Origin of the sequence: Ancylobacter tetraedralis, from assembly GCF_014195655.1 — a bacterium.
GTDB lineage: Bacteria > Pseudomonadota > Alphaproteobacteria > Rhizobiales > Xanthobacteraceae > Ancylobacter > Ancylobacter tetraedralis.
The window spans coordinates 1-104,113 of record NZ_JACICD010000013.1 but is presented as its reverse complement, the minus strand read 5'-3'; the positions used below and the strand labels follow the sequence as shown (position 1 = coordinate 104,113).

The window sequence follows — 104,113 nt, the reverse complement described above, 5'->3', positions numbered from 1 at the left end:
GTCGCTGCCAGGCCTGCAAAGCACAGCTCGCTTCTTCACAAACCAACAAATCCCCGCTGTGGTTACCCCACGGCGGGGTTTTTGTGCGTCAAAATGCGCCCGCGTGCGAAAGGCAGCGTGCCGGCGAGCCAGCGAAACGCCATGCCGTCAGCGGCAGAGATCCGGTTTCTGCCGGCCCCATGAGCGATATCGTGGTGTGCCGACACTCCCTTCATCCATGATCGCAACTGCGTTGGGAGATCGCATACAATCAAAGATATCAGTTCGACGCGACGCCGTGAGCGAAGGTTGTGTTCGGCCGGCAGGCTCCGAATTCGGAGTCGCGAGGCGACGCGACGCGCCGGGAGATCCCAATCGACGCGGCGTGATATGGATGCCGGATGGGACGAGCCGGTGCGCTAAAATGGGTTTCTTATAGAGAAAATTATATTCCCAAAGATTGACGAGCCGACCGCCAAGGCCTAGAAACAAGGCAACCACTCCTCGCTATGGAGGCCCCACGAAAATGTGCGGCATTGTCGGCCTGTTTCTCAAGGATCCGAAGCTGGAGCCCGAACTCGGGGCCATGCTGGCGGAGATGCTCGATATCATGTGCGATCGCGGGCCGGATTCCGCAGGCTTCGCCGTCTATAGTGCCGGCGCGCCCGGCTTCGTGAAGCTCACCCTGCGCGGCCCCGCCGGAACGGATTTCACCGCACTCGGCGCGGCCATCGCTCACCCCATCCTCCCGCGAGACACCCACGCGGTGCTCAGCGTGCCGGTGGCGGAAGAGGCGACGGTGCGCGCCGCACTCGGCCGGCTTGCCCCCGAAATTCGCGTGGTCGGTGCGGGGCAGCGCATGGAACTGTACAAGGAAGTCGGCCTGCCGGCGGATGTCGCCAGACGCTTCAAGCTGGAGACGATGGCCGGCACGCACGCGATCGGCCACACCCGCATGGCGACCGAGAGCGCGGTGACGACGGAGGGTGCGCATCCTTTCTCGACCGGAACGGACCAGTGCCTGGTGCACAATGGCTCGCTGTCGAACCATGCCGGCGTGCGCCGCCGCCTGGCGCGGGAGGGCTTTCGCGTCGACACTGAAAATGACAGCGAGGTCGCGGCCGCCTATCTCAGCTACCGCATGCGCGGGGGCGACACGCTGGGCGAGGCGCTGACCCATTCGCTCGACGATCTCGACGGTTTCTATACATTCGTCGTCGGAACCGAGAGCGGCTTCGGCGTGCTGCGCGATCCCATCGCGTGCAAGCCGGCCGTGATGGCCGAGACGGATGGCTACGTAGCCTTCGGCTCGGAATATCGCGCTCTTGCGGGCTTGCCAGGCATCGCCACGGCCAAGCTTTGGGAACCAGAGCCGGCTAAGGTCTATTTCTGGGATCGTGCAGCATGAACCTCGTCCTTTCCCGCGTGCCGCCCGATGCGGCCACCCATGTCGATCTCGCCACCTCTTCCCTGCGTGAGCTCAACTCCGCGCTGCACAAGCTCGCCCCCGACACCCATGAGACCCTGTGGAAAGTGGCCAACCCGGCCGGCCGCCATGCCATCGCGGCTGGTCTTGACGCGCCGGTCACGGTCGAGATCGACGGGCCGGTCGGCTATTATTGCGGTGGCATGAACAAGCAGGCGCATATCATCGTCAACGGCAATGCCGGCGTCGGCGTCGGCGAGAACATGATGAGCGGGCTCATCCATGTGAAGGGCGATGCCAGCCAGTCGGTCGGCGCCACCGGCAATGGCGGGCTGCTGATCGTCGATGGCAATGCCTCGGCACGCTGCGGTATTTCGATGAAGGGCATCGACATCGTGGTGAAGGGCTCGATCGGCCATATGAGCGCCTTCATGGCGCAGGCCGGCACGCTCACGGTGCTCGGCGATGCCGGCGAGGCGCTCGGCGACAGCCTCTACGAGGCGCGCCTGTTCGTGCGCGGGTCGGTTGCCAGCCTCGGGGCGGACTGCGTCGAGAAGGAGATGCGCGAGGAGCACCGCGCGCTTCTGGCGGCCAAGTTGGAGGCCGCCGGCATCCTCGGCGAGGTCGATATCGGTGAGTTCCGCCGCTACGGCTCGGCCCGCACGCTCTATCATTTCCACGTCGACAACGTGTCGAGTTACTGAGGGTACGGCGATGAACGACCATAGCCATACGCCGCGCACCAAGCCGCGTTACTCCGCGACCTTCGACGAATACACATTGTCGGAAATCCGTCGCGCCGCCGCGACCGGCATCTACGACATCCGCGGCGCCGGGGCCAAGCGCAAGGTTCCTCATTTCGACGACCTTCTGTTCCTCGGCGCCTCCATGTCGCGCTATCCGCTGGAAGGTTATCGCGAGCGCTGCGGCACGGATATCCTTCTCGGCACGCGCTTCGCGAAGAAGCCGATCGCGCTGAAGATTCCGGTCACCATCGCCGGCATGAGCTTCGGCTCGCTCTCGGCCAATGCCAAGGAAGCGCTCGGGCGCGGCGCCTCGGCCATGGGCACGTCGACGACGACGGGCGATGGCGGCATGACCAATGAGGAGCGCGGCCACTCCTCGATGCTGGTCTACCAGTATCTGCCCTCGCGCTACGGCATGAACCCGGACGACCTCAAGCGGGCCGACGCGATCGAGATCGTGATCGGGCAGGGTGCCAAGCCGGGCGGCGGGGGAATGCTGCTCGGCCAGAAGATCACCGAGCGGGTCGCCTCGATGCGCACGCTCCCCGTCGGCATCGACCAGCGCTCGGCCTGCCGCCATCCCGACTGGACCGGCCCGGACGACCTCGAGATCAAGATCGAGGAACTGCGCGAGATCACGGATTGGGAGAAGCCGATCTATGTGAAGGTCGGCGCCGCGCGGCCCTATTATGATACGGCGCTGGCTGTGAAGTCGGGCGCCGACGTGGTCGTGGTCGACGGCATGCAGGGTGGCACGGCGGCGACGCAGGAAATTTTCATCGAGCATGTCGGCATCCCCACCCTCGCCGCGGTGCGCCAGGCGGTGAAGGCGCTGCAGGATCTCGGCATGCATCGCAAGGTGCAACTCATCGTCTCCGGCGGCATCCGCAACGGGGCGGATGTGGCCAAGGCGCTGGCGCTCGGCGCCGATGCGGTGGCCATCGGCACCGCGGCGCTTGTCGCGCTGGGCGACAACGATCCGCACTACCAGGCCGAGTACGAGGCGCTCGGCACCAGCGCCGGCGCCTATGATGACTGGCACGAGGGGCGCGATCCCGCCGGCATTACCACGCAGGATCCGGCGCTGATGGCGCGGCTCGATCCGGTCGCCGCCGGCCGGCGCCTCGCCAATTATCTCGCGGTACTGACGCTGGAGGCGCAGACCATCGCGCGTGCGTGCGGCAAGAGCCACGTGCACAATCTCGAACCGGAGGATCTGGTGGCGCTCACCATCGAGGCGGCGGCCATGGCCAATGTCCCGCTCGCCGGGACCAGCTGGATCCCGGGCAGCAACGGCAATTTCTGATTGCTGCTGAAAAACCCCGCGCTTCGGTGCGGGGTTTGCACGTTCAAGCCCTTATATCTTCGCCGCAACGAGCCCCCAAAGGGGCCGGGGAACAGCACGGAACCGGAATGCACCATGGCAAATGACCTTGCCCATGCCGCCAAAGAGCTCGGCATCAAGTATTTCCTCATCTCCTATGTCGACCTGTTCGGCGGCCTGAGGGCAAAGCTGGCGCCGGCGGCCGCCATTGGCTCCATGCAGCGGGCCGGCGCGGGCTTCGCGGGCTTTGCCACCTGGCTGGACATGTCCCCGGCCGATGCGGACCTGTTCGCGGTTCCCGATCCGGAAAGCCTGGTCCAGCTGCCGTGGAAGCCGGAAGTCGGCTGGCTCGCGTCCGATCTCGTGATGAATGACGAACTGGTGGCGCAGGCCCCGCGCAACGTGCTGAAGAGCACGATGCTGGGTGCCGAATCCATCGGCTACCAGATGAAGACCGGTGTCGAGTGCGAGTTCTTTCTCACCAATGCCGACGGCACCAGGATTTCCGACACCGCCGATAACGCCACCAAGCCCTGCTACGACCAGTCCGCCCTGATGCGTCGCTATGACGTCATCAAGGAGATCTGCGATTGCATGCTCACGCTCGGCTGGGGTCCCTACCAGAACGACCATGAGGACGCGAATGGCCAGTTCGAGATGAACTGGAACTTCGACGATGCGCTGGTGACCGCCGATCGCCACGTCTTTTTCAAGTACATGGCGCGGGCGATCGCCGAGAAGCACGGCCTGCGCGCCACCTTCATGCCAAAGCCCTTCATCGACCTCACGGGCTCGGGCTGCCACATGCACACCTCGCTGTGGAGCGAGGAGGGCGCCAACCTGTTCGAGGATGAGGACGGCGAGCTTGGCGTTTCCGACCTCTGCTACAATTTCATCGGCGGCCTCATCCACTCGGCCGACGCCTTGTGTGCCTTCACCAACCCGACGGTGAACTCCTACAAGCGCATCAACGCGCCGCGCACGGTCTCGGGCGCCACCTGGGCGCCGAATACCGTCACCTATACCGGCAATAACCGCACCCACATGATCCGCATCCCCGATGCGGGCCGGCTCGAACTGCGCCTGCCCGACGGCGCGGCCAATCCTTATCTCGCGCCCGCCGCCGTGCTGGCCGCGGGCCTCGACGGCATCCAGAACCAGCGCGAACCGGGCAAGCGCCTCGACATCAACATGTACACGGACGGGCACAAGGTGCGCGGCGCCAAGAAGCTGCCGCTCAACCTGCTCGACGCGCTGCGGGCGCTGGAGAAGTCCACCGTGCTGCGCAACTCGCTCGGCGCGCCGGTCGTCGATGGCTTCCTCAAGCTGAAGCACGAGGAGTGGAACGCCTATGCGCGCCACCTCACCCAGTGGGAGCGCGATAACACGCTCGATATCTGAGCGTCTGGGCACCGATCATCATCCGGCTGAAGAACGGGCGGGCCCTCAGGGCTCGCCCGTTTTCGCGTCTGCGGCTCAGCTCCTGGGTACCAGTGCGGCGAGCAGCGAATCCTTCAGCGCGCCGCGCGAGAAGTGACGACGCGCATAGTCGATGCCGGCCTGCGAGGCCCGCATCCACGCGTCATCCGCCGCGATCAGGTCAACGATGCTGGCGGCGATGTCGCGCGGATCCTCATGGATCGCGGCGATCCGCTCAAGCCCGTCAATGCCTTCCGCCCCCATCGGCGTCGTCACCAGCGGCAGGCCCATGGCCATGGCCTCGATCACCTTGCTCTTGACGCCGCCACCGAAGCGAAGCGGCACCACCGCGACGCGGGCCTGCCGGTAATAGGCCTGCAGCCGCTCGTCGCTGACCCAGCCCGAAACCTCGGTGTGATCGTCCGCGAGGGCGCGCACGGCCGGCGTCGGGTTGGAGCCTACCAGGGCGAGGCGAGCATCGGGCAGACGCTCATGCACCAGCGGCATCACCTCGCTCACCAGGAACTCGGCCGCATCGACATTGGGCGCGTGGGCGAAACCCGCCACGAACAGGATGAGCTGGCCCGGCGCGGGTGCCGCCCGCTCCTCGAAATGATCGTAGCAGAACGGGATCACGGCCTTGGCCAGCGTTCCCGGTGCGCCGGCCTGGACCAGATCGGCCTCGACCTGCGAGGGGTAGAACACCACGTCGAATTGCCGCCACAGCCGACGTTCCAGCCGCTCGATTTCCTGCGCCTCGGTCATCAGCCGTGCGTCGCCCAGCACATCGGCCTGCCGCTTCATGCGCAGAAAATGCAGGTCGTGGCCATAATAGCTGAGCCGCGCCGAGGTGAGCGTGATCAGCGGCATCAGCACCTCGCGCGCCACGGTCGGCCGACTGACGAGGACATGGTCGACAAAGGCACCGTTCGTCCGCATCCAGTTCTCGAAATTGCCGGGCCAGCGGGCATCCAGCACCTCAATGCCGAGGTCCTGCAGCGGCGGCGTGTAGGTTGCGGAATAGAGCCGGTTTTCCGGCCAGAACTTGACGACCCAGTCCGCCTCGCGCAGCGCGACGAGGAAGCTCATCATCGTGCGCGATCCGGCGTCGCGGTCGGGCTCGGGCACGTAATGGTCGACTACCAGGATCACCGGGCGGTGCCGGGCGCGGTCCCGCGCTCGGGCGAATTCGGCGGGCGTGGCGCAATGCTCGCGCTCCAGCACCTCTTTCCACCGGTTCTTCAGCCTTTCGGTGTTGGTGACCTGATAGGCCTTGAGGCCCGAGTTCACGTCCGTGCCGTGCGAGATGCCCTCGAAATGGATGACCACCGAGCGCGGCTCGTAGACGACCTTGAGGCCGCGCTGGCGAATGCGGAAGGCGAGGTCGGAATCCTCGCAATAGGCCGGGGCAAAGGCCGGGTCGAACCCGCCCAGATCGGCAAAAAGCGCGGCGGCCACCATGATCGAGGCGCCGGATATGTAGTCGACCTCGCGCCGGTAATCATATTCCGGCCGGTCGGGATCGCCGTTGCGGCCGACATTCCACCCCGAGCCGTCGCTCCAGATAATGCCGCCGGCCTCCTGCAGGCGGCCCGTGGGGTAGACCAGCTTGGAGCCGGTCATGCCGATGCCGGGGTCGGCGCGCAGCGGGTCGACCAGCGCGTCGACCGCGCCGGGCATCACTTCGGTATCATTGTTGAGAAACAGCAGAAACTCGCCGCGGCTGGCCTTGGCGGCGGCATTGCAGGTGAGCAGGAAGCCCTTGTTGACCTCGTTGCGGATGACCCGGACGCCCTCGATGCCGCGATGCAGCCGCTCGACCTCCGGCCCGGGAAAGGCATCGTCCATGACGATCACCTCGAAGGGCAGGCGCGGCGGATTGACCGCCAGCGAGGCGAGGCAGCGCATGGTGTAGTCGACCTGGCCATAGGTCGGTACGATGATGCTCACCACGGGCTGCTCGGATGTCGGCACCCGCACCTGGGTTTCCGCGCCGATGGCCGCCAGCGCGTTCTTCTGCTGGATGACACGACGCGGCGTATTGGGCGTCTCCACCCCCGGCCCCAGCGCGGTGGGCCGGGCGACGCGAGGGTCGCGCTTGTCGGCGGAGCGGCGGAATCGTGCCTTGGTGCGCTTGGAGAAGGGAGACGCCAGCCGGGCCGCCAGCCGCAGCATCTTCACGTGAAGGTACCGGCGCAGCGATATCGTCACCTTGGGTTGAGCGGGTCGGGTGGGGGCCCGGAGACCCGCGGCAGCGGAGAGAGGGGCGGCAGTGCCGCCTTCCGGGTTCGTGCCGCGCGCCGCCGGCAGGGCGCTGCTGCGGGCGGCAAACCAGTCGCGGCGGAAGGGTGCCGGCTTCTGCTCGGCGATGCACAGACGCAGTCGCTCGGCTGATTCGGGCGAGAGGAGGCTGCCCTCGAACAGCAGCCGAAAGTGCAACACGGCGCGCTCGATCGCGCTTTTGAGCGGGCGCAGCGGGCGTGAATAGGCGCGGCGCAACTCCTCCGCCAGCCGGTCTCCGGCCGTGGAGACCACCGCCAGACGCTGTTCCGCCCGGCGACGGCTGGTTTCGCTGTCCACCACCTTGCGGCGCAACCTCTCGATGAGCAGGTGCGAGGCCGCCAGATCCGTCGCCGCGCTGCGCGTCTGCTGCTCGGCGGTCAGGCGAGCGGTTTCCAGTGTCAGGCCCAGTGCAACCGCCTCGGTGCGCAGCCGTTCGCTCTCATGGAGGGACGAATCGGGCGCCGGCCCCGGTGCAGCGGCCGCCAGCGCGGGGCGGATATGCGTGTCATAGACGGCACGGCCTTCGGGGATGGTACGGCGTGGCGGGGCGTCGATGCCGATCCGGTCGGCGAATTCCCGCCACCCGGCGGCCGTTTCCGGCCTGCCGTCGTCCCAGAAGGCGAATGGAATGCGACAGGCCGCCGCCAGCATCGCCACCGGCAGCGATGCGGTGAGGACGAAGTCCGCCGTGGCCAGCGCCGCAATGGCCTCGGCCGCCCCGCGCGCGGAGGCGAGGTCCGGCCGCAGCACGACCGCCGCGCCGGCGAGGGCGCGCAGTTCATCGTCGCCGCGCGCGTCGTCACGTGCCGGCACGCAGAGCGCGCTTGCGTCCGTCGCAGCGGGCCACGGACGCCGCGCAAGCGGCCGGAACAGCACGGCGAGCAGTTCAAGCGACACGAGGTCGGCAAGGTCCGGCCGGGCGTCGCGGATCTGCCCGGACGTAATCGGCTCACGATGCGGCGGGTCGCCGTTCGTCGTCAATGTGCTCGTCTCCCCCGGTCGCGGCCTCGTGCCTTCCAGCACCTGGCCGCTCCTCTGACTGTGCTACATGAGAGCGTTGATCGCCGCCTGGATGCAACGTGCTCAGAGAATATTAGATACCGTCGACCCGCCATTCGTCAGCGAGACGGGTATCACGTTCCCGTCGCCGAACCGGTCGGAGAACAGGGGGCGCAGATTGGGGTCCACCAGGAACAGCACGAACCCGCCCCCGCCGGCGCCCAGGAGCTTGCCGCCCCAGGCGCCAAGCTCCTTGCCCTGCACATAGAGATCGTCGATTGCCGAATTTGACACCGAGGAGCCCAGCTGGCGCTTCAGCTTCCAGCCATGGTCGAGCAGCTCGGCGAAGCGCACGACCGTGTTGAGGTCGTCGCCCTGCGCTTCCAGCAGGCTCGCGCCGACCCGCGTCATGTCGTACATCTCGCGCAGATAGCCCTCGTTGGCGCCGGATTTGGTGCGCTGCTCCTGGTTCTGCAACACCGCCGAGGCACTGCGCTGCCCACCGGTATAGACCAGCAGCAGCGAGGAATTGAGCAGGGTGAGGCGGCTCGTGGTCAGCCGCAGCGGCTCGATCGAGAACGAATCGCCGGTGAACTCGTAGCGCGCCAGCCCGCCGAAGGCGGCATGGATCTGGTCCTGCACGCCCACATTTTCCTGCAGGATGTCCTGCTCCATGTGGATGGCCTGCCGCGCCAGCTCGTAGCGCGTCAGCTCGATGCCGCGCATGCGGTTGATGAGGTTGATGAAGCCCACCGTGAAGGCGGAGGAACTGCCGAGCCCCGTACTTCCGGGCAGATCGGACATGGTGGCGATGTTGAGCGGCGCCGACCAGCCATAGAGCTTCAGCGCTTCACGCACTACCGGGTGCTGGATGTCCTCGATCCGCCGCACGCTTTCCGTGGTGCGGTAGGTGACGCGGAACGCCTGTTCGGCGACGGCGGACAGCGGCAGCGCCTGGATATAGACGTATTTGTCGATGGTGCCGCCCAGCACCGCGCCCGGGTTGGAGCGGAAATGGGAGGGGTAGTCCGTCCCCCCGCCCAGGAAGCTCGCCCGCAACGGGGTCTTGCTGATCCACATGTGATGCCTCGACGTTCCGGTCTAAGTCTTCGCAAGATAAGTTGTTGGTCAGATAAGGTCGTGGTCAGATCGACGTCTTGAGCAGGTCCAGCAGCGAGCCGCCGCGGTAGCGAATGGCACGGAGGCCGGCGGCATCGGCGGCCGCCATGTCGGTATCGCTGTCGCCGATCAGCACGCTGCGCGCGCGCTCCACCGGCCAGGCGGCCAGCAGGTCGTTGATCATGCCGGGCCCGGGCTTGCGCCGGTCGCAATCCCGCCGATAAGCATCGACCGTGCCATCCACATGATGCGGGCACCATTCGATAGCGTCGATATGGCCGCCGATCGCGCCGAGCTGCTCCTGCATCGCCGCATGGAAGGACGCGATCGCCGCCTCGTCATAGAGGCCGCGCGCCACGCCCGCCTGGTTGGTGACGACGAAGACGTAATAGCCCGCGGCATTGGCATGCGCGATCGCCTCGCGCGCGTCGGGCATCCAGTCAAGATCCTCGACCCGGTGAGTATAGCCGGCATCGCGGTTCAGCGTGCCGTCGCGGTCGAGGAACAGGGCTGGCCGCATGCGCACGCGCGGCAGTTCCGTCTGCACGCGGGCGAAGGTCTCGGGCACGCCGATATCGATGAAATAGCTGCCCTCCGGCGCCGTCACCGCTGCCACACGCCGCTGCGCCACGAGAAGCGGCAGCGCGTCGGTCTCCAGCGAGCAGGCCACGCCTTCCGGGACGAGGTCGACGATGTCGCGGGTGAGAAGGTAGACGCCGGCATTGATCAGCCCAGCCGTGCCGGCGCGCGCCGCGTTCTTCTCCAGGAAGGCTACCACGCGGTTGCCCTCCAGCGTCACGCTGCCGAAGCGGGCGACATCGGGCACCACTTGCAGCAGCATCTGCGCCGCGAGTGTGGGGTCGTCGGCCCGGGCCGTACGCCAGGCACGGGCGAAGCCGGTGAGGTCGGCGTCGATCCAGGAATCGCCGTTGAGCAACAGGAATTCCGGTTCCAGCCGGTCGGCGGCGAAGCGCAGCGCGCCGCCCGTGCCGAGCGGGGCGGGCTCCACCACCACCTCGATGGAGGCGCCATAAAGCGTGCGGCCGTGATAGGCGGCGACGATCTGCTCGCCGAACCGCCCGGCCAGCAACACGATGCGCGTGATGCCGTAGCGCGCCGTCTGCTGGATGAGGTGGTCGAGGAACGGGCGCCCCGCCACCGGCAGCATCGGCTTCGGGGTCGCGGCGGTGAGCTCGCCGAGCCGGGTGCCCAGCCCGCCGCAGAGGATCAGCGCTTGGGAGAGCAAAGGGCCGACTCGACCAGCGCGCAGATCAGGTGCCCGAGGGTGATATGGGCTTCCTGGATGTGGTTCGTCTGCTTGTGCGGCACCGCGAGGAGCACATCCGACAGCGCGGCCATCGCGCCGCCGCCTTCGCCGGTGAGGCCCATGGTGACAATGCCCATCTCCCGCGCCGCCTCGAAGGCGCGCACGACATTGGCGCTGTTGCCGCTGGTGGACATGCCGACCAGAACGTCCCCCGCGCGGCCGATGCCGCGCAGCTGCCGGGAGAACACGTTCTCAAAGCCGTAATCATTGCCGATGGCGGTGAGCGCCGAGGTGTCCACGGTGAGCGACAGGGCCGCCATCGGATCGCGGTCGAACAGGAAGCGGCCCATCAACTCGGCCGCCAGATGCTGCGCGTCCGCCGCCGATCCGCCATTGCCGCAGAAGATCACCTTGCCGCCGTTGCGCAGCGCCGTCATCCAGGCCTCGGCGGCGGCTTCGATCCCGCCGCTGAGCGGCGCGAGACGCCGGATGACCTGCTCGGTCTCGGCCAGATAGGCAGCGATGACCGCCGTCTTGTCGGTGGAAACCGTCAGCATTCTTTCCCCACGTTCCGGATCCGTACCGGGATTCGCACGCGATCCTTCCGCCTGACCGCGCCTCCTTGACATAGCCGGTTCGCAGGTTTCACGCCAGCGCTCTGTTGGAATGATTAGAGCCTCTCCGATGACCGCCGAAGATCGATATTCAAGTAAATACTTATGTAGTTATCAAATAATAGTCTCAATTTCGTCTGAAGTATCGATATTTCTCTCGAACAATATTGAATTTTGTATAGGAACGTAAGGAGTGAATATTAACGATAATACTTTTGTATACATCGTAATTATGACCAATAATCACGGAATCATCCATATCTTTCGCGCAGAATCGGCTCGCAGGATTCGCTTTATGCCGGGCTCGGGTCGCGCATGCGAGGGACGGGATGTCGCCGGGTGGCATCGAATCGTCGCCACGCCGGCGCGCGGAGAAGCGCCATAGCGGGATGGCGTTTCACCACTCCCCTTGCCTTCTGCGCAGGCGCAGAGAGAGTCAGCGCGCGGCCGATTGCTTCTGGTGCCGTTTGACCAGCCTCTCACGCTTCAGCCGTGAGAGGCGCTGGATCCAGAAGATGCCGTCGAGCTGGTCGATCTCGTGCTGATGGCACACGGCGAGCAGGCCGTCGGCCTCCTCCTCCTGAACCTGACCATCGAGGTCCTGATAGCGCACCCGCACGCGGGCCGGGCGCTCCACCTCCTCGGTGTGGCCGGGCATGGAGACGCTGCCCTCCGCATGGCGCGCCGTCTCCACCGAATGCCAGAGGATGGCCGGGTTGGCATAGAAGCGCACGCTCGTGCCCGGCAGTTCGAGCGCGACCAGGCGCAGCGGCACGCCGATATGCGGGGCGGTGATGCCGATGCCGGGCGCCGCCCGCATCGTGTCGACGAGGTCGTCGGCGAGGTGCCGAAGCTCGGCGTCGAAATGGGTCACCGGCGCGGCGACCTGTCGGAGGCGGGGATCGGGAAAGAGGACGAGAGGGCGAGCGGCCATGCCCCCTGTCTAACCCGCTTGCGCCGCCGCGGGGAGGGGGGCGCAGCCGGCCCCCTTCACGACGTCGTCTCAGGCGGTGGCGGCGAGGGACGCCCGCTTCTGCCCCACGGCACGCCCGGCCGCCGGCGGGGCGGGCAGGCGGGCATGGGCCTCGGCGAGCGGGGCCAGCCGGGCGAGCACCTCGGCCGGGGCGGGCGTGGCGCGTCCCGCCTGCGTGTCGACATGCAGCAGCATGTGCTCGGCGGTGGCGATCTCGCGGCCCTCCGGCCCGGCAAAGAGGCGGTGGAACAGGTGCAGCCGCTTGTCGTCGCTGGCGAGAATCTGGCAGGTCGCCCGTAGCGTCTCGCCGAGCTTGGCCTCGTCGAGGTGCCGCAGGTGGGTTTCCACGGTGTAGTAGCTGTGGCCGGCCTCGACATAGGCGAGGTCGACGCCGATCCGGCGCAGCAGCGCATCCGTGGTATCGCCGAACACCTGGAGATAGCGGTGCTCGGTCATGTGACCATTATAGTCGATCCAGGCGGGGGATACCCGCGTCTCGACCAGCGCCAGCGGTGCGCTCGCGTCCGGCGCGTCCGGCGCCCGGCGATCTCCGGCGGCCGACCATAGCCGTCGCTCGAAATCGGCCAGCAGCTTGCCCGCGCCCCAGCCCTCGCCCTCGCGGCTGGCCTTGAGCGCCTGCACGATGCCGACCAGGTTCTCGTCGCGGATCCGCTCCAGCTCGCGGATGGACAGGCCGTCCGCCTGCGCATCCGACTGCGCGCCGATCTTCTCCACCAGCGCGTCGTCGAGGTCGACCACGTCGGTGAGCTTGCTCCAGGGCCATGCGAGGCACGGGCCGAACTGCGCGAGGAAATGGCGCATGCCGGCCTCGCCGCCGGCGATGCGGTAGGTCTGGAACAGGCCCATTTGCGCCCAGCGCAGGCCGAAGGAATAGCGGATCACGTCGTCCAGCGTCTCGACGTCGCAGATGTCGTCCTTGATCAGCCACAGCGCCTCGCGCCACAGCGCCTCCAGCAGCCTGTCGCCGACGAAGGCCTCGATCTCGCGGGCGATGACCACGCCCTTCATGCCGATGGCTTCCAGCACCGCCTTCGCTTGCGCGATTGTGCCGGGCGCGGTCTCGGTGCCGCCGACGATCTCGACGAGGGGCAGCAGGTAAACCGGGTTGTAGGGATGGGCGACGAACAGCCGTTCGGGATGCGCCAGCCCTTCCTGCAGGTCGGACGGCTTGAGGCCTGATGTCGAGGAGCCGATGAGCGCTTCCGGCGGCGCGGCGGCGTCGATCTGCGCCAACACGCGGCGTTTGAGGTCCAGACGCTCGGGCACGCTCTCCTGCACCCATTGCGCCTGCGCCACCGCTTCCGCCACGGTGGCGCAGAAGCTCAGTCGCCCGCGCGGGGGCAGTGGCGCGCCGGTGAGCAGGCCATAGGCGCGCTCGGCATTGGCCAGCACCTCGGCGACGATCCGCTCGGCCTCCGGGTGAGGATCGAACACCTTCACATCGATGCCGGCGAGCACGAAGCGGGCGATCCACCCGCCGCCGATGACGCCGCCGCCGATGCAGGCGACGCGAGAGAGGGGGGCGAGAGAGGAGGGGGAGCAAGGGGGAGGTGTCGTCATGTCCATGTCTCTCACGAGGTCCTGTCTCTCAGCGCTTCACGAGTTTGAGCTTCGCGCGCACGTCCGCCGGACCGAGGATGCGCGCGCCCATGTTGGTGACGACGCTGGCCGCCTTCTCCACCAGCTGCGCGTTGGTGGCGAGCTGGCCCTTGCCGGCATAGAGGTTGTCTTCCAGCCCGACGCGGACATTGCCGCCCGCCAGCACGGCGGCGGCGGGGTAGGCCATGGCGTTGCGGCCGATGGAGAAGGCCGAGAAGGTCCAGCTCTCGGGGACATTGTTGACCATCGCCATGTAGGTGTTGAGGTCGTCCGGCGCGCCCCAGGGAATGCCCATGCAGAGCTGGATCAGCACCGGGTCCTCGATCAGGCCTTCCTCGGCCAGCTGCTTGGCGAACCAGAGATGGCCGGTGTCGAAGGCCTCGATCTCGGGCCGCACGCCCAGCGCCGTCATCTGCCGCGCCATCTCGCGCAGCATGGCGGGCGTGTTGGTCATGACATAGTCGCCGAGGCTGAAATTCATGGTGCCGCAATCGAGCGTGCAGATCTCCGGCAGGCACTGCGCGACATGGGCGACGCGCTCGCTCGCCCCCGCCATGTCGGTGGCCGCCGCGTTGAGCGGGAAGGGACTCTCGACCCCGCCGAATACCAGGTCGCCACCCATGCCGGCGGTGAGGTTGAGCACCACGTCGACCTCCGAATCGCGGATGCGGTCGGTCACCTCGCGGTAGAGATCGACCCGGCGCGAGGCCGCGCCGGTTTCCGGATCGCGCACATGGCAATGCACGATGGCGGCACCGGCTCGGGCCGCATCGATGGCGCTTTCCGCGATCTGTTGCGGTGTCACCGGCACATGCGGCGACTTCGCCACCGTATCCCCGGCGCCGGTGACGGCACAGGTGATGAAGACCTCGCGATTCATCGAAAGCGGCATCGAAACCTCCACGCTTGCCGAGCCGGAGCTTGACGGCAAAGCGCCGATGTGACGCAACTTGATCCGCAGAGCATTTTTCCTTTTGCGAAACCGCCGTCGCGATCGTGTTTCCATGATCTTCGCCCATTCCAACGAGCCGCTCGACGTCACGCTGCTGCTCTTCTCCGGGCTGTCGCTGCTCTCGCTGGCGGCGACGCTGGACCCGATGCGCGGGGCGAACCGCGTGCTCGGCCGGCCCGCCTATCGCTGGCGGCTGACCTCGATCGACGGGGCGATGCCGGTGGCGAGCTGCGGGCTGCCGATTCCGGTGGACGGCGCGTTCGACCCTGCCGTGCGCCAGGACGCGCTGGTGCTGGTGGCGGCGTTCGATGTCTCGACCCATGCGTCGGCGCCGGTGCTCAAGGCGATCCGCATGGGGGCCAAGCGCTCGGCCATTGTCGGCGGCATCGAATCGGGATCGTGGCTGCTCGGCTATGCCGGCCTGCTCGACGGGCGCCGCGCCACCACGCATTGGGAGGATCTGGAGGATTTCGCCGCCCGCTTTCCCCATGCCGACGTGCAGCCGGATCGCTGGGTGGTGGACGAGCCGGTCTTCACCACCGGCGGGGCGACGCCGGCGCTCGACTGCATGCTGGCGCTGATCCGCGCGCGGCAGGGCTATTCGGCGGCGCTCGATGTGGCGAGCCTGTACATCTATGAGGAGGTGCGCACCGGCTCGGACGTGCAGCCCATCGTCTCGCTGGGGCGCATCCGCCAGCACGAGCCGCGCGTGGCCGAGGCGATCCGCATCATGGAGACGCATATCGACCAGCCGCTGACCATCGCGGCCGTTGCCCGGCGGGTGGGCGTGTCGACGCGCAGCCTGGAATCGCTGTTCCTGCGCACGGTGGACGTCGCGCCGGGCGCCTATTACGTCACGCTGCGGCTCAACGCGGCGCGGCGGCTGGTGCTGGACACCAACCTGCCAATCGCCGACATCGCCGAGCGCACCGGCTTTTCCGCCATCGCCTCGCTGTCGCGCGCGTTTCGCCGCCAGTTCGGCCAGCCGCCCTCGGCCGCACGAAGGGCCCGGCTGTGACGAACCGGGCCCTTCGGTTTTGTCGATCCGGCTGTCGGCTCAGAGGCCGAGCCCGCTCTTGACCGCAGCCGTGCCGGGCTTGCCGTCCAGCGTGGTGACGCCGGCGAGCCAGCGCTCCACCGCCGCCGGGTTGGCCTTGAGCCAGGTGCGCACGGCGACATCCGCGGTCTGGCCCTTGTCGAGTATGTCGCTCATCAGCTGGTCTTCCATCGCCACGTCGAAGACGAGGTTGGTCAGCAGCTTGCCGACATTCGGGCAGTCCTTCACATAGCCCGGCCGGGACAGCGTCACCACGGTGGCGCCGCCGTCATGGGGGCCGAACACGTCATTGCCGTCGGCGAGGTAGGTGATCGGCATGTTGACGTTCATCGGATGCGGCCGCCAGCCGAAGAACACCACCGGCTCCTTCTGGCGGATCTTCTGCGTGACCTGGGCGAGCATGCCCTGCTCGCTGGATTCGACGAGGTCGAAGCCCTTCAGGCCGAACGTGTTGTCCGCGATCATCCTGGTGATGGTGTTGTTGGCGCCGCTGCCCGCCTCGATGCCGTAGATCTTTCCGCCCAGCTTGTCCTTGAACGTGGCGATGTCGGCATAGGTCTTGAGCCCCGCGTCGTAGGCGGCCTTGGAGGTGGCGAAGCCGATGCGGGCGCCTTCGAGATTGGTGGCGACGATGTCGATCTTGCCGGCCTTGACCAGCGGCACCTGCGTCGGCTCCTGCAGCGGCATCCAGTTGCCGAGGAACACGTCGCGGTCGCCGTTCTCCAGCGCCTTGAAGGTGATGGCGACCGAGAGCACCGAGACTTCCGGCTTGTAGCCGAGCCCGTCCAGCAACTGCCGGGCGATCTCCGTGGTGGCGGTGATGTCGGTCCAGCCGACATCGGAAAAGCGCGGCTTGGCGCAGGTCGCCGGATCGGCGGCGAAGGCCGAAGACGACAGGAGCGTCGCGGATAAGGCAGCACAGGCCACGAAAAGGCGTGAAATCATTGCTGTTCCCTCGTGTTGGCGATCATGCCGTTGACACCGGCACCGCAAGGAAAAGCCTACCCCCCGCATCGTCAGCTGATTGACTGCATTCGAAGTCCACATGACCGAATGCGCAGCCAAGCCTCGCCGGGCCGCGCATTCGGTGCACGCCTGCTTCAGGCGCGCGCCGCCGCCGGCGCGTGAGCCTCGTCGAGGCCGAACGCGGCGGCGATCAGCTCGCGCGTATAGGCGGCGGCCGGGGCGCGGAACACCTCGTCGGTGGGTCCCGCCTCCACCAGCTGCCCCGCGCGCATCACCATGATCCAGTCCGACAGCGCGCGCACCACCGAGAGGTCGTGGCTGATGAAGAGATAGGACAGGCGGTGCGCGCCCTGCAGCCGCCGCAGCAGGTCGACGATGTCCTTCTGCACCGAGCGGTCGAGTGCCGAGGTCGGCTCGTCCAGCACCAGCACGCGGGGCTTCAGAATCACCGCGCGGGCGATGGCGATGCGCTGGCGCTGTCCGCCGGAGAATTCGTGCGGGTAGCGGTTGCGCAACGCCGGGTCGAGGCTGACATCCTCCAGCGCTTCCACGGCGCGCCGCTCGCGCGCCCGCCGGTCGAGCTCGGGCGCATGCACGCGCAGACCCTCGGTGATGATCTCGCCCACGGTCATGCGCGGGGAGAGCGAGCCGAACGGGTCCTGGAACACGATCTGCACCTGCCGCCGCAGCGCCCGCAGCGATTGCGCGTCGATCGCGTTCACCGGCTCGCCGAACAGGCGGATGTCACCCTGCGCCTCGATCAGCCGGATCAGCGCCCGCCCCAGCGTCGACTTGCCCGAGCCGGATTCGCCGACAATGCCGATGGTCTGGCCCTCGCGCAGCGTGACGCTGACATTGTTCACGGCATGGATGACCAGCGGCGGGCCGGCAAACAGGCCGCCGCCGATCCTGAACGTGACGTTGAGGCGCTGCGCTTCCAGCACGATCGGCGCGTCGGGCGGCGGGGGCGCCTTGGTGCCGGTCGGCTCGGCGGCGAGCAGCATGCGCGTGTACTCGGCCCTCGGCGCGGTGAGCACCTCGCTCGCCGGGCCTTCCTCCACCACGAGGCCGTGGCGCATTACCGCCACCCGATCGGCGAAGTGCCGGGCGAGGCCGAGATCGTGGGTGATGAAGACGATGCCCATGCCGAAGCGCCGCTGCAGCGTGCGCAAGAGATCGATGATCTGCGCCTGCACCGTCACGTCGAGCGCGGTGGTCGGCTCGTCGGCGATCAGCACGTCCGGCTCGGCGGCGAGCGCCATGGCGATCATCACGCGCTGGCGCTGGCCGCCGGAAAGCTCGTGCGGATAGGCATCGAGCCGGCGGGCGGGATCGGGAATGCCGACCAGGGTCAGCAATTCCACCGCGCGCTGGCGCGCCGCCCGCCCGCTCAGCCGCAGATGCCGGGTCAGCGGCTCGGCGATCTGGTTGCCGATGGTGTAAAGCGGGTCGAGCGAGGTCATCGGCTCCTGGAAGATCATGCCGATCTTCGCGCCGCGCACCTCGTTCAGCGCGGCTGCCTTCAGCCCGAGAATCTCCCGGCCGCGATAGCGCACGCTCCCCGTGGCGCGGCCGTTCTTGGCCAGAAGACCCATGGCGGCCATCATGGTCTGGCTCTTGCCGGAGCCGCTCTCGCCGACCACGGCGAGCGTCTCGCCGGCATGCAGCGCGAGATGGATGCCGCGCACCGCCAGGACCGCGCCATCCGGCGTGTCGAAGCCGACATTGAGGTCGCTGACCTCGAAAAGCGGCGTACTGTCGGGAGGCGAGCGGTCGGAAGATGAGCGGCTGGGGGACAGGGTCGCTTCCATCTCAGCGGTCCTTCGGGTCGAGCGCATCGCGCAGGCCATCGCCGAGGAAGTTCAGCGCGAACAGCGTCGATGTCAGGAAGAGCGAGGGGAAGATCAGCAGCCAGTTGGCCGAGGGGATGTTCTTGGAGCCCTGCGCGATCAGCACGCCCCAGCTGGTGAGCGGCTCCTGCACGCCGAGGCCGAGATAGGAGAGGAAACTCTCCAGAAGGATCACCTGCGGCACCAGCAGCGTCATGTAGACCGCGACCGGTCCGAGCGTGTTGGGCACCACATGCCGCCACAATATGCCGGCGGGCGAGACGCCCATCGCCATCGCCGCCTGCACATATTCCTGCCGGCGGATGGAGAGCGCCTGCCCGCGCACGATGCGGGCCATGTCCAGCCATTGCACCGCCCCCACCGCGATGAACATCAGCACGAAGTTCCGGCCAAAGAACACCACCAGCATGATGACGAGGAAGATGAAGGGTAGCGAATAGAGGATGTCGACGAAGCGCATCATCACATCGTCCACCCGCCCGCCGAGGAAACCGGAGGCCGCCCCATAGGTGACGCCGATCAGTACCGCGGTGAGCCCGGCGAGCAGGCCGATGGCGAGCGAGACGCGCCCGGCGATCAGCGTGCGGGTGAGCAGGTCGCGCCCGGTATTGTCGGTGCCGAACAGGAAATAGTGCCGGGCGACGGCGGCGCTCAGGGTCATGGAGAGCCCGTCCGGCGCTGTCGCCTCGATGCGCGGGTCGAGGAAGCTCGGCGAGCGCTCGAAATAGCGCAGCACGCGCGGATCGACGGGGCGCGCCGACCGCACGGTGACGCTGACGCGCTCGTCCTGTTCATGCCACTCCACGAGATCGACCCGCATGCGCTTCACCACATCCTCCAGCGCGCCGGCGATCTGGTCTTGCTTGGGGTAGGGGGTGAGGCTGGGCGGCACGCGCACATAATCGGTGTAGATGGTCGTGTAGTCGTGGCCGGTGACCAGCGGGCCGATGAGGCAGGCCAGCGTCATCACCACGAGATAGACGGCGCTGACCACGGCGGCGCGGTTGGCGGTGAGCCGGCGCCACGCATCGCTCCACAGCGAGCGCCCCTTGGCGACCGGCGGCGGCGCGGCGGGGCTGAGCGACGGCCGGGGGGCGTCGCCGGCGGCAGGAACGGTGATGTCACTCATAGCGCACCCGCGGATCGACCAGCGCATAGGCGAGGTCGACGAGAAGGTTGAAGACGATGACGAAGACCGCGATCACCACCACCGTGCCCATCACCAGCGTGTAGTCGCGGTTGAGCGCGGCATCGACGAAGTAGCGGCCGACGCCGGGAATGGCGAACACCGTTTCCACCACGACCGAGCCGGTCAGCAGCGCCGCGGCGGCAGGGCCGGCATAGGAGATGATCGGCAGCACCGCCCCGCGCAGCGCGTGCTTCACCACCACCGAGAAGCTGGTGAGGCCGAGCGCGCGCGCGGTGCGGATATGGTTGGCGCGGAGCGCCTCGATCATCGCCCCGCGCATGAGGCGGGCGACGATGGCGATCTGCGGTAGCGCCAGCGTCAGCACCGGGCCGATCTTGTTGACCAGCGCGCCCCCGCCCCAGCCGGCCACCGGCACCCAGGCGAGCGTCAGCGCGAATACCAGCTGGTAGAGCGGGGCGATGACGAAGGTCGGAATGGTCGAGCCGGCGGTGGCGAGCGCCACCACGCCATAATCGACCCCGCGATTCTGCCGCAGCGCGGCGAGGATGCCGAGGATCGAGCCGATGATCAGTGCCAGCAGAAGCGCGGAAGCGCCGAGCTGCATCGACACCGGCAGCCCGACCCGGAACAGGTCGGCCACGGTGAAGTCCGGCAAATTGTAGCTGGGGCCGAAATTGCCGTGCAGCAGGTCGGCGAGATAGTTGAGATATTGCCGCCAGAGCGGCGCGTCGAGCTGGTAGACCCGCTCGAGATTGGCCTTCACCTCGGCGCTTAGCCCGCGTTCCTGGCTGAACGGCCCGCCCGGGGCGACGCGCAGCAGGAAGAAGGAGAGGGTGACGATCAGGAACAGCGTCGGGATGGCGGTCAAGAGCCGCCGCAGGACGTAGCGTGCCACGGGGGTCGTCCTCGTGCTGGCAGGCGCGGCCGGCGGCGCGGGATGGACGGGTCCCGGCCGCCGGCTTTGCCGCGGAGAGCGGTCAGGCGGTCACTTCGACAGTGATCACTTCGAGATGAAGCGCGAGGGGTGAACGTCCATGACGTTCGCCTGCCAGCCCTTGAGCTTGGGCGACACGATGTCGTGGTAGCTGTAATAGAGCAGCGGCAGGTTGCCGAGCTGGTCGATCAGTTCCTTCTCGGCCTCGGCCAGCTTCTTCATGCGCGCGGCCGGATCGCCGCCGGCGGCTGCGGCCTCGTCCATCAGCTTATCGAAGGCGAGGTCGTTGAAGCTGGAATAGTTGTTGCCGCTTGCCTTGCGCGAGATGCCGAGGAAGGATTCCGGGTCCTTGTAGTCGGCGATCCAGCCGGCGCGGGCGAAGTCGAAGTCGCCCTTCTGCTCCAGATGGCCGTAATGGGTCTTGGTATCGGTGTTGACCAGCGTCACCTCGATGCCGAAGGGCTTGAGCTGCTCCTGGATGGCCACGGCGGTATTCTTGTGGTTTTCCGAGGTATTGTAGCGGATTTCCAGCTTCAGCGGCTTGTTCGGGCCGTAGCCGAGTTCGTCGAGGATCTTCTTCGCCTCGTCCTCGCGGTCGATCTGCGAGGTCTTGGCATAGTCGGCCTCGGCGGGGGTGTAGCCGTCAATGCCCGGGGGCACCATGGAATAGGCCGGCAGCATCGAGTTCTGCCACACCTTCTCGGCGAGGAAGTCGCGGTCGATCAGCAGCGAGACGGCGCGGCGCAGCTTCGGGTTGGTCCATGGCGCCTTGTCCGTCTTGATGGCGTAGTAATAGGTGCCGAGATACGGGCCGATCTTCACCTGGTCGCCGAACTTCTTCTTCAGGTCGGCCAGCTGCTCGGTCGGCAGGTCGTCATTGGAATCCAGTTCCCCGGCCTCATAGCGCTTGATGGCGGTGGAGCGATCCTCGGTGGGGATGTAGTTCACCGCATCGAGCTTCACGCTCGCCGCGTCATGAAACTTGGGGTTCTTCGACAGCTTGATGTGGTCGTTCGGCACGAACTCGGACAGCGTGAAGGCGCCGTTGGAGACGAGGTTGCCGGGCTTGATCCACTCGGCGCCGAACTTCTCGATCGAGGCCTTGCTGACCGGGTAGGTCGCCTGGTGGGTCAGCACCTCGAGAAAATAGGGCGTCGGCGATTTCAGCGTGATCTCGAGCGTCTTCGGGTCCACCGCACGCACGCCGAGCGTCTCCGGCTTGGCCTTGCCGGTGTTCACTTCCTCGCCGTTCTTGATGACGTAGAGCATGGAGGCATATTCGGCGCCGGTGGCCGGGTCCTCGAGGCGGCGCAGTGAATAGACGAAGTCCTCGGCGGTCAGCGGCTCGCCATTCGACCAGGTCGCGTCGGGCCGCAGCTTGAAGGTGTAGACCGTGCCGTCGGGCGACACCGTCCAGCTCGCCGCGGCGCCGGGAATGAGATTGGCGGTGGCGTCCTGCATCACCAGACCCTCGAACAGGTCGCGCAGGATATGCGCCTCGTAGACGGTCGAGGTCTTGTGCGGGTCCAGCGATTCCGGATCGGCCGAATTGCCGCGGTTATAGACCATATCCGCCGCCGCCGGCAGGCTGAACGCGGCCAGCAGGATGGAGGCTAGAAGGGTGGATCGGAAGCGGGATCGGTTCATTTTGAACTCCCTTTCTGGAAGAGGGGGCCGGATTGCTCAAACGTAAAGCATGGCGCCAGATTGAGCGAAAGGCCGCCACCCCCGGCGGCTGCCGGGCTGACGTAGCGTCGAACAGGATCTACCCTCGGTCGGTCTTTCGCAATCGCACGATGCGCCTCGCGGGGGCGGGGCCAGCCCTGTGGAAGCCGGGGTTATGAAAGCTTCCGGCGTGAGACGCGCGGTTTTAGTTCGATTGTCTATGGTATTTTAGTAGTTTATGGCGACGGTGATCCGAGTTGTCGGCCGTCGTTCGAGGTCAAGTCGTGCCGTTCGAACTGGAAAGGTAGATGATTCGATGCTCCTCGGCTGCGGAAGCTGACGCCGTGCCGTCGTCGTTTTCAATTCGACGGCTCGTTTCGTGGGCCATGCGGGGCCGAAAGACTGGCGCGTACCTTTCCCCCAGCTTGAACGCATGGGGAGAGCGCGGCGACGGACCGCCGCGAGCGTTCGCCGCCATGTCCCTCGGCCGGTCTGCATGCACTGCGGGGCTCTCGCCCTTCGGTGCCCGGCTGCGAAAACCAGGAGCACGGATCATGGAAGACCTTTCCCGCCGCACGCTATTGGCGCTGAGTGCCATGGGTAGCGCGGCCATCGCCTCGGGCACCGCCAGCGCCGCCACCTTCGGCAATCCCGACCAGCCGCCGGAAGGCGCGATCAACTCGACGCCGGGCGCCCTCTCCGATCCCGGCCCGCAGAACCCGGCACTGCAGGCGCAGCTCCCCGCCTTCCAGAACCCCCCACCCACCGATGTCGGCAACATGCCGATGATGTGGTCCTCCTTCAACATCATGCCCAAGCGCATCCAGGCCGGCGGCTGGGCACGGCAGATCACCGCGACCGAATTTCCCGCCGCCAAGGAGGTCTCGGGCGTCAACATGCGGCTCGGGCCCGGCGGCATCCGCGAGATGCACTGGCACCTCGCCGGAGAATGGGCGCTGATGACCAATGGCCGCTGCCGCATCACCGTGCTGGACAAGGACGGCCACCCCTATGTGCGCGACGTCGGGCCGGGCGACCTGTGGTTCTTCCCCGCCGGCTATCCGCATTCGCTGCAGGGGCTCGGCCCGGAGGGCTGCGAATTCCTCATCGTGTTCGACGATGCCTTCCAGTCCGAGTACAACACGCTGCTGCTGACCGACTGGTTCGCCCACACCCCGCCCAAGGTGCTGGCGCAGAATTTCGGCGTCCCGGAAGACGCGTTCAAGAACATCCCGCTGCAGGACCTGTGGATCTTCCAGGGGCAGGAGCCGCCTCCGCTGGCGGTCGATCAGGCGGCGGTGGCCTCGGGCGGCGAGCCGCCGGAGCCCTTCACCTTCTCGCTCGGCGGCACCAAGCCGGTGCGGGACAACGAGGCCGGCACGGTTCGGCTGGCCGATAGTCGCACGTTCAAGGCCTCGAAGACCATCACCGCCGCGCTGGAGACCCTCAAGCCCGGCGCGCTGCGGCGCATGCACTGGCACCCCAATGCCGACGAGTGGCAATACTGGATCAAGGGCCGGGGCCGGATGACGGTGTTCAACACCGGGCCGCGCGCGCAGACCATCGACTTCCAGGCCGGCGATCTCGGCGTGGTGCCAAAGAGCCAGGGCCATTACATCGAGAATACCGGCACGGAGGAATTGCAGTTCCTCACCATTTTCCGGGCTCCGGAATACCAGGAGGTCGACCTCGCCGACTGGCTCTCGCACGCCCCGCCGGAGCTCGTCGCCCAGCACCTCAGGATCGATCCGGCGGTGATCGCCCGTTTCCCGACAGGGCAGGTCGGCATCCAGCCGCGCGGCTGAAGCGCCCGCGTGAAGATGGGGCCGCCCCACGGGGCGGCTCGCGTCACGAACGGCCCGGCGCGGTCGCGAGGGCGCGGTTGTCGGTCTCGACGGAGACGGTGGCGGTGAGGCCGGCCACCAGCCGCGCCGGATCCGCGGCCTCGTCGAGCGCGATCCGCACCGGAACGCGCTGGGCGAGGCGCACCCAGCTGAAGGTAGGGTTGATGTTGGCGAGCAGCCCGTTGCCCACCGTGCGCTCGCGATCCTCGATGCCGGCGGCGATGCTCTCGACATGGCCGCGCAAGGGCGTGTCCTGTCCCATCAGGCGGATCGACACCGGCGCGCCGACATGGATGCGCGCCAGCTTGGTCTCCTCGAAATAGCCCTCGATCCGCACGGAATCGGTGTCGACCAGCGCGAGTTCGGCCTTGCCCGCGCTCACATAGTCGCCGGGCCGCAGGTTGAGATTGGCAATCGTGCCGTTGACCGGCGCCTTCACGTCCGAGCGTTCCAGGTTCAGCCGCGCCAGCTCGCGGTCGGCCAGTGCCTGGCGATAGGCGGCGGAGGCCTCGCTCTCCGACATCCGCATCTGCTCGGTCTTCTGGTCCGACACCACGTCCTTGAGCTGCTCGTAGCGCTGGCGATCGCGCGTGGCCTGCTCCAGCGCGGCCTTGCGCCCGTCAAGGGCCGCCTCGGCCTGTTCCAGCGCGATGGCGAAGCGGGCGCGGTCGATGCGGAACAGCACGTCGCCCTGCTTCACCGCCGCGTTGTCGCGCACCAGTACCTCGCTGACGAAGCCGGTGACGTCCGGGGCGACGCCCACGATGTCCGCGCGCACCTTGGCATCGCGCGTCCACGGCTCGTCCATGTAGTGCGACCACAGCCCGCGCCCGGCCCCGAGCGCGGCGAGGACGAGGGCGAGCGTGGCGAGGACGCGGAGCGTGCCGCGCAGCGAGAGGGTCATGACAGCCACCATTGGGACAGCAGGGACAGGCCCTGCAGCAGGACGACATAAAGGGCGACGTCGAACAGCCCGCGATGCCACACCAGCGCATAGGCGCCGAGAAAGGCCAGCACCCGCCGCACCACGAGGCTCACCAGCAGCGTCGCCAGCATCAGCGCGAGAAGGTTGGGAATGTAGACGCCATAGAGATCGAGTTCGCCGGTCATCGAGCTACTCCGCGGCCATCAGCATCGGTTCGCTTCGCCGCGCCGGCCGGAAATCGCCGGCAGGACCCGGCCTGTCGGGAAAGAACACCCGCCGCAGCCCCACCAGCGCGTCGAGCGTGCGCCGGGCTTCCCCGCCCTCGCGGGCGGCGACGAGGCGCAGCGCCTCATCGAGCGCGTCGCACAGTTCGGGCGGCGCGGGCACCATCCGGCGGGTGGCGGCGCGCTGGCGATAAAGCGCGGCCACACCCGCGAGCACCGCGTCGATCGCCGCGCGGTGGGGCGCCGTGAGGTGGGGAGCGGCCATGGCGCGCCGGGTCTTCTGCAGTTCGACGATGTTGAAGCCGACCCGCACGTCGGCGAACCCGTCCACTCGGGCCAGTTCTCGGTCGTCGATCGCGGCGAGGCGCGGGATGAGCTGGCCCAGCCGGTCGAGCAGCCGGCCGGCGAGCGTGGCGTGATCGCCGCGCTGGCGCCCGGCCGCGGTCTCAGCCAGATCCGCCCAGCCGGCGCGAACCAGCCGGTGCGCGGCGATCTCCGCGCCGAACGGGCGAGTGGCGAGCGTCCACACGAAGGCGAAGGTGAGCCCGGCCATGGCCGCCAGCCCCTCATTGGCGAAGCTGCCGAAATCGACGCTGTAGCGGTTCTGCATGGCCACGAAGGAGGCGGTGTTCACCGCCATCAGCATGGCCAGCATGGTCAGCTGCGGGCGCGGGATCATCAGCCCCAGCAGCAGGAACGGCGGCGCGAAGACCAGCACCAGCATCTCGAAATCATGCACCAGCGGCAGGATGGCGAAGAGATAGACGCCCGAGACCAGGATGCTGACCCCGCTCCAGATCGCCATGGAACGGATGAACGGCGCCGGCCGGTCCATCGCCGCGAAGAAGGAACAGGCGACCGCGGTCATCATCACCGCGCCCGCCCCGTTCCCCCAGCCGCTGGCGATCCAGAACGCGCAGGCCGCCAGCGTGGCGAGCACGCAGGAACCGGCGGAGAACAGCATCAGGCCGACATCGTAATGGCGTGCCGGGCCCACCACCTTGCGATGGCGGAAGCGCGGCCGCCATGGGCCGGCATGCCGGCCGCGCGCGATGGCGGCGTTGAGGCACAGACAATCGCTCCACAGGGCGAGGATCTCGCCGAGCCGGTCGAGCGCGCTGGTCCTCATCAGGTCGTTCCAGTCGGCCGGTTCCTGCGGCCGCAGCGCCGCGATGGCGGCGATAAGCGCGTCCACCTGCGCGGGATCCGCCGCCGGCGGCCCGGCCAGAAGGTCGGCCGCGCGGTTCAGCAGATCCACGAGATCCGGCGGGAGGAGGCCCCCCTGCGCCTTCAGCGCGTGCAGACGGTCGGCGAGGGACGAGAGCAGCGGCAGCAGCATGAGCAGCCGGCCGCGCAGTTCGCGCGCCTGGGGCACCACGTCGCGCGTGGCGGCGTCATAGGACAGCTGGCTGATGATGAGGTCGAGCCCGGCAATGTCGGCGGCGAGCTTCTGGCGGCGCAGCGGCGTCGCCGGCAGCGCGCCCTCGCCGCGCAGGATTTCCCCCGCCCAGGCAGCGGCATCGCCGAGCACGCCGCGCAGGCGCGCGGAAAGCGCCGTGCCAACGCTGGTGGGAAACACCACGGTGCCGACCAGCGTGGCGCAGGTGATGCCGATGATGATCTCCTCGCTGCGCGCCAGCGCGACGTCGAAAATCTGTTCCGGCGTGCCCACGACCGGCAGGGCGATCAGCGGCAGGCTGTAGCCGGCGAGCATGAACACATAGCTGCGCGGCGTGCGGTCGAGCATGGAGACGTAGAGCAGGCAGCCGGTCCACAGCGCCACGACGAGGCAGAGCAATTCCGGCGCGTTGACGAAGAGCGGCACGAAGAATACCGCCGTGCCCGCGCCGATCAGGGTGCCGAGCGCACGGTAAAGTCCCTTGGAACTCGTCGCGCCGGCCAGCGGATTGGCCACGACATAGACCGCCGCCATCGCCCAGTAGGGGCGGGGCAGGTCGAAGGCGAGGGCGATGTAGAGCGCGAGCATGGAGGCGAGAAAGGCTTTGCCGGAGAACAGCCAGTCCCGCCATGGCGGCAGGGTCACGGCAGCGCCTCCTCGGGCGAGCGCACGGATGTCTCGTCGAACGCCTTGAGCACCCGCAGCGCGGCCTCGAGGTCCGCGTGGTCGAAACCGGCGAGGACGCGCGCCCGCACGCCGACCAGCATGTCCTCGATGCGCGCGGCGAGCGCGTCGCCCGCCGGGGTGAGCCAGATGGTCTTGGCGCGCCGGTCGGTGGGGTCGTCGCGGCGCTCGATGAGGTCGGCGACGGCAAGCTGGTCGAGCAGCCGCACCAGCGAGGGTCCCTCGATTCCCACATGGCTCGCCAGCGTAACCTGCCGCACGCCTCCACCCAGCCGGCCGGCCCAGAGCAGCGGCGCGGCGCAGGCTTCGGAGATGCCGTAGGATTCCAGCTCGCGCTCGGCGCAACGCCGCCAGTGCCGCCCGGCCTGCAGAAGCTGCGCGGTCAAGGCGCGCTGGAGCGCCATCAGATCGGGGGGCGGAAGATCATTCATGGCTAATTGATAGGAAGCGAATTATTTTAATGCAAGTAGGTTGGCCGCGCTGCGGGCCGGGTCACGCGCCGATCACGCGATCGTGTCGCAGGCGATCGATGCCGCGTCGGCGTCTGGGGTAAAGCTGTGCTGTCGCGCCCCTTGCCCGCCAGTGGCGGGCCCCGGCGCCGGGCCTGTTTTCCTGTCGATATTGGTAGCGTGTGATGAAGAAGATCGGTTTCCTGTCATTCGGGCACTGGACGCCCTCGGCCAATTCCGGGACGCGCTCGGCGGGCGAGGCGCTGCTGCAATCCATCGAACTCGCGGTGGCGGCCGAGCAGCTGGGCGCGGACGGCGCCTATTTCCGGGTGCACCATTTCGCCCGCCAGCTCGCCTCGCCCTTTCCCTTGCTGGCGGCGGTCGGCGCGAAGACGAGCCGCATCGAGATCGGCACCGCGGTGATCGACATGCGCTACGAGAACCCGATGTACATGGCCGAGGATGCCGGCGCCGCCGATCTCATTTCCGGCGGCCGCCTCCAGCTCGGCATCAGCCGCGGCTCGCCCGAACAGGTGATCGATGGCTGGCGCTATTTCGGCTACGCCCCGCCCGAGGGGCAGAGTGATGCCGACATGGGCCGGCGCCACGCGGAAGTGCTGCTGGAGGCGTTGAAGGGCGAGGGCTTCGCCCAACCCAACCCGCGCCCTATGTTTCCCAACCCGCCGGGCCTGCTGCGGCTGGAGCCGCATGCGGAAGGCCTGCGCGAGCGCATCTGGTGGGGCGCGGGCTCCAATGCCACCGCCGTGTGGGCGGCCAAGCTCGGCCTCAACCTGCAGAGCTCGACGCTCAAGGATGACGAGACCGGCGAGCCCTTTCACCTGCAGCAGGCCGCACAGATTCGCGCCTATCGCGAAGCCTGGAAGGAGGCGGGGCACACGCGCACGCCGCGCGTCTCGGTGAGCCGCTCCATCTTCGCGCTGGTGGACGAGCGCGACCGCCTCTATTTCGCCCGCTCGGGCCAGGAGAGCGACCATGTCGGCTTCATCGATGCCAGCACGCGGGCGATCTTCGGCCGCTCCTATGCCGCCGAGCCGGATCGGCTGATCGAGCAGCTGAAGCAGGACGAGGCCATCGCGGAGGCCGACACGCTGCTGCTGACCGTGCCCAACCAGCTGGGCGTCGCGTATAACGCCCATGTCATCGAGGCCATCCTCACCCATGTCGCCCCGGCGCTCGGCTGGCGCTGAACGCGGGACGGCCGGCCGGTTGGCGGGCTGCGCCCTTCACCTTTGCCGCGAACCGCGCTAGCAGCAGGGCCGGCAGGCGAGGGATGCGATGATGTTCGAGACGGCGGCTACTCCCGAGGCGGCCATCGACCGGCTGGACAGGCTCTACCGGGCGGCACGCGAGGCGCTGCGCGGCGACCTGCAGCGCTTCTTCGAGACCGGGCAGGCCCCGACCCTCGAGGAACGGGCGCGCTACCGCTACCCGCTGCTGCGTGTGACGCACGAGCCCTACCTCTCCCCGATGGTGAAGAGCCAGCGGGGCTATGCGAAATTCGCGGTGTCGGGCATCCACCAGACCAGCGTGACCCAGCCGGCGGAATTCCGCGCCTACCTGCTCGACCAGCTGACCCCGCTGGTCGCCGAATATGGCGCGCGGATCGAGACCGGCATCAGCCACCAGGAAATTCCCTATCCCTACGCACTGGAGGGGGGCGACGAGCTTGGCCGCGGCACGGTCACCGCGTCCGATCTCGCCCGGCATTTCCCCACGCCGCTGCTGTCGCTGGTCGGCGACGAGATCGCCGACGGCACGTTCGATCTGGTGGAGGGCGAGCCGCGCCCGCTGGCGCTGTTCGATGCGGTGCGCACGGATTATTCGCTGCGCCGCCTCGTGCACTATACCGGCACGGACTGGCGGTGCTTCCAGTCCTGGATCCTGCTCACCAATTATCACCGCTATGTCGACCAGTTCGTGCGCGCCGGCCTCGCCGAGATCGCGGCGGGCACCGCCGAGGCGCTGGTGACGCCGGGCGGGGTGCGGATCGACCGCGCGGGTCTGGACGGAGACGCGGTGGAGCGGGTGATGAGCGCGCCGTGGCACCGCTACCAGATGCCGGCCTATCATCTCGTGCGGCCGGGTGGGCAAGGGGTGACGCTGGTCAATATCGGCGTCGGCCCGTCCAACGCCAAGACCGTGACCGACCACCTCGCGGTGCTGCGCCCCCATTGCTGGCTCATGGTCGGCCATTGCGGCGGGCTGCGGCAGACGCAGGTGATCGGCGATTACGTGCTGGCCCATGCCTATCTCCGGCAGGACGGCATCCTCGACGAGCTGGTGCCCCCCGACATCCCGATCCCCGCGCTGGCCGAAGTGCAGGTGGCGCTGCAGCAGGCGGCGGCGGCGGTGACGGGCGAGGTCGGCGAGCAGCTCAAGCGGCGCCTGCGCACCGGCACCGTGGTGACGCAGGACGACCGCAACTGGGAACTGCGCTGGACCCAGGAGCGCCGCCGCATCAACCTCTCGCGCGCCATCGCGGTGGACATGGAATCGGGTACCATCGCCGCCCAGGGCTACCGGCTGCGCGTGCCCTACGGCACGCTGCTCTGCGTCTCCGACAAGCCGCTGCACGGCGAGATCAAGCTGCCCGGCGCCGCCAACGCTTTCTATGAGCGCGCGGTCAGCGAGCACCTGAAGATCGGCCTCGCCGCGCTCGACAAGCTCAAGGAAGCCGGCGCCAGCATCCATTCGCGCAAGCTGCGCTCGTTCGACGAGCCGCCCTTCCGCTGACGCGGTGTCTTCACGGGTTCCAATAGGCGCGGTCGGCGATGGGCGAGACATCGGGCGGCGCCTTCCCGGCGGCCAGCGGGTGGATATTGGTGTAGTCCTCGCACAACGTCATGTACCAGAGCGTGCGCGCGCCGGTCTGCGGGTCGACAATGGCGCGCACATAGGCGCCGTCGCGCGTGTCGTCATGGCCGGGTGCGGGAGCGAAGCGGGTGCGCGGGGAGATGTCGAAGCTGCCCTCGACCGGGGCGCTGCAGCGCCCGCGCTGGTAGAGTTCGCGAGCCAGATCGGCCGCCGGCCGCCCGCTGCGCGGATGCACCCAGCCCTCCCGCGCCCATTTTTCCCAGCGCGACAGGCCGAATTCGCGGGTCCAGTAGGTCTGCTCCATCTGCATCGTCTCTCCCGGCGAGAGCCCGTCGCGGCTGACCTGCGCGAAATGGCTGGAGACGATGGAGGCCAGCTCGCGGCCCGACTTGTAGCGCATCGGCGCGACCAGCCAGGTGGTCAGCGCCCGCCGGTAGCGGGTGGGGCAGGTGGCCGAGAGCTGGGAGGCCGCCCCGGTGGCGAGGCGCCCCTCGAACACGCCGAAGCCGGTCGCGCCCACCGCGGGCACCGCCGCCGGGCCGATCACCCAGCCGCGGAAGAAGCGCCGCGACGAGGTGCTTCCGTCCCGGCATAGCGGCGTCTGGTAGATGGATAGCGCCACCGGGCTGTAGCTGCCCATGATGAAGCCGTAGCCCTCGTCATACCACTGGATCGAGGCGCCGCCCTCGCCCGCCTCGCCGGGGCGCCCGCGCGTGCCGGCACAGGCACTTACCGCCACGTTGAGGGTGGAGGAGACGATGCGTGTCGTGCCCTCCCGCGCGACCGGCCGGTTGAGCTTGGCGACCGTGCCGCCATCCTCGCTGCAGCCATTGCCGGGGTTCAGGAAGTTGCGCAATTCATAGGGCGGCGTCTCGCCCGGCCTTATGTCGCGGCGGCGCGTGCAGGCGGCATCGCCCGGCACGAGCCCTGGCAGGATGCGGTCGCCCGCATCGACGCAGACATCCATGATCATGAAATCGGCGATCGGCACCGGCTCGGCCGCGCGCACCGGCGCGGCGAGCGGCAGTGCGAGGCAGGCGATGAGCGCCGCTCCCGAATGAAGGCCCTTCCGCATGATGTCCTCCCTGGCCCCCCACGGACCCCCTCGAACCTTCCGCGGCGGGCGGGGCGTGATGCGCTCACGTCCCGTCCGACATCGTCGTCGGCTTGCGTGGTTCGCCGGCCGATCAGTCCGCCGACCACGTCACGTCGTTGGTGCGGACGAGCGAGCTGATCATGAGGGCCATGCGCAGGAACTTGGTGAATTCCGTGCCGGGCGCGTTCGCGACATAGACGATGTCGCCAACGCGGACCGGGAAGGCGCGGGCGATGAAGTAGCCCGAGGGATCCTTCAGATTCAGCCGGTAGATGACCGGCACCGCGCTGTTGCCGGAAAGGTGCGGCGAATCCGGGTCCATGGCCCGCACCACGGCCGCCTGCTCATAGCGGAAGATGAACACGCCGCTGGGGTCGGCCTGCGCGTCGATCAGGCCGCCGGACGAGCCCACAGCCTCGGCGACGGTGAAGTCCTCGCGGTCGATCGCCACCTCGCCCGCGCCCTTGACCGCGCCGAGCGCGGTGAAGGTCTGCGGCCGGCGGAACACGTAGACCGTGTCGCCGGGCTGCATGAAGATGTCCTCGGCCGGGCTGGCCAGCACGGCGGAAAGCTGCATCGTCGCGGCGCGCGAGCCGCGCGTCACCCGCACGAAGGTCTCGTGCGGCGGCGCCTTGATGCCGCCGGCCTGGGCGATTACCTCGAGCAGCCGGTCGCCCTTGACGTTGAGGTTCACCCGGCCTGCGCCCGTGAGGTCGCCAACCACCACCACGGAGGCGGAGGTCTGCTGCGGCAGGGTGACAAGCACCTGCGGCTCGATCGCCTTGCCGGTGAGGCTCTTCTCGATGCTGCTGGCGATCTCGCTCGGCCGCTTGCCCACCACCGGCACCTCGCCGACATAGGGCACCTTGATGCGGCCGTCGCGATCCACTGTCTGGGGCGGCAGCGTCTCGCTGCCCGAGCCTGCCTCGACCGCGCCGCGCCCGCCGAACAGGCCGCCGGAACTGGCTTCCCAGATCGAGACCTGCACGACATCGCCCACGTTCACCCGCGTCTCGGGGGCCGGCTTGCGCGCGCCGAAGCTGCTGGCAAGGCTCGCCGAGCGCCACAGGCGCATGGCGTTCACCGCCTCCGCGTTGACGTCGATGATTTCATAGTCGATCGGCTCCTGCGGCTTCATGACCTCCTGGGTCGTCGGCCCGGAGCCGGGGAAAAACACGCAACCGCCGAGCATCATGCTCAGCAGGACAAGGCCGGCAATGCGGACCTTCGGACCCCGGATAATCAAACCAATCGATCCTTATGGCTTTCATGCAGCTTAACTAAGCCGGATCGGGGTTATCAATTCTATACTTCAAGATCAAATCGGCTCGCAAAATCAATATGTGTGATCGTTATGGCACATAAGAAAATGCATGTAATCTTGAAATATACGATAATACCGTCATTGATATACGTAAGGTAAGGCGCGACTACTATCACCGGAAGGAGCCGGCACCGGTGCTCAGGCCGGCGCCGGCTCCTGCGGTCGCTCACTCGGCCGCGAAGATCGCGCCCGCGCCGGTACTTGCGGCGGTGTTGGCCTGGCGGGCGAAGAAGTTGCGTTCCGCCTTGAGCGCGCGGCGGGCGGCCTGGATGCACTCCTTGCGCTTCTGCACGCTGAGTTCCTTCCACGCGGCCTGGTCGAATTCCACGAGGCGGCGGGCAACGAAACGTTCGAGTTCGCGGCTGATTTCGGGAAGATCGCTCATGTCGGCTCCTTCAGGTTGGGGCTGGGGCATTCCCGGCCGAGGGGGAGGGGGTGACTTCAGGCGGGCGGCCCGAAGGGTTCGTCGATCAGCCGCTCCGCCTCGCTGTCCTCATCCTCCAGCGCGTCGTCCGGCTCGGCGGCGGCGCTGGCGTCGAGGGTGCGAAAGAGCCGGATGGCGTCGCCGATCCGCTCGAACATGTGCAGCCGGCCCTCGTGCAGCACGGCGCCGATATCCGCGAAGCGGCGCAGCATCTGCGGCGAGCGGGAGGTGAAGATGAAGCTCGCCTGCATCCGGCGCGCCTGCACCAGCTCGACGCAGCGCGCGCGGAAGGCGCCGGCCCCGCCGAACAACACCTCGTCGGCGAGGTAGATGTCGAAGGGCAGCGCATAGGAGGCGGCGAACAGGAAGCGGGCGCGCCGGTCGCGGGTGTAGCTCTGCAGCGGCTGGTCGATCGCCTCCTCCAGCTGGGCGAAGCGGGCGACGAAATCGGCTGCCGCCTCGCCGTCGAAGCCGTTGACGCGCGCCACGAAATGCAGGTTCTCGCGCCCGGTCAGCGCGGCGTGATAGGCCTGCGTCGTCGCCACCGGCGGCGATATCGCGCCATGGCGGCGGATCCGGCCGCGGTCGGGCAGGGTGGAGCCGCCGATCAGCCGGATCAGCGTCGATTTGCCGGCCCCGCGCGCGCCGAGGATGCCGACCGAGGCGCCGCGCGGAAAGGCGGCGTCGAGATGTTCGAACACGCGGGCCTGCCCGTGCGGGCCGCGATAGCCCTTGGCGACGTCGCGCATCTCCACCGCCATCATACCAGCCTCGCGCGGAACACGCGTTCGAGCGCCAGCCCGATCAGCAGCGAGACGATGCCGAAGCCGATCAGGTAGGTGCGGTCGAGGGTCAGCGTGGGATAGGTGAGGTAGAAGCCGGAGCGGAACCATTCCAACCCGTGCAGCAGCGGGTTCCAGCTGATCCAGTAGCGGATGGCCGGGGGCATGAAGTCGGGCACGAAGAACACGCCGGACAGGAAGATGAGCGAGCGCGAGAACACGCCGTAGACCACCGCGTAAAGCCGGAAGAAGGCGCCGATCACCCCGTTGATCAGCCCGACGCCGATGGCGAGCAGCGCGGTGGCGGCGAAGCCCTGGATGGCCAGCATCGGGCGTACCGGGATCGCGTCCTTGACGCCGGTCGCATAGATGAAGGTGAACAGCAGCATGGCGACGATGAGCAGCGTCGCCGTTTCCAGCAGCGCCCGCGCCACCATGATGTCCAGTGGCTGGATGGGGGTGAGCGCCCGCACCAGCCCGCTCGCGCGGATCGCCCCGGTGGTGCGGCCCGAGACATGGGTGAACAGGAAGAAGGGCAGGATGCCGGTGCCCAGGAACAAGAGCAGGCTGGTGCCGAATTCCGGCCGCCGGCCGATCAGCGAGAAAATGCCCATCATCATGGTGAGCTGCAGGATCGGCTCCAGCAGCGCCAGCAGGTAGCTCAGCCGCGAATGCACCGAGCGCAGCCGCATCTCGCGCAGCATCAGCGCGAGGATGACGCGCCCCTGCGTGCGCAGGCCCGTGGCGATCTGGCCGGGGCGCAGGCGGCGCGGCGAGGCATCGAATAGCGGGTTGAAGGTCATGGCGCGCGCTTTCCGCTCAGGCGACATGGTCGCGGATGGAGAAGAACACCATCACGCTGACGAACCAGAGCGCGCCGGCCGCGAGGAAGATGATCAGCGTGGTCATCAGGCGCTGCGGGTAGAGGCTGGCCTGCGCCCGCGCCGGCTGCACATAGGTCGCGACATAGGTCTGCTGCGCGGCCGCTTCCGAGCGGGCCAGTTCCAGCGCCGACAAGGTGGTGTCGTAATATTTCTCGGCGAACTGCCGGCTGAGATCGACATCCTCGTAATTCGACAGCACATCGGACAGAACCGGCGCCGCGCCCGGCATGGCGCTGGCGCTGGCGGTGGCCGGTGCGCCCGCCGTCGCCGCGCCGGCTGCGCCGGTCTGGGCGGCCGTGGCCTGAATCTCGCGGTTGCCCTTGCCGATTTCGCGCTCGATGGCGGTGATCTGCTTGGCCGTGGCGGCGATGCGGCTTTCCAGCACCTTCACCGTCGGCGCGTTGGGATCCATGTAGGTGCGCAGCGAGGCGAGCTGCGACTGCAGCCCGGCCAGTTCCCCGCGCAGTTTCATGGCGAGGTCGAGCGTGCCGCCGGCGGTGCGGGCCGCATCGGGCGTCTGCTCGGTATCGCGGAACTGGCGCAGCGCGCCGCGGGCATCGCGCAGGCGCTGCTCGGCGCGCGAGACGTCGGATTCGGCGAAGCGCACGGCATCGATGCGGGCGCGGGCGGAGATTTCGTTGATGAGCTTTTCGCTCTGCTTCACCAGCGTCGAGGCGATCGTATAGGCGTCGTCGGGGGTGAAGGCGCGCACCCGCACCAAAGCGAGGCCGGTGGCGAGGTCGAAGGAAGCGTCGATCATCGACTGCCAGTAGCTGACGAGATTCTCCATCGTGTCGTCGCCGGTGAGACGCGAGAGCCTGTCGACGCCGGGCCGGTCGAACATGGCCCGCAGATCGAGGGTCTTGCTCAGATCCTCCACCGCCTGGCGGCTGGTGAGGTAGTCGACGACGAGGAAATTGTCGGTATAGCCGCCCGCGCGTGCCGCCGCGCCGAGCGCGGTGCTGGCGGCGCTGGCACCGGCCGGTGCGAAATCCTGGCTGCGTACAGCGAAGCGGAATTCCGAGAGGTACTGGTTGGAGACGATGAGGCCGTAATATAGGCCGGCGGCGAGGGTCGGCAGCGCCACCATCAGGAAGAAGGAGGTCCACAGGCCGATCGAGCGGCGTTGCCGGCGCTTGCGCGGCAGCCGCTCGGCGAGATCGGCCACGTCGAACTCGGGCAGCGCGAAGGCGTCGCGCTTGGCCACCGGCCGCGCCGCCGGCTTGGCCCGCGCCCGCACCGGCTCCGGCGTGGCTTCCGTCAGCGCATGCGGCAGCGACCGCGCGGTCTTGGCCTTGGCCGGCGCGCCGGGCGCCGGCTCCAGCGGGGTGTCCCTCGCCATGCCGAGAAACGGGTGCAGCTTACTCATCTATGCAACCTCCACCGTAAGCGCCACGGACCCAGCCATGCATGAATTTCGAGTATATTTCAAATATTGGATATATTTGATTCGTATATCGATATTATACGTTCGATCGAGACAGTATTTTTATCGTAGATATGATCAGATTGATTGTCTAGTCTCGCTGCGTCTTTCACATGAATACATGAAGCGTGATGTTCGATCTGATCACTCCAGGCATGACAATATCCATCCCTCTGGTGATGCTGGCCGCCGCCGCGGGGTTGGACCGGCTGGCGACCCCGCGCCAGGGGGTGGGCGTCCGCGCCCCGCTGGCGGCGTGGGGCCTCGGCGGGACGGTCGTGCTGTGGCTTTGGCTGCTCTGGCTGGGCCTGTCGGCGCGCCCGCTCTTCGCGGCGGTGGCGGCGCTGGTCACGCTCGGTGTGTTCGTGACGATCTCGCGCGTCAAATACGCCTATCTGCGCGAGCCGCTGGTGTTCAGCGATCTCGGCTTCCTGATGACGCTGATCCGCCATCCCGACCTGTTCTATGTCGACCGCCGGAGCGCGGCCGGCATCGGCCTCGCGGCGCTCATGCTGATCGGCGTGATCGCCGGCTGGACGTGGTTCGAGCCGCGCCAGTTCGGCGCGCTCGCGCAGATGGGCGTGCTCGCCCTCGCCCTGCTGGTCGCGGCCGTGCTGCTGGCGGCGGCGGGCAGCCTCGCGCCGATGCTCGCCCGCCTTGCGCCGTCGCTGCTGGAAACCCCGCCCGAGCAATTCGTCGCCAGGCTCGGCCTCAGCGCCTCGCTCGTCGCCGGCTTCGCCCTGTGGCGCCGGGATGGGCGGGTGGAGCGGGGGGATCTGCCGGTCGCTCCCATCGCTGTGAACGGGCGCTACCGGGCGGTGGTGATGCTGCAGATGGAATCCTTCGCCGATCTGCGCCGCTATGGCGTTCCGCTCAGCTTGCCCAATCTCGAACGGCTGCGCCCCCGCGCGCTGGCGCAGGGCCGGCTCGATGTGTCGTGCTATGGCGCCTATACCCATCGCTCGGAGGTGGAGATGCTTACCGGCGTGCCGTTCGCGCGCCAGCGCATGGACCGTTTCGATCCCTATCTGCGGCCCGAGCGGCTCGCCTCCGCGTCGCTGGCCGGGCTTCTCGCGACGGCGGGATGGCGCACGACCTTCATCCATCCCCACGATGCCCGCTTCTTCCGGCGCGACCGGGCGATCCCGCGTCTCGGCTTCGCGCGGTTCATCGGCGAGGATGCCTTCCAGCCCGCCGACCGCTATGGTCCCTATGTCGGCGACCGGGCGCTCGGGCGGCACATCGCCCGCGAGATTTCCGCCGCGGCGGAAGCCGGCGAGCCGCTGTTCCTCATGTCGATCTCGATGGAGGCGCATGACCCTTACGGGCCCGGCCGCCTGCCCGCCATCGACGAGCCGGTCGCCCAGTATGCCCACCACCTCGCCAACGCCGATGCCATGCTCGGGCTGGTGACGGCGGCGCTGGACACGCTGACCGACCGCGCGCTGCTGGTGTTCTATGGCGATCATGCCCCGCTCCTTCCCGGGCACGCGGCGCTGGCTGAGGACCGAGCCACCGACTACCTCGTGCTCGAATGCGGTTGGGCGGCGGCGAAGCCGAAGGAGGGGCGGGCGCCCTCCAGGCGTTCGCCGGCGGAAATCAACGCCCTTGTGCGTTCCGCGCTGGTGGCTGGGCGCCAGGACGGCGCGGGCAGCGGCGCCGGCGCGGGCGCGGCGACGGCCTCGATGAGGCGATCGACGATCGAGAAATGATCCGACCAGCGCGGCATGCGGATATGTTGCAGCGCCTGTAGCTGCTCTGCCCGCGAGGAGGAATCCGGCCGCGCGTATTCCTCGATCGCCCGCGCCCAGCCGAGCCCGTCGATCGGGTCGAGATAGCGCGGCGCGGTTCCCGCGATGTCGCGGAAAGCCTGGAGATCGGAGCAGATCACCGGCACCCGCAGCGCCATGGCCTCGAAGAGCGGCAGGCCGTAGCCCTCGGCGAAGGAGGGGAACAGCACGGCCTGCGACTGCTTCATCAGCCGCCGCAGGTGCACGTCCGGCAGCCGGTTGCACTCCAGCACGTGGTTGCCGAGCTTCTCGCACCGCTCGATGATGTCGATGACGTTCTCGTTCTCCCAGCCGCGTCGGCCGACGATGATCAGCTTGGGCGCCTTGGGTCCCAGCTTCTCCACCAGCGCGCGCCAGGCGTGCAGCAGCACGAGGTGGTTCTTGCGCGGCTCGATCGTGCCCACCGTGAGGAAGAAGGGGTGGGCCGGCGCCTCCACCGGCGCGTCCATGCCGAATTCGTCCTCGATGCCGAGCGGGCTGACGATGCTCGCCGGCACGCTCATGTCGTTGCGTTCGGCGAAGGATTTCAGCTGGTCCAGCGTGTGGTGCGAATTGGCGATGATCGCCTCGGCCGAGCCGAGCACGGTGCGCATGCGCGTCTCGTGCTTCTCCGCGTCCCCCGGCCGGACATATTCGGGATGGGTGAGCGGAATGAGGTCGTGCACCAGATAGATCGGCTTGAGCCCGTGGCCGCGCACCATGGAGCGCACGCCGTTGATCGAGTTCAGCCCCTCATGGGAGACGTTGAGATAGACCGCGCCCTTGGAGCTGCGCCGCCGCAGCAGGCGCGGCAGCAGGTTGACCGGCGACAGCAACCGCTTGAGCGGGGGCATCATGTCCGGCAGCGAGGAGCGCGCCGGGGCGGCGTCGAGGGTGGTCAGCACGCCGGGGGTGAGGTCGAGGAAGCTCTCCACCGCGACAAGCTCGCGCCGGGTGATCTTGCCTTCCGACTGCTTCCAGCGGCTGGCCAGCGCATCGACGAAGCCGGCCACCGTCTCCGCGTCGAGATACCAGGTCGAGGCGCGCAGGCGGGCGACGAAGGCGGCGTCGTCCTGATAATGCCGACTGCCGAGCAGATGACGGGCATAGGCGAGTTCGACCCGGTCGATGCCTGTCGGGGTCGACTGCGACGAGCGCCGCAGCAGCCGGGTAATGTCGAGCACGACCTTCATTCTACTCTCCCCACGCTGGCGGAAGCGCCCGCGGCGCCGCCTCGCCATCCACCTCGCCGCCGAGCCCGAGCTCGGCGAGGAAGCGGCTACTCTCGTCGAACGCCTCGGTGAGGAGGCGCACGGTCTCGTCGAGCTGGGCGCGCTGGTGCGCGGCGGTGATGAAAAAGCGCAGCCGCGACGAGCGGTGCGGCACTGCGGGATGGATGATCGGCAGCGCGTTGACGCCGTGCGCCAGCAGCCGTTCCGACAGGAGAACGGCTTTCAGCGAGTCGCCGACCATGACGGGGATGATCGCGTGTCCTTCCGCCGTGCCGGTGGCAAAGCCGGCGGCCTGCACCGCATCAAGGAAATGGCGGGAATTGGCGCGCAGCGCCGCCACCCGCTCGCCTTCGCGCTCCAGCACATCCAGCGCGGCCAATGCCGCGCCGGCGGCGGCGGGCGGCAGGCCGACGCTGTAGACGAAGCCCGGTGCCGAGGTCTTCAGCACGTCGATCAGCGCCTGCGGGCCGGCGATATAGCCGCCGCAGGAGGCGAGCGACTTGGACAGCGTGCCCATCCAGATATCGACCAGCGCGGGATCGAGGCCGGCCTGCTCGGCAATGCCGCGCCCCTTCGCGCCCAGCACGCCGACGCTGTGCGCCTCGTCCACCATGAGCCAGGCGCCGAAGCGCTGCTTCAGCGCCACCAGCCGCGCGAGGTCCGGCGTGTCGCCATCCATCGAATAGAGACCCTCGACGACGATGAGCGCCCGCCGCGTCCGCGCGGAGGCGGGGGAGGAGGCTCGTTCGCTCGCCAGCATCCGCTCCAGCGCGGCGAAGTCGTTATGGGGGAAGGAGCGCCGCGTGGCGCGGGCCAATTCGGCGCCGACGATGACGCTGTTGTGGATCAGCGCATCGTGGAACACCACGTCGTCCGGGCCGAGCAGGCTGCCAATGGTGGTGACGTTGGCGGCATGGCCGGAGACGAACACGACCGCGTCCTCCGCCCCGTGCAGCGCGGCGAGCCGGGCTTCCAGCGCGCGGTGGATCGGCCGTTCGCCGGCCACCACACGGCTCGCCGAGACGCTGGTGCCGTACAGCTCCATCGCCTCCCGCGCGGCCCCGCTCACCTGCGGGTGGCCGTTCAGCCCGAGATAGTCATAGGAGGCGAAGTTGATCACCTCCCGTCCCTCGATCCGGCTGAGCGCGCCGGCCCGGCCCTCATGCGGGCGGAAGAACGGGTTGGCGATGCCCAGCGCCTCGCCCGTGGCGCGGATGAAGCGCAGCTCCTCGAAGCCGGGCAGCGTCTCGAAGGAGGCGTCGTAGAGCGGGCCCTCTTCGGCCTGCGGTGCCGCGTTGTCCGCCGGGCGCTGGCGCATGCGCGCCAGCAGGGCGGCCTTGGCCGCGGCGTCGAGGCGGATGCCGTCATGCACCGTCATCGCAGGAGACTCCCGTCATGCCGGCTTTCCGCACCGATCCGCGCCCGCAGGGCCGTGACGGCCGGGGCGGTGGGCGCCATCTGCAGGTGCCGGTCGATCAGCCCCGTCTCGTCGAGGGGCAGGTGGATTCCCGGCGCGGGCGGCGCCTCGCTCTCCACCCGCGTGTCGGGGCGCAGCTTGAGCAGCAGCTTGCCCGCGACATCCTGCAGCGTCGCCCCGGCGCCGAGGCCCAGCACGGGCAGGGCGACCTTGTGGCGCCGCTGCATTTCCATGTCGAGTTCCAGCGCCATGAGCGAATCCATGCCGATATCGCCGAGCGGGCGGGCCGGATCGATGGAATCGGCGGGAAGGCGCAGGATGCGGCTGACCTCCAGGGTCAGCAGCCGCAGCACGCTGGCCAGCGCCTCGCTGTCGCTCTGGCCCTCGATCCGCGCGGCGATGCCGTCATCGCTGGCGTCCTCGTTCGCCGCGTCACCCTGGCTGCGCAGCGCGGCGAAGGTCGCTCCCCGCATCACCGCCAGCTCGCGGGCCGCCCGCCAGTCGACCGGCGCATGCACCACCACCGGCGGCGTCGCCGGATCGGCGAGGCAGGTGCCGAGATGGTCGAGCGCGGCCGCGGCGGTGAGCGTGCCGAGCCCCAGCCGGCGGCTCAGCTTCTGCGAGGTCGCGGCGTCGCGCGCCAGCACCCCGGCATCGGCAATCGCGCCCCAGGCCATGGCCAGCGCCGGCCGGCCCTCGGCGCGGCGGCGGCGGGCGAGGCCTTCGAGATAGGCATTCGCCGCGACATAGGCCGACTGGCCGGGATTGCCGACCAGCGTCGTCGCCGAGGAGAACAGCACGAAATAGTCGAGGTCGAGCCCGGCGGTGGCGGCGTCGAGGTTGCGCGCGCCCTCCACCTTGGGCGCCAGCACCGCCTCCATCCGATCCCGGTCGAGATCGCGGATCAGCGCGTCGTCCAGCACCATGGCGGTGTGCACGATGCCGGCCAGGCGCCCGTGGCGCGCACGGAGCCGGGCGATGAGGTCGGCGCAGGCCTCTGTGTCGCGCACATCGAGTGGCTCGGCGACGAAGGTGGCGCCCTCGACCAGTAGCGGCGGCTCGATCACGCCGCGGCGGGAGGCGACCACGACATGGCGCGCGCCCTGCGCGGCGAGCCAGCGCGCCGTCTCTCGGCCGAAGCCCCCGGTGCCGCCGACGACGAGATGCACGCCCTCCGGCGCGGCGTTGAAGCGGGCTTTCTTCGGCTCCGCGGCGACGGCGGACGGCGGGCGGATGAGGATCTTGCCGACATGGCCGGAGCCCTGCATCAGCCGGAAGGCGCTGCGCACCGCATCGGCGGCGAACAGGCGATAGGGCAAGGGGCGCAGCGTGCCGGCCGCGAACAGCGCGGCAAGTTCCGCCAGCATGGAACGGATGAGCGCCGGCCGCCCGGCGATCAGCTGGTCCGCGTCGACGCCGAAATAGGTGAGGTTGCGGGCGAAGGGGCGCAGCCCGAGGCTGGTATTGGCGACGAAATCGCGCTTGCCCAATTCGATGAAACGGCCGAACGGCTTCAGCGCGCGCAGCGAGAGCTCCATGCCGCGCCCGGCGAGCGAGTTCAGCACCACGTCGCAGCCGCCTTCCGCCGCGATCTGCGTGGCGAAGGCGGTGTCGCGGGAATCATGCACGATGTCGGCGCCGAACAGCCGCGCCAGCGCCCGCTTCTCCGGGGAACCCGCCGTGGCGATGATGCGCGCCCCGCGTGCCTTGGCGATCTGCATCGCGGCCAGCCCGACGCCGCCGGCGGCGCCATGGATCAGCACGCTCTCCCCCGCCGCCAGCCGGGCGCATTCCACAAGGCCGTACCAGGCGGTGAGGAAGGCGACGGGAAGTGTCGCGGCGGCCTCGATCGACATGCCGGCCGGCACGTTCAGCACGGCGGCGGCGGGGATGGTGGCATGGGTGGCAAAAGCGCCGGGCGCGAAGGCGACGATGGCGTCGCCCTCCGCGATCCCGGTGACGCCGGGGCCGATGCGGGTGACGGTGCCGCCGCCCTCGAAGCCGAGCGTCGCGCCGGCGAAACCCTGCGCCAGCATGTCGTCGCCGATCAGTCCCTGCGCGAACATCACGTCACGGAAATTGAGCGCCGCCGCCGCGATCGCGATCTCCACCTCGCCGGCGCCGGGCGCGCGGCGGGCCTGCGGCCGCCAGGCCAGCCGGTCGAGCGAGCCGGGCCGCTCCATCACCAGCCGCATCGCCGCTTCCTCGCGTGAGGTCGGTTCCGGCGCGGCCGGGGCGAGACGCACCGCGTGGAGACCCTCCGGACCGACCACCAGTTCGCGCTCCAGCGGCAGGTCGGCGATCGCGCGGGCGAGGTCCCCCAGCGCGCGGGTGTCCATCACCGGGGACGCGAGACCGATCAGCTTGATGGCGAGATCGGGATATTCGTTGCTCGCCGCGCGGCCGAAGGCCCACAGCGCGGCGGTGGCGGGCGCCCCGCCGAGCGGCGTGCCGTCGAGCAGCAGGTGGAGCGCCGGCGCCGAACCCAGCGCGCGCAGCATCTCCAGCAGCGTGCGCGCGTCGTCCATGGCAGCGGCGAGTGAGGCCGCGCTGTCGCGGGCTGTGAGGCGATGCAGGAGAAGGCCGGCGGAGCCCGCGCCTTCCAGCGCCGCGCGGTCGGGATCGATCCGGTAGCCGTGGCCGCTTATGAGACACCCGTGCGCCTCGGCATCCAGCAGCGCGGCGAGACCCTGTTCCAGCGTGGGCCGCTGCGTCGTGGCGTCCTGTGCGGCGGTGAGGAGCGTGATCTCCGTCACCGCCCGCGCGCCGTGCAGCCGGCGCCCGCCGACGGCTTGTGCGTCCGCTGCCAGCAGGCGGGCGAAGCCGCTCCCGGCCACCGTGAGGCCGATGAGCGCGCCCCCCGGCCGCAGGGCCGTGGCGAGGCGCCTCGCCATCTCGCCGGCAGGATCGAGCGTCTGGCGCGGGTCGGTGTGAAGGATAAGGTCGGCCGCCGGCAGCGCCGTCTCCTCGCATAGCGTGATGCCGCTGGACGGGCGGATGCGGTCGGTAAGGCGCAGCCGGGCCGCCTCGTCCGCCGGCAGCACCTGCAGCGTGATGGCGCCGGCGTCCACGAGGTCGCGCAGCGCCTCCAGCACCGTACCGTGCCGTTCGACCAGCAGGACGGCGAGCGGGGCCTTGTCGGAACCGATGCAAGCGGCCGTCAGCGCGCGCGCATCGGCGGTAATCTGCCGGGCGGCGGGCGAAGCGCTTTCCCAGTGCTCGGCCAGGCCGGCGGGATGCGCGATGGTGAGTTCTCCGCGCAGGTGCGCCGCCAGATCCTCCGCCAGACGCGCGCCCAGGGCGAGTTCGGCGGCACGATCGGGTGCCAGCGCGGCGATCTCGGTGAGCAGGGGCCCGGGCGGGGGCAGGTCGCTGTCCGCCAGCACGTGCCAGTTCCCCTCCGCCGTGCGGCGGGCGAGCCCACCTTCGGCGAGCAGAGTCAGCAGGGCAATCAGGCTCGTGCGGCGCTCGGGGGAAAGGCGGCCGCGCGCGATGAGCGCCGCGGGGTCGATCGAGCCGTCGGGCGGCAGATCGGCGCCCGCCAATTCCTTGCCCACCGCTTCCTTGCCCGCGATGCCGATCACCGCGCGGTGGGCGATGGAATAGGCGAGAGCGTCGAGCAGCAGCGCGTCGTCGGCGGTGGGGGCCTCCTCGCGGCTGGCGAGGAACGTGTCGATCCGGCCATGGGCTTCGCTCCGTGCCGGCCCCAGCCGCACGAGGCTCTGGCGGAAATCGTGCTCCAGTTCGTCCTCGGTCGCCAGAGCGACGGCGCGCAGCTCGACGCCTTCCATGTGGGCGACCTCGGCGCCCGCGCCATCCCGCAGCACCACGTCGAGAGCGAGGGCGCGCGGGCTGGCGCGGAGCACGGTCAGCGTGGCGTGCGCGGGGGGCGCGGTTCCCCGCGTGGTGAGCGCGGCGAAGCGCACCGGCAGATAGGCCATTCCGCCCGCGGCGGGCAGGGCGTCGGCCGCCAGAACGAGGCCGTGCAGGGCAGCGTCCGCCAGGGTGGGGGAAAGGATGTAGGAAGGATTGGGCACCGTGGCGGGAGCAAGATCCAGTTCGATCGTCGCCCCGGTGCGGCGCGCGCGGCGAACCAGCCGGAAGGCCGGGCCGTAGTCCAGCCCGAGCCGCGTCGCGGCGGCATAGAGCGCTTCCGCGTCGAGCCCGCCATCGGGCCTCTCATCGCCGTCGCGGAGCGGGGGCTGCGTCACCGGCTGTGGCGCGGGAGCGTTCGGCTCGGCGATCACACGGCCGCGGGCGTGGAGCACCCATTCCCGGGCGCCGCGGGGGCGGGCGTGGATGAGCACCCCGCCCTCGCTCTCCAGCCGCACCCGCGTCTCGACGCTCTCGCCGGGGGTGAGCCGGAGTGCGGCGAGAATGTCGAAATCCTCCAGCCGAAGCCACGCACGGCCGAACGCCGCATGGCCCGCCGCCAGCGCCATTTCGGCCAGGCCCGTTGCGGGCACCACGACATGGCCGCCCACCTTGTGATCGGCGAGGAAGGGGCGGGATTCGATGTCGATGAGGCCGCGCCATTCGCGGCGTTCGCCATCGAGGCGGATGCCGAGCAGCGGGTGATCCTCGACGCCCGCCCCGGTGAGGTCGATCGCCTCCGCCGAGCGCGGCGGGCGGATGGTCTGGCGCTGCCAGGGCGTCTTGGGCAGGTCGAAGCGGCCGGGCGCCTGCGCGGGGCCGAACAGTTTTTCCTCGTCCATCGCCGCGCCGCTGGCCAGCGCGGCCAACAGGGTGCGCTCGATCGGGTCCTCGCCCGACTTGTCCGTCTCCTGGCCGTCCTTCTCCTGCAGCGAGGCGAGCACCGTCGCCGGCCGGCCGGCATCGGCGAGGATCTCCCGCACGAAGCCGGTGAGCACGGCCTTGGGGCCGATCTCCAGGAAGATGCCGATGCCATTGTCCTGCGCCGCCGTGCGGATGGCGGCGTCGAACATCACGGGGTGGCGGATATTGTCCCACCAATAGCCGGAATCGAGGGAATCATCGGTGATCGGCCCGCCGGTGACCGCGGAAATGAACGGCAGGACCGGCGCGCGCGGCTTGAGGCCGGCGAGCACCTCGATCATCGGCTCGTAGAGTTCGGACATGCCGGGCGAATGGAAGGGGTAATCGATGCCGAGCCGTTTGCCGACGACGCCCTGACGCCGCGCCAGGCGCAGCACGGCGTCGATGCCCGCCGCCGGCCCGGAAAGGGTGACGCCTTTGGGCGCGTTGAAGGCGGCGATGACCACGTCCGGCTGCCGGGCGGCGCCGATCAGTTCGGCCGCCCGTGTGGGGCTCGCCATCAGGAAGGCCATCAGCCCGGTGCCGCGCGTGCGCCCCTGCAGGCGGCTGCGCCAGTGGATGAGGTGGACGGCGTCCGCCAGGGTGAGGGCGCCAGAAATATGCGCGGCGGCGATTTCGCCGACGCTGTGGCCCAGAACCGCCGCGGGGCGGCACCCGGCCTCCATCAGCACCCGCGCCAGCGCAATCTCGAGCGCGAAGATGAGCGGCTGGGCGATCTCGGTGGCGGCCAGCGTCGCCTCGTCGGGCGGGCGCTGGAAGGCGCCGGCCAGAGACCAGCCGGCCAACGGCTCGAATCGCGAATCGATCTCCTCGACGCGTGCGCGAAAGGCCGCGCTGGCCTGCCAGGCGGCGCGTCCCATGCCGGCATATTGCCCGCCATTGCCGGTGAAGACGAAGGCGACGCCTGTCCCGGTACCCGGCATCGTGCCGCGCAGCAGGGCACCCTCGCCCCCATTCCGGGCAATCGCGCGCAGCTTCGACGCCGCATGGGGGTCGTTCACCGAGACCGCCAGGCGATGGTCCAGCCGCGCGCGGCCATGCGCGGCGGCATGGGCGAGGCGCCCGGGCGCGACCTCCCCCTCCAGCCGCTCGGCATAGCGCTCGGCCAGCATCGAGAGGGCGGGGGCGCTGTGGGCGGAAATCATCAGCACCCGTGCCGCCGGCGCCGGGCCGGGGGCGGGGAGTTCGTGCGCCTCGGGCAGGCGGATGACCACATGGGCGTTGGTGCCGCCGAAGCCGAAGGAGGAGATGCCGGCCAGCCGCGCCTCGACCGGCAGCGCGCTGGCCTCGGTGGCGGGGGCGAGGTTGAGCGCGGCGAAGTCGATATGCGGATTCAGCGTGTCGAGATGCAGCGAGGCCGGCAAATGCCCGCGCTCCAGCGCCCCCAGCGCCTTGAGCAGGCCGGCGAGGCCGGAGGCGGGTTCGAGATGGCCGATATTGGACTTCACCGAGCCGATAGGGAGAGGCGAGCGGCGGCGCTGGCCCAGCGCCGCGCCGACCGCGCGCGCCTCGGCCGGATCGCCGACCAGCGTGCCGGTGCCGTGCGCCTCGACGAAGGCGAGCGTGTCGGGGTCGATGTCCCGCGCGGCATAGAGTTCTTCGAGAAGGCGCTGCTGGGCTCGGCTCTCGGGCATGGCGATGCCGAGCGTGCGCCCGTCGGAATTGGTGCCGGTCGCCACCACCACCGCACGCGGCGTGGCGCCCATGGCGCGCGGTGTATCGAGGCGGCGCAGGATCGTCACCACGCCACCCTCGGCGCGGACATAGCCGTCGGCTTGCCCCGAGAAGGGCCGGCAGAGCCCGGTGGGCGAAAGCATGCCGGCCCGCGCGAAGCCGACGAAATTGAACGGGCTCGCCAGCACATTGACGCCCGCCACCACGGCGGTGTCGATCTCCCCGGTCTCGATCGCCCGCACCGCGCGGTCGAAGGCGACCAGCGAGGACGAGCAGGCGGTGTCGATGGCGAGGCTCGGCCCGGTGAAGCTGAAGACGTGGGAAATGCGGTTGGCGATGATCGACAGCGCGTTGCCGGTGACGAAATGCGCGTCGGCGGCGGCGATGTCGGAGACGAAGTGCAGCGAATGGTCGAGCGAGGAGGCGCCGACGAACACGCCGACCGGCGCGTTCACCACCGACGAGAGCGGGATATTGGCATCCTCGAACGCTTCGCGCACCAGCTCCAGCAGCAGCCGCTGCTGCGGATCGATCTGCTCCGCCTCGCGCGGGGAGAGGCCGAAGGCGCCAGGATCGAAGCCGTAAATGTCGTCCAGCGCGCCGGCGGCGAACGTATAGGTGCGTCCCGCCACCCCGCGGGCCGGATGCAGGAAACGTTCATGCGCCCAGCGATCGGCCGGAATGGCGCTGACGGCGCATTCCCCGCGCGCCAGAAGCGACCAGAACGCGGCCTCGTCGGGCGCGCCCGGCAGCCGGCAGGAACAGCCGACAATGGCCGCGAGACGGCCAGCCGTGCGGGCCGCGCCGTGCGGCGCCTGATCCTGCGGCGCCTGTGGGGAAGCGGACGGCAGGACGGCACCCGCACCCTGAACGAAACTATCCAAACGACACCTCATTTGGCTGCGCCGGACGTCGAGGTCCGGCTGTGCAGCGGCTCATCCGCCGCGCGCTGGCGCGCCATCGCGGAGGCGACGGCGCGCGGGCGCTCCGAGAGCGTCCTACGATTGCGATGTCGCCACCGGCGCGGACGGCGCGATCGTGTTCGCCGTCTCCTCGTGCTTGCGACGGCTGCGCTCGATCCGCTCGGCGATCTCCGCCGAGACGGCCTGCGTCCAGTTGGCGAAGTCGTATTTGCGCAGCACGCGCTCCTGGCCGGCGCGGGCGCGCATGGCCCGGAGGTCGCCGTCTTCCGCCGCCTGATACATGGCGCGCGCGGCCGCCTCGACATCGGGAATGCCCCACTGGCCGATATAGCCGCGACTGGCGAGCGATTCCGGCGGCGCCGGGGTCTGCTGCACGGGAACGAGGAAGGCGGTCTGCTCGTCGCAGAAATCCTGCGAGCCGGAATAGTCGGAAACGATCACCGCCTTGTCCGCGAACATGGCGTCGGCGATCACGTAGCCGAAACCCTCGGAACGGTGCAGCGACACCATCGCGTCGACCGTCCACAGCAGCGTCCAGTATTCCTCGGGCGTCAGGTTGCCCTCGAGAATGCTGATCCGGTCGTCGCCGGCGATCCGCTCCTCGATTTCCTCCCAGTATGAATCGATGTTGCTCCAGTGGCCGGGCGTGACCTCGCGGATCTTGATGACGAGGCGCACGTTGAGGTCGCTGCCATCGAATGCCCGCTGGAACGCCTTGACCACGTCGAGCGGGTTCTTGCGCACGATGGAGGAGCCGAACTCGGCGGCGGTGAGGAAGATGAATTCCGCGGGGTCGCGCCGGAAGCGGTCGAGGAAGGGGGTGTAGGCCAGCGGCGCGTGCAGCCCCTTGTCCACCACCTTGACCGGCACCGAGGTGATCTTGGCGTAGGCATCCGCGACATAGTTGCTCGGCGCCCAGATCTCGTCGACCGCCAGCGCGCCCAGCGTGTGGTTGGCCGGCGGCCGGTCGCTTTCCCAGAGATAGAAGCCGATGATGTGGGCTTCCTCGCAGATGCCGGCGAAGCGGGCGATCATCTCGGGCGCGCGGTCGGCATTGATGCAGAGCAGCACCACGCGGGCGCGCACGCCGATGGCCGGATTATAGCCGGTCTCGGGGTTGAGGCAGGCGCCGTCATCGGCGTTGAACACCAGCGGGTTGAAGCCCGACAGCGCCTCGGTGAACATGGCGAGGTTGCGCCCCACGCCGGTGGTGTTGGCATAGCCGATGATCACCAGATCGCGGCGCGGGACCTCGTCATCGAGGGCGGCAGGGGTCGCCTCGATCCGCCCGGTGGCGGACAGCACGGAGAGCTGCGGCGTGCGGGCATAGATGTCGCTGCGCAGCCGCTCGCTCCAGAAATCCGCCCCGCGCTCGGCGATGGCCAGCTCGGGATTGGGCGTGTCGGCGAGGATCGAGATCAGCGCGAGGTCGAAGCGGGTGAAGGCGGAGGTGCCGCCAGCCCCCCAATAGGCGCGCCAGATATGCGGGGCGAAGGACAGACGGTCGGGCTGGGTGACGTCGAGCGCGACCTCCTTGAAGCTGGTGAGGCGGACAAAGCCCTCCTCGCGCATGCGGCTGCCGAGCCCCTGGTCCTCCAGCAGGAAGAGCCAGTACCAGCTCCAGGGCAGTTCCCGGTTGCGGTACATGTCGGCCGGCGCCGAGAGCGAGCGCCGCAGCCCTTCCGAGACCAGCTTCACGTTGTTCTTGTCGGCGATGTAGGGCGCGGTGGCGAACTTGTACTGCACCAGCCGCAAGCCATCGTCGGTGAAGATGTCGACATGCGGGTAATGCCGCCGCCAGAAGGCGAATAATGTCAGGCTGATTTCGTGCTTCATCACGCGCCGGTTCATGACCGGCTCGCTGAGCAGCGCGTGAATTTCGTCGGTGAGGCAGAAGACCTGCCGCTTGTACCAGTCCTCGAAGACGTCGGAGACGATCCAGTTGGCCACCGACTGGCCGCCCGAGAGCTTGCCCTGCAGACCGAGGCGGTCCGCCATGTAGCGCGTGTAGGTCGAGGCGCGCCAGCGCGCCGGCGGCTCGTCGGAGGTCTCCAGTCGCCGCGTCACGTTGGGAATCTCGTGCCACACCAGATGGTGCAGGCGCCCCTCGCGGGCGCTGTCAGCGATGCCGATGATGAAATTGGCGAGGTCCTCGCGGGTCTCGGCGTCAGCCCAGTAGTCCTGCGCGTCGAAGGCGGGGGCCGCGGCGCCCGCGCCGTCGATGGTGAGACGCATCTGCCGATGCCCGGAGAGCAGGTAGCCGGTGGGGTGAATCGGCATGAGCGCCTCTGGGGCGGTGGTGCGCTCGAACACGGTGGCGCCATCGACGACGAGGCGCAGCGTCACGGGCTTCAGCACGTCGGACCGGTTGAAGCCCCAGGCGATGCATTGCCCGCCCTCGACGAAGACGCCGCCGACGATGTGCTCGTCATTTGCAATTCGTAAGTAATTATGGCGAGAATCAGCCAGCTTCCATGCACTCTGAAGTTGATCTTCGGGCCTGATGTCATCGCCGCTCGCATGACGCTCGCGCAGGTTCTCGGCCAGTGAAGCGAAGCTTGTCTGGCCGAAATCGCGCCCTGTCTGACGTCCGAAGGCTTCGAGATTCATGAGCCACCCGTTTCCTTGGTGGGCGATCTGGCGCGGGAACAGTCTCCGAGTTCAGCCAGATCGCCTTTAGATATTTCGCGAGATGTGCATTGCAGCATCAAAAGCGAAGCGATGTCTAGATGCTATTTTATGTAGTATTTCGTCAATGACTCGCGTAAATGGTATTTTAAGACCGTTCTCTTCAAGTAATTGCACTATATACTGTTAATGTATCGAATTTTGAATGAATTTTAGATCGATATAAGAGCAAACAATGATCGGTTGTTGGTCGATATAGACTCATCATAATGGGACAATAACGTGGATTCTCGATTGGTATGAAAAAAGGGTTCATAGAAAATTTGTATCGCCCCATTGGAGAGTATCGCGCGGTATGCGCTGCCTGCCGCATCGCAGCATGGCTGGGCAGGTGGCGCGCGCCCGGCGCGTAGCCGATGCGCGAGCGATGCTGGCGGGAAGTCGGGCGGTTCTGCGCAGGGGCGCGGAACCCTGCCGCAAGCTGCGTTCCGGATGCAGGGGAACGCCCGCGAGCATTCAACCCACGTGGGGTTCGGAAGTTTCCAAAACAGTAAATATTTGTGTTGGAGTGGACAGGGGTGACGAAAATGATCATTCTACTATTCACGCCTCGCCAAATGTGAGGCACTGCGGCGCAGATGTTTTGAAATTGCTTTAAATTCGTGAGGTAGTATGAAGGCACCGCTGGACGCCATCGTACAGGCCGAGGGCGAGGTGAGACTCGGCTGGGCCGGTTCGACCACCCTCATGGACTATCTGAACTTCGAGGATGCTCTCAGCCCGGTGATGACGGCGATGGTCGGGGGGGTCCCGGTGCGGCGCGTGCCGGCCAAGTCCCGCTCGGTCCGCATGTCGGCGATCGGGGCGATCGGTCACACGTTCGAGGGCGGCGAGGTGCATGTGTGGGGCACCGGCTGCTCGCCCTGGCGCAACCCCTCGGCTCCGGTCGACCGGCGGGTCGCCTTCGCGCCCACCGGCCATGACGGCATCGTGCTGCATGCCACGAGCGGGCCGGTGGCCGAGCGGCTGATGAGCAATGGCGGGCCGCGGCCCGGCGTCTATGGCGACCCGGCCTGGCTGCTGCCGCGTTTCTACCGTCCGCGCATCCGCAAGAAATGGAAGCTCGGCGTCATCCTGCATTTGTCCGAGTTGGTCGACCGCTCCTACGAGGCGCGGCCGCAGCCCGCCTTCGTTCGCTACCGCATTCCCGAGGAATTCCAGAAGGATGTCCATCTCATCACCACGGTCACGCCGCTCGGCGTGCCCGCGCTGAAGGCCAAGCTGGACGAGATTCTCGCCTGCGAGCGCATCGTCTCGATGAGCATGCACGGGCTGGTCGTCGCCGAGGCCTATGGCATTCCCTGCCTGTATTTTCCCCCGCTCTCCGAGCCGCGCGGCCTCGGCCGGCTGGATCTCGATCCGAATGGGCCGGCGGACCTGCGCATGGTCGATCTCTATCTCGGCCTCCGGCGGCGGCACGTGCCCGCCTATTTCCAGGACCGCGGCCTGCCGACCGACTGGCAGGCGGTGATGGATGCGGTGGATCGCGCCTGGGAGCCGGCGCATTTCGAGGCCGACCGGCTGATCGAGACCTTTCCCTTCTCGCCGTCGCCGCTCAAGGCGGCCTCGGGCAAGAGTATCTGGGAGCATCCCGTCGTGAAGGGGCTGGTGCTGCAGCACGACGTCGCGCTGCTGCGCCAGCAGGACCGTGACGAGGAGGGGGATCCGGCGAGCGGGCCCCCGGTGAGCGAGGCCAAATCGAGCGGGGCGCTCGCCGCAGCCGCGGCGCCGGCGAAGGAGTTGAACGGGATGCGGACCGGCGAAACGGTGATACGTCTGGCGGCCTCGCAGCGGGCGCCGGCTGTCGTGGCGGAAGTGAAGGGCGGCTCGCGGGCTATGTCGCCCGAGGTTGCCACCCTGCTGCGCATGAATGCCGACAGGATCTCCATTCCCCTGTCCTGGGCGGCGACGACGCGCGAATCCCCGCACGCCAATCTCGGCGATACGCTGAGCGCGCTGATCGTGGCCGGCATGGCGGGTGTCACCGTGCGGCGCGCCGGCTTCGACCAGCCGATCGAGCGCATGGTCGCGGTGGGCACGATTGGCCATAACCAGCGCAACGGGGTGCTGCATTTCTGGGGCACCGGGGTCGATGCCGAGCGCAACCCGGTCGATCCGCTGGTGCGTGGCTATGTGCGCCCCTCCGATACCGATTTCCACATTCACGCGCTGCGCGGGCCCAACAGCGCCCGCACGCTGCGCGCCGCCGGCATGCAGGTGCCGGACGTGTTCGGGGATCCGGTGTGGATGCTGCCGCGCTTCTGGCCGATGAAGGATGTGGAGAAGACGCACGATCTCGGCGTCATCCTGCACATCACCGAGCTGGAAGACCGCACGCCCGAGGCGCCGGTGAAGCCCACGCTGAAGCGCTACGGCATACCGGACGCGTTCAAGGGCCGCATCCGCCTCATCAACACCCATTGCCCGCCGACCCCGGAGGGCATGAAGGCCAAGGTGGCGGAAATCGTCTCCTGCCGCGCCATCGTCTCCACCAGTCTGCACGGGCTCGTGCTCTCGGAGACCTACGGCATTCCCTGCGCGTGGTTCGCCACCTATGGCGATGGCGAGGGGCGCATGCTGGAGCTCGGCAACCCGCAGCACCAGATCGACCACCGCATGCGCGATTTCTATTCCGGCGTCGGGCGCACCACCCTCTCCTCCTATTGCCTCGACCGCTCCCGCGCCACCGACTGGAACGCGGTGCTGGCCTGGGTGCACGGCAAGTGGCAGCCGCTGATCTATGATGACGGCCCGCTGATCCGTGCCTTCCCCATGCCGCTCGCGGTGTCGCCGGAGGCGACCTCCTGGGCGCTGCCGCCGGAAATCGTCGACAGGATCGACTATTGAGCGGCGCGGCGGTGAACCGCGTCGAGAGGCCTGCCGCCGCCTTCGAGAGGGCGGGTCTGCAGGGAGCGGGCCTGAATGTGGCGGCTTCTGCCGTGCCGGCGCCGCGCCGGGACGAGGGGCGGGAAGCCGCCGCCGAGCCGGACCTTGCCGGCCGCGCCTTCCTGTTCCTGCAGGGGCCGGCATCGCCCTTCGCCTGGCGCCTGGCGCAGGCGCTGCGCCGGCGCGGCGCGCGCATCGTCAAGGTGCATCTGTGCGGCGGCGATCTGGTGTTCTGGCCCGGCCGTGCGCGGCTCTATCGCGGCCGGCTGGAGGACTGGCCGGCTTATGTCGAGCGGCTCATGACCGAGGAAGCGTTAAGCGATCTCGTGCTGTTCGGCGATTGCCGTCCCTATCATGTGCCGGCGATATTGGCCGCGCGGGCGCGGGGCATCGGGCTGCATCTGCTGGAGGAGGGCTATTTTCGCCCTGGCTGGATCACCCGCGAACGCCATGGCGTGAACGCCCATTCCGATCTGCCGCGCACGCCGGAAGGCTTGCGGGCGGCGGCCGCAGAGACGCCCGAGCCGGTGCGCCCGCGCGTGGCGGCGAGCGAGCCTTTCGCCCGCCGCGCCGCCTGGGATGTCGCCTGGCACGCCGGCTATGCCGCCCTCGCGCCGCTCTTCGCGCGCTACCGGCGGCACACGCTGGTGCACCCGATGGTTGACTATGCGGGCTGGCTCGCACGCTGGTTCAATGCCGCAGCCGCCCGCGAGCGCGACCGTCTGGCGCAGACGGCGCTGGTGGGGCGCGCGACCTATTTCCTGCTGCCGCTGCAATTGGAAGGTGACTTCCAGATGCGCGTCCATTCCAGCTTCGGCTCGGCGCGCGAGGTGGTGCGGCTGGTGTTCGCCTCCTTCGCCGCGACGGCGCCGAAAGCCGCCCGCCTTGTGGTGAAGCGGCATCCCTATGACACGCGCCTTCCGGCCACGCGCCACATGATCGCGCGCCTCATCGACGAATACGGGCTCAAGGGCCGCGTGCTGTTCCTCGAGAATGGCGACATCGATACGCTGGTTGCGCGCAGCTCCGGGGTGGTGCTGGTGAACTCGACGACGGCCATCGCCGCGCTCCGGCATGGCCGGCCGCTCAAGGTTCTCGGTCGCGCCACCTACGACATGCCGGGCCTTGCCCATCAGGGCGCGCTCGATGGCTTCTGGTCCGCGCCGCCGCCACCCGATCCCGCGCTGGTGCGGGCCTATTGCCGGCTCGTGCTGGCGCGCACGCAGATTGGGGGCGGCTTTTTCGCGCCGGAATCCATCGCGCGGGCGGTGGAGGGCCTTGTCGCCCGCATGGCCACCGAGGATCGCGTGGCGCAGGATCGGGCGGCGCAAGATGAAGCGGCGGATGACCCGATGACCGGGGAGGCGCAGCCGGCATGAACGCGCGCCACATCCTCATCACCGGCGCGTCCAGCGGCCTCGGCGCCGCGCTGGCCCGCCACTATGCCGCGCCGGCCATCGCGCTGCTTCTCATCGCCCGCGATGCGGCGCGGCTGGAGCGGGTGGCGCTGGAATGCCGCGCGCGCGGGGCCACGGTCCGCGTCGTGCCGATGGACGTGCGCGCGAGCGAGGCGCTCGCCACACTTATTGCCGAGATCGACGCGCACACACCGATCGACACCGTCATCGCCAATGCCGGCGTCGAGGCAAGCCTGGGCCGCGAGGGGCAGGCGGAGCGGCTGGACGAAGTGCTGGCGCAGATCCGCACCAATTTCGAGGGCGCGGTGGCGACGGTGCTGCCGCTCATCGACCCGATGCGCGCGCGCGGGACCGGGCGCGTGGTGCTGGTCGCCTCGCTGGCGGGGCGTATGCCGCTGCCGGACCAGCCGACCTACAGCGCCACCAAGGCCGGCCTCATCGCCTTTGGCGAGGCGCTTCGTCCGGTGCTGGGGGCCGCGGGCGTGCGCCTCACGCTGGCCTGTCCCGGCTTTATCGCCACGGGCATGAGCCGCGATTATCGCGGCTGGCGCCCGCTGGAATGGAGCGCCGAACGTGCCGCGATCGCCATCGCCCATGCCAGCGATCGAGGGGCGCGCTCCATCGCGTTTCCGTGGCCGCTGGTCGCCCTCATCGGGCTCGGGCGCTGCGTGCCGGCGATGGTGCGGGACGCCGTGCTGCAGCGGTTCTTCACAGCGAATATTCGGCCGGTTGATGCCGCCGCCGCACTTGAAGACGTATCGATAGCAAAATAGACGAAATATATTATTCTGCGTATTGAGCAATTTTTCTTCAAAATTGAATAATAATAGCTAGCAAATATTGGGGTAATTTCAAGAACGACATTTGTGTTGACGTATTTTGTCGCGTGTATACTATCTCGCAAGTGCGAAGTGCCGGTATATGATCAAGTCGATCTACCGAACATCACCTTCCCCCATGTGAGGAGAGCAATCGATGGCCGCTGGCTCCAAGATCGTCCCTGTCATTCTCGCGGGTGGATCCGGCACCCGGCTCTGGCCGATCTCGCGCGATTCCCTGCCCAAGCAGTTCCTGCCGCTCTCGACCTCGGGCGCGACGCTCTATCAGGACACGTTGCAGCGCGTCGCGCCGGGCGCGACCTTCGCCTCGCCGATCATCGTGACCAATGAGGAATTCCGCTTCTTCGCCCAGCGCCAGGCGCGCGACATCGGCATCGAGCCGACCGTGCTTCTGGAGCCGGCGCGGCGCGATTCGGCGCCCGCCCTGCTGGCGGCGACGCTGCTCGCCCAGCGCCTGCACGGAACGGAGGCGACGCTGCTGGTGCTCGCGGCCGACCACGTCATCGGCGACACGTTCGCGTTCCACGAGGCCTGCCACAAGGCGGTCGGTGCCGCCAATCTCGGCCATATCGTCACCTTCGGCATCACGCCGACCGAGCCGCGCACCTCCTATGGCTATATCCGACGCGGTGCCGCGCTGAACGGGGGCGCAGCCGCCCTTGTCGAGGCCTTCGCCGAGAAGCCGAGCGTCGAGAAGGCGCGGGACTATATCGAAGCCGGCTATCTCTGGAACTCGGGCAATTTCCTGTTCCCCGCGCATGTGATGCTCGAGGAGGCCGAGAGCTTCGAGCCCGAGATCGTCGACGCGGTGCGCCGCGCCCTCAGCAATGCCAAGAGCGACCTCGGCTTCTGCCGGCTGGGGGCCGATTTCCACGCCGCCCCGAGCCTGTCGATCGACTATGCCGTGCTGGAGCGCACCAGCCGCGCCGCCGTGGTCGAGGGCAGCTTCCCCTGGTCCGATGTCGGCAGCTGGAACGCGATGCGCGAGATTGCCGAGACGGACGTGTCCGGCAATGCCCAGCGCGGCCCGGTGCGGATGATCGACACCGAGAATTGCTATGTCCATTCCGACGGGCCGCTGATCGCGGCGATCGGCGTGAGCGGCCTGTCGATCGTCGCCACCGGCGACGCGGTGCTGGTCATGCCGTCCGAGCGCTCCGAGGAGGTCAAGCACCTCGTCTCCGCGCTCAAGGCCGAGCGGCGCAACGAGGCCCATGAGCACCCGCGGATGCACCGCCCGTGGGGCAGCTACGAGACCATCAATCTCGGTGGCCGCTTCCGCGTGAAGAAGATCATCGTCGATCCCGGCGAGCGCCTCTCGCTGCAGAAGCACCATCACCGCTCCGAGCACTGGATCGTCGTGCACGGCACGGCCGAGGTCACGGTGAACGAGAAGGTGTTCATGCTGCAGGAAAACGAATCGACCTACATCCCGCTCGGCGCGGTCCATCGCCTGACCAATCCGGGACGCATCCCGCTCGAACTCATCGAGGTGCAGGTCGGCTCCTATCTCGGCGAGGACGACATCGTGCGCCTCGACGACGTGTATAACCGCGTTCCGGCCGCTGTGGCCGTCGCGCTGACCTGATCAACAGAAGAGGAACAGCGACGTGCTCCAGCAATCTTCTTCGCTGCGCAAGCAACCTTCGCTGCGCGAGATCGTGCGCGACACCGGCGTCGTGCCGCTGTCCTGGGTGGCCGCCACGCGGGTGCAGAACTACCTGAACCTGGGCGACGCCCTCTCCCCGGTCATGGTCGCCCTGCTTTCGGGCAAGCCCATCATCCACCAGGCGCATGATGCCACCTCGACCCGCATGTCGGCGGTCGGAACCATCGCGCAGAATCTCAAGGGCGGCGACATCAGCGTCTGGGGCACGGGCTCGTCGCGCTATCTCAACACCGGCGGCGAGGGCGAGCGCATTCCCTTCGTGCCCGATCCGGCGACCCGCTACCGGGTGCATGCCACGCGCGGACCGGTGAGCCGCGCCATCCTCGGCGAGGCGAACGCGGTCGGCGCGCCGGTCTTCGGCGATCCGGTCTGGGCGCTGCCGCGCTTCTACAATCCCGCGCTGGAGAAGAAGTACGAGGTCGGGGTCATCGTCCATCTCTCCGATCTCGCCGACCGCTCGCTCGACGCCAAGCCGCGCGAGACCTATGACCGCTACCACATCCCCCCGGAACTGGCCGGCAGCGTGCGCATCATCAACACGCTGACCGAGATCAGCGCCGCCTCGATGCGGGCCAAGCTGGACGAGATCCTGTCCTGCAAGCGCCTCGTCTCCACCAGCCTGCACGGCATGGTGTTTGCCGAGAGCTATGGCATTCCCTGCCTCTATTTCGCCCCGCGCGGCGCGCCGGATGGGCTGATCGGCCGCGTCATGGACCCCGATGACGGCTTCGACCTGCGCATCACCGATCTCTATCTCGGCATGGGCATTCCGCGCATTCCCGTCTATGTGCAGCGCCGCAACAAGCGAACCGATTGGGAGCACCTGATCTGGTCGATCGATACCGCGTGGAAGCCGGTCACGTTCGATATCGATCCGCTCATCGCCGCGCTGCCGATCGATGTCGCCCCGATCGCCGCGCCAAAGGGCCAGACCATCTTCGAGCATCCGCTGATCCGCGACATTCCCTACGCCCATGGCGGCGGCGCGCCGCAGCGCGGGCGGGTTGCAGAGGTCCATGCGGTTGCGGGGTGACGAGGAAGGGCTTGGCGCGCCGCCCGTGACGAGGGTTCGCCCCGGCGGGCGCGGCAGCGTGATGATCGACGGCTACAACCTCGCCCTGGAGGCGGGCACCGGCGTCGCCACCTATGCCCGCAACCTCAGCTTCGCCTGCGGCGACCTCGGCTATAGGACGGAGATTCTCTACGGCACGCGCGCCTCTCCCAGCGCCGACCCCCTGCTGCGGGAAATCTCCTTCTTCGATCCCAATGTCGGCTCGCCCTCCTTCCTGCTGGAGGCCGGCCGGCGGCTGGCGCAGCTGTGCACCTCGCCCATGGGCATCCGCGCGCGCGACGTGCCCTTGTCCGGCCGGGTGATCAGCCGTGCCTTCCAGTCGCGCCTGCCCCATTACGACCGCATCTGGAACGCGCCGGAACTGTTCTCGCGCAGCTACTGGCATTTCCACGCCTATAAGCACTTCCTCTCGGTGAGCGGGGTGACGCGGCCGGACCTGATGCACTGGACCTATCCGCTGCCCATCCGCCTGCCGGGCACGCGCAACATCTACACGCTGCACGACCTGGTGCCGCTGCGCCTGCCCTTCACCACGCTCGACAACAAGAAGTTCTACAAGCGCCTGATCGAGGGCGTGCTCAAGCGCGCCGACCATATCGTCACCGTCTCGGAGGCGTCCAAGCGCGACATCGTCGATCTGTTCGGCTACCCCGAGGAGAAGATCACCAACACCTATCAGGCGGTGTCGATCCCGAGGAAATACGCCGACAAGAGCGATGACCTGGTGCGCGAGGAAGTGGAGGGGGCCTTCGGACTTCCCTATAAGGGTTATTTCCTGTTCTTCGGCGCGATCGAGCCGAAGAAGAACATCTCCCGCCTGATCGAGGCCTATCTCGCCTCGCAGGTGAGCGAACCGCTGGTGCTGCTGGGCAAGACGGCGTGGAAGGCCGGCGAGGAGCTGCGCTTCCTCAACGAAGGCTCGAACCGCTATCTCGAACAGCTGGACAACCTCACCTTCGTGCGCGACCGGGTGCGGCGCTTCGACTACGCGCCGTTTCCCCTGCTGGTGAGCCTGATCCGCGGCGCCAAGGCGCTGGTGTTTCCCTCGCTCTATGAGGGGTTCGGCCTGCCGGTGCTGGAGGCGATGTCGCTCGGCACGCCGGTGATCAGTTCCAACACCGCCTCGATCCCGGAAGTGGCGGGCAATGCCGCGCTGCTGGTCGACCCCTATGACCCCCGCGCCATCGCCGATGCCATCAAGACCCTGTCGGTTGATGCGGACCTGCGCGCCGCGCTGTCGGGGCGCGGGCGGGCGCAGGCCGCGCTGTTCTCGGAAGAGCGCTATCGGGCGCGGCTCTCCGCGCTCTACGACCAGCTCATTCCCGAGCCGGCGGCGCGGCGCTGAGGCGGGAGACCCGCGTGTGCGGGTTCCGCGCGCGTCCGCTCATGCCGTCTCTTCCTCCACCTGCGTCTCGGTCAGCTGCGGCACGCCGCCATTGAGCCGCTCGGCGGCGACATAGCCGAGCGACACCGCGATGAGGCACAGCGCCACCGAGAGGACGATGTTGAGCATCGCCCGTCCCGGCGCACCGGCGCGGATCAGCTCCAGCGTCTGGAAGCTGAACGAGGAAAAAGTGGTGAATCCGCCGCAGATGCCGACCATGACGCCGATGCGCCACAGCTCCGGCGCGGGATAGCGCCCCTGTTCGATGGTCAGCGTGGCGAAGAAGGAGATGACGAAGGAGCCGACGACATTGATGAGCATCGTGCCCCATGGCAGGTCCCGGCTGTAGGGCGCCATCAGCAGGGCGATCCAGAAGCGCGCCACGCTGCCGATCGCGCCGCCCGCGGCCACCCATAGCGTCGTCTGGATCATTCCACTCATTCCCATCTTCCTGCCTGCGTGCCGGGGGACGGCACGTCCTCTTCCGCTGATTCACACTCTTAAGCGGTCTCCCTTCAAGCGGGATGACGATAATCCGTCGGCTTAAGAGGCAGAATGCGGGCCGGCGAGGAGGCCGGCAAGACGACGGGCGGTTGGCGTGCCGGGCGTTCCGAGATCGGCAACGATGCTCATATGGTCGGCCCCTTCCATGGTCGATCGCTCGGCCATCAGGCCGGCACCGGCGAGATGGGCCGCGAACGCGTCCGCCTGGGCGTGGAACGGGGGCGTCTCGCGCTCCCCGACCAGCAATTCGACGCGCGGATTGCCCCGCGCTTGCGCGCCATAGTCGCGGCGGAGCGGGCTGAAGCGGGTGACTTCCGCATCCGTGAGGGCGATCAGCTCCTTCAGGAACGAGGCCTGCAGCGGGGCGAGGTCATAGAGGCCGCTCAGCAGCAGGGCGCCATGGAGGGTCGCCGGCTGGCGGTCGTCGAACAGAAGCGCGGCGAGGTGCGCGCCGGCCGAATGGCCGCTGACCGTCAGCCGGGCCGGATCGCCGCCCAGCGCGCCAATATGCCCGGTGATCCAGTCCCGCGCGCGCCGCACCTGCGCCACCACGGTTTCCATCCGCACGGAGGGCATCCGCGCATAATCGATGATCACCGCGATGGCGCCGGCCTGCGTCACCGTCTCGGCGACGAAGGAGAAGTCCTCCTTCGTGAACATCCGCCAGTAGCCGCCGTGGATGAACAGGTGCACCGCGCCGCTCGCGCCCTGCGGCGGGAAGAACAGGTCGAGCCGCTCGGCGGGCGAGGGGCCATAGGCGAGGTCCGCGCGCATGGGCAGCCGCGCGCGCGTGGCCGTGCTGCGGGCGGCATAGGCGGCCACGTGCCGGTCGAAATCGGCCACGTGGTCGCGGGTGCGGAACGGGTCGGCCATGCGTGAGGCTCGCGGTCAGAGCGTGGTGGCGATGTATTTTGCCTCCAGGAATTCCAGCACGCCATGGGCGCCGCCCTCGCGGCCGAGGCCCGATTGCTTGGTGCCGCCGAACGGCGCCGCCGGATCGGAGACGAGGCCTCGGTTGAGCCCGACCATGCCGGTCTCGATCCGCCGCGACACCCGCAGGCCGCGCGCCAGATCGCGGGTGAACACATAGGCGGCGAGGCCGTATTCGGTGGCGTTTGCGCGGGCGATCGCCTCCTCCTCGGTCTCGAAGCGGCTGATCGCGGCCACCGGGCCGAAAATCTCCTCGCCCCCCATGACGGCGTCGCCCGGCACATCCACCAGCACGGTCGGCGGATAGAAGAAGCCGGGCCCCTCCGGGCGCGTGCCGCCGCAGAGCAGGCGCGCCCCGCGCCCCAGCGCGTCGTCCACCAGCCGCTCGATCTTGTCGACCGCCTTCGCGGTGATCATCGGCCCGCACTCGGTGCCCGCCTCCGGCCCGGGGCCGACCTTCAGGGCTGCCATGCGCGCGGTCAGTTCGGTGACGAAACGATCATGGATCCCCGCCTGAACGTAGATGCGGTTGGCGGCGGTGCAGGCTTCCCCGGCATTGCGCATCTTGGCCAGCATGGCGCCTTCCAGCGCCACCTCGATGTCGGCATCGTCGAACACGATGAGCGGCGCGTTGCCGCCCAGCTCCATCGAGCAGCCGATCACGTTCTTCGCCGCTTCCGCCAGCAGCGCGCGCCCGACCGGCGTCGAGCCGGTGAAGGAGAGCTTGCGCACCCGTGGGTCCGCCAGCATCGCCGCTGTCACCGGGCCAGGCGTGGAGGTGGTGAGCACGTTGACGACGCCGGGCGGCACGCCCGCCTCCTCATAGAGCGCGGCGAGCGCATAGGCGGTGAGCGGCGTCTCGCTGGCCGGCTTCAGCACCACCGTGCAGCCCGCCGCCAGCGCCGGGGCGATCTTGCGCGTCGCCATGGCGGCGGGGAAGTTCCACGGGGTGATCAGCACACAGATGCCGACCGGCTCGTAATCGACGATGATGTGGTTGCCGCCCGCCGGCGAGAGCGCGAAATCGCCGGAAATCCGCACCGCCTCCTCGGCGTTCCAGCGGAAGAACTCGGCGGCATAGGCCACCTCGCCGCGCGCATCGCGCAGCGCCTTGCCGTTTTCCAGCGAGATCAGGCGGGCCAGATCCTCCGCCCGCGCGCTCATCAGCTCGAAACAGCGGCGCAGGATTTCCGAGCGACGGCGCGGCGGGGTGGCGCGCCAGCCGGGGGCGGCCGTGGCGGCGGCTTCCACCGCGGCGGCGGCCTCCGGCGTGCCGGCATCGGGAACCTGCGCAAGGCGCTCGCCCGTGGAAGGATCGATCACCGCGATGGCGGGGCGATCCGCCGGCCACAGCCATTGCCCGCCAATATAGAGGCCGCGGGCGCCGGCGGCCGGATCGATGGCCGGGGCACCGGCAGTGAGGGGGGAGGGCGTTGCGACATTCATGAGCGTCAATCCTGTGCGAGGACGAGGGCCGGGGCGGTGGCATCGCCGCGATAGGCGGCGTCGATGAGGCGGGCCATGTCCGCCGGGCCGACCGGGCGCGGGTTGTTCTTGATCAGGCGTTCGATGCCCAGCGCCTGCTCGGCGGTCCAGGCCAGCCTGTCGGCGGGCAGCCCGAGTTCGGCCAGCGTCGTGGGAATGCCGATGGCGGCGAACAGGCGCGTCACTTCCTCGATGGCGGCATCCGCCAGCGCCGCCGGCGAGCGGCCGTGCCCTGGCAGGCCGAGCGCGAGGGCGATCTCGGCCATCTCATCGCGCGCGGCCTCGCGGTTAAAGCGCATCACATAGGGCAGCATGGTCGCGACGCCGAGGCCGTGCGCGGTATGGGTCAGGGCGCCGACCGGATACTGGATGGCGTGCGCCGCCGCCGTTCCCGCCGTGCCGAAGGCGCAGCCGGCGGCCAGCGCCGCCATCATCACATCCGCCCGTGCCTCCTCGTCGGAGCCGTCGCGCCAGGCCCGCTCCAGGCTGCGGCCCAGAAGCCGGATGGCGAGCAGCGCGAAATGGTCGGTCAGCGCGCTTTTGCCGATGAAGACATGCGTCTGCGCCAGTTCCGCCGAGGGCGGGCGCCGGCCGGCCGTGAAGGCCTCGATAGCGTGGGTCAGCGCGTCGGCGCCGGCGATGGCGGTGAGCGATGGCGGGCAGGTGAGCGTCAGGTCGGGATCGCAGATCGCTGCCTTGGGAATCAGATGCGGGCTGGAAATGCCCACTTTCAGCGTGCGGTCGGGATCGGAAATGACGGCGACCGGCGTCGCCTCCGAGCCGGTGCCCGCCGTGGTCGGCACGGCGATGATGGGCAGCACCGGGCCGGGCACCTTGAACTCGCCATAATAGTCGGGAAGCCGGCCGCCATGGCTGAGGAGCAGGGCGGCGCATTTGGCCATGTCGAGGCAACTGCCGCCGCCAATGCCGATGACGAGGTCCGGCGCGAAGGCCCGCGCCTCCTCGGCGCAATCCGCCGCGCTGTCGCGCGGCACGTCCGGCAGCACGCGGTCATGCACCATCACCGCGAGGCCGGCGGCGCGCAGCCCGTCGAGCATCTCGGCGAACACGACCGAGGCGGACAGGCGCTCGTCGGTGCACAGAAGGACCCGCGAGCCGAGGCGGCGCGCCACGGCGGGCAGGGCGTGGCGCTGGCCCTTGCCGAAGAGGATTTCGGTCGGCAACCGGATCGCGGAGAAGGATGTCACTTTATTCATCCGATTGATTGGGCTGCATGTTTCAGCCTGATGAGGATGTCCTACACGAAATCGTATAGGATATCGTATTGAATGCGGCAGAGGATCGTGCTAGCAGTCGATCCTTGTCAAGGGGCAAAACCGTGCGCAGTCCGAAACCTCTCGCCGCCTCCCAGATCGCCGCCGAACCGCGCGGCGGCTCGCAGGCCATCCACCGTGCCGCCGGCCTCGCCGAGGAGGTCTATGAGGCGATCTTCGCGCGGCTGATGGCGCTGAAGATCCCGCCCGGCGCGCGCATCACGGTCGACAATCTGGTGCGCGAGCTTGCCGTGTCGCAGACGCCGATCCGCGAGGCGCTGGGGCGGCTGGAGGGCGAGGGGCTGGTGGTCAAGACCCACCTCGTCGGCTACAGCGCCGCGCCGCAGATCACCCGCCGCCGTTTTGAGGAACTGTACGATCTGCGCCTGCTGCTGGAGCCGGAAATGGCCGGCCGCGCCGCCGCCACCATGACGGATGCCGCCCTCGCCGAGCTGACCGAGGCCGCCGGCGTGATGTCTCGCGCCAGCAGCACGGACGAGCGGGCGCGCTATTCGCAGTTCGCCCGGCAGGATGCGGTGTTCCACGACCAGATCCTGGAGGTCGCGGGCAACGAGCTGATCCGCGAGACGCTGGCGCACCAGCACACCCACTTTCACATCTTCCGCCTGATGTTCCACGCTCGCGTCACCGAGGAGGCGCTGGACGAGCACGCGGCGATCCTCGCCGCCTTCGCCGCGCGCGATCCCGTGGCGGCCGAGCGGGCGATGCGGGTGCATGTCGAGCGCTCGCGCGACCGTCTTCTTCCGGCGTTCGACCTATGAACGCCGCGCCCGCTCCCCCGTCCCCCGCGCGCGGCGGAGCGCCGGTGCTGCGCGCCGAGCGGCTGGCCAAGGCGTTTGGCGGCGTGCCGGTCCTGTCGGACATCTCGCTCGACATCCGGCCGGGCGAGATCCACGCCGTCATCGGCGAGAACGGGGCGGGCAAGTCGACGCTGATGCGGCTGCTCTCGGGCTATCTGCGCCCGAGCGAGGGCGCCCTGTGGATGGATGGCGAGCCGATCGCCTTCCATGGCCCGGCCGACGCGCAGGCCGCCGGCATCGCGCTGGTGCATCAGGAGATCCTGCTCGCCGAAGCGTTGAGCGTCACCGAGAACATCTTCATCGGCCGCGAGATCGGCCGTTTCGGCCGGCTCGACGAGCGGGCGATGCGCGCGGCGGCGGCTGCGCAGCTGGCGGAGATCGGCTGCAAGGTTTCGCCGCGTGCGCGGGTGGGCGACATCTCGCTTGCCAACCGCCAGCTGGTGCAGATCGCCAAGGCGCTGCTCGGCACGCATCGGGTGGTGATCTTCGACGAGCCGACCGCCGTGCTCACCCATGACGAGGTCGACCCGCTGCTCGACATCATCGTGAAGCTGAAGCAGCGCGGCGTCGCCATTCTCTATATCAGCCACCGGCTGGACGAGGTGGAGCGGCTGGCCGATCGGGTCACCGTGCTACGCGACGGGCGCATGGTCGGCTCCTATGAAGCCGAGGGCCTGACCCCCCATCGCATGGCCAGCCTGATGGTGGGGCGCGAATTCGCCAGCCTCTATCCCGTCCGCGTGCCGCGCGATATCGCCGGGCCCGTGCTGGAGATCGAGCACGCACACGTTCCCGGCTTCGTCCACGATGTCTCGCTCACCCTGCACAAGGGCGAGATTCTCGGCCTGGCCGGCATGATCGGCGCTGGCCGCACGGAGCTGTTCGAGGGGCTGCTGGGCCTCAGGCCGGCGAGCTTCGGGGCCGTGCGGCTGCACGGAAAGCCGTCGCATTTCGCCTCGCCCGCGCAGGCGGCGGCCGCCGGGATCGGCTACCTGACCGAGGACCGCAAGGGAAAGGGGCTGCTGCTGGGCGAGCGCCTCGCGCCCAACCTCACCCTCGCCGCGCTCGACCGCGTGCACACCGTGGCCGGGCTGGACCTTGCCCGCGAGGCGCAGCTGCTGGACCGCGCCGTGGCGAGCTATGACATCCGCTTGCGCAGCCGGGACGCGAAGGCCGGCCAGCTTTCGGGCGGCAACCAGCAGAAGCTGCTGCTGGCCAAGGTGATGCTGAACGACCCCTCGATCCTCGTCATCGACGAGCCGACGCGCGGCATCGACATCGCCAACAAGAGCCAGATCTACGCCTTCATCCAGTCGCTGGTGCAGGAGGGCCGCTCCTGCATCGTCATTTCCTCGGAGATGCAGGAACTTATCGGCCTGTGCGACCGCATCCTCGTGATGCGCTCGGGCAGGATCAACGGCGAACTTTCCGGCGATGCCATGACCGAAAGCAATGTCGCGCTCCACGCCACCAGCAGCGCGGCCCATGAAAAAACCTCAGGGAGAAACGCACATGGCTGACCTCGCCGCCGCGCCACCGCGCGCCGAGCCGGGCTGGTCGATCGGCTGGGGCGATGCCGGCCCCTTCCTGGCGCTCGCGGCGCTCATAGCGATCGGCTTCCTCGTCAATCCCGACTTCCTGTCGGCCAACAACATCGCCAATGTCGTCACCCGCAGCGCCTTCATCGCCATCATCGCGATCGGCGCCACTTTCGTCATTTCCTCCGGCGGGCTCGACCTCTCGGTCGGCTCCATGGCGGCCTTCATCACCGGCGTGATGATCCTGTTCATGAACTGGGTGGCGCCGAGCGTGGGCACGGCGGCGATCCCGCTCGGCATGGCGGTGGCCCTCGTCACCGGCATCGCCTGCGGGCTGATGAACGGCGCCATCGTCACGCTCGGGCGCATCGAGCCCTTCATCGCGACGCTCGGCACCATGGGCATCTTCCGCGCGCTCATCACCTACATGACCGACGGCGGCACGGTGGCGATCGACCGCAGCCTGCGCGACGCCTATCGCCCGGTCTATTTCGGCGACGTGCTGGGCGTGCCGATTCCGATCCTGGTGTCGCTCGCGGTGGCGCTGGTCGCGGCCTATGTGCTCTACCGCACGCGCTATGGACGGCGCTGCGTGGCGGTGGGCGCCAATGAGGACGTGGCGCGCTATTCCGGCATCTCGATTCCCCGGGTGCGGACGATGGCCTTCGTCATCCAGGGCGCCTGCGTCGCCATCGCCGCCATCTGCTACGTGCCGCGCCTCGGGGCGGCGACGCCGACCACCGGGCTGCTGTGGGAGCTTCAGGTCATCACCGCCGTGGTCATTGGCGGCACCGCCTTGCGCGGCGGCCGGGGCCGCATCTGGGGCACGGTGGCGGGCGCGGTGATCCTCGAGTTCATCGCCAACCTGATGGTTCTTTCCGACTTCGTCTCCGAATATCTCGTGGCCGCGGTGCAGGGCGTGATCATCATCATCGCCATGCTGATCCAGCGCATGTCGAAGAGGTAGCGGGGCCGTCAACCGGCGCGCGCGAGGCAGCCGCGACGCGCCGGGCATCAATCAAGCTGCCGCACCAACAGGAGGAAACCCCATGCTCAGGAAGACCCTGATCGCGGCCGGCGTGACGACGGCGCTGCTCGCCGCCGGCCCGGCCCTGGCCGCCGAGAAGAAGATTATCGCCGTCTCCATTCCCGCCGCCGACCATGGCTGGACCGCCGGCGTCGTCTATCACGCCAACGCCGCGGCCAAGGAGATCAACAAGGCCTTTCCCGATATCGAGGTCATCGTGAAGACCTCGCCCTCGGCGAGCGCGCAGGTCAGCGCGATCGAGGATCTGTCGGCGACCCGCAAGCTCGACGCGCTGGTGATCCTGCCGCACTCGTCCGAGGAACTGACCACGCCGGTGAAGGCGATCAAGGACAAGGGCAGCTTCATCACCGTGGTTGATCGCGGCCTCAACGATCCGAAGATCCAGGATCTCTACGTCGCCGGCGACAACATCGCGGTCGGCTTCAACACCGCGAAGTTCCTGGTGGAGAAGATGGGCGGCAAGGGCAACCTCGTCGTGCTGCGCGGCATTCCGACCGTGATCGACGACGAGCGCATCAAGGGCTTCCAGGACGGGATCAAAGGTTCCGACCTCAAGATCCTCGACATCCAGTACGCCAACTGGAACAGCGACCAGGCCTTCAAGCTGATGCAGGACTATCTCGCCAAATACCCGCAGATCGACGCGGTCTGGGCCAATGACGACGACATGCTGCTCGGCGTGCTGGAGGCGATCAAGCAGTCCGGCCGCAAGGAGATCAAGTTCGCGCTCGGCGGTAATGGCATGAAGGAGATCATCGCGAAGGTGATGGCGGGCGACGCGGTGACGCCGGTCGAGACCCCCTATCCGCCCTCGATGATCAAGACCGCCATCTACCTGACCGCCGCGCATTTCGCCGGCCATGCGCCGGTGCGCGGCTCGTTCAAGCTCGACGCGCCGCTGATCACCAAGGCGAATGCCGCCGAATACTATTTCCCGGACTCGCCGTTCTGAGCGATTCCCCTACGATAGGGCCTGCGGGCCGATCGCACCGACAATAATCGAACGGGAGGATACCATCATGCCAGGCAAGAAGATCCTGATGCTGACCGGCGAGTTCACCGAGGAATACGAGATCTTCGTGTTCCAGCAGGGAATGGAAGCGGTGGGCCACACCGTCCATGTGATCTGCCCGGACAAGAAGGCCGGCGAGATCATCAAGACCTCGCTGCATGATTTCGAAGGCGGGCAGACCTACACGGAAAAGCCCGGCCACGACTTCGTCATCAACAAGACCTTCTCCGAAGTCGATCTGGAGGAATATGACGCGGTCTATTGCGCGGGTGGGCGCGGGCCGGAATATATCCGCACCGACACGCGTATCCAGGCCATGGTCCGCCACTTCCACGAGACCGGCAAGCCGATCTTCACCATCTGCCACGGCGTGCAGATCCTCATCGCGGTGGACGGCGTGGTGACCGGCAAGCGGGTCGGGGCGCTCGGCGCCTGCGAGCCGGAAGTGCGGCTGGCCGGCGGCACCTATGTCGACCTCTCGCCCACCGACGCGCTGGTCGACGGCAACATGGTATCGGCCAAGGGCTGGACCGCGCTGGCCGCCTTCATGCGCGAATGCCTGAAGGTGCTCGGCACGGAAATCCGCCATTCCGAGCACGCGCCGGCCGCCGCCACGCGCGCGGCCTGACGCGCCGCGCCCCTCACGCCTCGCGGAACCGGCCATCGCCCAACCGGCGCGGCCCGGTTCCGCGAAATGCCCGCCGGTTGGGACCGTGGATCAGAAGCCGCTCTTGACGCGAAGATGCGTGTGCTCGTGCGCGGCACCCTGGTTGTGCACGTGGTGGGACGTGTCCTCGGCGACCGGGATGAGGCTCAGCGCGCCGTGCATGACGCCGCGCTCCAGGAACAGCCCCTCCGCATAGGAGGAGATGTCGGCGACCCGGCCGCGCATCACGGTCACATCGATCGAGGTGCTGTGGTCGAGCGGGATGGACAGCGCCGCCACGGTCTGGTCGTGCCGGTCGAGCCGCCCCTGCGGCACGCGGGCGGCGAGATTGCGCACCGACTGGTCGACGGTGCAGCTGATCACGCCGAAGCAGTGCGCCTGCGTCGGTCCGCTCGCCCGGGCCGACAGTCCGCGCCGCACCAGATCGCGGATCGCCTCGGACAGGCTCGCCGCGCCGGTGGCCGCGATATAGGCATCGAGCTCGGCGGCCAGATCGTCGTCGAAGGCGATGGTGGTCCGCTGCATGGCAACCCTCCCTCGAAGGTGCGGGGAGGCTAGGTCGTCGCCCTCGCTTGCGCAAGAAAGTTCAGCCGCCCCGCGTGCCCTGATCCTCGCGCAAAAGCACCGGCTTCACCCACCGTCACGGGCGGCGCGGACGCTTTCCGCCCGGCTTGCCCTCGCCACCCGGCTTGCCCTCGCGGCCCGGCTTGCGCTCGAACGTGTCCGGCCGGTCGCGCTTGGGCTCGCGCGCCTTTTCATGTGCGGGCGTCTCGCGGGCGGGCTTTGCATAAGCGGGCTTGTCATGGGCGAGTTTGCCGAAGGGCGCCTTGTCCCGCGGCGGCTTGTCATATCCAGGTTTGTCGTAACCCGGCTTGCCGTGATGCGGCTTGTCCTTGAGCGGCCGGTCGTCAAGAGGCCTGTCCCGGAAGGACTTGTCGCGCAGCGGCTTGGCGTGCGGCGCCTTTTCGTAGGGCGCCCTGTCCTGCGGCGCCCTGTCCAGAGGAGGGCCGTCATAACGGGGGCGTTCCAGCGCAGCCCTTTCCGGTGACGGCCTTTCAGTTGATGGCCTTTCAGGTGACGGCCTGGCGCGCATCGGCCTGGCCCGGCCGGGGCGCTCGGAGCGCTCCGCCGAGGGGGCGCCGGGCATCGGCTCGATGATGACGTCCGTGCCATCCGCCTTCTTCGCCGTCTTGCCGAAGCGGTCGGCGGCGGCGAGGCTGACCTCGAAGGCGGTCTCCTCGTCGAAGATGCGGATGATGCCGATCTCCTTGCGCGTCACGTTTCCGCGCCGGCAGATCAGCGGCAGCAGCCATTTGGGATCGGCATTGTTGCGGCGGCCGATATTGAGGCGGAACCACGCGCCGCCGGCGCTGCCCGACGGGCCGCCGAACTCGCGGTCGGCGATGCGGTCGCGCGCGGCGCGCGGCTCGCCGGGATCGGCCACCTCCTCGGGCGCCGGCAGGCCGGCACGGTAGAGCCGCACCAGCGCGGCGGCCAGATGCTCGGGCGAATGGGCGGCGAGCAGCGTGCGGGCGGCGCTGGCATCCTCCTCGCTCGGCTCCTCGGTCAGCATGGGGTCGTGCAGCATCCGCTCATGGTCGAGCTTGCGGATGTCCTCGGCGGTCGGGGGACCGGACCAGGCCGGGGTGATGCCGAGCCCGCGCATCAGTTCCTCGGTGCGGCGGCGACGGAACGGGGGCACCAGCAGCACGCTCACGCCCTTGCGTCCGGCGCGGCCGGTGCGGCCGCTGCGGTGCTGCAGGCTTTCGGCATCGTTGGGCAGGTCGGCATGGATGACGAGGCCGAGATTGGGCAGGTCGATGCCGCGCGCCGCCACGTCGGTGGCCACGCACACCCGGGCGCGGCCGTCGCGCAGCGCCTGCAGCGCGTGGTTGCGCTCGTTCTGGCTCAGTTCGCCCGACAGCGCGACCGCGGAGAACTGCCGCTCCTGCAGCATGGCATGCAGGCGCCGCACCGCCTCGCGGGTATTGCAGAACACGATCGCGCTGGGAGTGTCATAGGAGCGCAGCACGTTGACTACCGCATGGTCCAGCTCGGTCGGCGCGATGCGGATGGTGCGGTATTCGATATCGGCGTGGCCGCCTTCCGCGCTCGCCACCTCGATGCGCAGCGCGTCGCGCTGGTAGCGCTTGGCGAGCGCCGTGATGCCGCGCGGCATGGTGGCGGAGAACAGCAGGCTGCGCCGCTCCGGCGGCGTGGCGTCGAGGATGAATTCGAGATCCTCGCGGAAGCCGAGGTCGAGCATCTCGTCGGCCTCGTCGAGCACGGCGACGCGCAGGGCCGAGATATCGAGCCGGCCGCGCTCCAGATGGTCGCGCAGGCGACCGGGTGTGCCGACCACGATATGGGCGCCCTGGTTGAGCAGGCGCTGCTCCTGCCGCGGATCCATGCCGCCGACGCAGGAGACGATGCGCGCGCCGGTGGCGGCGTAGAGCCAGGCGAATTCGCGCTGCACCTGCAGCGCCAGTTCCCGCGTCGGGGCCACCACCAGCGCCATCGGCACGGTGGCGGGCGGCAGGCGTTCCTGCGTGCCCAGCAGCGTCTCGGCCATGGCGAGGCCATAGGCGACGGTCTTGCCGGAGCCGGTCTGCGCCGAGACCAGAAGGTCGCGGCCCGTCGCTTCCGGGGCCAGCACGGCGAGCTGCACCGGGGTCGGGTTGTGGTAGTCGCGCTCGGCCAGGGCGCGGGCGAGGGCCGGGTTGGTGGTCATGAAGGGCAAGGCTGGTTCCGCCTATCTCGCAATGTCGTCAGGCGTCGAAGGGGAGCCATCGGAAGGGGATCTGGATCTTCCTTTTAATCGAGCCTGCGCCCGGAAGCCACGCCTCCCGTGCATAGGGCCTCCGCAGCTTTCTCCGCAGCTCGCGGGCACCGCCCTCACGGCTGGAACAGCGCGGCGTGATGCAGTTTGAGGCCGCGCAGGGCCACCGCCTGATCGAGGATCCAGGAGCGGACCATCTGCACCCGCGCATCCTCCAGCCGCGATTCATGGATGAGCAGGTAATACTCGCCCGCGCTGGCGATCTCGCTCCAGTAGGGAATGCACAGGCCGCGCGCGCCCTCTTCCTGTCCCAGCAGGATATCGGGCACCAGCGCGATGCCGCGCCCCTGCCGCGCCGCGTCGAGCGCCATGAAGAAATGGCCGAACTGCAGATGCGGGTCGCCCTCCGCGTCAAAGCGCACGCCATTGGCGCGCAGCCAGTCCGGCCAGGCATAGCGCCGCGTGGTGGTGTGGATGAGCGGATAGGCGGCGAGATCGGCGGCGGCGCGCACCGGCGCGGCCAGCAGCTCCGGCACGCAGACCGGCACCAGCCGGTCGGGAAACAGCTCGTCGGCATGAACGCCGTCCCAGCGCGTGACCATAGGCAGCTCGATCCGCGGCTGCGTGCGGTCATAGCGCCGGCCCGGCAGCCGGCCGACCCGGATGGCGATGTCGGCATCATGGGCCAGCAGGTCCGCCGCCTCGATCGAGGAGACGATGCGTGCCTCGATCTCCGGGTGGCGGGCCACCAATTGGTGCAGCCGCGGCATCAGCCACACCGTGGCGATGGTTGGTAGCGCGGTGATGGTGATGGCCGGATCGCTGCGCCGGCGCGCCAGCCGCAGCGCCGCGCGTTCCAGCTCGTCGAACACGCCTTCCACCACGCGATAGAACTGCTCGCCCTCGGGGGTCAGCTCGATGCGCCGGGTATGACGCACGAACATGTCCTGGCCGAGATCGGTCTCCAGCTCCTTCACCTGCCGGCTGACCGCTCCCTGCGTGAGGTTCAGCTCCGCCGCCGCCCGGGTGAAGGAGAGCTGCCGCGCCGCCGCTTCGAACCCCTTCAGGGCATTCAGGGGCGGCAATCGCCTCTTTCGCATTCAGACCCTCCATCATGCATGAACTTAGCTCATGCATGAGTGCCGAACAAATCGTTTGTGACGAACGTCCCCGCCCGGCATCGTAGCGACACCCGACATTCGCCGGTTCCGCCGCATCGCCGCACCACCCCATCCCGGGCGCATCCCGCCTCCGGGCGAGGACTCCCCTTATGTCCGCATCCGATGACGCGCCATCCGACGACACGCGAGACGATCTTGCGCTTGTCGCCACCGGCATCGCCAAAGTCTATGGCGCGACCTGTGCGCTGCGCAGCGCCCGGCTGGCCCTGCGGCGCGGGCGTGTCCATGCGCTGCTCGGCGAGAATGGGGCGGGCAAGTCGACGCTGGTGAAGATCCTCGTCGGCGCGGTCACGCCGGATGCCGGGCATATCGCGCTGGCCGGCGCGCCGGTCGCCTTCGGCTCGGTGACGCAGGCGATCCGCGCCGGCATCGTGCCGATCTACCAGCATCTCAGCCTGTTTCCCGAACTCAGCATTCACGAGAACCTCTCGGCCTTCGCGCTCGCCGCCGGAGGCGGGCTGTGGACCGGCCGCCGTCTGGTCGATCCCGCCCGTGCACGCGGCTGGCTGAAGGAAGTGGGTCTCGATGTCGACCTCGCCGCGCCGCTTGGGAGCCTCTCGCTCGGCGAGCGGCAGCTGGTGGAGGTCGCCCGCGCCCTCAGCCTCGACTGTCGCGTGCTGGTGCTGGACGAGCCCACCGCCGCCCTCAATGCCGATGAGGCCGACCGTCTGTTCGCCGTGGTGCGCCGGCTCTGCGCGAGCGGCACCGCGGCGCTGTTCATCTCCCACCGCTTCGACGAGATCGAGGCGCTCGCCGACGAGGTGACGGTGCTGCGCGACGGGCGCACGGTGATCGACGCCGCGCCGATCGGCCGTCACAGCCGCGAGGAACTCACCCACGCCATGCTCGGCGCCGGCGTCGAGGCCGCGCCCGCACGCCTTTCCGAGCGCGCCGCGCCGGTGCTGGTCGGGCGTGGGCTGGCCGCCGGCCGCCACGGGCGGGGCAGTCTGGATGTCATCGTCCATGCCGGCGAGATCGTCGGGCTGGCCGGCCTCATCGGCTCGGGCGCGCTGTCGCTTGCGGCCACGCTCGGCGGGGCGCAGGCCGGGCCGGGCGAGCTGTCGGTGGGGGATGCTTCCTTCATGCCCGGCGACCGCCGCCGCGCCGCCGCGCTCGGCATCGCCTATGTGCCGGCCGACCGCCACGCGGAGGGCCTGTTCGGCGCGCTGTCCGCCCGGCGCAATGCGTCGGTCTCGGGGCTCGGCCGGCTGGCGCGCCTGGGGTGGCTGCGCGCGCGGGCCGAGGCGCAGATGGTCGATCCGCTGCTGCGCCGGCTCAAGCTGCACCCGGCCTTGCCGGAGGCGGAAGCGGCGACCTTCAGCGGCGGCAACCAGCAGAAGCTGTTGATCGCCCGCGGCCTCGCCGTGCCGGGGCTGAAGGCGATGGTGCTGCTGGAGCCGACCCGTGGCGTGGATGTTGCCGCCCGCGGGGTGATCCACGATGCCATCCGCGAGGCGGCCGCTTCCGGCGTCGCCGTGCTGGTCGCCACCAGCGATCTCGACGAACTCATGGTGCTGGCTCACCGCTATCTAGTGGTGCGCGAGGGCACGCTTGCCGCCGAGCTGCCGCGCAGCGCACCCCGCGCGGCGCTGCTGGCGGCGCTGTCGGGGAGCGCGGCGGCATGATGGCAAAACGCTTGCCCGGTACATCCCGCCCGTTGCGGCTCTCCCGGCCCCCGGCGGTGGCGCTGGTCTGCCTCGGCCTGTTCCTGCTGTGCTGCGCTTTCGTGCCGCGCTTCGCTACCTTCGGCAATATCGAGAACGTGTTGCGCGTCGCCTCCATTCTCTGCGTCGTCGCCTGCGGGCAGGCCGTGGTGATCCTTCTCGGGGGCATCGAATTCTCCTTCGGCGCCTCCGCCGCACTGGCCAGCGTGGTGACGGTGATGGCGCTGCCCGTGCTGGGGCCGGTCGGCGGCCTCGCGACGGGCGGCGCGAGCGTGATCGCCATCGGCGCGGTGAACGGGTTTCTGGTCGGCCGCCTGGCGCTGCCGCCGGTCATCGTCACGCTCGGCACGCTGATGATGGCCTCGGGCGCCGCCGCCTGGCTGGTCGGCGGCCTGCCGATCGACGCACCGCCCTCGGCCGCCTTTTCCTGGCCGGCGCGCGGGCGCGTGCTCGGGGTGCCGGTGCCGATCCTGGCCGCGCTTCTCGCCTGCGCGGCGCTGCACCTGATGCTGGCGCACGGGCGCATCGGCCGGCTCTGGTACCATGTCGGCGCCAACCCGGTTGCCGCCCGCCTCGCCGGGCTCGATGTCACCCGCATCACCACGCTGGGCTATGCCGTGGCGGGCGCCTTCTGTGCGGTCGGGGCGATCATCCTCACCAGCCGTGTCGCCTCCGGCCAGCCCGCGCTCGCGCCGAACCTGCCCTTCGAGACCATCGCCGCCTGCGCCATTGGCGGGCTGCCGCTGTCGGGCGGGCGGGGGCGGGTGTCGCAGGTCGTGTTCGGCGTGCTCACCGTGGCGATGTTGAACAACGCCGTGGTGCTCATCAACCTGCCGGTGGCCTGGCAGCTCGTGCTGCTCGGGCTGGCGGTGCTGGCCGCCGTGGGCCTGCAGAAGGATTGGGCGGTGCTGGCCCGCCTCGCGCGGAGGACGGACCGATGACCCCGCGCGCCGAGGGCCGTGCCCGCTTCCTGGTGGCGCCCGCCGCCATCCTCCTCGCCGCCGGGCTGTTCGGCGTCGCCAGCCCCGGCTTCCTCTCGCTCGACAACGGGCTGAGCATGGCCGGGCAGATCTGGATCCTCGCTTTGCTGGCGGTCGGGCAGATGTTCGCCATCGCCGCGCGTGGCTTCGACATCTCGGTCGGCGCGGTGGCGGCACTGTCGGGCACACTCGGCGCGATGGCGGCCAATGCCATCGGCCTGCCGGGGCTGCTCCTCGCCGTACCGGTCGGCCTTGCCTGCGGCACGGTGAATGGCTGGCTGATCGGCCGGGCCCGTTTCCAGCCGATCGTCGCCACGCTCGGCACGTTGCTGGCGGTGAAGGGCCTCGCGCTGCTGGTCAGCGATGATGGACAGGTGGTGCCGCTGGAGGCCGCCGCCCGCGCCGCCGCCCTGTCCTTCGACGCGGTTGCCGGCCTGCCCCCGCTCGGCTGGGCGGCGCTGGCCGCGGTGGGCCTCGCCCATGTCGTGCTGCGCCACATGCTGGTGGGCCGGCGCATCCTCATGCTCGGCTCCAACCCGGAGGCGGTGGCTCTGGTCGGCGCGGTGCCGTGGCGCATCGAGATGAGCGCCTATCAGCTGTGCGGCGCCTTCGCGGGCCTCGCCGGGGCGCTGATGACCGCCCGCGCTGGCGCCGGGCTGCCCACCGAGGGCGCCGGCATGGAGCTGCAGTCGATCGCCGCCGCGGTCATTGGCGGCACCGTGCTGGCCGGCGGGCGCGCCAATGTGTGGGCGGTGCTCGCGGGCGCCACCTTCGTGCAGGTGGTGCTCACAGGGCTCAACCTTTCCGGCGTCTCGCCCTTCATCGCCCAGATCGCCGTCGGCGCCGTGATCCTCGCCTCCGGGCTGATGGACGCCGGGCTGCGCACGCTCCTCACCCGTTTTTCCCGCCTCTCACCTCCGAAAGGAACGTTCCGATGAAGCTGTTCCGTGCCGCCTCCCTCGCTGCCCTTCTGCTCGCCGCCGCGCTAGCCCCCGCCCGCGCCGCCGAGCCGGTGATCGGCGTTTCCGTGCCGAATCTCGGCTCGTCCTTCTGGATTTCCGTGCTGTACGGCGTCGACACCGCCGCCAAGGCCGACAAGGCCAAGCTGGTGACGCTCAGCGCCGGCGGCGACGGCAATTCCAGCCAGCAGATCGCGCAGATCCAGGACCTGATCCAGCGCAAGGTCGACGCCATCATCGTCGGTGCCACCAATGGCGACGCGGTGAAGGCCATCGTCGAGCGGGCGGTTGCCGCCGGCATCCCGGTGATCGGCATCTCCTCGCCGCCCAACACCGACAAGCTCGCCGCCGTCGTCAGCGCCGACCATTACGACATGGGCAAGCTGCAGGCCGAGTGCCTGGCGGAAGCCATTGGCGGGAAGGGTGAGGTGGCGATGATGGCCGGCCCGGCCGGTCAGGCCTGGTCGGATCTGCGCGCGCAGGGCTTCCGGGACACCCTCGCCAAGGTCGCGCCCAATGTGACGATCGTCGCGGAATCCCGCCTCGCCGACAACCGCAACGCCGCGCTCACGACCGCCGAGGACTGGATCCAGCGCTTCCCCGAGCTTTCCGGCGTCTACAGCGCCACCGACGACATGGCGGCCGGCGTGGTCTCGGCGCTGAAGGCGTCGGGCAAGGGGACGGTGAAGGTCTCGGCCTCCAACCTGTCGCCGACCGCGCAGCAGATGCTGAAGGACGGCGATCTCGCCTGCACCTCGATCCAGCAGATCGTGGCGCAGGGCAAGGCGGCGCTCGTTCAGGCGGTTGCCGCCGCCACCAAGGGCAAGGTCGAGGCGAAGGTGGTGACGCCGGCCGTGCTTGTCACGCCGGACAATGTCGGCAGCATCGACCTCAGTCTCGTCGTCGCCCCGGCCGACTATCGGCCCTGATCGCCTGGAGCCCTTTCATGCTGCCGTCCCATGACCGCTTCGCCTATTCGCCCATCGCCGCCCGACCGGACTTCTCCTGGCCGGACGGCAAGCGCCTCGCCGTCTATGTCGCGCTTTGCGTGGAGCATTTCGCCTATGGCTCCGGGCTCGGCCTCGCCTATTCGCCGGGGCTTGCCCACCCCAATTCCTACAATTGGGGCTGGCGCGAATATGGCAACCGGGTCGGCGGCTGGCGGCTGATCGAACTGTTCGAGGAATACGGCCTGCCGCTGACCGTGCTGCTCAACAGCGCCTGCTACGATCATTGCCCGGAACTCGTCGCCGCCCATCGCCGGCGCGGCGACGAGATCGTGGCCCATGGCCGCACCAATTCCGAGCACCCGAACGGCATGGACGAAGCGAGCGAGCGCGCGCTCATCGCCGAGGTGACGGCCCGCATCCGCGCGGAGGAGGGCACGCCCCCCGCCGGCTGGATGAGCCCCGGCGCGCATCCCAGCGCGCGCACCGAGGACCTGCTGGCGGGCGCCGGCTACGGCTACACCATGGACTGGCCGATCGACGACCAGCCGGTGTGGATGAAGACGGCGGGCGGCCCGCTGCTCGCCATGCCCTATCCGCACGAGGTCAACGACGTGCCGATGGTGGTGCTGCATGACGGCACCGCCAGCGCCTTCGCCGACATGGCGATCGACAATCTGGAGGAGATGCTGGCGCAGTCCGAGCGCCAGCCGCTCGTCTACGGCATGACGATCCACACCTTCATCGTCGGTCAGCCCTTCCGCATCCGGCAATTCCGCCGGGTGCTGGAGGCGCTCGCCCGGCACAAGGACCGCATCTGGTTCACCACCGCGGGCGCCTGCGCGCAGCACTACGCGTCGCTGTTCCCCGCGCCCGACGCTCTTTCCACGCCAGGCGCTTGCGCCTCGCCAGACGCTTCCCCCACCCAGGGTCCGCAGACATGAGTTCCCCCCCTACCGAAGCGGCGCCCGCGCCGTCGGCCTCATCCGCTCACCGGGGCGTGCAGCGCGTCGCCATTGCCGGCCTCGGCGCCGTCGGCCTGCGCATCGCCCGCGCGCTGGATGCGGGCCTGCCCGGCTGCGTGCTCGCCGCCGTTTCCGCCAATGACCGCGTGAAGGCCGGCGAGCGCCTCGCCTCGCTGACGCACAAGGTTCCCGTGGTGGCAATCGAGGAGCTGGAGGCGCTCGCCGACATCGTGGTCGAATGCGCGCCGGCGGCGCTGCTGCCGGCCATTGCCGAGCCCTTCCTGCGGGCGGGCAAGACGGTCATCGTGCTCTCCTCCGGCGCGATCCTCACCCATCAGCGACTGCTCGATCTCGCCCGCGAACATGGCGGCCAGATCGTCGTGCCGACCGGCGCGCTGATCGGGCTCGATGCCGTGACCGCGGCGGCCGAAGGCGACATCCGCTCGGTGCGCATGATCACGCGCAAGCCGGTGAAGGGGCTGGTCGGCGCCCCCTATCTGGTCGAGCACGCCATTGCCATTGACGACATCACCGAGCCGCTGCGGGTGTTCGACGGCACCCCGCGCGAGGCGGCCATCGGCTTTCCCGCCAATCTCAATGTCGCGGTGGCGCTGGCGCTGGCCGGCATCGGACCGGATCGCACCCGGCTGGAAATCTGGGCCGATCCCGCGCTCACCCGCAACACCCACACGATCGAGGTCGATGCGGATTCGGCCAGCTTCACCATGTCGATCGCCAATGTGCCGACCGACAATCCCAAGACCGGGCGCATCACCGCGCTCTCGGTGATTTCCTACCTGCGCAAGCTCAACGCGCCGCTGCGGGTCGGATCGTAGAAAGCCAGCATCATGGATCTCGGATTGAACGGACGCACGGCGCTGGTTCTCGGCGCCGGCGGCGGGCTCGGCCGCGCCATCGCCCGCACGCTGGCGGCGGAAGGGGCGCGGGTCGCCCTTGCCGACATCGACGCCGAAGCCCTGACGGCCACCCAGGCCGCCATCGAAGCGTCGGGCGGGGTTGCGCTGCCACGGACATGGAACCTCGCCGACATCGATGCCGGCGAGGGCCATGTGGCCGCCATCAAGGCGGCGCTCGGGCCGGTCGACATCCTCGTCAACAACACGGGCGGCCCGCCGCCGAGCCCCGCCCATGGCGTCGCGCCGGGCAGCTGGGAGGCGCAGTTCCGCGCCATGGTGCTGTCGGTGATCCACCTCACCGATCGCGTGTTGCCGGGGATGCGGGCGCGCAAATGGGGGCGGATCATCACCTCCACCTCGTCCGGCGTGGTGGCGCCCATCCCCAATCTCGGCGTCTCCAATGCGCTGCGCTCCGCCCTTGTCGGCTGGTCGAAGACGCTGGCACGGGAAGTGGCGCCGGACGGCATCACCGCCAATGTCATCCTGCCCGGTCGCATCGCCACCGCCCGCATCCGCTTTCTCGACGAGCAGAAGGCCAAGCGGGAAGGGCGCCCGCTGGAGGCCATCGTCGCCGAGAGCACCGGCGCCATTCCGGTCGGCCGCTACGGCACACCGGAGGAATATGCCGACGCCGTCGCCTTCCTCGCCAGCACCCGCGCCGCCTACATCACCGGTTCGGTGATGCGGGTCGATGGCGGCTACCTGCAGAACATCTGATCGTCGGAGGAACACCCCACATGACCGCAACGCCCGACATGCCGGCCCTCTCGCCTTCCTTCTCGCCCGAGCAGAAGGCCGATATCCGCCGCCGCTACCTCGCCGTGGACACGTCCAACGTCGCCGACGTGCTCGACACGCTCGGATTCATGGACCAGAGCCTCGCCGCCGATTTCGCGCCCTATCCCGCGCAGAATGACCGCATCGCCGGCTGGGCCTACACGATCCGTGGCCAGAAGACGCCCTATCCGCTCGGCGGTGACGCCGACAAGATGACGGCCTGCCACGGCGTCGGCCCGGACGAGATCACCGTGTGGAGCGGCGACGGCGAGGGCGTGTGCTATTTCGGCGAGTTGATCGCGCTGGGCATGAAGGAGCGCGGCTGCGTCGGCGCGGTGATCGACGGCGGCATCCGCGACATCCGCTGGATCGGCCAGCACGGCTTCCCCGTCTTCGCGCGCTACCGCACCCCGACCCAGTCGATCGGCCGCTGGAAGGTCAATGCCTGGCAGGTGCCGGTGGTGATGCGCGGCGCCACCAGCCGCACCGTCGAGGTTTGCCCGGGCGATTTCCTGCTCGGCGACGAGGACGGGGTGATCGTCATTCCCGCCCGGGTGGTCGAGACCGTGCTCGTTGAGGCCGAGCGGCTGACCCGCACCGAGGTGGCCATCCGCGCCGAACTGGCGAATGGTCTCTCGCTCGCCGACGCGCTGGCAAAATACGGCCACGTCTGACACATCGGTTCGGCCGACGCCCCGCCGCCGGCCGATGCTGCCCATTTTGCCGGAGCCGACCATGCCCGAAAGTCTCGACAGCCTCGCCGCCGCCCTGACCGCTGGGCGAACTGATGCGGTGCAACTGGTGGAGCGCGCGCTTGAGCGGGCGCAGGCGTGCGACGCCGTGTTCATCACGCTGATGGCGGAGACGGCGCTGGCGCAGGCCCATGCCGCCCGCACGCGCCGGGCACAGGGGCGGGCGCTCAGCCCTTATGACGGCATACCGATCGCGTGGAAGGACCTGTTCGACATTTCCGGCACGCGCACCAGCGCCGGCTCCCGCACGCGCGACGATGTCGCGCCGGCAACGGTGGATGCGCCTGTCGTCGCGGCGACGCGGCGGCTCGGCTTCATTGCCCTCGGCAAGACCAATCTGAGCGAGTTCGCCTTTTCCGGCCTCGGCGCCAACCCGCATTTCGGCACGCCGACCGCCGACCTGCCGGTGAACGAGCCGCGCATGCCCGGCGGCTCCTCCTCCGGCTCGGCGGTCGCGGTGCAGCGCGGCATCGTGCCGGCCGCGATCGGCACCGATACGGCGGGTTCCGTTCGGGTGCCCGCCGCCTTCACCGGCTGCGTCGGCTACAAGGCCTCGCAGGCGCGGTATGACATGACCGGCGTGTTCCCGCTGGCGGGGAGCCTCGACAGCCTCGGCCCGCTGGCGGGCAGCGTGGCCGAGTGCGCCATCATGGATGCGGCGATGCGCGGGCAGGTGGCGCCGCCTCTTGCGCCCGCGCGGCCGGTGCTGGTGGTCGACGACGCCCTTCTCGACGATCCTGACATCACGCCCCCGGTGCGGGCGCATATCGAGGCGGTAATCGCCCAGCTGGCGCGGCTGGCGCCCGTCCGCCGCCAGCGCATCGAGCCCTGGCATCGCGCGCGGGAGGCGATCGCGCGGCTCGGCTGGCTCGGCGCCTATGAGGCGCGGGCGCTGCACCTTGCGACGCTCACCGGCCCCAGGCGCGAGCTGATCGACCCGCGCGTGGTGAGCCGGCTCGACGGCGCGGCGCGCATATCCGGCGAGGCCGCCGCCGAGCTGAGGGCGATCCGCGCGCGGGAGATGGGCGCGCTCGCCGACACGCTGGACGGGGGCCTTCTGGTGCTGCCTACCGTCCGGCATGTCGCGCCGCCGCTGGCGCCGCTGGAGGCCGATCCCGAGCGGTTCGCGCGGGTCAATGTCGCGACGCTGGCGCTGACCATGGTGGCGAGCTTCCTCGACATGCCGGGCGTCGCCCTGCCGACCGGGCGATCCGTCGAGGGGCTGCCGTTCTCCACCCTGATATGCGCCGCGCCGGGGCGCGAAGACGACCTGCTCGCCGGAGCGGCATGGGTCGAGCGGGCGCTCTCGATTCACTAGGCTGGAGCGTTTTCGGCTGGCGAAAGTCGGACGACTTTCGCGGAAAACGCTCGCGGCCTGACCGCCCGCCGGTCCCCTTAGCTGGCCTGCTGCGCGCGGTAGGCGCCCTGCCGCTCCAGCATCCAGCCGGGATATTCGGCCGGCAAGGCGCTGGCCGCATCGAGCGTCGCGAGATCCTCGGGCGACAGCCGAACCCTGGTGGCCGCGAGATTGTCGGCCAGCTGGTCGGGCCGCTTGGCGCCGATGATCACGCTGGTGACCACGCTCTGGTGCAGCAGCCAGGCGAGCGCGATCTGCGCGACGCTCACCCCATGCGCCTGCGCGATCGGCCGCATGGCGTCGATCACGCCGTAGCCGCGTTCGCGGTCCACCGGCGGGAAATCGAAGGTGGCGCGCCGCCCCTCGCCGGAGGTCTCGTCGGCGCGGCTGTACTTGCCCGAGAGCAGGCCGCCGGCGAGCGGGCTCCACACCATCAGCCCCAGCCCTTCCGACGTCAGCATCGGCACGATCTCGCGCTCGAGGTCGCGGCCGGCCAGCGTGTAATAGGCCTGCAGCGACAGGATCGGCGCCAGCTGTCGGGCTTGCGTGATGCCGATCGCCTTGACGATCTGCCACGCCGCCCAGTTGGACAGGCCGATATAGCGGACATGGCCGTGCCGCACGAGCGTATCGAGCGCCTCCAGCGTCTCGACCAGCGGCGTCGCCGGGTCGAAGCCGTGAATCTGGTAGAGGTCGATATGGTCGAGCTGCAGGCGCGCGAGGCTCGCCTTGCACTGGTCGAGAACGTGCTTGCGCGAGGCGCCGCGCGCGTTGGGGCCCTCGCCCATCGGCCCCAGAACCTTGGTGGCGATGACGAGGTCGTCGCGCGAGAGGCCGAGATTGCGGATGGCCGTGCCGAGGATGCGCTCGCTCATCCCCCCAGCATAGACGTTCGCCGTGTCGATGAAGTTCACGCCGGCATCAATGGCGGCCTTCACCAGCGCGTCGGCCTCTTCTTGCCCCAGCTGGCCGATCTGGCCCCAAAAGCCGTCGCTGCCGCCGAAGGTCATGGTGCCGAGGCAGAGTTCGGAAACGAAAAGCCCCGAGGGGCCGAGTTGGCGATAGCGCATGAGGACGCTCCTTGTGCCAGGAAATCGATGGGTGAGAGATAGGCCTCGCGCGCCGTCCCGGCGACGCCGATCCTCGCAGTGTCTTGCCCGATTGTCTCAATCGCGCATTTGCGACTTTCCTCGTCCATATCCTGCGCTACGACAGCACCATGAACGATGATCTCTTCGATCGCCCCCTGGATCGCCCGCTGGATCGCCTTCTCGACCGCCCCCGCGCGTTGCTGCTGCGGCAATGGCAGCGCTTCGGCCGCGAGCCGCCGCTGGAAGGGCTGACGCTGACCGTGGCGCAGGCCCCGTCCGGGCTCATCCATTCGGTCTATCGCGCCTCGTTCTGCGGCGTGCTGCAGGGTGCCAAGGTCAGCCTGCTGGGCGAGCGGGCCTTTCGCTACGACACCGGCAAATGCCTGATCGCCTCGATGGACCTGCCCATCACCGCGCAGATCGTCGAGGCCAGCCCGGCCCGGCCCTATATGGCGTTCGCCCTCGCCATCGATCCCGCGATGATCGCCGATCTGGTGCTGGACGCCGCGGAAATGCCGGCCGCCGCCCCGCTCGCCTCCATCGCCATCGGCGAGATGGAGGCGGATCTGCTCGATCCGCTTGCCCGGCTTCTGGCGCTGTTCGACACCCCGCGCGACCTTGCCGTGCTGGCGCCGCTGATCCGCCGCGAAATGGTGTGGCGGCTGCTCAACGGGCCGCACGGGGCGATGCTGCGGCAGGTCGGCCTTGCCGACAGCCGGCTCGCCCGCATCGCCCGCGCGGTGGCGTGGATCCGCGATCATTATGCGGCACCCTTGAAGGTGCCGGATCTGGCGGCGCTGGCGGGGATGAGCCTCGCCAGCTTCCACCGCCATTTCCGCGCCGCGACGGCGATGTCCCCCATTCAGTTCCAGAAGCAGATCCGGCTGCAGGAGGCGCGGCGCCTGCTGCTGAGCGCGGGCATGGAGGTGGCCGCCATCGGCTTCTCCATCGGCTATGAAAGCCCCTCGCAGTTCAGCCGTGACTATCGCCGGCTGTTCGGCGAACCGCCCGGCCGCGACGGCGCCCTCATCCGCGCCGGGGTGCTCGCGCCGATGGCGCTGTGAGGGGCATCCCGTTCACACGCCGATCGGCATGCGGGCGGGATCGCGCGACACGGCGCGCGGCGCCACCAGCGCCTTCCAGGTCGACAGCGCGCGGTTCACCGGGGAAAAGGCCGGACGCGGGATGAAGCGGCCCCGGCCGGGGCGAGGGGTATCGTTGCGCCCGGCGGAATAGACCAACTCGCCGCGCGAGAGGGTGAAGCGCGGCAGGCCGCGTACCTCCACGCCCTCGAACACGTTGTAGTCGATGATGGATTTCTGCGTCGCCGCGCGGATGGTCTTGCCCGCCTTGGGGTCCAGCACCACGATATCGGCATCCGCGCCGGGCTGGATCGCGCCCTTGCGCGGATAGAGGTTGAGGATGCGGGCGATGTTGGTCGAGGTCACCGCGACGAATTCGTTCGGCGTCAGCCGGCCGGTCTCGACGCCGCTCGTCCACAGCACCGGCAGCCGGTCCTCCAGCCCGCCCGTGCCGTTGGGGATGCGGGTGAAGTCGCCGAGCCCCATGCGCTTCTGCGCGGTGGAGAAGGCGCAATGGTCGGTCGCCACCACCTGCAGCGAGCCGGCCGAAAGGCCCGCCCACAGGCTGTCCTGATGGCGCTTGTCGCGGAAGGGCGGGGACATGACCCGCTGCGCCGCATGGTCCCAGTCCGGGTGCTGGTAGACGGCCTCGTCGAGGGTCAGATGCTGCACCAGCGGCTCGCCATAGACCCGCATGCCCTTCTGCCGCGCCCGGCGGATCGCCTCATGCGCCGGCTCGCAGGAGACATGGACGATATAGACCGGCACGCTGGCGGCATCCGCGATCATGATGGCGCGGTTGACCGCCTCGCCCTCCACCTCCGGCGGGCGGGAATAGGCGTGCGCCTCCGGCCCGCGAATGCCCTCATTGAGGTATTTCTGCTGCAGGGCCGCGACGATGTCGCCATTCTCGGCATGGACCAGCGGCAGCGCCCCCAGCGCGGCGCAGCGCTGGAACGAGGCGAACATCTGGTCGTCATCGACCATCAGCGCGCCCTTATAGGCCATGAAATGCTTGAAGCTGTTGACGCCGCGCGCGACCACGGCCTCCATCGCCTCGAAGATCGGCTCCGACCAGCCGGTGACGCACATGTGGAAGGAATAGTCGGCGCTGGCCTGACGGCTGGCGCGCGCCTCCCATGCATCCAGCGCCCCGATCAGGTTCTCGCTGTCGGGAATGACGAAGTCGACCACCATCGTCGTGCCCCCGGACAGCGCGGCAAAGGTGCCGCTCTCCCAGGTCTCCGCCGCCGTGGTGCCCATGAACGGCATTTCGAGGTGCGTATGCGGGTCGATGCCGCCGGGCATGACATAGGCGCCGGAGGCATCGAGCACGCTGTCGCCGCTGAGGTTCTCGCCGATGGCGGCGATCCTCTCGCCCTCGATGAGCACATCGGCTTCATAGGAGCGGTCGGCGGCGACGATCGTGCCGCCCTTGATGACGATCGAGCGGGTCTGCGACATCGCGTGCTCCTTCCTTAGGCGATCTGCGCCGTTTCCAGCACCGCGTGCAGCAGCACGTCGGCGCCGGCCTTCGCCCATTCCGGCGTGATCGCCTCGTCCTCATTGTGGCTCAGCCCGTCCACGCAGGGGCAGAAGATCATGGCGGCGGGCGCGACCTTGTTCACCCAGCAAGCATCGTGCCCGGCGCCGGAGACCATGTCGCGGTGGGAGTAACCGAGCGCCGTGGCCGCCGCGCGCACGCGCCCGACCAGGGTGGGGTCGAAGGCCACGGGATCGAAGGCATTGACCTCGGCAATGGCGATGGCGAGCCCCATCCGCTCCGCGATTTCCGCCGCGCCGGCGCGGATTTCCTGCGCCATCGCCTCGAGCACGGCGAGCTCGGGGTGCCGGATGTCGATGGTGAACACCGCCTTGCCGGTGATGATGTTGCGTGAGTTTGGAAAGACGTCGATCTGCCCGACCGCGCCGACCGCCAGCGGGGCGTGCTTCCACGCCACGTTGTCCACCCGTTCGATGATGCGGGCGGCGCCGAGCCCGGCATTCAGCCGGCGCGGCATGGGCGTCGAGCCGGTATGGGCCTCGCGCCCCGTGAGCGTCACCTCCAGCCAGCGCGTGCCCTGGCCGTGGGTGACGACGCCGATCTCGCGGCCCTCGGCTTCCAGGATCGGCCCCTGCTCGATATGCAGCTCGAAATAAGCCTGCGCCTTGCGCGCGCCCACCGGCTCCTCGCCCTTGAAGCCGATGCGCTCCAGCTCGGCACCGAGCGTCCGGCCCTCGGCATCGCGCGTGGCATAGGCCGCCTCCAGGCTCATCACCCCGGCATAGACGGCGGAGGCCCCCATGGCGGGGGGAAAGCGGGCGCCTTCCTCATTGGTCCAGTTCACCACCTCGACGGGGTGCTTTGTACGGATGCCGAGGTCGTTGAGGGTGCGCACCACTTCCAGCGCGCCGAGCACGCCCAGCACCCCGTCGAACCGCCCGCCGGTCGGCTGGGTGTCGAGATGCGAGCCGATCATGACCGGCAGGGCCTCCGGGTCGGTTCCCGCGCGCCGCGCGAACATGGTGCCCATGGCGTCAATGCCCAGGCTTAATCCCGCCGCCTCGCACCAGTGCTGGAACAGAAGCCGCCCCTCGCGGTCGGCATCGGTCAGGGTCTGGCGGTTATTGCCCCCGCGCAGGCCCGGGCCGATCTGCGCCATCCTCATCAGGCTGTCCCACAGCCGTGTGCCATCGGTGCGCCAGTTGCCGCTCGGGGTCGCCATGATCGTCTCCTCAAACCACGAGCGGAGAGGAGACTATAGCTGCCCGCCGCGCGCAACCGGCCGGGTGCCGCGCGCGCAGGGGAGCGCAGGGGGCGCGGGTAAATCAGACGGTCTCGCCGTCCGTCCCCTTGACGCCGAGGCGGGCGCGCAGCTCGGCATTCTCCGCTTCGAGCGCCGACAGCCGCTCGCGAACGGGACGCACCGCCTCGGCGATTTCCGTCTCGGTGAAGCGCGGCGTGATGTGCTGGGGACAATTCCAGTCGAAGGCGTCCAGCCGCAGCCGGAAGATCCGCTCCAGCTTGGCCCGGTAGGGCTGCGGGCTGATGAGTTCCGTCAGGGCCGGGTCGGCATCGAGCGACAGGATCTCGACATGGGCGTAGATCTTGAGGCGCGCGCGCCGGGGGTAATCCATGAGGAACAGGCATGCCCGGCTGTCCGCCGCCAGATTTCCGGCGCTGATATACTGGAGATTGCCCCGGTAGTCGGCAAAGGCCAGCGTGCGCTCGTCGACCAGCTTCAGGAAGCCGCGCGGTCCCCCGCGATGCTGGACATAGGGCCAGCCGGTTTCGGAGACGCTCGCCATGTAGAAACTGTCGCGCGCGGCGATGAACATCGCTTCGTTTTCGGTGAAGCGATCGGACGGGCGCTCGCCCTTGAAGTCCTGCCAGAGGTGATCCACCCCCATCTCGGCCTGCACCGCGCGAACGCTGGGCGTCACGGCAATGTCGAGGAAGCCATAGGACATGATGAACCACCCTGCGACCCGTCGACCGGGCCGCTCCTGTTGCCGTTCCCCATGCGGATTGGGCCTGCGGGGACGGCGACGCAGGGCCTCGCAGGCCGGCTGGACGGGGAACGCCGCCCGCGCCGGCTTGGCCCGGCCCCGCATGATGCCGCCTTTTCGCCCGCGGCATAAGCCGCACGGCTGGGAACCAACCTTCCAGGAACTGGAAGGCACGCCGGCTCTCGGCTCATGTGGCCGAACGGGGCCCCGTTGCAAAGGTCGCGGTTTCCTCCCGCAGTCGCTCGCGCAGCCGGGGGGCGGCGAAATCGAGAAAGGCCCGCAATTTCCGCGGCAGCATCTGCTGCCCGGCATAGACGAGGCTCACCGGCCAGGCCGCCAGTTCATGATCCTCCAGCACGATTTCGATCTGCCCGGCACGCTGGGCCTCGGCGATCTGGTAATGGAGCAGCCGCGTGAGCCCCAGCCCGGCGACGGCGCCCGCGATGGCCGCTTCCGCCGTCGTCACCGTCAGGCGCGAATGCACCGGCACGACGATATCGCCGCCGCGCGCGGAAAAGCGCCAGGCTTCGGGCGAGGCCAGATTGTCGAAGGTGACGCAGACATGGTTCTGCAGGTCTTCCGGCTGCCGTGGCCGACCATGGGCCGCGAGATAGGACGGGCTGGCGCAGGTCACGCGGCGCATCGATCCGACATTGGAGGCGATCAGGGAGCTTTCGCCCAGATCTCCGATCCGCAAGGCGACATCCACATCCGATTCCAGCAGGTCCAGCAGGCGATCGGCGAGGATCAGCTTCACATCGATGTCGGGATATTGTTCGAGAAAGCCAGCGATGATCGGCATCATGTGGAGACGCCCGAACACGATCGGCGCCGTGATGGTCAGGCGGCCCTTCGGGTCGCGGTGAACGCCCATGGCGGCGCGATCCGCCTCCTCCACCTGCTCAAGGATGCGCCGGCACGCCTCCACATAGAGCCGTCCGGCCTCCGTCAGGCTGAGATGACGGCTCGACCGGTTGAGCATGCGCGTCTTCAGGTGCGCTTCCAGCTCCGCGATCCGCCGGCTGACCGTGGCCAGGGGCACGTCCATCTGCTTGGCGGCGGCCGACAGGGTGCCGGCCTCGACGACCTTGAGCAGGACCACCATCGCGTTGAGCTTGTCCACCGGCCATCTTCCCAGAATCAGCAAACAATCTTCTCGGATTCATCGAATTACCGAGGGCGCCGCAATGATATAGCTTTGCAATCGACAAATACACATGCCACCGACTTGGGAGCTCAGGAGAGTTTACAGCAAATAAATCCTTGAGAACGCTCCCGGGACTGTCTGTGGCGGTCTCGGGCGCCCAGTGTCCTGCGGCGCTGGTACCCAGCTTTTATTGATTTCCAGCCATTCGCGAGAGGCGGCCATGAGCCCGACATCGGCATATCCCGTGACGCATCACCATACGGCAACGGTCGACGGTGTGAAGATATTCTATCGCGAGGCCGGCCCGAAGGACGGCCCGGTCGTGCTGCTTCTGCATGGGTTTCCGACTTCCTCGCACATGTTCCGCAACCTCATTCCCTATCTGGCGGACCGCTATCATGTCATCGCGCCGGACTATCCCGGCTATGGCCAGAGCGAGGCGCCCGATCGCGCATCGTTCGCCTACACGTTCGACCGGTTCGGCGAACTGGTGGATGGCTTGCTGAGCCAGCTCGGGATCGCCCGCTATGCCATGTATGTGATGGATTACGGCGCGCCCGTCGGCTGGCGGCTGGCGCTGAAGCACCCGGATGCGATCACCGGCCTAATCATCCAGAACGGCAATGCCTATGAGGAGGGGCTGAAGGAGTTCTGGGATCCCGTCAAGCTGTTCTGGGCCGATGGCGGGCAGGAGAGCCGCGACAAGCTCCGCGGCCTGGTCAGCCTGGAGACGACCATCTTCCAATACACCGATGGCGTGTCCGACAAGACGCGGATTTCCCCGGACAACTGGACTCACGACCAGCCGCTGCTCGACCGGCCCGGCAATGCCGACATCCAGATGGATGTCATGTACGACTACCGCACCAACCTTCCGCTTTATCCCGAGGTGCAGGCCTGGCTCCGCGACAAGCAGCCGCCGGCGCTCCTCGTGTGGGGCAGGAACGACTTCATCTTCCCCGAGCCCGGCGCGCATCCCTACAGGCGGGACCTGAACGACCTCGAGTTCCACCTGCTGGACACCGGTCATTTCGTGCTGGAGGACAAGGCCGACGAGGTCTTCCCCCTCATCCACGATTTCCTCGACCGTAAGGTCGCCGGCGCCTAGCGCCGGCCTTCGGGGAGGCGGCAGGCACACAGGTTTAACTGCCGGCCTCCCGGTGGGCGCGCGATTACAGACCCCTCCGGCCCATCCCCACGCCGGGGAATTTCAACCCACGCTCCCGCGAGGGGAGCGACCTGTCTGCCCCGAAAACCAAGGAGCTTCGCACCGAGTTTCGATCCACGCTCCCGCGAGGGGAGCGACTGGACGCATATTCACTGCTTCAGAAGATGCGCGCGGTTTCGATCCACGCTCCCGCAAGGGGAGCGACGCGCCGGGAGACTTTCGGCACGGAGCAAGCGGCATGTTTCGATCCACGCTCCCGCGAGGGGAGCGACGAACATCACGCCGCCCTCTTCGCCCGACCACGCGTTTCGATCCACGCTCCCGCGAGGGGAGCGACAGGGGCGAAGCGTCGCCCCGCCCGCGAAAAGCGGGTTTCGATCCACGCTCCCGCGAGGGGAGCGACTCGCCCTTGGTCTCCTCCGGATCGCCGAAATCCTTGTTTCGATCCACGCTCCCGCGAGGGGAGCGACGATCGCGGCGGTGTCGGCCGTCGTGCCCGTGCCGTTTCGATCCACGCTCCCGCGGGGGGAGCGACGCCGAGACGATCGCCTATGCCGACTGCACGTTTGAGTTTCGATCCACGCTCCCGCGAGGGGAGCGACGCCCGATCGACATAGGTGCGCGCCGCCTCGAGCTTGTTTCGATCCACGCTCCCGCGAGGGGAGCGACGGCCACCTCATAACATTTTGCGATTGAACAGAAAATCGCGCTCTTTGCGCGAACCTGCCATTGGGCGTGGGGTGTGGCGTGCGGGTGGGCGGCGGTGCGGGGGAGAAGGGCGGGTGGCGCAAGGGGTTGCCGGTAATGCGAACCGGCCGGGTTTCGCGTGCGCGCTTCCGGTTCGCGCGGGCGGTCAGAACACCAGCGGGCCATCGAGATCGAGGACCGGCTTGGCGCCGACATGTTCGATCCGGCTCTTGCCTTCCGCGCCGAGACGGTAGAAGCGCAGGCTGTCCGTCGTCACGTCGATCTCGGCGATCAGCCGCGCGCGGAGCGCCACCCATTGCGAGGGGTCGACCTCGCATTCGAACACGGAATTCTGCACCCGCTGGCCGTGGTCGAGGCAGGCGCGGGCCACGCGGCGCAGGCGCCAGCGCCCCGCCGCCGTTTCGGTCCGCACATCATAGGCGACCAGCATCAACATGTATCATTTCCAGATGAAGCCGGGGTAGCCGTCGAGATCGCCACGCAGATGGCGGGCGAGAAGCTGCGCCTGGGCATGGGCGATGAGGCCGAGCGGCATCGCCTAGCCGAGGAAGGGATGGGTGAGCTCGTCCCGCTTGCGCTCCTGCCAGGCCACCAGGACGCGCTTGCGCGCCTCGTCGCTGAGCCGCACGCCGCCGGCATCCTCGATCGTGAAGTCGCCCGGGACGAGTTGCCGGCGATTGATGAGGCTGAGCACCAGGCGGTCGGCGAGGACCGGGCGCAGTTCCTCCATCAGGTCGAGGGCGAGACTGGCGCGCCCCGGGCGATCCGCATGCAGGAAGCCGACCTGCGGATCGAGGCCATGGGCTTCCAGCGCCGAGCGGCAATCATGGCCCAGCATGGCATAGAGGAACGACAACAGCGCGTTCACCCGGTCGAGCGGCGGGCGGCGCGAGCGCCCACCGAAGGCGAAGGCGGGTTCGCCCGAGCGCAGCAGCAGGTTGAAACAGCCGAAATAGACCTGCGCCGCCTCGCCCTCCAGCCCGCGCAGCGTGTCGACCTCCGAGGCGACAAGGGTCCGGCGCGCGACATCGGTGAGGCGCCGCTCGGCCGTCTCCAGCGTGGCGCGGCCGTCGGCGGGCATGGCCCCGCCATGGTCGCGCAGGGCGCGGCGCAGCACGGTGCGCTGGTTCGCGGCCTTGGCAGCGACGATGCCGCGCACGATCGGCCCGGAGCGGCCGGGGTCGTCGGTGGCGCGGAACTGCGCCCGGCGCAGCAGCACGTTGCCGGTGCGGGGGCCCTCCACACGGGCAAGGAAGCGCCCGTTCGGATCGAGATGCGATAGCGTGATACCGGCCTCGGCACAGGCGGCCATCAGCGCCGGCGAGGCTCCGGGTCGCCCGAAGCTGACCACGCCTTCCAGCATGTGCAGCGGCGCGCGGCCGCGCTCCATGCCCTCGACCTCGACGACGAGGTTGGCGCCATCCTTGCGCAGCCAGGCATCCTCGCTGGTGACATAGATGGTGTTGAGCATGCGCCGCATGGCCACCTCACGAACTGATTTGCGCCGCGAGCCAGCGCGCCACCGAGGGCGGCTTCTCCAGCCTCGCGGGCTGGCACAGCCCCTCCAGGGAGCAGCGCCGACAGGCCGGCATGTGGACCGGCGCTGGCGTGATCTGCGCGGCGATCATGGCGCGCGCCGCCGCGGCGGTCTCGCCCGTGAGCGCGCGCAGGGCGGCATCGAATGTCACGTCGAGCCGCCGGCGGGTCTGGCCATAGAACAGGGCGCCGCCGGGCACGGGGAGGCCGAACGCCTCTTCCAGACAGATCGCCTGCGCGCAGAGCTGCACCTCGTCGGCGCGATGCGCCTTCGGCTTGCCGCGCTTGTATTCGACCGGGAACGGCACGCCGGGCTCGCCGCGCCGGCCGTCGTGGAACTCCACCACATCGGCCTTGCCGGTGACGCCGAGCGCGACCGAGCGCAGCGCCACGCCGCGGGCGATGCGCACGCCGGGGCGGGTTTCCGGCCGGCCGGAATCGGCCCTTTCGTGCAGCAGCCGCCCTTCGGCCGTGGCGACGTCCTCGGCCCAAAGCTGCTCGACATCAATGAGCGCGCACTGGCGCGGGCAGAACAGATAGTGCTGCAGCGCCGAGAGCGGGATCAGCGCCTCCTCCGTCTCGCGGTCGATGGGGGAGGCGGTCATAGGCTGCCTCCTACCTCTCGATGATCTCGATGCCGTCGGGCAGGCCGTCGCGCTTGATGGTGATGGCGTAGTCGTCGAAGCTGCGGGCCGGCGGGGCGTTGTCGAGGCGCTCGTCGCCCGGCTTGTATGTCTCGCCGCGGAACATCCGCCAGGTCTCCACCCGGTCGAACAGCTCGTTGGCCTTGGCGTTTCCCAGCGCCGAGGCGTGGCGAAAGATGATGAGCTTGCGCGTCGCCATCTCGCCGCGCGCAGCGGAGCGATCATGCTCGAACATGTTGACGAGCGCCTCGAACAGCAAATCGAGATCGGCCTCGGAGAAGCCGGTGCCCTTGGTCGGGTGCGAGGCGAGCGGGGCCGAGACATAGCCATGCGCACGGTAGAGGCCATAGGGCACGATATGCTTGCGGCCCATGGTGCGCCCGCCCTTGGCGTCGGCATCGGCTTCCGTGGTCGCCGCGAGGCGGGTGATGGAGATTTCCAGCGGCAGGATCGGCTCGATCGAGCGGGCGAAATTGATCTGTACCGGCCCGCGCACCTGCCCGGCATTGACGCCCGTGGTCATGACCGCGCCGAAGCTGCGGATGTCCCAGAAATTGGCGCACATCCAGGCGGTGAGCTCGCGCGACTTGGCCTCGTCCTTGGGGCCCTTCTTGAGTTCGTCGGCCTTGGTCACCTCCGGCAGCACGGCGGCCCAGGCGCGTTTATGCTCGTTGTTGAGGGTGGCGCCGTCGCGCATGTAGATCTCGTGGCCGGGCGCATCGGGACGGGCCAGCGCCACGTAGTTGCGGATCTTGCGCTTGAGCGCGACATCGGAGACCAGCCCCCGGTTGGTCTCGGGATCGAGGCGCGGCATGTTGCCGGCGTCGGGATCGCCGTTCGGGTTGCCGTTGATCACATCGAAATACAGCACGAATTCGTGGCGGCGCGCGAGGCCGTTCGGCTCATTCGTCATTGTCATGGTCCTCTGCATCCGTGCTGGCGAGTTCGGCCTCGGCTTCCGGCTTGGTGAACTGGCCCTTGCGCTGGTGGTAATAGCCGAGCACGAAGCGGCCCTGCGCCTCCAGCGGTAGCGAGCGGGGCAGGTAGTCCTCGAGGCGATTGGTGATCTCCTCGATCTCGCGCTCCAGCCACGCGCCCTTGCCGCCCTTGCGCAGCTTGCCGAGGTGGTTCTGCACGCCGCGCATCAGAATGGGGAAGACCCTGGCGGGCGTGGCCGAGGCGGCGCCGAAATAGCGGTCGCGAATGGTGGCGTTGACCTTGCCGAGCGCCATGCGCTGCGCCGTCTCATAGGCGGCGAACAGGCGGCCAAGCTGATAGGCCGGGTCGGAATTCTCCCTCTGGAGACTCACGGGCAGTTCCTCCTTGGCGCGGTCATGGCTTGCGGGCGCGTGCGGGTCGGGTCGCCTCACGCGGAACTCGCGGGCGAGCACCGCCCGGATGATGGCGGCGTGCCAGCCGGTGGCGGGGTCGCCGCCGGCGCGCAGCCGCATGATCGCGTTCGCCAGCAGCGAGCGCGGGTAGCGCGTGCCTTCCAGCACGGCGCGGGTGACCTCGCCGGCGAGCAGTGGCGGGATGTTGTCGAACTTCTCCTGCATCGCCGTGGTCTTCATGAGCAGCCAGGCGATGGAAGGCGGGCGCTCGCCCCAGGGCGTCGGCTCGATGGCGAGGTCGCGATAGTGCTCGGCAAGACGATGCACGAAGGTGCCGAACTCGTCCGACAGCCAGTAGCGCACCGACAGCCGCGCGGCATTGGGCGCGAGGCCGAGCACGTGGAAGCGGATTTTCTTCTCTTTAAGCTCGTCGAGCGAGTCGATAGGGCGCCCTTGAACCAAATCCTCAAGTCGATCGCGGACCTTCTTCGCCTCGCTCGCATCGTCCGGGGGGTCGATCATAACGGCGAACCAGTTTTCCGCCGCCTGCGCCGCCGCCTCGTCGGCAATCGCCGACGTATCCGCCCAGAACACCACCGTCGCGTCGCCGATGCCCCGCGCAAGCCGGTTGCGGCTGGAGCGCTCCAGCATGCCGTTCAGCGCGGCGCCGTAGCGAAAGGCCGCCTCTTCCGAGGTCGGCGCGTTGTCGCCCTGTTCCTTGCCGTAGGAGGTAAAGGCGTCAAGGTTGAACGAGACCAGCGCCGCGCCCGAGGATTGCGCGCCGTTGACGCCCTTAATGCTGGGATGCAGCCGCTGGGCGATGCCCGGCCGGCCGCTGACGAGGCAGGCCACCCGGCGCCCCTCGCCGCCAAGCCGCGCGCCGAGCCGGGCACGGGCCGCCTCACGCTCGTGAACGAAGCGGGTCTCGCCCTGAAGGCGAAACACGATGTTGGCGTCCAGCATGTCGGCATGGAATGGCGGCGCGTCGAAACGCTCGGGCATCCAGCTTTCGAGAAAACGCCGCACAGCCAGCAGGCTGGGGTCGCTCTCACCCTCCAGCAGATCCAGATGCGTGGCCTTGAACGCGGCATGCTCCTGCGCCGTGCGCTTGCCCTCGCCCGCCGTGCGGCCGAGCACATAGGCGCTCTTGTCCCAGAGCAGGTTGGGCAGGATGCCGGCCGTGCGCTTCACCGCCGCCGGCACCGAGAGGAGTTGCGGAACGAGCTTCTTGCCGCTGGCCGCGCGCAGGTCGATGACGGCCACCGGCACGCCATCGGGTGAGAGTTCGATGGCAAAGCCGATCTTCTCGCGCGAGAACCCCGGCGGCTCGGCCTCGCCCCGCGCGGCCATGCGCTCGTAATAGCGGTCCAGCGACTGCAGGATGGTCATGACACGGTGCCCCCGGCGAGGCAGGCCTTCACGTCGAGCACGCCGTCGGTCAGCCGCGCCTGAAAGAAGCGGGACGTGTTGCCGTCGGCGAAATCGATGTCGTAGAGCATCCAGCCGAGATCGCGGTTGCGCTGGTCGTCGGGAAGCCGGCTTTCCGGCAGCGGCGCGCCGGGCGCGACCAGATCGAAGTCGGCGACGCATTCGCGGGTGCCCAGGCACGGGCGATGGAAGCACTGGCCGGCCGCCGCGCGGCGGTTGAACATGCTCAGGTGCTTGGCCTCGCTATCCTCCGGTCCCGCCCGGGCGGTCAGCTCGAAATGCGCCTCGATGACATAGGCAACGTCGGTCAGGAACAGGGTGGCGCGCTGCTGCCGGTTGTCCTCGACCACGAGGCCGAGCCCGGCGGTGCTGCCGGCGCGCATCGCCGTGCCGGCCGAGGCGGCGCTGGCCTTGGCCCCGACTTCGTTGCGGCGGAAGGACTGGAAGCGGATCGGCCGCAACACGTGGATGGCGTCGATGGTCCAGCGGATAGCCGGCTTCCAGTGGATCGCCTCAAGGATGCCGCGCGCGGCCGAAGGGGTCATCACGTCATAGGAAACGCGCTCGACCTTCATCTCCGGCCGCGTGAAGCACGCCCGCTCGCCCCAGACATGCAGCCGGACACCGTAGGACATCTATCGACCTCGCCATCGACCCATAATCAGCTGCACCAAGACACCTCAATCCAGAAGCTCGGGCCGTGCAATTGTCGTTGCGGAAGATTGACGGTTTTCCACCGATGATTGCAGCGGCGACGGCATGCCCGCGGCGTCCGCCCTCCGTGCCACGGGGAGAGGCGTGCGCCTACATCATATTGTCCATCACATCCCGATAGGTCAGGTCCGCGAGATCGACCCCGGTCTGCGGCCGGTAGTGCGAATCGTCCCCGAATTTCAGCATCGCGTCGCCGAGTGCCGGGTGCACAGGCGTCAGCACGCCGCGCAACAGCCATTCGTCGCGCGCCTTTTTCGGTATAGGCACCACATATTGCTGCAGCCGGCGCAGGTCGGCCGTGCGCGGCTTTTCCTGCGCCGCGATGGTAGCCAGCAGGTTTGCCGCGTCCTTGTCCTCCGCGTCGGCCTGCCACGGCACGATCACCGGCTCGTTCTCCTCCTCGTCGATCATGCGGAACGCCTCGGCGATGGAGCGGAAGGGGAAATCCAGGCCGGCCGTCTCGCCGATAGCCGGAAGGATGCCGGGATAGGCGCCTACCTCAGCGGAATCGAACGCTGTCGCGGCATCGCCCTTCTGCCAGTACAGATCCGCGAAATAGTGCTTCACCGCCTCAAGGCCGAGCGGGTCGGCATGTTTCTCCAGCACCGGCTGTGCGGCCTGCCAGCGCAGCTTCATGTCATGCTGCAGATGCCCCTCTGCCGGCTCGAACACCACGACGCGGCCGAGCCGGGGCCGCTCCTCGGCGTCGCGCAGTTCGCCCTCGCGATTGCAGCGGCCAGCCGCCTGCGCGATGGCGTCGATCCCCGTCGCCGCGCGCCACACCTCGGGAAAGCTGATGTCCACGCCGGCCTCGATCAGCGAGGTCGCCACCAGCCGCACCGGCTCGCCGGCTTTCAGCTTCGCCCGCAGATCGGCGAGCACGATCCGGCGGTGGCGGGCGCACATCTGGGTGGAGAGGTGAACCGCGCCGGGAAGCTCGCGGATCGCGTCGAACAGCGCGCGGGCATGCCGGCGGGTGTTGACGATGCACAGCATCTGCGGCTGCTCGGCAAAGCGCGCGGCGATCACGTCGTCGGCGATCGCGGCCTCCAGCCGTTCCACCGCCACGCGTTTCAACGCGGCGTAGAGGCCGGCCGGATCGGGCGCCAGCTCGCGCTCCGGCGGCAGGTCGAGCCCGAGGGGTGAGCGGGCCCTGTCGAGAAGGGCGCCGTCGATGCGGCGCAGCGCCGGCTGCGTCGCCGTGCACAGCACCACGCTGGTGCGGTAGTTGCGCGCCAGCTGATCGAGCGCGGCGAGGGAGGGTAGCAGCAGCGGCAAGGGCAGCGTCTGCACCTCATCCAACACCACCACGCTGCCGGCTATGTTGTGCAGCTTGCGGCAGCGCGAGGTGCGGTTGGCGAACAGGCTCTCAAAGAACTGCACCGCCGTCGTGACGACGATCGGCACGTCCCAGTTCTCCGCCGCGCGCTGCAGCTTGGCGAGGACACTGGGCGCCTCGTCGTCCGCCAGCCGCTCCTTGCGTGCCTTCTCCCAGTCGAAGCTGGCATGGTGTTCTAGAACGTCGTTCTCCCCACCGAGCGCCTTTCGGACGACGTCGGCCGTCTGCTCGATGATCGAGGTGTAGGGAATGACGTAGATGACCCGGCGCAGGCCGTGGCGCACGGCATGTTCGAGCGCGAAGGAGAGCGAGGCGAGCGTCTTGCCCCCGCCGGTCGGCACGGTGAGGCTGAACGACCCGGGAGGCAGGGCCGCCTTGGCCACGGCATGGTCGAGGATGCCGGCGCGCAACTCGTTGAGCGGCGTCGGGTCGGCGCCGGCGCGCTTGTTCGCCATGAAGGTGGCGAGCCGGTCGCGCAGCACCGCGAGATCGGCATGGCCGCCGCGTTCCTTCGGCTCGCCGGTCGCCCGGGCGTAGAAGTCTTCGGTAGCGATGAAATCGGCATCGACGAGGCAGGAGAACAGCATCCGCACCAGAAAGCTCAGGGCTAAGCCCTTCGGCCCTCCCGTCGGCGGCGGCACGCTCGGCTTCAGCGACGCCGCGTCCGGCAGTGGCCCGGTCAGGGTGGACCATTGGGCCGGAACGAGCCTGGCCGCCCCGGCCATGCGCGCGTTCAGGTCGACGCCATCGGCAAGGCCGGCATGATGGGCGGCGATGATGGCGGCGAGCATCGTGCCGAGGCCGGGCCCGTAATGATCCAGCGCGATCCGCGCCCCGGCGGAGGAGTGATCGCCACCGGAGGCGAGGCGCCCGGCAATATAGGCCTGGAAGTCCGGCGAAAGCTTGCCGATGTCGTGCAGCCACCCGGCGAGGCGCAGGACCTGCGCCCATCCCAGCGGCTCGGCAAAGGCCGCCGCGAGGGCGCCGACCGCCGCGCCGTGGTCGGGCAACGGTTCCCAGCGATCGAGGGCTTCGCCGGGGAGGGAATGGGCGTAGACCGTGACCATGCGCGCGACCACCGGAGCTGACGTAACAGTGAAGGGCGCTCCGTGGGCGTGCCGGATTCGCCCCCGGCAAGAGTGACGCGAAATGGTAGTTGAATGCAACCTGAGGTCTGGGCGTTCGCGCGGCCTCTGCCTTTCAGCCCGCGGTGTCGCGACGGCTGTGATCGATCCTCTTGAGCAATTCCGCATCGTCCTGCGCGTGCAGGGCCAGCCGCGCGGCATAGCGATCGCCGTCCAGGCCAAGGGCGCGGGCGAAGGCGGGCTCGGTCTTCAGGCCGTCGTGGCGCAGGACGCGTATGGCGGCGCGAAAAGGCGCGCCGCCGAGAGCCAGCCGGCGCTCCTCCACCTCGAAATGCCGCCAGCCCACCTGCTCGCGCACGGGCCGTCTCGATCCAAAGATCTCGAATGGCCGGCCATGGTGCCGCTCGCGGCATTTACATGGGGGGCGTCGGTGCGGAGGATGAGACGAGCGCCAAGCCTCGGGTCCGCCGATCATTCCGACTGGCCGCGGGCCGGGGCGCAGCGGACCCGCCGCATGGCAGCCGCCACCGATGTGGTGAACCGTGAGGCGCGCACCGTCCGTCTCGGTGATCGACGGGCTCTCCCTAAATCGGCAGGAGGATCAGAGTCTCCGGTCAACCACCCGATTGCCGCCGATGGCGAAGGCTCCGGCCTTCGCCGCGTCAAGCGCGTTCATGGCGCATCCTGCAGGGTTCAGATTACGTCACACCGACAGCCGGGCGTTCAGCACGCGCAGCTGCGTCATGTCTTCCAATCCCTCGATGCCATTTTGCAGGCCGATGCCAGACTGTTTGGCGCCGCCGAATGGGACATCAAAGGGCAGCGACATGTGCTGGTTCACCCAGATCGTCCCCGTTTCGATGCGGCCGGCAATGGCGATCCCGCGGCGAACATCCGAGGTCCAGATCGTGCCGCCCAGGCCATAGTCCGTGTCGTTCGCCTGCGCGATGGCGTCGTCGAGATCCTCATAGATCTGCACCGGGAGGACCGGGCCAAACTGCTCCTCGCGCACCAGCCGCGCATTGTCGGGAAGGCCGGTGACGATGGCAGGGCGGATGAAATAGCCCTGTCCCGTCGGCTCGCCGCCGGTGAGGAAGGTACCACCGTCGGCACGGGCCGAGGCGATGAATTCCAGCACCTTCTCGTACTGCATGCGGTTCTGCAGCGGCCCCATCGTGGTGGCGGGATCCAGCCCGTCGCCGAGCACCGCCGCCGCCGCATGCTTCGCCAGCGCGCCGGCTACGGCGTCGAACAGGCGGCGCGGGGCATAGACGCGCTTGGCGGCGTAGCAAACCTGCCCGGCATTGATCATCGCCGAGGCGAAGATGCGTTCCGCCGCCCATTCGGGATCGGCATCGTCGAGCACGATGGCCGCGTCGTTGCCGCCGAGCTCCAGCGTGAAGCGCTTCAGCGTGCCGGCGGCCGCGCCGAGCACCTTCTTGCCGGTCGGAGTCGAGCCGGTGAAGCTGACATGCGCCACATCGGGATGGCTGGTCAGGAGCGGGCCGAGGTCGTTCGCATCCACCAGCGTCTGCACCACGCCCGGCGGAAATATCTCGGCCGCGAGTTCGCCGAGGATGAGCGTGCTCAGCGGCGTCGACGGCGCCGGCTTGATGATGAGCGTGTTGCCGGTGATCAGCGCCGGCCCGAACTTGAACGCGAGCAGCGTCATCGGCCGGTTCCACGGCAGGATGGCGACCACTACGCCCTGTGGGTAACGTTGCTCGACGATCAGTTCCTGATCGGTCTGGCGGAGGACGCGGTCCTCCAGCTTCTGCCCGGCGAAATGGCGGATCGCGGCCGTGGCCCGTTCCACTTCGACGCGGCAATCGGCAATCGGGCCTCCGCGCTCGCGGGTCAGCGTCTCGGCGATGCGGTCGCGATTGGCGGCCATCGCATCCGCCATGCGCTCGATGAAGGGCCGGCGGCCCTCATAGCCGAGCGCGGCCCAGCCCTTCAGCGCGCGCTTTGCTGCGGCAATGGCCTGTTCGGCCTGCGTGGCGTTGGCGCGCGGGGACCGGGCGAAGACAGTGGCGCGCGTCGGATCGATGACGTCGAGGGTTTGCGCGCCGTCGACGAGGCGGCCGTCGATGAGAAGACGATGGGACATGGAATACCTCGGAATGTGAACGCCATCCTCTTCAGGGGGAGGAAGGCGGCCCTGCCGCAAAGCCCTTGAACTCAGCGGCGGCGGGCAGGAGCCGGCGGCTCGAGGAAGCAATCTCCCTTCGCCAGCTTGCTCGCCTCAATCTCGACCTCGATGAGAAGCTGGCGCGCGGTGGCGACGAGGACAAGCCAGGCGCCCGCCAGCAGTGCGACATCCTTCAGCACCAGGCGTCCCGCGCCCGAGAGATAGGGAAAGCCATGCTCGGCGTCGCCGAGGGCCGCGACCCAGGCCTCTGGTGTCGTGACCAGAAAGGAGAGCGTGACAAAAGGCGTCGCGAAGGCGAGGGCCGCGCCCGCGAGGCCAAGCTTGCGGTTCCACAGCCCGGCGAACGTCAGACCGCCGATGAGAAGCTCCACCGTGCCAAGGCCGCGCGAGAAGCCATAGGTGTTGTTCGCGGTCTCCCAGGCACGCTTGGCGGGGTCGAGTTCGCCCTCATGGGTGAGATGAGCCTTGTAGCCGGCCGGCTCATTGTAGAAGAACGACATGAAGGGGCTGTTCGCCACGAAGGGCGTGATGCTGTCGGCCTCGTAGGGCACGAATTTCAGGGCGCCGATCCAGAGGAAGATGATCGCGATGGCCACCTTCATGGCGGCGATGCCGAGCCGGAAGGACAGCGGAGCGGCGATGAGCGTCAGGGTCTGCCGATAGAGCGCGTACATGGCAACGCCTCAGATCTCGCCGGCCGCGGCGACCGCGTCCAGGGTGCGGGTGGAATAGACAAGGGCGGCGCCGGCATTGAGGGCGACGGCCACCCCGAGAGCCTCGGCGATTTCCTCACGCGTGGCGCCGAGCTTGAGGGCCTGCTGGCCATGGACGGTGATACAGCCGTCACAGCGCAGCGTGACCGCGCAGGCAAGCGCGATCAGCTCACGCGTCTTGGCATCGAGATGGTTGGTCTTCCCGCCGGCCGCGCCGAGCTGCACATAGCCGCGCACCGTATCCGGGCTGAGCTTGCCCACCTCGCCGACCCCGGCGAGAACCTGGTCGCGATACGTATTCCAGTCCATCATGTGCATATCATCAAGTCCCCGCTATCTGCGGGAGACTTAATAATCAGGCTCTCTCTTTCGTTAGGACATAAAAGCCGTCTTTTCAGCCATGCCGTGCGGTATGAATACTTATATCGTGGAAAGGGCCTGGCAGGGCACTGTTTCTGCTGCGGTTTTGCCTGACGCCGCCAAGGTCGCCAACCGATTGCGGATTGGCACGAAGCCGTCATGCGCCGCGGATCGATGACCACGAACGCCATGCGGGCGAGATCCCGCACCCTGTCCGTCTTGGGCAGCACGGGGGGCGCGGTGTCGGCGTAAAGCTCCGCCGAGCGCGGCGAATAGTTCGGCTTCATTGCAGAACTCCCGTGGGGAACCGGAAGATCAGGGCGCAGGCGCGGGATCGTCCAGCGTCACCATGCCTCGCCCTTCCGCAGCCAGCGCGGCACGCACGGAGGGCCTTTCGCCGATACGGCGAAGAAGGGCGGAGAGGCGCGGGAGACCGGCGATGTCGATGCCGTAGAACCGCGTCCAGCTGGCAATGACAAAGAGGTAGGCGTCCGCTGCGGTGAAGGTCGCTCCGGTGAGAAACGGCCCGGCAAGGCTCTGCTCCACGAAGGAAAGGCGTCCCCGGATCCGGGCAAGCACCAGCTCGCGTATCGGTGCGTCGATCTTCCAGTTGAGGGGAATGAAGCTCTTGTGCAGCTCCGCCGCGACAAAGCTCTGCCACTCCATCACGCGGTAACGCGCCAGCGTGCCCGCGGCGGGCATGAGATCCTCGCGACCCGCCGCATCGCAAACATACTGCGCGATGACGAGATTTTCCGTGAGCCGCTCTCCGGACGGAAGCTCCAGCAGCGGAACCATGCCGCGCGGCGCTATCTCCCGATAGTCGCTGCCGTCCGCCCGCCGCTTCGCCGTGACGTTGATGACCTCAAGGTCGAACGGCGTACCGATCTCGCGCAGCAGGATGTGAACGGAGAGCGAGCTCGCGCCGGGGTGGACATAGAGTTTCACAGCGATCGCTCCTGCATGGCCCGGCCCATTCCCGAAGGTCGGGGATGGGCAGGGCCGGTTGTCACTCCATGGCGCGCAGCTTCGCCACGTCATGCGGGGTCAGTGTCGAGGTCTGGCTTCCGAAGCGTTCGGTGACGTAGTTTGCGACGGCGGCCACTTCGGCGTCGGAATAGGCCTTGCCGAAGGCGGGCAT

At 68.7% G+C, this 104,113-nt stretch carries 81 protein-coding genes, 2 pseudogenes and 1 CRISPR repeat array; of the genes and pseudogenes, 33 read left to right on the top strand and 50 right to left on the bottom strand.

Features of this window, described 5'->3' with window-relative positions; all coding sequences use genetic code 11:
- From FHS55_RS23265 to glnT, 5 genes are all read left to right on the top strand, one after another.
- Positions 1-221: hypothetical protein (locus FHS55_RS23265; RefSeq protein ID WP_210287113.1), on the top strand; the 221-nt coding region annotated here is incomplete at its 5' end.
- 284 nt (positions 222-505) lie between these two features.
- Complete coding sequence (locus tag FHS55_RS21525) at positions 506-1,387, top strand: class II glutamine amidotransferase (protein WP_183191927.1); 882 nt, start codon at positions 506-508, stop codon at positions 1,385-1,387.
- The gene (locus FHS55_RS21520) at positions 1,384-2,109 is read left to right on the top strand and encodes a GltB/FmdC/FwdC-like GXGXG domain-containing protein (RefSeq protein WP_183191926.1); all 726 of its coding nucleotides are present in this window, start codon (positions 1,384-1,386) and stop codon (positions 2,107-2,109) included. Before FHS55_RS21525 ends, FHS55_RS21520 begins: the two co-directional genes overlap by 4 nt.
- Before the next feature lie 10 nt (positions 2,110-2,119).
- On the top strand, positions 2,120-3,457 hold the full coding sequence (locus FHS55_RS21515; RefSeq protein ID WP_183191925.1) for an FMN-binding glutamate synthase family protein: 1,338 nt from the start codon (positions 2,120-2,122) through the stop codon (positions 3,455-3,457).
- 114 nt (positions 3,458-3,571) lie between these two features.
- Positions 3,572-4,876: a type III glutamate--ammonia ligase gene (glnT, locus tag FHS55_RS21510; protein WP_183191924.1), complete on the top strand. Its 1,305-nt coding sequence runs from the start codon at positions 3,572-3,574 to the stop codon at positions 4,874-4,876.
- A 75-nt stretch (positions 4,877-4,951) separates the two neighbouring features.
- Here glnT and FHS55_RS21505 read toward each other — a convergent pair whose 3' ends face one another.
- The 7 genes from FHS55_RS21505 to bcoG all read right to left on the bottom strand — a co-directional run bounded on the left by FHS55_RS21505 (position 4,952) and on the right by bcoG (position 14,661).
- On the bottom strand, positions 4,952-8,158 hold the full coding sequence (locus FHS55_RS21505; RefSeq protein ID WP_183191923.1) for a glycosyltransferase: 3,207 nt from the start codon (positions 8,156-8,158) through the stop codon (positions 4,952-4,954).
- Positions 8,159-8,260: 102 nt separating this feature from the next.
- Positions 8,261-9,256 carry a GHMP family kinase ATP-binding protein gene (locus FHS55_RS21500; RefSeq protein ID WP_183191922.1) on the bottom strand — a complete coding sequence of 332 codons (996 nt, stop codon included), beginning with the start codon at positions 9,254-9,256 and terminating at the stop codon, positions 8,261-8,263.
- 64 nt (positions 9,257-9,320) lie between these two features.
- On the bottom strand, positions 9,321-10,541 hold the full coding sequence (locus FHS55_RS21495; protein WP_183191921.1) for an HAD-IIIA family hydrolase: 1,221 nt from the start codon (positions 10,539-10,541) through the stop codon (positions 9,321-9,323).
- Positions 10,523-11,119: a D-sedoheptulose-7-phosphate isomerase gene (locus tag FHS55_RS21490; protein ID WP_183191920.1), complete on the bottom strand. Its 597-nt coding sequence runs from the start codon at positions 11,117-11,119 to the stop codon at positions 10,523-10,525. Before FHS55_RS21490 ends, FHS55_RS21495 begins: the two co-directional genes overlap by 19 nt.
- 493 nt (positions 11,120-11,612) lie before the next feature.
- Positions 11,613-12,110 carry a peptide deformylase gene (locus FHS55_RS21485; protein ID WP_183191919.1) on the bottom strand — a complete coding sequence of 166 codons (498 nt, stop codon included), beginning with the start codon at positions 12,108-12,110 and terminating at the stop codon, positions 11,613-11,615.
- Between the two features lie 69 nt (positions 12,111-12,179).
- Positions 12,180-13,730, bottom strand: coding sequence for a carnitine 3-dehydrogenase (locus FHS55_RS21480; protein ID WP_183191918.1), 1,551 nt, complete (start codon positions 13,728-13,730; stop codon positions 12,180-12,182).
- A gap of 28 nt (positions 13,731-13,758) precedes the next feature.
- Positions 13,759-14,661, bottom strand: a complete 903-nt coding sequence (gene bcoG, locus FHS55_RS21475) for a 3-dehydrocarnitine:acetyl-CoA trimethylamine transferase BcoG (RefSeq protein WP_183191917.1) — start codon at positions 14,659-14,661, stop codon at positions 13,759-13,761.
- A 112-nt stretch (positions 14,662-14,773) separates the two neighbouring features.
- Here bcoG and FHS55_RS21470 point away from each other — a divergent pair, with 112 nt between their 5' ends.
- Entirely contained in the window at positions 14,774-15,739 is a 966-nt protein-coding gene (locus tag FHS55_RS21470) for a GlxA family transcriptional regulator (RefSeq protein WP_183191916.1), read from the top strand.
- A 39-nt stretch (positions 15,740-15,778) separates the two neighbouring features.
- On the opposite strand, the gene choX is transcribed toward FHS55_RS21470, so the two are convergent.
- From choX to FHS55_RS21445, 5 genes are all read right to left on the bottom strand, one after another.
- Positions 15,779-16,723, bottom strand: coding sequence for a choline ABC transporter substrate-binding protein (gene choX / locus FHS55_RS21465; protein ID WP_183191915.1), 945 nt, complete (start codon positions 16,721-16,723; stop codon positions 15,779-15,781).
- A 155-nt stretch (positions 16,724-16,878) separates the two neighbouring features.
- On the bottom strand, positions 16,879-18,555 hold the full coding sequence (locus FHS55_RS21460) for an ABC transporter ATP-binding protein (protein WP_210287112.1): 1,677 nt from the start codon (positions 18,553-18,555) through the stop codon (positions 16,879-16,881).
- A gap of 1 nt (position 18,556) precedes the next feature.
- On the bottom strand, positions 18,557-19,723 hold the full coding sequence (locus FHS55_RS21455) for an ABC transporter permease (RefSeq protein ID WP_425485848.1): 1,167 nt from the start codon (positions 19,721-19,723) through the stop codon (positions 18,557-18,559).
- Positions 19,716-20,639 carry an ABC transporter permease subunit gene (locus FHS55_RS21450; protein ID WP_183191912.1) on the bottom strand — a complete coding sequence of 308 codons (924 nt, stop codon included), beginning with the start codon at positions 20,637-20,639 and terminating at the stop codon, positions 19,716-19,718. The genes FHS55_RS21455 and FHS55_RS21450 overlap by 8 nt, the downstream gene beginning before the upstream one ends.
- A gap of 105 nt (positions 20,640-20,744) precedes the next feature.
- Positions 20,745-22,325: a peptide ABC transporter substrate-binding protein gene (locus tag FHS55_RS21445; RefSeq protein WP_183191911.1), complete on the bottom strand. Its 1,581-nt coding sequence runs from the start codon at positions 22,323-22,325 to the stop codon at positions 20,745-20,747.
- 572 nt (positions 22,326-22,897) lie between these two features.
- On the opposite strand from FHS55_RS21445, the gene FHS55_RS21440 reads away from it, so the two are divergent.
- Entirely contained in the window at positions 22,898-24,148 is a 1,251-nt protein-coding gene (locus FHS55_RS21440; RefSeq protein WP_183191910.1) for a cupin domain-containing protein, read from the top strand.
- 43 nt (positions 24,149-24,191) lie between these two features.
- On the opposite strand, the gene FHS55_RS21435 is transcribed toward FHS55_RS21440, so the two are convergent.
- The 4 genes from FHS55_RS21435 to FHS55_RS21420 are packed head-to-tail and all read right to left on the bottom strand — an operon-like array spanning position 24,192 to position 27,850.
- Positions 24,192-25,091, bottom strand: coding sequence for an efflux RND transporter periplasmic adaptor subunit (locus FHS55_RS21435; RefSeq protein ID WP_183191909.1), 900 nt, complete (start codon positions 25,089-25,091; stop codon positions 24,192-24,194).
- A complete protein-coding gene (locus FHS55_RS21430; RefSeq protein ID WP_183191908.1) occupies positions 25,088-25,297 on the bottom strand; it encodes a DUF1656 domain-containing protein in 210 nt (69 codons plus the stop codon). Before FHS55_RS21430 ends, FHS55_RS21435 begins: the two co-directional genes overlap by 4 nt.
- Before the next feature lie 4 nt (positions 25,298-25,301).
- Entirely contained in the window at positions 25,302-27,380 is a 2,079-nt protein-coding gene (locus FHS55_RS21425) for an FUSC family protein (RefSeq protein WP_183191907.1), read from the bottom strand.
- The gene (locus FHS55_RS21420; RefSeq protein WP_246340366.1) at positions 27,377-27,850 is read right to left on the bottom strand and encodes a MarR family winged helix-turn-helix transcriptional regulator; all 474 of its coding nucleotides are present in this window, start codon (positions 27,848-27,850) and stop codon (positions 27,377-27,379) included. Before FHS55_RS21420 ends, FHS55_RS21425 begins: the two co-directional genes overlap by 4 nt.
- Before the next feature lie 203 nt (positions 27,851-28,053).
- On the opposite strand from FHS55_RS21420, the gene FHS55_RS21415 reads away from it, so the two are divergent.
- Positions 28,054-29,076 (top strand): LLM class flavin-dependent oxidoreductase, encoded by a 1,023-nt coding sequence (locus FHS55_RS21415; protein ID WP_183191906.1) that lies wholly within the window; start codon positions 28,054-28,056, stop codon positions 29,074-29,076.
- Positions 29,077-29,164: 88 nt separating this feature from the next.
- Positions 29,165-30,622: an AMP nucleosidase gene (locus FHS55_RS21410; RefSeq protein WP_183191905.1), complete on the top strand. Its 1,458-nt coding sequence runs from the start codon at positions 29,165-29,167 to the stop codon at positions 30,620-30,622.
- Between the two features lie 10 nt (positions 30,623-30,632).
- On the opposite strand, the gene FHS55_RS21405 is transcribed toward FHS55_RS21410, so the two are convergent.
- The 6 genes from FHS55_RS21405 to FHS55_RS21380 all read right to left on the bottom strand — a co-directional run bounded on the left by FHS55_RS21405 (position 30,633) and on the right by FHS55_RS21380 (position 36,582).
- Complete coding sequence (locus FHS55_RS21405) at positions 30,633-31,778, bottom strand: hypothetical protein (protein WP_183191904.1); 1,146 nt, start codon at positions 31,776-31,778, stop codon at positions 30,633-30,635.
- Positions 31,779-31,890: 112 nt separating this feature from the next.
- A complete protein-coding gene (locus tag FHS55_RS21400) occupies positions 31,891-33,045 on the bottom strand; it encodes a polysaccharide biosynthesis/export family protein (RefSeq protein ID WP_183191903.1) in 1,155 nt (384 codons plus the stop codon).
- A 244-nt stretch (positions 33,046-33,289) separates the two neighbouring features.
- Positions 33,290-33,508 (bottom strand): hypothetical protein, encoded by a 219-nt coding sequence (locus tag FHS55_RS21395; RefSeq protein ID WP_183191902.1) that lies wholly within the window; start codon positions 33,506-33,508, stop codon positions 33,290-33,292.
- A 56-nt stretch (positions 33,509-33,564) separates the two neighbouring features.
- Positions 33,565-34,311 carry an ABC transporter ATP-binding protein gene (locus FHS55_RS21390; protein WP_183191901.1) on the bottom strand — a complete coding sequence of 249 codons (747 nt, stop codon included), beginning with the start codon at positions 34,309-34,311 and terminating at the stop codon, positions 33,565-33,567.
- Positions 34,308-35,132 carry an ABC transporter permease gene (locus tag FHS55_RS21385; protein ID WP_183191900.1) on the bottom strand — a complete coding sequence of 275 codons (825 nt, stop codon included), beginning with the start codon at positions 35,130-35,132 and terminating at the stop codon, positions 34,308-34,310. The genes FHS55_RS21390 and FHS55_RS21385 overlap by 4 nt, the downstream gene beginning before the upstream one ends.
- 16 nt (positions 35,133-35,148) lie before the next feature.
- Positions 35,149-36,582 carry a KpsE/RkpR family capsule polysaccharide export protein gene (locus FHS55_RS21380; RefSeq protein ID WP_183191899.1) on the bottom strand — a complete coding sequence of 478 codons (1,434 nt, stop codon included), beginning with the start codon at positions 36,580-36,582 and terminating at the stop codon, positions 35,149-35,151.
- A gap of 188 nt (positions 36,583-36,770) precedes the next feature.
- On the opposite strand from FHS55_RS21380, the pseudogene FHS55_RS23875 reads away from it, so the two are divergent.
- A pseudogene (locus tag FHS55_RS23875) lies at positions 36,771-38,123 on the top strand (LTA synthase family protein); the annotation flags it as partial.
- Positions 38,124-38,158: 35 nt separating this feature from the next.
- Here the strand turns inward: FHS55_RS23875 and FHS55_RS21375 are convergent.
- From FHS55_RS21375 to FHS55_RS21360, 4 genes are all read right to left on the bottom strand, one after another.
- Entirely contained in the window at positions 38,159-39,601 is a 1,443-nt protein-coding gene (locus FHS55_RS21375; protein WP_183191898.1) for a glycosyltransferase family 4 protein, read from the bottom strand.
- 1 nt (position 39,602) lies between these two features.
- Positions 39,603-41,018, bottom strand: coding sequence for an aminotransferase class I/II-fold pyridoxal phosphate-dependent enzyme (locus FHS55_RS21370; RefSeq protein ID WP_183191896.1), 1,416 nt, complete (start codon positions 41,016-41,018; stop codon positions 39,603-39,605).
- Positions 41,015-48,412 carry a type I polyketide synthase gene (locus FHS55_RS21365; RefSeq protein WP_183191894.1) on the bottom strand — a complete coding sequence of 2,466 codons (7,398 nt, stop codon included), beginning with the start codon at positions 48,410-48,412 and terminating at the stop codon, positions 41,015-41,017. Before FHS55_RS21365 ends, FHS55_RS21370 begins: the two co-directional genes overlap by 4 nt.
- A gap of 114 nt (positions 48,413-48,526) precedes the next feature.
- Positions 48,527-51,061, bottom strand: a complete 2,535-nt coding sequence (locus FHS55_RS21360) for a glycosyltransferase (RefSeq protein ID WP_183191893.1) — start codon at positions 51,059-51,061, stop codon at positions 48,527-48,529.
- A 690-nt stretch (positions 51,062-51,751) separates the two neighbouring features.
- Here FHS55_RS21360 and FHS55_RS23640 point away from each other — a divergent pair.
- From FHS55_RS23640 to FHS55_RS21330, 6 genes are all read left to right on the top strand, one after another.
- Entirely contained in the window at positions 51,752-53,986 is a 2,235-nt protein-coding gene (locus FHS55_RS23640) for a polysaccharide pyruvyl transferase family protein (protein ID WP_246340365.1), read from the top strand.
- Positions 53,983-55,404 carry a capsule biosynthesis protein gene (locus FHS55_RS21350; protein WP_183191891.1) on the top strand — a complete coding sequence of 474 codons (1,422 nt, stop codon included), beginning with the start codon at positions 53,983-53,985 and terminating at the stop codon, positions 55,402-55,404. The genes FHS55_RS23640 and FHS55_RS21350 overlap by 4 nt, the downstream gene beginning before the upstream one ends.
- Complete coding sequence (locus FHS55_RS21345) at positions 55,401-56,216, top strand: SDR family NAD(P)-dependent oxidoreductase (RefSeq protein WP_183191890.1); 816 nt, start codon at positions 55,401-55,403, stop codon at positions 56,214-56,216. Before FHS55_RS21350 ends, FHS55_RS21345 begins: the two co-directional genes overlap by 4 nt.
- A gap of 202 nt (positions 56,217-56,418) precedes the next feature.
- Positions 56,419-57,870, top strand: a complete 1,452-nt coding sequence (locus FHS55_RS21340) for a mannose-1-phosphate guanylyltransferase/mannose-6-phosphate isomerase (protein ID WP_183191888.1) — start codon at positions 56,419-56,421, stop codon at positions 57,868-57,870.
- A gap of 22 nt (positions 57,871-57,892) precedes the next feature.
- Complete coding sequence (locus FHS55_RS21335) at positions 57,893-58,984, top strand: polysaccharide pyruvyl transferase family protein (protein ID WP_343056315.1); 1,092 nt, start codon at positions 57,893-57,895, stop codon at positions 58,982-58,984.
- The gene (locus FHS55_RS21330; RefSeq protein WP_183191886.1) at positions 58,968-60,368 is read left to right on the top strand and encodes a glycosyltransferase family 4 protein; all 1,401 of its coding nucleotides are present in this window, start codon (positions 58,968-58,970) and stop codon (positions 60,366-60,368) included. Before FHS55_RS21335 ends, FHS55_RS21330 begins: the two co-directional genes overlap by 17 nt.
- Before the next feature lie 39 nt (positions 60,369-60,407).
- On the opposite strand, the gene crcB is transcribed toward FHS55_RS21330, so the two are convergent.
- From crcB to FHS55_RS21310, 4 genes are all read right to left on the bottom strand, one after another.
- The gene (gene crcB, locus FHS55_RS21325) at positions 60,408-60,848 is read right to left on the bottom strand and encodes a fluoride efflux transporter CrcB (RefSeq protein WP_210287111.1); all 441 of its coding nucleotides are present in this window, start codon (positions 60,846-60,848) and stop codon (positions 60,408-60,410) included.
- A gap of 102 nt (positions 60,849-60,950) precedes the next feature.
- Positions 60,951-61,784 carry an alpha/beta hydrolase gene (locus FHS55_RS21320; protein ID WP_183191884.1) on the bottom strand — a complete coding sequence of 278 codons (834 nt, stop codon included), beginning with the start codon at positions 61,782-61,784 and terminating at the stop codon, positions 60,951-60,953.
- Positions 61,785-61,799: 15 nt separating this feature from the next.
- Positions 61,800-63,287, bottom strand: a complete 1,488-nt coding sequence (locus tag FHS55_RS21315; RefSeq protein WP_183191882.1) for an NAD-dependent succinate-semialdehyde dehydrogenase — start codon at positions 63,285-63,287, stop codon at positions 61,800-61,802.
- Between the two features lie 5 nt (positions 63,288-63,292).
- Complete coding sequence (locus FHS55_RS21310) at positions 63,293-64,534, bottom strand: iron-containing alcohol dehydrogenase (protein ID WP_183191881.1); 1,242 nt, start codon at positions 64,532-64,534, stop codon at positions 63,293-63,295.
- 197 nt (positions 64,535-64,731) lie between these two features.
- On the opposite strand from FHS55_RS21310, the gene FHS55_RS21305 reads away from it, so the two are divergent.
- From FHS55_RS21305 to FHS55_RS21285, 6 genes and pseudogenes are all read left to right on the top strand, one after another.
- Positions 64,732-65,382 carry an FCD domain-containing protein gene (locus tag FHS55_RS21305; RefSeq protein ID WP_183191930.1) on the top strand — a complete coding sequence of 217 codons (651 nt, stop codon included), beginning with the start codon at positions 64,732-64,734 and terminating at the stop codon, positions 65,380-65,382.
- A gap of 104 nt (positions 65,383-65,486) precedes the next feature.
- Positions 65,487-65,864: pseudogene (locus FHS55_RS23950) on the top strand (ATP-binding cassette domain-containing protein); the annotation flags it as partial.
- Positions 65,865-66,068: 204 nt separating this feature from the next.
- A complete protein-coding gene (locus tag FHS55_RS23945) occupies positions 66,069-66,941 on the top strand; it encodes an ATP-binding cassette domain-containing protein (protein WP_425485850.1) in 873 nt (290 codons plus the stop codon).
- Positions 66,934-67,926, top strand: a complete 993-nt coding sequence (locus FHS55_RS21295) for an ABC transporter permease (RefSeq protein WP_183191878.1) — start codon at positions 66,934-66,936, stop codon at positions 67,924-67,926. Before FHS55_RS23945 ends, FHS55_RS21295 begins: the two co-directional genes overlap by 8 nt.
- 82 nt (positions 67,927-68,008) lie before the next feature.
- A complete protein-coding gene (locus FHS55_RS21290; protein WP_183191876.1) occupies positions 68,009-68,959 on the top strand; it encodes a substrate-binding domain-containing protein in 951 nt (316 codons plus the stop codon).
- 67 nt (positions 68,960-69,026) lie between these two features.
- Positions 69,027-69,647, top strand: a complete 621-nt coding sequence (locus tag FHS55_RS21285) for a DJ-1/PfpI family protein (protein ID WP_183191875.1) — start codon at positions 69,027-69,029, stop codon at positions 69,645-69,647.
- Between the two features lie 90 nt (positions 69,648-69,737).
- Here the strand turns inward: FHS55_RS21285 and nikR are convergent, their stop codons facing one another.
- The 3 genes from nikR to FHS55_RS21270 form a co-directional block, all read right to left on the bottom strand.
- The gene (gene nikR / locus FHS55_RS21280) at positions 69,738-70,211 is read right to left on the bottom strand and encodes a nickel-responsive transcriptional regulator NikR (protein WP_183191874.1); all 474 of its coding nucleotides are present in this window, start codon (positions 70,209-70,211) and stop codon (positions 69,738-69,740) included.
- A 115-nt stretch (positions 70,212-70,326) separates the two neighbouring features.
- A complete protein-coding gene (locus tag FHS55_RS21275; protein WP_425485849.1) occupies positions 70,327-72,417 on the bottom strand; it encodes a DEAD/DEAH box helicase in 2,091 nt (696 codons plus the stop codon).
- A 164-nt stretch (positions 72,418-72,581) separates the two neighbouring features.
- A complete protein-coding gene (locus tag FHS55_RS21270) occupies positions 72,582-73,550 on the bottom strand; it encodes a LysR substrate-binding domain-containing protein (RefSeq protein WP_183191871.1) in 969 nt (322 codons plus the stop codon).
- Positions 73,551-73,735: 185 nt separating this feature from the next.
- Here FHS55_RS21270 and FHS55_RS21265 point away from each other — a divergent pair, with 185 nt between their 5' ends.
- The 9 genes from FHS55_RS21265 to FHS55_RS21225 all read left to right on the top strand — a co-directional run bounded on the left by FHS55_RS21265 (position 73,736) and on the right by FHS55_RS21225 (position 82,925).
- A complete protein-coding gene (locus FHS55_RS21265; protein WP_183191869.1) occupies positions 73,736-75,271 on the top strand; it encodes a sugar ABC transporter ATP-binding protein in 1,536 nt (511 codons plus the stop codon).
- Complete coding sequence (locus tag FHS55_RS21260) at positions 75,268-76,251, top strand: ABC transporter permease (RefSeq protein ID WP_183191867.1); 984 nt, start codon at positions 75,268-75,270, stop codon at positions 76,249-76,251. Before FHS55_RS21265 ends, FHS55_RS21260 begins: the two co-directional genes overlap by 4 nt.
- Positions 76,248-77,228 (top strand): ABC transporter permease, encoded by a 981-nt coding sequence (locus tag FHS55_RS21255; RefSeq protein ID WP_183191866.1) that lies wholly within the window; start codon positions 76,248-76,250, stop codon positions 77,226-77,228. Before FHS55_RS21260 ends, FHS55_RS21255 begins: the two co-directional genes overlap by 4 nt.
- On the top strand, positions 77,225-78,178 hold the full coding sequence (locus FHS55_RS21250) for a TMAO reductase system protein TorT (protein ID WP_183191864.1): 954 nt from the start codon (positions 77,225-77,227) through the stop codon (positions 78,176-78,178). The genes FHS55_RS21255 and FHS55_RS21250 overlap by 4 nt, the downstream gene beginning before the upstream one ends.
- Before the next feature lie 17 nt (positions 78,179-78,195).
- On the top strand, positions 78,196-79,140 hold the full coding sequence (locus FHS55_RS21245; protein WP_183191862.1) for a polysaccharide deacetylase family protein: 945 nt from the start codon (positions 78,196-78,198) through the stop codon (positions 79,138-79,140).
- Complete coding sequence (locus FHS55_RS21240) at positions 79,137-79,997, top strand: aspartate dehydrogenase (RefSeq protein WP_183191860.1); 861 nt, start codon at positions 79,137-79,139, stop codon at positions 79,995-79,997. Before FHS55_RS21245 ends, FHS55_RS21240 begins: the two co-directional genes overlap by 4 nt.
- A gap of 12 nt (positions 79,998-80,009) precedes the next feature.
- Positions 80,010-80,795 carry an SDR family oxidoreductase gene (locus tag FHS55_RS21235; RefSeq protein ID WP_183191859.1) on the top strand — a complete coding sequence of 262 codons (786 nt, stop codon included), beginning with the start codon at positions 80,010-80,012 and terminating at the stop codon, positions 80,793-80,795.
- 20 nt (positions 80,796-80,815) lie between these two features.
- On the top strand, positions 80,816-81,529 hold the full coding sequence (locus tag FHS55_RS21230; RefSeq protein ID WP_246340364.1) for an RraA family protein: 714 nt from the start codon (positions 80,816-80,818) through the stop codon (positions 81,527-81,529).
- 61 nt (positions 81,530-81,590) lie between these two features.
- Positions 81,591-82,925: an amidase family protein gene (locus tag FHS55_RS21225; protein WP_183191858.1), complete on the top strand. Its 1,335-nt coding sequence runs from the start codon at positions 81,591-81,593 to the stop codon at positions 82,923-82,925.
- Between the two features lie 77 nt (positions 82,926-83,002).
- On the opposite strand, the gene FHS55_RS21220 is transcribed toward FHS55_RS21225, so the two are convergent.
- The gene (locus tag FHS55_RS21220) at positions 83,003-84,034 is read right to left on the bottom strand and encodes an aldo/keto reductase (protein WP_183191856.1); all 1,032 of its coding nucleotides are present in this window, start codon (positions 84,032-84,034) and stop codon (positions 83,003-83,005) included.
- A 149-nt stretch (positions 84,035-84,183) separates the two neighbouring features.
- Between FHS55_RS21220 and FHS55_RS21215 the strand changes: the two genes are divergently transcribed.
- Entirely contained in the window at positions 84,184-85,119 is a 936-nt protein-coding gene (locus tag FHS55_RS21215; protein ID WP_183191854.1) for an AraC family transcriptional regulator, read from the top strand.
- Positions 85,120-85,131: 12 nt separating this feature from the next.
- Here FHS55_RS21215 and hydA read toward each other — a convergent pair whose 3' ends face one another.
- The 4 genes from hydA to FHS55_RS21195 form a co-directional block, all read right to left on the bottom strand.
- Positions 85,132-86,601 (bottom strand): dihydropyrimidinase, encoded by a 1,470-nt coding sequence (gene hydA / locus FHS55_RS21210; RefSeq protein WP_183191852.1) that lies wholly within the window; start codon positions 86,599-86,601, stop codon positions 85,132-85,134.
- A gap of 14 nt (positions 86,602-86,615) precedes the next feature.
- Positions 86,616-87,863 (bottom strand): Zn-dependent hydrolase, encoded by a 1,248-nt coding sequence (locus tag FHS55_RS21205; RefSeq protein WP_183191851.1) that lies wholly within the window; start codon positions 87,861-87,863, stop codon positions 86,616-86,618.
- A gap of 103 nt (positions 87,864-87,966) precedes the next feature.
- Positions 87,967-88,608, bottom strand: coding sequence for a pyridoxamine 5'-phosphate oxidase family protein (locus FHS55_RS21200; protein ID WP_183191849.1), 642 nt, complete (start codon positions 88,606-88,608; stop codon positions 87,967-87,969).
- Between the two features lie 226 nt (positions 88,609-88,834).
- Positions 88,835-89,770, bottom strand: a complete 936-nt coding sequence (locus FHS55_RS21195; RefSeq protein WP_183191848.1) for a LysR substrate-binding domain-containing protein — start codon at positions 89,768-89,770, stop codon at positions 88,835-88,837.
- A 244-nt stretch (positions 89,771-90,014) separates the two neighbouring features.
- Here FHS55_RS21195 and FHS55_RS21190 point away from each other — a divergent pair, with 244 nt between their 5' ends.
- Entirely contained in the window at positions 90,015-90,902 is an 888-nt protein-coding gene (locus FHS55_RS21190) for an alpha/beta fold hydrolase (RefSeq protein ID WP_183191846.1), read from the top strand.
- Positions 90,903-91,001: 99 nt separating this feature from the next.
- Positions 91,002-91,631: a CRISPR direct-repeat array (repeat unit 32 nt; unit sequence GTTTCGATCCACGCTCCCGCGAGGGGAGCGAC).
- A 184-nt stretch (positions 91,632-91,815) separates the two neighbouring features.
- Here FHS55_RS21190 and cas2 read toward each other — a convergent pair.
- From cas2 to FHS55_RS21130, 12 genes are all read right to left on the bottom strand, one after another.
- Positions 91,816-92,106, bottom strand: a complete 291-nt coding sequence (gene cas2, locus FHS55_RS21185) for a CRISPR-associated endonuclease Cas2 (RefSeq protein WP_183191844.1) — start codon at positions 92,104-92,106, stop codon at positions 91,816-91,818.
- Positions 92,107-92,208: 102 nt separating this feature from the next.
- The gene (gene cas1c / locus FHS55_RS21180; protein WP_246340363.1) at positions 92,209-93,150 is read right to left on the bottom strand and encodes a type I-C CRISPR-associated endonuclease Cas1c; all 942 of its coding nucleotides are present in this window, start codon (positions 93,148-93,150) and stop codon (positions 92,209-92,211) included.
- 7 nt (positions 93,151-93,157) lie between these two features.
- Complete coding sequence (gene cas4 / locus FHS55_RS21175; RefSeq protein ID WP_183191842.1) at positions 93,158-93,811, bottom strand: CRISPR-associated protein Cas4; 654 nt, start codon at positions 93,809-93,811, stop codon at positions 93,158-93,160.
- A 10-nt stretch (positions 93,812-93,821) separates the two neighbouring features.
- The gene (gene cas7c / locus FHS55_RS21170; protein ID WP_246340362.1) at positions 93,822-94,769 is read right to left on the bottom strand and encodes a type I-C CRISPR-associated protein Cas7/Csd2; all 948 of its coding nucleotides are present in this window, start codon (positions 94,767-94,769) and stop codon (positions 93,822-93,824) included.
- Entirely contained in the window at positions 94,753-96,570 is a 1,818-nt protein-coding gene (gene cas8c, locus FHS55_RS21165; RefSeq protein ID WP_183191841.1) for a type I-C CRISPR-associated protein Cas8c/Csd1, read from the bottom strand. Before cas8c ends, cas7c begins: the two co-directional genes overlap by 17 nt.
- Positions 96,567-97,244 carry a type I-C CRISPR-associated protein Cas5c gene (gene cas5c, locus FHS55_RS21160; protein WP_183191840.1) on the bottom strand — a complete coding sequence of 226 codons (678 nt, stop codon included), beginning with the start codon at positions 97,242-97,244 and terminating at the stop codon, positions 96,567-96,569. Before cas5c ends, cas8c begins: the two co-directional genes overlap by 4 nt.
- A 169-nt stretch (positions 97,245-97,413) precedes the next feature.
- Complete coding sequence (gene cas3 / locus FHS55_RS21155; RefSeq protein WP_183191839.1) at positions 97,414-99,729, bottom strand: CRISPR-associated helicase Cas3'; 2,316 nt, start codon at positions 99,727-99,729, stop codon at positions 97,414-97,416.
- Between the two features lie 133 nt (positions 99,730-99,862).
- On the bottom strand, positions 99,863-100,222 hold the full coding sequence (locus FHS55_RS21150; RefSeq protein ID WP_183191837.1) for a DUF4269 domain-containing protein: 360 nt from the start codon (positions 100,220-100,222) through the stop codon (positions 99,863-99,865).
- A gap of 228 nt (positions 100,223-100,450) precedes the next feature.
- Entirely contained in the window at positions 100,451-101,857 is a 1,407-nt protein-coding gene (locus tag FHS55_RS21145) for an aldehyde dehydrogenase family protein (protein WP_183191835.1), read from the bottom strand.
- Between the two features lie 71 nt (positions 101,858-101,928).
- Complete coding sequence (gene rclC, locus FHS55_RS21140) at positions 101,929-102,573, bottom strand: reactive chlorine resistance membrane protein RclC (RefSeq protein ID WP_183191833.1); 645 nt, start codon at positions 102,571-102,573, stop codon at positions 101,929-101,931.
- Positions 102,574-102,582: 9 nt separating this feature from the next.
- Positions 102,583-102,930, bottom strand: a complete 348-nt coding sequence (locus FHS55_RS21135; RefSeq protein WP_183191831.1) for a carboxymuconolactone decarboxylase family protein — start codon at positions 102,928-102,930, stop codon at positions 102,583-102,585.
- Between the two features lie 357 nt (positions 102,931-103,287).
- Positions 103,288-103,920, bottom strand: a complete 633-nt coding sequence (locus FHS55_RS21130) for a glutathione S-transferase C-terminal domain-containing protein (RefSeq protein WP_210287108.1) — start codon at positions 103,918-103,920, stop codon at positions 103,288-103,290.
- Positions 103,921-104,113: the final 193 nt, after the last annotated feature.

Coding starts and splice junctions, on each gene's coding strand:
- choX (WP_183191915.1), bottom strand. CDS start 16,723: ATGATTTCACGCCTTTTCGTGGCCTGTGCTGCCTTATCCGCGACGCTC.
- FHS55_RS21330 (WP_183191886.1), top strand. CDS start 58,968: ATGCGGTTGCGGGGTGACGAGGAAGGGCTTGGCGCGCCGCCCGTGACG.
- FHS55_RS21220 (WP_183191856.1), bottom strand. CDS start 84,034: ATGCGCTATCGCCAACTCGGCCCCTCGGGGCTTTTCGTTTCCGAACTC.
- FHS55_RS21445 (WP_183191911.1), bottom strand. CDS start 22,325: ATGAACCGATCCCGCTTCCGATCCACCCTTCTAGCCTCCATCCTGCTG.
- FHS55_RS21385 (WP_183191900.1), bottom strand. CDS start 35,132: ATGACCTTCAACCCGCTATTCGATGCCTCGCCGCGCCGCCTGCGCCCC.
- FHS55_RS21255 (WP_183191866.1), top strand. CDS start 76,248: ATGACCCCGCGCGCCGAGGGCCGTGCCCGCTTCCTGGTGGCGCCCGCC.
- FHS55_RS21150 (WP_183191837.1), bottom strand. CDS start 100,222: ATGATCGGCGGACCCGAGGCTTGGCGCTCGTCTCATCCTCCGCACCGA.
- FHS55_RS21490 (WP_183191920.1), bottom strand. CDS start 11,119: ATGCTGACGGTTTCCACCGACAAGACGGCGGTCATCGCTGCCTATCTG.
- cas3 (WP_183191839.1), bottom strand. CDS start 99,729: ATGGTCACGGTCTACGCCCATTCCCTCCCCGGCGAAGCCCTCGATCGC.
- FHS55_RS21295 (WP_183191878.1), top strand. CDS start 66,934: ATGGCTGACCTCGCCGCCGCGCCACCGCGCGCCGAGCCGGGCTGGTCG.
- FHS55_RS21190 (WP_183191846.1), top strand. CDS start 90,015: ATGAGCCCGACATCGGCATATCCCGTGACGCATCACCATACGGCAACG.
- FHS55_RS21500 (WP_183191922.1), bottom strand. CDS start 9,256: ATGTGGATCAGCAAGACCCCGTTGCGGGCGAGCTTCCTGGGCGGGGGG.
- FHS55_RS21290 (WP_183191876.1), top strand. CDS start 68,009: ATGCTCAGGAAGACCCTGATCGCGGCCGGCGTGACGACGGCGCTGCTC.
- FHS55_RS21340 (WP_183191888.1), top strand. CDS start 56,419: ATGGCCGCTGGCTCCAAGATCGTCCCTGTCATTCTCGCGGGTGGATCC.
- FHS55_RS23640 (WP_246340365.1), top strand. CDS start 51,752: ATGAAGGCACCGCTGGACGCCATCGTACAGGCCGAGGGCGAGGTGAGA.
- FHS55_RS21315 (WP_183191882.1), bottom strand. CDS start 63,287: ATGAATGTCGCAACGCCCTCCCCCCTCACTGCCGGTGCCCCGGCCATC.
- FHS55_RS21135 (WP_183191831.1), bottom strand. CDS start 102,930: ATGCACATGATGGACTGGAATACGTATCGCGACCAGGTTCTCGCCGGG.
- FHS55_RS21320 (WP_183191884.1), bottom strand. CDS start 61,784: ATGGCCGACCCGTTCCGCACCCGCGACCACGTGGCCGATTTCGACCGG.
- hydA (WP_183191852.1), bottom strand. CDS start 86,601: ATGTCGCAGACCCGCTCGATCGTCATCAAGGGCGGCACGATCGTCGCC.
- FHS55_RS21455 (WP_425485848.1), bottom strand. CDS start 19,723: ATGAGTGACATCACCGTTCCTGCCGCCGGCGACGCCCCCCGGCCGTCG.
- FHS55_RS21430 (WP_183191908.1), bottom strand. CDS start 25,297: ATGACCGGCGAACTCGATCTCTATGGCGTCTACATTCCCAACCTTCTC.
- FHS55_RS21250 (WP_183191864.1), top strand. CDS start 77,225: ATGAAGCTGTTCCGTGCCGCCTCCCTCGCTGCCCTTCTGCTCGCCGCC.
- cas2 (WP_183191844.1), bottom strand. CDS start 92,106: ATGTTGATGCTGGTCGCCTATGATGTGCGGACCGAAACGGCGGCGGGG.
- cas8c (WP_183191841.1), bottom strand. CDS start 96,570: ATGACCATCCTGCAGTCGCTGGACCGCTATTACGAGCGCATGGCCGCG.
- FHS55_RS21200 (WP_183191849.1), bottom strand. CDS start 88,608: ATGTCCTATGGCTTCCTCGACATTGCCGTGACGCCCAGCGTTCGCGCG.
- FHS55_RS23945 (WP_425485850.1), top strand. CDS start 66,069: ATGGTCGGCTCCTATGAAGCCGAGGGCCTGACCCCCCATCGCATGGCC.
- FHS55_RS21360 (WP_183191893.1), bottom strand. CDS start 51,061: ATGAATCTCGAAGCCTTCGGACGTCAGACAGGGCGCGATTTCGGCCAG.
- FHS55_RS21405 (WP_183191904.1), bottom strand. CDS start 31,778: ATGCGGAAGGGCCTTCATTCGGGAGCGGCGCTCATCGCCTGCCTCGCA.
- FHS55_RS21395 (WP_183191902.1), bottom strand. CDS start 33,508: ATGAGCGATCTTCCCGAAATCAGCCGCGAACTCGAACGTTTCGTTGCC.
- FHS55_RS21380 (WP_183191899.1), bottom strand. CDS start 36,582: ATGAGTAAGCTGCACCCGTTTCTCGGCATGGCGAGGGACACCCCGCTG.
- FHS55_RS21520 (WP_183191926.1), top strand. CDS start 1,384: ATGAACCTCGTCCTTTCCCGCGTGCCGCCCGATGCGGCCACCCATGTC.
- FHS55_RS21470 (WP_183191916.1), top strand. CDS start 14,774: ATGATCTTCGCCCATTCCAACGAGCCGCTCGACGTCACGCTGCTGCTC.
- FHS55_RS21525 (WP_183191927.1), top strand. CDS start 506: ATGTGCGGCATTGTCGGCCTGTTTCTCAAGGATCCGAAGCTGGAGCCC.
- FHS55_RS21460 (WP_210287112.1), bottom strand. CDS start 18,555: ATGGAAGCGACCCTGTCCCCCAGCCGCTCATCTTCCGACCGCTCGCCT.
- FHS55_RS21145 (WP_183191835.1), bottom strand. CDS start 101,857: ATGTCCCATCGTCTTCTCATCGACGGCCGCCTCGTCGACGGCGCGCAA.
- FHS55_RS21230 (WP_246340364.1), top strand. CDS start 80,816: ATGACCGCAACGCCCGACATGCCGGCCCTCTCGCCTTCCTTCTCGCCC.
- FHS55_RS21260 (WP_183191867.1), top strand. CDS start 75,268: ATGATGGCAAAACGCTTGCCCGGTACATCCCGCCCGTTGCGGCTCTCC.
- FHS55_RS21345 (WP_183191890.1), top strand. CDS start 55,401: ATGAACGCGCGCCACATCCTCATCACCGGCGCGTCCAGCGGCCTCGGC.
- FHS55_RS21205 (WP_183191851.1), bottom strand. CDS start 87,863: ATGGCGACCCCGAGCGGCAACTGGCGCACCGATGGCACACGGCTGTGG.
- rclC (WP_183191833.1), bottom strand. CDS start 102,573: ATGTACGCGCTCTATCGGCAGACCCTGACGCTCATCGCCGCTCCGCTG.
- FHS55_RS21480 (WP_183191918.1), bottom strand. CDS start 13,730: ATGACGACACCTCCCCCTTGCTCCCCCTCCTCTCTCGCCCCCCTCTCT.
- FHS55_RS21435 (WP_183191909.1), bottom strand. CDS start 25,091: ATGACCCTCTCGCTGCGCGGCACGCTCCGCGTCCTCGCCACGCTCGCC.
- FHS55_RS21515 (WP_183191925.1), top strand. CDS start 2,120: ATGAACGACCATAGCCATACGCCGCGCACCAAGCCGCGTTACTCCGCG.
- FHS55_RS21225 (WP_183191858.1), top strand. CDS start 81,591: ATGCCCGAAAGTCTCGACAGCCTCGCCGCCGCCCTGACCGCTGGGCGA.
- FHS55_RS21420 (WP_246340366.1), bottom strand. CDS start 27,850: ATGAATGATCTTCCGCCCCCCGATCTGATGGCGCTCCAGCGCGCCTTG.
- FHS55_RS21215 (WP_183191854.1), top strand. CDS start 84,184: ATGAACGATGATCTCTTCGATCGCCCCCTGGATCGCCCGCTGGATCGC.
- FHS55_RS21390 (WP_183191901.1), bottom strand. CDS start 34,311: ATGATGGCGGTGGAGATGCGCGACGTCGCCAAGGGCTATCGCGGCCCG.
- FHS55_RS21285 (WP_183191875.1), top strand. CDS start 69,027: ATGCCAGGCAAGAAGATCCTGATGCTGACCGGCGAGTTCACCGAGGAA.
- FHS55_RS21265 (WP_183191869.1), top strand. CDS start 73,736: ATGTCCGCATCCGATGACGCGCCATCCGACGACACGCGAGACGATCTT.
- cas1c (WP_246340363.1), bottom strand. CDS start 93,150: ATGCGGCGCATGCTCAACACCATCTATGTCACCAGCGAGGATGCCTGG.
- FHS55_RS21415 (WP_183191906.1), top strand. CDS start 28,054: ATGAAGAAGATCGGTTTCCTGTCATTCGGGCACTGGACGCCCTCGGCC.
- FHS55_RS21375 (WP_183191898.1), bottom strand. CDS start 39,601: ATGAAGGTCGTGCTCGACATTACCCGGCTGCTGCGGCGCTCGTCGCAG.
- FHS55_RS21240 (WP_183191860.1), top strand. CDS start 79,137: ATGAGTTCCCCCCCTACCGAAGCGGCGCCCGCGCCGTCGGCCTCATCC.
- cas4 (WP_183191842.1), bottom strand. CDS start 93,811: ATGACCGCCTCCCCCATCGACCGCGAGACGGAGGAGGCGCTGATCCCG.
- nikR (WP_183191874.1), bottom strand. CDS start 70,211: ATGCAGCGGACCACCATCGCCTTCGACGACGATCTGGCCGCCGAGCTC.
- FHS55_RS21370 (WP_183191896.1), bottom strand. CDS start 41,018: ATGACGGTGCATGACGGCATCCGCCTCGACGCCGCGGCCAAGGCCGCC.
- FHS55_RS21235 (WP_183191859.1), top strand. CDS start 80,010: ATGGATCTCGGATTGAACGGACGCACGGCGCTGGTTCTCGGCGCCGGC.
- glnT (WP_183191924.1), top strand. CDS start 3,572: ATGGCAAATGACCTTGCCCATGCCGCCAAAGAGCTCGGCATCAAGTAT.
- FHS55_RS21410 (WP_183191905.1), top strand. CDS start 29,165: ATGATGTTCGAGACGGCGGCTACTCCCGAGGCGGCCATCGACCGGCTG.
- cas5c (WP_183191840.1), bottom strand. CDS start 97,244: ATGTCCTACGGTGTCCGGCTGCATGTCTGGGGCGAGCGGGCGTGCTTC.
- FHS55_RS21440 (WP_183191910.1), top strand. CDS start 22,898: ATGGAAGACCTTTCCCGCCGCACGCTATTGGCGCTGAGTGCCATGGGT.
- crcB (WP_210287111.1), bottom strand. CDS start 60,848: ATGAGTGGAATGATCCAGACGACGCTATGGGTGGCCGCGGGCGGCGCG.
- FHS55_RS21485 (WP_183191919.1), bottom strand. CDS start 12,110: ATGGCCGCTCGCCCTCTCGTCCTCTTTCCCGATCCCCGCCTCCGACAG.
- bcoG (WP_183191917.1), bottom strand. CDS start 14,661: ATGCCGCTTTCGATGAATCGCGAGGTCTTCATCACCTGTGCCGTCACC.
- FHS55_RS21275 (WP_425485849.1), bottom strand. CDS start 72,417: ATGACCACCAACCCGGCCCTCGCCCGCGCCCTGGCCGAGCGCGACTAC.
- FHS55_RS21245 (WP_183191862.1), top strand. CDS start 78,196: ATGCTGCCGTCCCATGACCGCTTCGCCTATTCGCCCATCGCCGCCCGA.
- cas7c (WP_246340362.1), bottom strand. CDS start 94,769: ATGACAATGACGAATGAGCCGAACGGCCTCGCGCGCCGCCACGAATTC.